General features: G+C 71.7%; 103 protein-coding genes, 4 tRNA genes and 1 pseudogene (2 of these 108 cut by a window edge). 66 read left to right on the top strand and 42 right to left on the bottom strand.

The genetic code is table 11. The features are described from left to right. Window positions 1-723, top strand: the 3' end of a protein-coding gene (locus IEZ25_RS19985; protein WP_191201221.1) for a GAF domain-containing sensor histidine kinase. The gene continues 1077 nt to the left of window position 1, outside the view; only the last 723 of its 1800 coding nucleotides appear in the window; its start codon lies off the left edge, out of view; the stop codon is at window positions 721-723. On the opposite strand, the gene IEZ25_RS19980 is transcribed toward IEZ25_RS19985, so the two are convergent. Together IEZ25_RS19980 and IEZ25_RS19975 are read right to left on the bottom strand one after the other, a co-directional pair. After that, on the bottom strand, window positions 710-1174 hold the full coding sequence (locus IEZ25_RS19980; RefSeq protein ID WP_318152362.1) for a GNAT family N-acetyltransferase: 465 nt from the start codon (window positions 1172-1174) through the stop codon (window positions 710-712). The genes IEZ25_RS19985 and IEZ25_RS19980 overlap by 14 nt on opposite strands. A 72-nt stretch (window positions 1175-1246) precedes the next feature. Next, entirely contained in the window at window positions 1247-2062 is an 816-nt protein-coding gene (locus IEZ25_RS19975) for a Rossmann-fold NAD(P)-binding domain-containing protein (RefSeq protein ID WP_191201220.1), read from the bottom strand. Between the two features lie 147 nt (window positions 2063-2209). On the opposite strand from IEZ25_RS19975, the gene kdgD reads away from it, so the two are divergent. The 4 genes and pseudogenes from kdgD to IEZ25_RS19955 all read left to right on the top strand — a co-directional run bounded on the left by kdgD (window position 2210) and on the right by IEZ25_RS19955 (window position 6902). Next, the gene (gene kdgD, locus IEZ25_RS19970) at window positions 2210-3136 is read left to right on the top strand and encodes a 5-dehydro-4-deoxyglucarate dehydratase (protein WP_191201219.1); all 927 of its coding nucleotides are present in this window, start codon (window positions 2210-2212) and stop codon (window positions 3134-3136) included. Between the two features lie 33 nt (window positions 3137-3169). Next, window positions 3170-4660: pseudogene (locus tag IEZ25_RS19965) on the top strand (aldehyde dehydrogenase (NADP(+))); the annotation flags it as partial. Beyond that, window positions 4657-5979 (top strand): enolase C-terminal domain-like protein, encoded by a 1323-nt coding sequence (locus IEZ25_RS19960; protein ID WP_318152361.1) that lies wholly within the window; start codon window positions 4657-4659, stop codon window positions 5977-5979. The pseudogene IEZ25_RS19965 and the gene IEZ25_RS19960, both read left to right, overlap by 4 nt. Then, a complete protein-coding gene (locus tag IEZ25_RS19955; RefSeq protein ID WP_191201217.1) occupies window positions 5979-6902 on the top strand; it encodes an alpha/beta hydrolase in 924 nt (307 codons plus the stop codon). The genes IEZ25_RS19960 and IEZ25_RS19955 overlap by 1 nt, the downstream gene beginning before the upstream one ends. A gap of 28 nt (window positions 6903-6930) precedes the next feature. On the opposite strand, the gene IEZ25_RS19950 is transcribed toward IEZ25_RS19955, so the two are convergent. The 4 genes from IEZ25_RS19950 to IEZ25_RS19935 form a co-directional block, all read right to left on the bottom strand. Then, on the bottom strand, window positions 6931-7878 hold the full coding sequence (locus IEZ25_RS19950) for a PfkB family carbohydrate kinase (protein WP_191201216.1): 948 nt from the start codon (window positions 7876-7878) through the stop codon (window positions 6931-6933). Further along, the gene (locus IEZ25_RS19945) at window positions 7875-8438 is read right to left on the bottom strand and encodes a cysteine hydrolase family protein (protein ID WP_191201215.1); all 564 of its coding nucleotides are present in this window, start codon (window positions 8436-8438) and stop codon (window positions 7875-7877) included. Before IEZ25_RS19945 ends, IEZ25_RS19950 begins: the two co-directional genes overlap by 4 nt. Window positions 8439-8514: 76 nt before the next feature. Continuing rightward, the gene (locus tag IEZ25_RS19940) at window positions 8515-9342 is read right to left on the bottom strand and encodes an ABC transporter permease (protein WP_191201214.1); all 828 of its coding nucleotides are present in this window, start codon (window positions 9340-9342) and stop codon (window positions 8515-8517) included. Continuing rightward, window positions 9339-10235, bottom strand: coding sequence for an ABC transporter ATP-binding protein (locus tag IEZ25_RS19935; RefSeq protein ID WP_191201213.1), 897 nt, complete (start codon window positions 10233-10235; stop codon window positions 9339-9341). Before IEZ25_RS19935 ends, IEZ25_RS19940 begins: the two co-directional genes overlap by 4 nt. A gap of 122 nt (window positions 10236-10357) precedes the next feature. On the opposite strand from IEZ25_RS19935, the gene IEZ25_RS19930 reads away from it, so the two are divergent. Both IEZ25_RS19930 and IEZ25_RS21995 read left to right on the top strand, forming a co-directional pair. Then, the gene (locus IEZ25_RS19930) at window positions 10358-11545 is read left to right on the top strand and encodes a hypothetical protein (RefSeq protein WP_191201212.1); all 1188 of its coding nucleotides are present in this window, start codon (window positions 10358-10360) and stop codon (window positions 11543-11545) included. A 53-nt stretch (window positions 11546-11598) separates the two neighbouring features. Further along, complete coding sequence (locus tag IEZ25_RS21995) at window positions 11599-12297, top strand: hypothetical protein (RefSeq protein ID WP_191201211.1); 699 nt, start codon at window positions 11599-11601, stop codon at window positions 12295-12297. 15 nt (window positions 12298-12312) lie between these two features. Here the strand turns inward: IEZ25_RS21995 and IEZ25_RS19920 are convergent, their stop codons facing one another. Then, entirely contained in the window at window positions 12313-13503 is a 1191-nt protein-coding gene (locus IEZ25_RS19920) for a pyridoxal phosphate-dependent aminotransferase (protein ID WP_191201210.1), read from the bottom strand. 41 nt (window positions 13504-13544) lie between these two features. Between IEZ25_RS19920 and IEZ25_RS19915 the strand changes: the two genes are divergently transcribed. After that, window positions 13545-14255 carry a class E sortase gene (locus IEZ25_RS19915; protein WP_191201209.1) on the top strand — a complete coding sequence of 237 codons (711 nt, stop codon included), beginning with the start codon at window positions 13545-13547 and terminating at the stop codon, window positions 14253-14255. Between the two features lie 10 nt (window positions 14256-14265). Further along, window positions 14266-14793, top strand: a complete 528-nt coding sequence (gene pyrE, locus IEZ25_RS19910) for an orotate phosphoribosyltransferase (RefSeq protein ID WP_191201208.1) — start codon at window positions 14266-14268, stop codon at window positions 14791-14793. Here pyrE and IEZ25_RS19905 read toward each other — a convergent pair. Next, entirely contained in the window at window positions 14759-25981 is an 11223-nt protein-coding gene (locus IEZ25_RS19905) for a DUF11 domain-containing protein (RefSeq protein WP_191201207.1), read from the bottom strand. The genes pyrE and IEZ25_RS19905 overlap by 35 nt on opposite strands. A 183-nt stretch (window positions 25982-26164) precedes the next feature. After that, window positions 26165-26857: a DedA family protein gene (locus IEZ25_RS19900; RefSeq protein WP_318152360.1), complete on the bottom strand. Its 693-nt coding sequence runs from the start codon at window positions 26855-26857 to the stop codon at window positions 26165-26167. A 145-nt stretch (window positions 26858-27002) separates the two neighbouring features. Between IEZ25_RS19900 and IEZ25_RS19895 the strand changes: the two genes are divergently transcribed. Continuing rightward, window positions 27003-27647 (top strand): TrmH family RNA methyltransferase, encoded by a 645-nt coding sequence (locus IEZ25_RS19895; RefSeq protein WP_191201268.1) that lies wholly within the window; start codon window positions 27003-27005, stop codon window positions 27645-27647. A gap of 11 nt (window positions 27648-27658) precedes the next feature. Here the strand turns inward: IEZ25_RS19895 and IEZ25_RS19890 are convergent, their stop codons facing one another. Both IEZ25_RS19890 and IEZ25_RS19885 read right to left on the bottom strand, forming a co-directional pair. Continuing rightward, complete coding sequence (locus IEZ25_RS19890) at window positions 27659-28150, bottom strand: SigE family RNA polymerase sigma factor (RefSeq protein ID WP_191201206.1); 492 nt, start codon at window positions 28148-28150, stop codon at window positions 27659-27661. Next, window positions 28147-29067 carry a hypothetical protein gene (locus IEZ25_RS19885; protein ID WP_191201205.1) on the bottom strand — a complete coding sequence of 307 codons (921 nt, stop codon included), beginning with the start codon at window positions 29065-29067 and terminating at the stop codon, window positions 28147-28149. Before IEZ25_RS19885 ends, IEZ25_RS19890 begins: the two co-directional genes overlap by 4 nt. A gap of 170 nt (window positions 29068-29237) precedes the next feature. On the opposite strand from IEZ25_RS19885, the gene fbaA reads away from it, so the two are divergent. Continuing rightward, window positions 29238-30272, top strand: a complete 1035-nt coding sequence (gene fbaA, locus IEZ25_RS19880) for a class II fructose-bisphosphate aldolase (RefSeq protein ID WP_191201204.1) — start codon at window positions 29238-29240, stop codon at window positions 30270-30272. An 84-nt stretch (window positions 30273-30356) separates the two neighbouring features. Here fbaA and IEZ25_RS19875 read toward each other — a convergent pair whose 3' ends face one another. From IEZ25_RS19875 to lysS, 6 genes are all read right to left on the bottom strand, one after another. Further along, complete coding sequence (locus IEZ25_RS19875) at window positions 30357-31796, bottom strand: DHA2 family efflux MFS transporter permease subunit (RefSeq protein WP_191201267.1); 1440 nt, start codon at window positions 31794-31796, stop codon at window positions 30357-30359. 171 nt (window positions 31797-31967) lie between these two features. Further along, a complete protein-coding gene (gene mctP, locus IEZ25_RS19870; RefSeq protein WP_191201203.1) occupies window positions 31968-33698 on the bottom strand; it encodes a monocarboxylate uptake permease MctP in 1731 nt (576 codons plus the stop codon). After that, entirely contained in the window at window positions 33695-33976 is a 282-nt protein-coding gene (locus tag IEZ25_RS19865; protein ID WP_318152358.1) for a DUF3311 domain-containing protein, read from the bottom strand. The genes mctP and IEZ25_RS19865 overlap by 4 nt, the downstream gene beginning before the upstream one ends. Before the next feature lie 59 nt (window positions 33977-34035). Continuing rightward, entirely contained in the window at window positions 34036-34455 is a 420-nt protein-coding gene (locus tag IEZ25_RS19860; RefSeq protein ID WP_191201202.1) for a DUF3151 domain-containing protein, read from the bottom strand. A 156-nt stretch (window positions 34456-34611) separates the two neighbouring features. Further along, complete coding sequence (locus tag IEZ25_RS19855; protein ID WP_191201201.1) at window positions 34612-35664, bottom strand: hypothetical protein; 1053 nt, start codon at window positions 35662-35664, stop codon at window positions 34612-34614. A gap of 253 nt (window positions 35665-35917) precedes the next feature. Next, window positions 35918-37609 (bottom strand): lysine--tRNA ligase, encoded by a 1692-nt coding sequence (gene lysS / locus IEZ25_RS19850; RefSeq protein ID WP_191201200.1) that lies wholly within the window; start codon window positions 37607-37609, stop codon window positions 35918-35920. 274 nt (window positions 37610-37883) lie between these two features. On the opposite strand from lysS, the gene IEZ25_RS22415 reads away from it, so the two are divergent. After that, window positions 37884-38843 (top strand): helix-turn-helix transcriptional regulator, encoded by a 960-nt coding sequence (locus tag IEZ25_RS22415; RefSeq protein WP_191201199.1) that lies wholly within the window; start codon window positions 37884-37886, stop codon window positions 38841-38843. Between the two features lie 24 nt (window positions 38844-38867). On the opposite strand, the gene IEZ25_RS19840 is transcribed toward IEZ25_RS22415, so the two are convergent. After that, window positions 38868-39779 (bottom strand): diacylglycerol/lipid kinase family protein, encoded by a 912-nt coding sequence (locus IEZ25_RS19840; protein ID WP_318152357.1) that lies wholly within the window; start codon window positions 39777-39779, stop codon window positions 38868-38870. Window positions 39780-39969: 190 nt separating this feature from the next. Between IEZ25_RS19840 and IEZ25_RS19835 the strand changes: the two genes are divergently transcribed. Next, on the top strand, window positions 39970-41253 hold the full coding sequence (locus tag IEZ25_RS19835; protein WP_191201198.1) for an adenylosuccinate synthase: 1284 nt from the start codon (window positions 39970-39972) through the stop codon (window positions 41251-41253). 16 nt (window positions 41254-41269) lie between these two features. On the opposite strand, the gene IEZ25_RS22410 is transcribed toward IEZ25_RS19835, so the two are convergent. Continuing rightward, entirely contained in the window at window positions 41270-43393 is a 2124-nt protein-coding gene (locus IEZ25_RS22410) for a serine/threonine-protein kinase (protein ID WP_191201197.1), read from the bottom strand. A gap of 114 nt (window positions 43394-43507) precedes the next feature. Between IEZ25_RS22410 and purD the strand changes: the two genes are divergently transcribed. The 3 genes from purD to purB are packed head-to-tail and all read left to right on the top strand — an operon-like array spanning window position 43508 to window position 46778. Further along, window positions 43508-44803, top strand: coding sequence for a phosphoribosylamine--glycine ligase (gene purD, locus IEZ25_RS19825; protein ID WP_191201196.1), 1296 nt, complete (start codon window positions 43508-43510; stop codon window positions 44801-44803). Then, window positions 44796-45356: a DUF402 domain-containing protein gene (locus tag IEZ25_RS19820; protein ID WP_191201195.1), complete on the top strand. Its 561-nt coding sequence runs from the start codon at window positions 44796-44798 to the stop codon at window positions 45354-45356. Before purD ends, IEZ25_RS19820 begins: the two co-directional genes overlap by 8 nt. Before the next feature lie 3 nt (window positions 45357-45359). Further along, on the top strand, window positions 45360-46778 hold the full coding sequence (gene purB, locus IEZ25_RS19815) for an adenylosuccinate lyase (protein ID WP_191201194.1): 1419 nt from the start codon (window positions 45360-45362) through the stop codon (window positions 46776-46778). Window positions 46779-46860: 82 nt separating this feature from the next. Here the strand turns inward: purB and IEZ25_RS19810 are convergent, their stop codons facing one another. Next, window positions 46861-48312 carry an MFS transporter gene (locus tag IEZ25_RS19810; RefSeq protein WP_191201193.1) on the bottom strand — a complete coding sequence of 484 codons (1452 nt, stop codon included), beginning with the start codon at window positions 48310-48312 and terminating at the stop codon, window positions 46861-46863. A gap of 94 nt (window positions 48313-48406) precedes the next feature. Here IEZ25_RS19810 and IEZ25_RS19805 point away from each other — a divergent pair, with 94 nt between their 5' ends. From IEZ25_RS19805 to IEZ25_RS19760, 10 genes are all read left to right on the top strand, one after another. Then, a complete protein-coding gene (locus IEZ25_RS19805) occupies window positions 48407-48679 on the top strand; it encodes an acylphosphatase (RefSeq protein ID WP_224749350.1) in 273 nt (90 codons plus the stop codon). A gap of 55 nt (window positions 48680-48734) precedes the next feature. Continuing rightward, complete coding sequence (locus IEZ25_RS19800; RefSeq protein WP_191201192.1) at window positions 48735-49316, top strand: hypothetical protein; 582 nt, start codon at window positions 48735-48737, stop codon at window positions 49314-49316. An 89-nt stretch (window positions 49317-49405) separates the two neighbouring features. Then, complete coding sequence (locus IEZ25_RS19795; protein WP_191201191.1) at window positions 49406-49957, top strand: antibiotic biosynthesis monooxygenase; 552 nt, start codon at window positions 49406-49408, stop codon at window positions 49955-49957. Between the two features lie 10 nt (window positions 49958-49967). Next, window positions 49968-50861, top strand: a complete 894-nt coding sequence (locus tag IEZ25_RS19790; protein WP_191201190.1) for a phosphoribosylaminoimidazolesuccinocarboxamide synthase — start codon at window positions 49968-49970, stop codon at window positions 50859-50861. Further along, window positions 50858-51298, top strand: coding sequence for an SRPBCC family protein (locus IEZ25_RS19785; protein ID WP_191201263.1), 441 nt, complete (start codon window positions 50858-50860; stop codon window positions 51296-51298). The genes IEZ25_RS19790 and IEZ25_RS19785 overlap by 4 nt, the downstream gene beginning before the upstream one ends. A gap of 32 nt (window positions 51299-51330) precedes the next feature. Beyond that, on the top strand, window positions 51331-52896 hold the full coding sequence (locus IEZ25_RS19780) for a long-chain-fatty-acid--CoA ligase (protein ID WP_191201189.1): 1566 nt from the start codon (window positions 51331-51333) through the stop codon (window positions 52894-52896). Next, the gene (locus IEZ25_RS21685; RefSeq protein WP_224749349.1) at window positions 52896-53081 is read left to right on the top strand and encodes a hypothetical protein; all 186 of its coding nucleotides are present in this window, start codon (window positions 52896-52898) and stop codon (window positions 53079-53081) included. The genes IEZ25_RS19780 and IEZ25_RS21685 overlap by 1 nt, the downstream gene beginning before the upstream one ends. A 305-nt stretch (window positions 53082-53386) precedes the next feature. Beyond that, window positions 53387-53629, top strand: a complete 243-nt coding sequence (gene purS / locus IEZ25_RS19770) for a phosphoribosylformylglycinamidine synthase subunit PurS (protein ID WP_191201188.1) — start codon at window positions 53387-53389, stop codon at window positions 53627-53629. Further along, window positions 53626-54294, top strand: a complete 669-nt coding sequence (gene purQ / locus IEZ25_RS19765) for a phosphoribosylformylglycinamidine synthase subunit PurQ (protein WP_191201187.1) — start codon at window positions 53626-53628, stop codon at window positions 54292-54294. Before purS ends, purQ begins: the two co-directional genes overlap by 4 nt. Continuing rightward, the gene (locus IEZ25_RS19760; protein WP_191201186.1) at window positions 54291-54746 is read left to right on the top strand and encodes a DUF3817 domain-containing protein; all 456 of its coding nucleotides are present in this window, start codon (window positions 54291-54293) and stop codon (window positions 54744-54746) included. The genes purQ and IEZ25_RS19760 overlap by 4 nt, the downstream gene beginning before the upstream one ends. Window positions 54747-54885: 139 nt before the next feature. Here IEZ25_RS19760 and IEZ25_RS19755 read toward each other — a convergent pair whose 3' ends face one another. From IEZ25_RS19755 to IEZ25_RS19745, 3 genes are all read right to left on the bottom strand, one after another. After that, on the bottom strand, window positions 54886-56283 hold the full coding sequence (locus IEZ25_RS19755; protein WP_318152356.1) for a glycoside hydrolase domain-containing protein: 1398 nt from the start codon (window positions 56281-56283) through the stop codon (window positions 54886-54888). A gap of 69 nt (window positions 56284-56352) precedes the next feature. Continuing rightward, window positions 56353-56760: a hypothetical protein gene (locus IEZ25_RS19750; protein ID WP_191201185.1), complete on the bottom strand. Its 408-nt coding sequence runs from the start codon at window positions 56758-56760 to the stop codon at window positions 56353-56355. Between the two features lie 9 nt (window positions 56761-56769). Next, window positions 56770-57855, bottom strand: coding sequence for a type VII secretion target (locus IEZ25_RS19745; protein WP_191201184.1), 1086 nt, complete (start codon window positions 57853-57855; stop codon window positions 56770-56772). Window positions 57856-58017: 162 nt separating this feature from the next. Between IEZ25_RS19745 and IEZ25_RS19740 the strand changes: the two genes are divergently transcribed. The 4 genes from IEZ25_RS19740 to IEZ25_RS19725 all read left to right on the top strand — a co-directional run bounded on the left by IEZ25_RS19740 (window position 58018) and on the right by IEZ25_RS19725 (window position 63057). After that, entirely contained in the window at window positions 58018-58398 is a 381-nt protein-coding gene (locus IEZ25_RS19740; RefSeq protein WP_191201183.1) for a hypothetical protein, read from the top strand. A gap of 1 nt (window position 58399) precedes the next feature. Beyond that, on the top strand, window positions 58400-59614 hold the full coding sequence (locus IEZ25_RS19735; RefSeq protein ID WP_191201182.1) for a hypothetical protein: 1215 nt from the start codon (window positions 58400-58402) through the stop codon (window positions 59612-59614). Window positions 59615-59659: 45 nt separating this feature from the next. Continuing rightward, window positions 59660-61942 carry a phosphoribosylformylglycinamidine synthase subunit PurL gene (gene purL, locus IEZ25_RS19730; RefSeq protein WP_191201260.1) on the top strand — a complete coding sequence of 761 codons (2283 nt, stop codon included), beginning with the start codon at window positions 59660-59662 and terminating at the stop codon, window positions 61940-61942. Between the two features lie 104 nt (window positions 61943-62046). After that, a complete protein-coding gene (locus IEZ25_RS19725) occupies window positions 62047-63057 on the top strand; it encodes a glycosyl hydrolase family 18 protein (RefSeq protein WP_191201181.1) in 1011 nt (336 codons plus the stop codon). Between the two features lie 58 nt (window positions 63058-63115). On the opposite strand, the gene IEZ25_RS19720 is transcribed toward IEZ25_RS19725, so the two are convergent. Both IEZ25_RS19720 and IEZ25_RS19715 read right to left on the bottom strand, forming a co-directional pair. After that, window positions 63116-63862: an ABC transporter permease gene (locus IEZ25_RS19720; protein WP_191201180.1), complete on the bottom strand. Its 747-nt coding sequence runs from the start codon at window positions 63860-63862 to the stop codon at window positions 63116-63118. Next, window positions 63859-64893 (bottom strand): ABC transporter ATP-binding protein, encoded by a 1035-nt coding sequence (locus tag IEZ25_RS19715; protein WP_191201179.1) that lies wholly within the window; start codon window positions 64891-64893, stop codon window positions 63859-63861. The genes IEZ25_RS19720 and IEZ25_RS19715 overlap by 4 nt, the downstream gene beginning before the upstream one ends. A gap of 63 nt (window positions 64894-64956) precedes the next feature. Here IEZ25_RS19715 and IEZ25_RS19710 point away from each other — a divergent pair, with 63 nt between their 5' ends. Continuing rightward, a complete protein-coding gene (locus IEZ25_RS19710) occupies window positions 64957-65904 on the top strand; it encodes a helix-turn-helix transcriptional regulator (protein ID WP_224749348.1) in 948 nt (315 codons plus the stop codon). A gap of 95 nt (window positions 65905-65999) precedes the next feature. Here IEZ25_RS19710 and IEZ25_RS19705 read toward each other — a convergent pair whose 3' ends face one another. Continuing rightward, entirely contained in the window at window positions 66000-67247 is a 1248-nt protein-coding gene (locus tag IEZ25_RS19705; RefSeq protein WP_318152355.1) for an MFS transporter, read from the bottom strand. A 67-nt stretch (window positions 67248-67314) separates the two neighbouring features. Between IEZ25_RS19705 and IEZ25_RS19700 the strand changes: the two genes are divergently transcribed. From IEZ25_RS19700 to IEZ25_RS19630, 15 genes are all read left to right on the top strand, one after another. Next, window positions 67315-67896, top strand: coding sequence for a winged helix-turn-helix domain-containing protein (locus IEZ25_RS19700; protein ID WP_191201177.1), 582 nt, complete (start codon window positions 67315-67317; stop codon window positions 67894-67896). 140 nt (window positions 67897-68036) lie between these two features. Continuing rightward, window positions 68037-68768 (top strand): alpha/beta hydrolase, encoded by a 732-nt coding sequence (locus IEZ25_RS19695; protein ID WP_318152354.1) that lies wholly within the window; start codon window positions 68037-68039, stop codon window positions 68766-68768. A 9-nt stretch (window positions 68769-68777) separates the two neighbouring features. Beyond that, a complete protein-coding gene (locus tag IEZ25_RS19690) occupies window positions 68778-69116 on the top strand; it encodes a sterol carrier family protein (RefSeq protein WP_191201176.1) in 339 nt (112 codons plus the stop codon). Beyond that, on the top strand, window positions 69113-70015 hold the full coding sequence (locus tag IEZ25_RS19685) for a 2-hydroxyacid dehydrogenase (protein ID WP_191201175.1): 903 nt from the start codon (window positions 69113-69115) through the stop codon (window positions 70013-70015). Before IEZ25_RS19690 ends, IEZ25_RS19685 begins: the two co-directional genes overlap by 4 nt. 10 nt (window positions 70016-70025) lie before the next feature. Next, window positions 70026-70832: a GNAT family N-acetyltransferase gene (locus IEZ25_RS19680; RefSeq protein ID WP_191201174.1), complete on the top strand. Its 807-nt coding sequence runs from the start codon at window positions 70026-70028 to the stop codon at window positions 70830-70832. 129 nt (window positions 70833-70961) lie between these two features. Further along, window positions 70962-71999, top strand: coding sequence for a 2-keto-3-deoxygluconate permease (locus IEZ25_RS19675; protein WP_191201173.1), 1038 nt, complete (start codon window positions 70962-70964; stop codon window positions 71997-71999). After that, a complete protein-coding gene (locus tag IEZ25_RS22405; protein WP_318152353.1) occupies window positions 71996-73111 on the top strand; it encodes a four-carbon acid sugar kinase family protein in 1116 nt (371 codons plus the stop codon). The genes IEZ25_RS19675 and IEZ25_RS22405 overlap by 4 nt, the downstream gene beginning before the upstream one ends. Further along, on the top strand, window positions 73108-74142 hold the full coding sequence (pdxA, locus tag IEZ25_RS19665; protein WP_191201172.1) for a 4-hydroxythreonine-4-phosphate dehydrogenase PdxA: 1035 nt from the start codon (window positions 73108-73110) through the stop codon (window positions 74140-74142). Before IEZ25_RS22405 ends, pdxA begins: the two co-directional genes overlap by 4 nt. A gap of 49 nt (window positions 74143-74191) precedes the next feature. After that, the gene (locus IEZ25_RS19660) at window positions 74192-74980 is read left to right on the top strand and encodes a GntR family transcriptional regulator (RefSeq protein ID WP_191201171.1); all 789 of its coding nucleotides are present in this window, start codon (window positions 74192-74194) and stop codon (window positions 74978-74980) included. 25 nt (window positions 74981-75005) lie between these two features. Next, window positions 75006-76352, top strand: coding sequence for a dipeptidase (locus IEZ25_RS19655; protein ID WP_191201170.1), 1347 nt, complete (start codon window positions 75006-75008; stop codon window positions 76350-76352). 72 nt (window positions 76353-76424) lie between these two features. Next, complete coding sequence (locus IEZ25_RS19650) at window positions 76425-76892, top strand: SRPBCC family protein (protein ID WP_191201169.1); 468 nt, start codon at window positions 76425-76427, stop codon at window positions 76890-76892. Further along, the gene (locus IEZ25_RS19645) at window positions 76889-77926 is read left to right on the top strand and encodes an NAD(P)H-binding protein (protein WP_191201168.1); all 1038 of its coding nucleotides are present in this window, start codon (window positions 76889-76891) and stop codon (window positions 77924-77926) included. Before IEZ25_RS19650 ends, IEZ25_RS19645 begins: the two co-directional genes overlap by 4 nt. 73 nt (window positions 77927-77999) lie before the next feature. Then, complete coding sequence (purF, locus tag IEZ25_RS19640; RefSeq protein ID WP_318152352.1) at window positions 78000-79538, top strand: amidophosphoribosyltransferase; 1539 nt, start codon at window positions 78000-78002, stop codon at window positions 79536-79538. A 45-nt stretch (window positions 79539-79583) separates the two neighbouring features. Continuing rightward, window positions 79584-80678 carry a phosphoribosylformylglycinamidine cyclo-ligase gene (purM, locus tag IEZ25_RS19635; RefSeq protein WP_191201166.1) on the top strand — a complete coding sequence of 365 codons (1095 nt, stop codon included), beginning with the start codon at window positions 79584-79586 and terminating at the stop codon, window positions 80676-80678. Between the two features lie 153 nt (window positions 80679-80831). Continuing rightward, window positions 80832-81026: a DUF3073 domain-containing protein gene (locus IEZ25_RS19630; protein WP_191201165.1), complete on the top strand. Its 195-nt coding sequence runs from the start codon at window positions 80832-80834 to the stop codon at window positions 81024-81026. A gap of 187 nt (window positions 81027-81213) precedes the next feature. Here IEZ25_RS19630 and IEZ25_RS19625 read toward each other — a convergent pair whose 3' ends face one another. Both IEZ25_RS19625 and IEZ25_RS19620 read right to left on the bottom strand, forming a co-directional pair. Further along, the gene (locus IEZ25_RS19625; RefSeq protein WP_191201164.1) at window positions 81214-82305 is read right to left on the bottom strand and encodes a Glu/Leu/Phe/Val family dehydrogenase; all 1092 of its coding nucleotides are present in this window, start codon (window positions 82303-82305) and stop codon (window positions 81214-81216) included. Window positions 82306-82385: 80 nt separating this feature from the next. After that, a complete protein-coding gene (locus tag IEZ25_RS19620; protein WP_318152351.1) occupies window positions 82386-83744 on the bottom strand; it encodes a hypothetical protein in 1359 nt (452 codons plus the stop codon). A gap of 260 nt (window positions 83745-84004) precedes the next feature. On the opposite strand from IEZ25_RS19620, the gene pstC (IEZ25_RS19615) reads away from it, so the two are divergent. The 7 genes from pstC (IEZ25_RS19615) to IEZ25_RS19585 all read left to right on the top strand — a co-directional run bounded on the left by pstC (IEZ25_RS19615) (window position 84005) and on the right by IEZ25_RS19585 (window position 94129). Further along, window positions 84005-85021 (top strand): phosphate ABC transporter permease subunit PstC, encoded by a 1017-nt coding sequence (gene pstC / locus IEZ25_RS19615; protein WP_318152350.1) that lies wholly within the window; start codon window positions 84005-84007, stop codon window positions 85019-85021. Continuing rightward, on the top strand, window positions 85018-86199 hold the full coding sequence (pstA, locus tag IEZ25_RS19610; RefSeq protein WP_191201163.1) for a phosphate ABC transporter permease PstA: 1182 nt from the start codon (window positions 85018-85020) through the stop codon (window positions 86197-86199). The genes pstC (IEZ25_RS19615) and pstA (IEZ25_RS19610) overlap by 4 nt, the downstream gene beginning before the upstream one ends. Then, window positions 86199-87947 (top strand): substrate-binding domain-containing protein, encoded by a 1749-nt coding sequence (locus IEZ25_RS19605; protein WP_191201162.1) that lies wholly within the window; start codon window positions 86199-86201, stop codon window positions 87945-87947. Before pstA (IEZ25_RS19610) ends, IEZ25_RS19605 begins: the two co-directional genes overlap by 1 nt. Next, entirely contained in the window at window positions 87944-90562 is a 2619-nt protein-coding gene (locus tag IEZ25_RS19600; RefSeq protein WP_191201161.1) for a hypothetical protein, read from the top strand. Before IEZ25_RS19605 ends, IEZ25_RS19600 begins: the two co-directional genes overlap by 4 nt. Beyond that, a complete protein-coding gene (locus IEZ25_RS19595) occupies window positions 90559-91518 on the top strand; it encodes a sortase (protein WP_191201160.1) in 960 nt (319 codons plus the stop codon). The genes IEZ25_RS19600 and IEZ25_RS19595 overlap by 4 nt, the downstream gene beginning before the upstream one ends. Before the next feature lie 54 nt (window positions 91519-91572). After that, complete coding sequence (locus tag IEZ25_RS19590; RefSeq protein ID WP_191201159.1) at window positions 91573-93177, top strand: Ig-like domain repeat protein; 1605 nt, start codon at window positions 91573-91575, stop codon at window positions 93175-93177. A gap of 115 nt (window positions 93178-93292) precedes the next feature. Further along, on the top strand, window positions 93293-94129 hold the full coding sequence (locus IEZ25_RS19585; RefSeq protein WP_191201158.1) for a phosphate ABC transporter ATP-binding protein: 837 nt from the start codon (window positions 93293-93295) through the stop codon (window positions 94127-94129). A gap of 89 nt (window positions 94130-94218) precedes the next feature. On the opposite strand, the gene IEZ25_RS19580 is transcribed toward IEZ25_RS19585, so the two are convergent. The 4 genes from IEZ25_RS19580 to IEZ25_RS19565 form a co-directional block, all read right to left on the bottom strand. Then, window positions 94219-94292, bottom strand: a tRNA-Phe gene (locus IEZ25_RS19580). Between the two features lie 53 nt (window positions 94293-94345). Then, window positions 94346-95449, bottom strand: coding sequence for a sensor histidine kinase (locus IEZ25_RS19575; protein ID WP_191201157.1), 1104 nt, complete (start codon window positions 95447-95449; stop codon window positions 94346-94348). A gap of 227 nt (window positions 95450-95676) precedes the next feature. Beyond that, window positions 95677-96711 carry a cytochrome P450 gene (locus IEZ25_RS19570; RefSeq protein ID WP_191201156.1) on the bottom strand — a complete coding sequence of 345 codons (1035 nt, stop codon included), beginning with the start codon at window positions 96709-96711 and terminating at the stop codon, window positions 95677-95679. 355 nt (window positions 96712-97066) lie between these two features. After that, the gene (locus IEZ25_RS19565; RefSeq protein ID WP_191201155.1) at window positions 97067-97459 is read right to left on the bottom strand and encodes a response regulator; all 393 of its coding nucleotides are present in this window, start codon (window positions 97457-97459) and stop codon (window positions 97067-97069) included. A 149-nt stretch (window positions 97460-97608) separates the two neighbouring features. Here IEZ25_RS19565 and IEZ25_RS19560 point away from each other — a divergent pair. The 3 genes from IEZ25_RS19560 to IEZ25_RS19550 all read left to right on the top strand — a co-directional run bounded on the left by IEZ25_RS19560 (window position 97609) and on the right by IEZ25_RS19550 (window position 98307). Then, window positions 97609-97681: transfer RNA gene (locus IEZ25_RS19560), tRNA-Glu, on the top strand. An 82-nt stretch (window positions 97682-97763) separates the two neighbouring features. Further along, window positions 97764-97837, top strand: a tRNA-Asp gene (locus IEZ25_RS19555). 116 nt (window positions 97838-97953) lie between these two features. After that, window positions 97954-98307: a metallopeptidase family protein gene (locus IEZ25_RS19550; RefSeq protein WP_191201154.1), complete on the top strand. Its 354-nt coding sequence runs from the start codon at window positions 97954-97956 to the stop codon at window positions 98305-98307. 46 nt (window positions 98308-98353) lie between these two features. On the opposite strand, the gene IEZ25_RS19545 is transcribed toward IEZ25_RS19550, so the two are convergent. From IEZ25_RS19545 to IEZ25_RS19535, 3 genes are read right to left on the bottom strand one after another with little or no spacing between them, the layout of a single operon-like run. Continuing rightward, on the bottom strand, window positions 98354-98686 hold the full coding sequence (locus IEZ25_RS19545; protein ID WP_191201153.1) for a fluoride efflux transporter FluC: 333 nt from the start codon (window positions 98684-98686) through the stop codon (window positions 98354-98356). 7 nt (window positions 98687-98693) lie between these two features. Next, the gene (locus IEZ25_RS19540) at window positions 98694-99095 is read right to left on the bottom strand and encodes a fluoride efflux transporter FluC (RefSeq protein ID WP_191201152.1); all 402 of its coding nucleotides are present in this window, start codon (window positions 99093-99095) and stop codon (window positions 98694-98696) included. Beyond that, window positions 99092-100021 (bottom strand): ATP-binding protein, encoded by a 930-nt coding sequence (locus IEZ25_RS19535; protein ID WP_191201151.1) that lies wholly within the window; start codon window positions 100019-100021, stop codon window positions 99092-99094. Before IEZ25_RS19535 ends, IEZ25_RS19540 begins: the two co-directional genes overlap by 4 nt. Window positions 100022-100237: 216 nt before the next feature. On the opposite strand from IEZ25_RS19535, the gene IEZ25_RS19530 reads away from it, so the two are divergent. Then, window positions 100238-101710 (top strand): NAD(P)/FAD-dependent oxidoreductase, encoded by a 1473-nt coding sequence (locus tag IEZ25_RS19530; protein ID WP_191201150.1) that lies wholly within the window; start codon window positions 100238-100240, stop codon window positions 101708-101710. A gap of 69 nt (window positions 101711-101779) precedes the next feature. Here the strand turns inward: IEZ25_RS19530 and IEZ25_RS19525 are convergent, their stop codons facing one another. The 5 genes from IEZ25_RS19525 to IEZ25_RS22400 form a co-directional block, all read right to left on the bottom strand. Beyond that, window positions 101780-102826, bottom strand: coding sequence for an NAD(P)-dependent alcohol dehydrogenase (locus tag IEZ25_RS19525; protein ID WP_191201149.1), 1047 nt, complete (start codon window positions 102824-102826; stop codon window positions 101780-101782). Window positions 102827-102829: 3 nt separating this feature from the next. Then, window positions 102830-103915 carry a phosphatase PAP2 family protein gene (locus IEZ25_RS19520; protein WP_191201148.1) on the bottom strand — a complete coding sequence of 362 codons (1086 nt, stop codon included), beginning with the start codon at window positions 103913-103915 and terminating at the stop codon, window positions 102830-102832. Window positions 103916-104021: 106 nt separating this feature from the next. Further along, a tRNA-Lys gene (locus tag IEZ25_RS19515) sits at window positions 104022-104097 on the bottom strand. 74 nt (window positions 104098-104171) lie between these two features. Next, window positions 104172-104687: a gamma carbonic anhydrase family protein gene (locus tag IEZ25_RS19510; protein ID WP_191201147.1), complete on the bottom strand. Its 516-nt coding sequence runs from the start codon at window positions 104685-104687 to the stop codon at window positions 104172-104174. 1 nt (window position 104688) lies between these two features. Then, a complete protein-coding gene (locus IEZ25_RS22400) occupies window positions 104689-105063 on the bottom strand; it encodes a universal stress protein (RefSeq protein ID WP_191201146.1) in 375 nt (124 codons plus the stop codon). Between the two features lie 71 nt (window positions 105064-105134). On the opposite strand from IEZ25_RS22400, the gene IEZ25_RS19500 reads away from it, so the two are divergent. Continuing rightward, window positions 105135-105881, top strand: a complete 747-nt coding sequence (locus IEZ25_RS19500; RefSeq protein ID WP_191201145.1) for a copper homeostasis protein CutC — start codon at window positions 105135-105137, stop codon at window positions 105879-105881. A gap of 1 nt (window position 105882) precedes the next feature. Here IEZ25_RS19500 and IEZ25_RS19495 read toward each other — a convergent pair whose 3' ends face one another. Further along, a complete protein-coding gene (locus IEZ25_RS19495) occupies window positions 105883-107397 on the bottom strand; it encodes a M81 family metallopeptidase (RefSeq protein ID WP_318152349.1) in 1515 nt (504 codons plus the stop codon). A 283-nt stretch (window positions 107398-107680) separates the two neighbouring features. Here IEZ25_RS19495 and IEZ25_RS19490 point away from each other — a divergent pair, with 283 nt between their 5' ends. After that, entirely contained in the window at window positions 107681-107884 is a 204-nt protein-coding gene (locus tag IEZ25_RS19490; protein WP_045548871.1) for a cold-shock protein, read from the top strand. Between the two features lie 194 nt (window positions 107885-108078). Next, the gene (locus tag IEZ25_RS19485; protein ID WP_191201143.1) at window positions 108079-108240 is read left to right on the top strand and encodes a hypothetical protein; all 162 of its coding nucleotides are present in this window, start codon (window positions 108079-108081) and stop codon (window positions 108238-108240) included. A 25-nt stretch (window positions 108241-108265) separates the two neighbouring features. Here IEZ25_RS19485 and IEZ25_RS19480 read toward each other — a convergent pair whose 3' ends face one another. Beyond that, the gene (locus IEZ25_RS19480; RefSeq protein ID WP_191201142.1) at window positions 108266-109315 is read right to left on the bottom strand and encodes a hypothetical protein; all 1050 of its coding nucleotides are present in this window, start codon (window positions 109313-109315) and stop codon (window positions 108266-108268) included. A gap of 43 nt (window positions 109316-109358) precedes the next feature. Here IEZ25_RS19480 and IEZ25_RS19475 point away from each other — a divergent pair, with 43 nt between their 5' ends. The 6 genes from IEZ25_RS19475 to IEZ25_RS19450 form a co-directional block, all read left to right on the top strand. Continuing rightward, a complete protein-coding gene (locus tag IEZ25_RS19475) occupies window positions 109359-110216 on the top strand; it encodes an NUDIX hydrolase (RefSeq protein ID WP_191201141.1) in 858 nt (285 codons plus the stop codon). Window positions 110217-110419: 203 nt separating this feature from the next. Then, complete coding sequence (locus IEZ25_RS19470; protein WP_191201140.1) at window positions 110420-111556, top strand: phosphate ABC transporter substrate-binding protein PstS; 1137 nt, start codon at window positions 110420-110422, stop codon at window positions 111554-111556. Window positions 111557-111659: 103 nt separating this feature from the next. Further along, window positions 111660-112601 (top strand): phosphate ABC transporter permease subunit PstC, encoded by a 942-nt coding sequence (pstC, locus tag IEZ25_RS19465; RefSeq protein WP_191201139.1) that lies wholly within the window; start codon window positions 111660-111662, stop codon window positions 112599-112601. After that, window positions 112598-113689, top strand: a complete 1092-nt coding sequence (gene pstA / locus IEZ25_RS19460; protein ID WP_191201138.1) for a phosphate ABC transporter permease PstA — start codon at window positions 112598-112600, stop codon at window positions 113687-113689. Before pstC (IEZ25_RS19465) ends, pstA (IEZ25_RS19460) begins: the two co-directional genes overlap by 4 nt. A 39-nt stretch (window positions 113690-113728) precedes the next feature. Continuing rightward, the gene (pstB, locus tag IEZ25_RS19455; protein ID WP_191201137.1) at window positions 113729-114508 is read left to right on the top strand and encodes a phosphate ABC transporter ATP-binding protein PstB; all 780 of its coding nucleotides are present in this window, start codon (window positions 113729-113731) and stop codon (window positions 114506-114508) included. A 652-nt stretch (window positions 114509-115160) separates the two neighbouring features. Then, window positions 115161-115343, top strand: the start of a protein-coding gene (locus tag IEZ25_RS19450; protein WP_191201136.1) for a hypothetical protein. Its footprint extends 408 nt past the window's final position; only the first 183 of its 591 coding nucleotides appear in the window; its start codon is at window positions 115161-115163; its stop codon lies off the right edge, out of view.

Here is a 115343-nt window from a genome sequence, read left to right as displayed (position 1 = left end):
CTGCGCAAGCTCGACAGCTATCGCGTCGAGGTGGTCAACACCCTCGGTCACGAGCTGCGCAACCCGCTCTTCTCGATGAGCGCCAACCTCGAGCTCCTCGACATCGGCCAGCTCGACCAGGACGCCCGCAACTCGGTCGAGGCGGCCACCCGCGGGGCGACGCGGATGCGCGCCGTCATCGACGACATGCTGACCATGGCGCAGATGTCCGACCCGCGGCGCGAGTTCGACCCGGTCCCGGTCGACCTGCGGCGCGTCGTGCACGACGTGCTGGACGAGTGCGCCGCCGCGGCCGAGGCCGCGGCGGTCACCTGTGCGGCCGACCTGCCGACCGGCTCGGTGCTCGTGCCGGGACAGCCCGACGAGCTCCACCGGCTGCTGACGAACCTGACGTCCAACGCCATCAAGTACACCGATCCGGGTGGCCGGGTCACCGTCCGTGTCCGCGCCGGCGGCGGCAAGGTCGTGACCACCGTCGAGGACACCGGCATCGGCATCTCCGAGCTCGACCAGGAGCAGCTGTTCCGCGAGTTCTTCCGCTCGACCAACCCGGCCGCGCTCGTCCGCCCGGGCACGGGTCTCGGGCTCGCGATCGTCGCCCGGATCGTCAGCCGCCACTCCGGCACGATCGACCTGACCTCCGAGCGCGGCAGCGGCACGACCATGGCGGTCACCCTGCCGGCGTACGTCGGTCACGTGGTCAACAGCATCACGATGGAGTGAGCGCCAGCGTCATGAAGGTGCTGTTCGGGTCGTCGCGGTAGTCGCCGAACGGCGCGCACCCGACGAAGCCGGCGCGCGCGTAGAACCGGCGCGCCGGCGCGAAGAACTCCATGCTGCCGGTCTCGAGGGAGATACGTACGACGCCTCGCTCCCGTGCGTCGCGGAGCGCGTGGGCCAGCATCCGCCCAGCCACCCCGCGCCCCCGAACGCGGGGCTCGGTGCGCATGCTCTTGAGCTCCTCGTGGTCGTCGGTCAGGGTCGCGAGGGCCACCGTGCCGACGATGCCCTCCTCGTCGAGGCCGACCCACATCCGCACGTGCGGCGCCCGGAGGGCGCCGAGGCCGAGCGCGTGCCGGCTCTCCGGCGGCGCCGTCGGCTCCATGTCGTCGAGGTGCGCCTGCAGGAATGCCGCCAGCCTGGGGTCCTCGAAGTCGGCTCGGGTGATCTGCACGGGGTCAGTCTGGCGTAGGTGGGAGTGCGGTCGTCATGACGTGGATGTCGCGTCACCAGTGCCGCACTGCCGTCAGTCCGCGAGGCTCGCGTAGCCCTCGCGATAGCTCGGGAGGGCGGGCGCCCACCCTGTCGACCGGAGCCGGGCGTTCGACAGGCGCTTGCCGTGGCCGTGCGCCGGGTCGGCGGCCGGGGGAGCGGGGGCGTCGAGCTGCTGGGCCAGGAAGGCGGCCACGTCGCCCATCTGGGCCGGTACGTCGTCGGTGCCGAGGTAGAGCGTGTCGGGCGTCGCGTCCATCGTGAGCAAGTGCACGACGGCCGAGGCGGCGTCCGCGCGGTGGATGCGGTTGGTCCAGCGGTGGGGCTCGGTGACCCGGCCCTCGGCGACCTGGTCGCGCAGCCGCGTGCTCGAGCCGCCGTACAACCCCGAGAGCCGGAGGACTGTCCCGTGCGGGATGCGCGCGTGGAAGGCCTCCTCCGCCGCGACCAGCTGGCGGCCAGTCCCGTCGGAGGGTGCGGCCGGGCTGGACTCGTCGGACAACGCGGGTCGGTCGGCGCTCGCGCACACCGCGGTCGACGAGACGAGGACCGCCCGCTCCGGCGGCGTCGGCAGCGCGTCGAGCGCCCGCGCCATGCCGTCGACGTACGTCGCCCGGTAGGCCTCCTCGGTCCGCGGCCGTGCGGTGAGTGCGACGACCACGAAGCGGGGACGCACGCCGGCGAGGTCCGGCGCCTCCGCGGTGAGGTCCACTGACCGCCCGACCAGGGGCGGCGGGACTAGCGAGGCGTTGCGACGCAGGGCCAGCACGTCGTGCCCGAGGTCGGCCAGCCGCAGCCCGACCGCGGCGCCGAGGTCGCCCGCGCCGATGAGAAGGACGTCTGGATCCACCCGACGAACCTATCGGGACGGACCATGCTCCACGCGCATCACTTCATCCAATAACGGGCTTGGACAGGCATCGTCGTGCGTTCCTAGGTTGGTGAGCACCGCCACATCACGTGGCCCCGTGACCCGCCTCGGACCGAAGGACGCAGCGTGACGAAGTACAGCCCGACCGAGCTCGTCGAGACCCTGGGGAGCGGCCTGCTCTCCTTCCCGGTGACCCACTTCGACGCCGACCTGCAGTTCGACGAGCCCGCCTACCGCGAGCACCTCGAGTGGCTCAGCGGCTACCCGGTGGCCGGCCTGTTCGCCGCAGGCGGCACGGGTGAGGGCTTCTCGCTCAACCCCGAGGAGACCGACCGCGTCGTGCGCGCCGCCATCTCCGGTGCGGGCGGCAAGGTCCCCGTGCTGGCGCCCGCCACGGGCTCGACGGTCAACGCCGTCGCGCAGGTCCAGGCGGCCGAGAAGGCCGGTGCGGACGGCATCCTGCTGATGCCGCCGTACCTCACCGAGGCCGGCCAGCGTGGCCTCGTCGAGCACATCAGCGCGATCTGCTCCGCGACGAGCCTCGGCGTCATCTTCTACTCGCGCGCCAACGCCGTGCTCGGCACCGACGCGCTTGAGCAGGCCTGCGCCCGCAACGCCAACCTCGTCGGCTTCAAGGACGGCGTCGGCGGCATCGAGCAGATGACCCGGGCCTACGCCCAGCTCGGCGACCGGCTCTTCTACGTCGGCGGGCTGCCGACGGCCGAGGTCTTCGCGCTGCCGCTGCTGCAGCTCGGCGTGACGACCTACAGCTCGGCGATCTTCAACTTCGTCCCGCAGTTCGCGCTGGACTTCTACGCCGCCGTGCGCCGCCAGGACCGCACCGCGGTCTACGCGATGCTCAACGACTTCGTCATCCCCTACACCAAGATCCGCGACCGCGAGTCCGGCTACTCGGTGTCGATCGTCAAGGCCGGCCTGGCCGCTGTCGGTCGCCCCGCCGGCCCGGTCCGCCCGCCGCTCTCCGACCTCACCGAGGCCGAGCGCGACGAGCTGCAGACCCTCGTGGACAAGGTGGCAGGCTCGAAGGCCTGACCCACCCAGCACGCCCGCAGCAACGAGAGGAACCCCGTGACCGACCAGGCCACCAGCATCATCGCAGGCACCGACTCCGAGCAGCCCGACGTCGCCGCCGCCACCGCGGCCGCGGCTGAGGCGTTCGGCGCCTACCGCGCCACCAGCCCGGAGGAGCGCAGCGCGTTCCTCGAGGCGGTGGCCGCCGAGATCGAGGCCGACAAGGACGCGATCATCGTCGAGGCGGTGCGTGAGAGCGGCCTGCCCGAGGGCCGGATCACCGGCGAGGTCGGCCGCACCACCGGCCAGCTGCGCCTGTTCGCCGGGGTCGTCAAGCAGGGTGACCACCAGGGCGTGCGGATCGACGCCGCGCTCCCGGACCGGACGCCGCTTCCGCGCGCCGACATCCGCCAGCGGATGGTGCCGCTCGGCCCGGTCGCGGTCTTCGGTGCGAGCAACTTCCCGCTCGCCTTCTCGACCGCCGGCGGCGACACCGCGTCGGCACTCGCGGCGGGCTGCCCGGTCGTCGTGAAGGGCCACCCGGCCCACCCGGTCACCGGCACGCTCGTCGCCCGCGCGATCACCCGCGCGGTCGAGAGGTCGGGCCTGCCGGCCGGTGTCTTCTCCTTCGTCCTCGGCGGCATCGAGACCGGGCAGGACCTGGTCAAGGACCCCCGCATCGCCGCCGTCGGCTTCACCGGCTCGCGCGGTGGCGGGCTCGCGCTCGTCCAGGCCGCGGCCGCCCGTGAGGTGCCGATCCCGGTCTACGCCGAGATGTCGTCGATCAACCCGGTCGTCGTCCTCCCCGGCGCGCTCGCCGGCAACGACACCGCGGCGTTCGCCCAGGCCTACGTCGGCTCCCTCACCCTCGGCTCCGGCCAGTTCTGCACCAACCCGGGCCTGCTCTTCCTGCCCTCGGGCGAGGAGGGCGACGCGTTCCTGCGCGCCGCCGCCGAGGCCGTCACCGGCGCCACCGGCCAGACGATGCTCACCCCCGGCATCGCCGAGGCCTACCGGAGCGGCACCGCCGCGCTGCGCGACGTCACCGGCGTGCGCGTCGTCGCCGAGGGCACCGCTGCCGGCGACCTAGCACCCGCGCCTCAGGTCGTCGAGACCTCCACCCTCGGCGGGCCGGTCGCGGACGAGGTCTTCGGCGCCTCCGGCGTCGTGGTGAGGTACGACGACGTGGCCGACCTGCTGCCCCGGCTCGAGGGCCTCGAGGGCCAGCTCACCGCGACGATCCACGCCACCGACTCCGACACCGAGGCGGCCCGCGCGCTCCTGCCCGTCCTCGAGACGAAGGCGGGCCGCATCCTCTTCAACGGCTGGCCGACGGGCGTCGAGGTGGGCCACGCGATGGTGCACGGCGGCCCGTTCCCGGCGACCTCCGACGCCCGCACGACCAGCGTCGGCAGCCTCGCGATCGAGCGGTTCCAGCGCCCGGTGGCCTACCAGGACGTGCCCGCGGCGCTGCTGCCCGAGGCCGTCCGCGACGACAACCCGTGGGGGCTGCTCCGCCGCGTCGACGGGACCCTGGAGCAGTGACGACCACCATCGCCCGGATCGAGGCGGTGCCGGTCGCCGGCCACGACTCGATGCTGCTCAACCTGAGCGGCGCGCACGGCCCCTTCTTCACGCGCAACATCGCGATCGTGACCGACTCCGAGGGCCGCACCGGCCTCGGCGAGGTGCCCGGCGGTGAGGCGATCAGGGCGACGATCGAGGACGCCGCGGCGATCCTCCTCGGGCAGCCGGTGGCACGGTTCCGGTCCCTGCTGCGTGAGGTCGCGACCCGGTTCGCGGACCGCGACGCCGGTGGCCGCGGGCTGCAGACCTTCGACCTGCGCACGACCATCCACGCGGTCACCGCGCTGGAGTCGGCGCTCCTCGACCTGTCCGCCCAGGAGCTCGGCACACCCCTGGCCGAGCTCCTGGGCGACGGTCAGCAGCGCTCGAGCGTGCCGATGCTCGGCTACCTCTTCTACGTCGGCGACCCCGACCGGACCGACCTGCCCTACCTCCGCGAGCACGACGGTGCCGACGACTGGGAGAAGGTCCGTCGCGAGGAGGCGATGACCCCCGAGTCGATCGTCCGTCTCGCCGAGGCGGCCCAGGCCCGCTACGGCTTCACCGACTTCAAGCTCAAGGGTGGCGTGCTGCCCGGCGAGGAGGAGGTCGCCGCCGTCACCGCCCTGCACGAGCGCTTCCCTGACGCGCGGATCACCCTCGACCCCAACGGCGGCTGGCTGCTCGACGACGCGGTGCGGCTGCTCGACGGTCTCGACGACGTCCTGGCCTATGCCGAGGACCCGTGCGGCGCCGAGGGCGGCTACAGCGGGCGCGAGGTGATGGCGCAGTTCAAGCGCCGCACCGGCCTGCGCACGGCCACCAACATGGTCGCCACCGACTGGCGCCAGATGGCCGACGCGGTCCGCACCAACGCCGTCGACATCCCGCTCGCCGACCCGCACTTCTGGACGATGGCGGGCTCCGTGCGCGTCGCCCAGCTCTGCCACGACTTCGGCCTGACGTGGGGATCGCACTCCAACAACCACTTCGACGTGTCGCTGGCGATGTTCACCCAGGTCGGCGCCGCTGCCCCGGGCGAGATCACCGCGCTCGACACGCACTGGATCTGGCAGGACGGCCAGGGCCTCACGAAGGCGCCGCTCGAGATCAGGGACGGCGCGATCGAGGTGCCGACCACCCCGGGCCTCGGCGTCGAGCTCGACCCCGACCTGCTCGCCGAGGCGCACGAGCTCTACCTCGAGCACGGCCTCGGCGCTCGCGACGACGCGGTCGCCATGCAGTACCTCGTGCCGGACTGGAGCTTCGACCCGAAGCGTCCCTGCCTGGTGCGCTGATGGCCCTCGACCCCGATCTCGCCGCGTTCATCGTGGACGTGGAGGCGAGGCGCGGCCGCCCGGTCTGGGAGGTCTCGATCCCCGAGGCGCGCGCCCAGATGCGGGCGCTCCGCGTCGACAGCGTGCGGCCCGAGGACGTCGTCCAGGTCGGGGCGGTGACCGACTCCGCCGTGGCCGGCCTGCCGGCGCGTCTCTACCGCCCGGCGGAGGCCGACGGGCCGGTGCCGACGGTCGTCTACTTCCACGGCGGCGGCTGGTTCCGCGGTGACCTCGACACCCACGACCAGGTGGTCCGCCGCCTGGTGCGCGACACGGGGGCGGTGTTCGTCAGCATCGACTACCGCCTCGCGCCCGAGCACCCGTGGCCCGCAGCCGCCGAGGACGCGGTCCGGGTGGTGTCCTGGGTCGGCGACCGGCTGGCGGAGCTCGGCGGCTCCGAGGTGCTCGCCGTCGCGGGCGACTCGGCCGGCGGCAACCTCGCCGCCATCGCCACCCAGGCCCTGCGCGAGCGGGTGCACGCCCAGCTGCTGGTCTATCCCGCCACCGACCTGCTCGGCCCGCACGCCTCCTACGACGAGTTCGCGACCGGCTACCTCCTGACGGCCGAGATGACGGACTACATCAGCTCCCTCTACTTCTCCGGTGAGGCGCCCGCACCCGAGGACGCGCGGCACTCGCCCCTGTACGGCGATCTGGCCGGCCTGCCGCCGACGGTCGTCGCCACGGCGGAGTACGACGTGCTCCGCGACGAGGGCGAGGCCTACGCCGCCGCGCTGTCGGCGGCCGGCGTGCACGTGGACGCCGTACGGCACCCGGGGATGATCCACGGCTTCCTGGACCAGGGCCACGTCTCGCCCGCCGCGGCCGCCGCGACCAGCGACGTGAACCGTCGTTTCGCGAGGCTGCTCGCCTCGATCAGCTGACCAGCCCTCAGGGGGACAGGTCGGGACGTCAGGAGTGCGGGAACGACGCCAGGAGCTCGTCGACCTCGGCCCGTGTCGGCGCCGATCCCGGCCCGCGTCGGGTGACCTTGATGGCAGCCGCGGCGTTCGCGCGCCGGCAGCCCTCGACCCACGGCGTGCCGGCCGCGACCTCCGCCAGCAGCGCGCCGGTGTGGGTGTCGCCGGCGCCGTTGGTGTCGACCGGTGTCTGGGGAAAGCCCGGGACGTACGTCGTCTCCTCGCCGACGTGCACGGCACAGCCCTCCGGCCCGTCGCGGACGATCGCGACGGCATCGCCGCGCAGCAGGGGAGCGACGGCGGTGGTGAGGTCGGTGAGATCGCCCGGCGGCTCCTGGCCGACGGCGCGCAGGATGTCGACGGCCTCCTCGGCGTTGCTCGACCACACGTCGGTGAGCTCGAGCATCGCGGCGCGCACGTGCGCGCTGAGCCCGGCGAACGCCGCGCCCGGGTCCAGCACGACGACCACTTCGGGATGCAGGCTCGGCAGCCAGGCCAGGAGGGGCTCGCCCGTGCTCGCGAGGGCCAGCGAGAAGCCGGTGACGCACACCAGGTCGCCGGGCCGCGGGTCGGAGGTCGACAGCGACTCGACGGAGATGTGGCGCTCGGCGCCGAGGGTGGTGACGAACGTCCGCTCGGCGCTCGGCTCGACCATGACGACGCAGATGCCGGTGTCGAGGTCGGCGACCGGCGGCGCGGAGACGGCGATCCGGTCGGCGGTCAGTGCGGCGCGGACCAGGTCGCCGTGGGGACCGGTGCCGTGGGCACCCGCGTGCACGCAGTCGGCGCCGAACCGGGCGGCGGCGACCAGCACCGTCACCGCGCCGCCGGCGTGGTCGGTGGCCGAGGAGGCCATCACGTTCTGGCCCCGGACCGGCAGGTCGGGCACCTCCACGACGACGTCGACGAGGGCCTGGCCGGTGTGGATGACCCGCCTCACGACGTCGTCCCCGCGAGGACCTCGTCGCTGGTGGCGAGGGTGATCTGCGGCGGGTAGAGCGACATCACCTGCATCGCGGCGTCGTGGTTGTCGGGCGTCGACCCGGCACAGGCGTCGGTGACCACGGTGATGGTCGCGCCTGCGTCGGCCGCGGCCAGTGCCGTCGAGATCACGCAGCAGTCGGTGGAGACGCCGGTGAGGACGAGGTGCGGCGCGGTCCCGGTGAGGGCCTGGAGGGCGTAGCCCCACTTGCCGAAGGTCGGCAGCGACACCACCGGGTGCCCCCGTCGGACCAGGTCGGCAAGCTCCGGCACCACCGCGAGCAGCGGGTCGCCGGCCTCGACGTCGGCGAACGGCCAGGCCTGCAGGTAGGCCTCCCAGCTGCCCTGCGGATCCGCCGCGGGCACCCAGCGCGTGACCACGGTGCGAGGTCCTGCCGCGGCTGCGAGCCGGCGTACGGGCTCCACGATGTCGGGGAACATCGGCGACCCCCACGCGCTGTCGGGAGAGGCGAAGATGCGCTGCGGGTCGATCACGACCAGCCAGGCGTCGGGGTGCATGGCTGCAGCCTGACAGAAGTCGGCGGCCACCGGTCCCCCGACCGGTGGCCGCCGACGGGCCTGAGGGAAGTGGGGACTACTTCACCTCGGCACGCAGGACCGCGCGCACGCCGAGGGCGAGCGGGATCCAGAGCCAGATCAGGGTCGCGACGCCGAGCTGCTGCCAGTACTCGGCGGTCATCGCCGTGTCGTAGAGACGGGTGGAGGCGAAGTTCACGTCGACCCACGGCTGCAGGTCGCGGAACCAGCCCTGGAAGGCGGCGAGCGTCCCGAAGGCGACCGGCAGGACCAGCGAGTAGACGAAGTAGCCGACGATCGCGCCGGGTGAGCTGCGGAACAGCACGCCGAGCATGAAGCCGATGAGCATGCCCAGGATGCTCGCGAGCAGGATGTTGGCGAACTGGGCCAGGGTCACGTCCCAGGTGGTGTCCACACCGGCGAGGGCCGAGCCGGCGACGTTGCCGACGGCACCGATCGCGAGCGCCAGGAGCATCGACACCAGTCCGACGAGGAGGGTCGCGACGACCTTCGCGCCGATCACCCGGCCGCGCCACGGCACCAGGGTGTACGTCGTCAGGCCGGTGCGCTGGCTGTACTCGCCCGTCACGGCGAGGATCGCGATGACCGGCAGCACCACCGAGAGCGGCATGCCGATCGCGGAGGAGAACGTGCCCTGGTTGATCGCCGCGTCGGGCGCCCAGAGGATGACGGCGGCCGTGGCGAGCACCGAGACGATGCCGACGCTGGCCATCAGCCAGAAGCCCGCGCGGGTGTCGAACATCTTGCGCAGCTCGACGCCCACCAGCCGGGTCATCGAGATGGGGGTGATGGTGCGGGCCGGACGCGCGGCGTGCGCTCCGGAAGAGGGAGCCGCGGGCGCGGTCTCGACGGTCGTGGTGCTCATGCTGCTGCTCCTTCACGGGCGGTCTCGGCGGTGAGCTCGAGGAACATCTCCTCCAGGCCGGCGCCGTCGGCGGCGCGCAGCTCCCGCAGGACGACGTCGGCGCGGTGCGCGACCTCTCCCACGAGCTCGGGGTCGGCGTCGGCGCGCAGTCCGCCGTCGATCGGGGTGGTGAGGACCGACGCCTCGTGCAGCGCACGGGCGAGCCGGTCGGCGTCAGTGGTGCGCACGAGCGTCCCGGCCGCGGCGAGCAGCTCGGACTTGCTGCCCTGGGCGACGATCCGGCCCTGGCCGATCACGACGATATCGTCGGCGATGACCTCGATCTCGTGGAGGAGGTGCGAGGACAGCAGCACGGTGCCGCCGTCGTCGGCGAAGCCGCGGAGCAGGTCGCGCATCCACCTGATGCCGGCCGGGTCGAGTCCGTTGGCGGGCTCGTCGAGGACCAGCACCTGCGGGTCCCCGATGAGGGCGGTCGCGATGCCGAGGCGCTGGCGCATGCCGAGGGAGTAGTTGCGCACCCGGCGCTCGGCCTCGCTCTCGGTGAGGCCGACCCGGGCGAGGGTGTCGGTCACCCGGGACTTCGGCAGGCCCATCGTCTGCGCGGCGATCGCGAGGATCTCGCGGCCGGTGCGTCCGGCGTGCTGGGCGGAGGCGTCGAGGAGGACGCCGACCTCGAGGCCGGGGTTGACCAGGTCGCGGTAGTCGCGGCCGGTGATGGTGACCGACCCGGAGCTGGGTCGGGTCAGCCCGACCATGATGCGCATCGTGGTCGACTTGCCGGCGCCGTTGGGGCCGAGGAAGCCGGTCACGCGGCCGGTGGCGGCCGTGAAGGACACGTGGTCGACGGCGGTGAAGCGGCCGTACTGCTTGGTGAGTGACTCGACGGTGATCATGTCCCACACCGTGCCGCGGGCGGGCGCCCGCGCACATCGGGGAGAGCGCGGAGCCGGCCCCTGAGAACGACCCTGAGAAACCCCTCACCCACGTCTCACCACGCAGTTGGGACAATGGCGTGGTGAGCACCCCCACCGCCCAGCGACCGCCCCAGGTGACCCTGGCCTCGGCCATCGTCATCTTCGCCTCGGTGATGGTCCTGCTCACCGCCTGGGGGAGGGTGAGCACGCTCGGATCGCTGGAGACCCAGCAGGGGATCCGCGACTTCCTGGGCGAGGCGCCCTTCGCCGATCTCGGCCTCACGGTGCCGGGTGCGACCCAGATCCTCCGGATCACCTGCATGGTCGCGGCCGCCAGCGCCTGCGCGACCGCGATCCTCGGGTGGTACGTCCGCAAGCCCGACCGGTCGTCGCGGCTGGCGCTCACGATCTTCGCGGTGCCCGTCTTCGTCACCGGTTTCGCCTCAGGTGGCCTGGCCGGCTCGTTCGTCGCCGCCGGTGCGGCCATGCTGTGGATGAACCCGGGCCGCGAGTGGTTCGCCACCGGGAAGTGGACGCCGCCCACGCCCGTGGCGAAGTCGAGCGACACGAAGGGCGACGCCCGGGGAGGCACCGACATCTGGGGCGCCCCGCGCTCCGGCTCCGGGGCGTCGGGACCGACGGACGCCACGATGCCGCCGCCGGCCGCGCGACCGTTCGGCGAGCCGCACCCGCCGCAGCAGTCCGCGCCGCAGCAGAACCCCTACGGCCAGCCCTACCCGCAGGCCCCCTCGCAGCCCCAGCCGCACCCTCAGGCGGCGCCATTCGCGCAGCAGCCGCCGTACGTCCAGTCCCCGTACGCCCAGCAGCCGTGGCGGCAGCACCCGGCCCCGCCGGCACGACCTGGCGCGATGGTCGCGGCCTTCGTCATCACCGTGGTCAGCGCGGGCGGGCTGCTGTCGCTCTCCCTGCTCTGGATCGCGATCGCCGGACTGTCGCCGGAGTTCTTGATGAGCGTGATCCAGCAGCAGCAGCCGCAGCTGGTCGAGGACGGCCTGACGCTCGCTCAGGTGCGGAGCACGATCTTCGCGCTGGCCGGGGCCTTCATCGTCTGGTGCTCGCTGGCGCTGCTGCTCGCCGGATTCGCGATGGCACGGCGCGCCTGGGCGCGCCGGGGGCTCCTGACGAGCGCCGCCTTCAGCGCCGTCGCGTGCTTCGCGCTGGTGCTCGCCACGCCTCTCGTGCTGGTCCCGGCTGCCGCCGCGGTGGCGACGGTGGTGTGCCTGCTCAACGTGCAGGTCAAGCGCTGGTTCTCCCTCGACGCACGCTGAGGAGTGCGGCGCACGGGAGGCGCCGACGACCGCAGTCATGGTGAGATGGGCGCATGAGCGACCAGGACCCAGGCCCGAGCCAGAACCCCTACGGCGGCCAGAGCGACCCCTACGGCCAGCCCCAGCAGGGCAGTCCCTACGGGCAGCAGCCCTCGTACGGCTCCCCGGCGGGCCAGCCCTACGGTCAGCAGCCCTACGGTCAGCCCAGCTACGGTCAGCCCGCCTACGGCCAGGACCCGAGCAGGCGCCCCGGCACCGTGACCGCCGCCGCCTGGATCACCATCGTCCTCTCCGCCCTCACCGCCGGCCTCTTCGGACTGGTCGGTCTGGCCATGATCGTGGCCCGGGACCAGGTCATCACCGAGATGCAGAAGATGCCCGAGGTCCGTGACTCCGGCGTCGACCCCGAGGCGGCTCTGGGAGCGAGCCTGGCGATCGTCGGCGGCCTGGCGATCTGGGCGATCATCGCGATCGTGCTGGCGATCTTCGTCCTGCGCCGCTCGAACGTGTCGCGGATCCTGCTGGTCATCTCCAGCGCGGTGGTCGTGGTCCTCGGACTGCTCGGCATCGCCAGCGTGATCTCGGCGGTGTGGCTGATCGGTGCGGTCGCGGTGATCGTGCTGCTCTTCGTCGGCGGAGCGGGCGACTGGTTCAAGGGCGTCGGCCCGAGCGGCGCGTACGGACAGCCGGGAAGCGGCTACGAGTCCTACGGCTCGACCGACTACCCCTCGCAGGACTACCCGGGTCGGTGACCGCGGGAGCCGACGTCAGCGCGACAGGTCGGCCCCGGCCAGTCGGCGCACGCCCTCGCGGATGACGTCGGGCTCCTTGCAGAACGCCCACCGCACCAGCTGGCGGCCGGCCTCCGCGTCGTCGTAGAACCCCTGGGTGGGGATCGCGACGACGCCGGCGCGCTCGGGCAGCGCGAGGCAGAACTCGCGTCCGTCGGCCCAGCCGAGGTGGGAGATGTCGGTGGTGGCGAAGTAGGTCCCCTCGGGGATGCGCGGTGAGAGACCGGCGCCGACGAGGCCCTCGCACAACAGGTCGCGGCGGGCCTGGAGGTCGCGGGCCAGCTGCCCGGGCCAGTCGGGCTCGTGGTCGAGGGCGTGGGCGACGGCCGGCTGCAGCGGGGCGCCCGAGGTGAAGGTGAGCCACTGCTTGGCGGCGAGCACCGCCTGCACCAGCGCTGCGGGACCCGTGGCCCAGCCGACCTTCCAGCCGGTGAAGGACCACGACTTGCCGACGCTCGACAAGGTGAGCGTGCGCTCCCACATGCCCGGCAGGGTCGCGATCGGCACATGCCCCTCGCTCGAGAGGGCGTCGTCGAAGACCAGGTGCTCGTAGACCTCGTCGGTGATGACGACGACGTCGTGCTCGATCGCGAGGTCGGCCACCACCTGCAGCTCGTCGCGGGTGAGGACGGTGCCGGTCGGGTTGTGCGGGGTGTTGAGCAGGATCACCTTCGTGTCGTCGGTGACGGCGGCGCGGAGCTCGTCCGGGTCGAGCCGCGGTGCCGACGTGGCGTGGGCGGGCGCGCGCAGGGTGACCGGGCGTCGCCGCGCGCCGCACACGTCGAGCATCGCGACGTAGGAGTCGTAGTAGGGCTCGAGCACGACCACCTCGTCACCGGGATCGACCAGGCCGAGCAGCGCGGCGGCGATCGCCTCGGTGCACCCGGTGGTCACCACGACCTCGCGATCGGGGTCGAGCTCCAGCCCGTAGTGCCGCTGCTGGTGCCGCGCGATCGCGGCGCGCAGCGCAGGGACGCCGATGCCCGGTGCGTACTGGTTGGCGCCGCCCTCCAGGGCCCGCTCGGCCGCCGCGACCACGGACGCCGGACCGTCGCGGTCGGGGAAACCCTGGCCCAGGTTGACCGCTCCCGTCCGCAGCGCGAGGGCGGACATCTCGCTGAAGACGGTCGGTGGGATGTGGGCCAGGCGACGGGCAGTGGCGGACATGCTCCGAGGCTAGATGACTGGTGCTTTGGCAGACTTCGGCCATGGCCGACCCCGCCGCCGACCGCGCCGCCGACCGCGCCGCCGAACCGAGCGCGGGCGCGCGCTGGCTGGGCCGGGTCGGTGTCCTGCTGGTGGTCGCCGGGCTGGTGCTCGGGGGCTACGTCGCCTGGCAGGTCTGGGGCACCAACGTGGTCTCCCAGCGCACCCACCGCTCGCTCGTCGACGAGGTCGAGCGCTCCTGGTCGCAGTCGGACGCGACCGGCGACGACGCGGTCGAGACCGACAAGGGGCGGGTCTCGTCCATCGTCCGGATCCCGCGCTTCGGCGACGACTACGCCGTCCCCATCCTGGAGGGCACCACCGACGAGGTCCTCGCGGCCGGCTTCGGCCGCTTCACCAGCAGCGCGAAGGCCGGGCAGAAGGGCAACTTCGCGATCGCCGCCCACCGCATCACCCACGGCGAGCCGCTGCGCGCGATGCCCGAGCTCCGGCCCGGCGACGAGGTCGTGGTCGAGACGCGGCAGTGGACCTACACCTACGTCCTCGACACCGGCGGCGCCGACCTGACCGTGCCGTTCACCGCCGGTTGGGTGCTCGACGACGTGCCGACCAACCCGAGCGGCGGCGTCCAGCCGGCCCAGGAGCCGGGCCAGCGGCTGCTCACCCTGACCACCTGCTCGGAGCTGTTCCACACCGACGACCGCTTGGTCGCCTTCGGGCACCTGGCCTCGAAGGAGCGCACGACCCCCTAGGCTGCAGGGCGTGGTTGACGAGACGCTCGCACGCGACATCGACGCGGTCTGCCGCCTGACCGGGGAGTTCACCCTGCGGTCCGGCCAGGTCGCCGACACCTACTTCGACAAGTACCTCTTCGAGAGCCGGCCCGCGCTGCTGGACCGGGTCGCGACCCGGATGCTCGAGCTGCTGCCCGAGGACACCGAGCTGCTCGGTGGGCTCGAGCTCGGCGGCGTCCCGATCGCCACCATGGTGTCGGCGAAGACCGGCCTGCCGGCGCTCTTCGTGCGCAAGAAGGCCAAGGAGTACGGCACCTGCAAGCTCGCCGAGGGCCCGGACGTCGCCGGCCGGCGGATCACGATCATCGAGGACGTGATCACCACCGGCGGTGCCGTGCGCGACGCCACGCGCGAGCTGCGGGCAGCCGGCGCGACGGTCGAGGTGGTCGTGTGCGCCATCGACCGCTCACCGGCAGGGGAGAACCCCCTGGCCGACGTCGGCCTGGAGGTCCGCCCCGTCCTCACCCGCGCGGACCTGGACGCGGCCGCTCGCTGACCCGCGAGCGGCGCACGAGCCACACGCCGAAGGCGAACAGCAGCACGCTGAGCGTGCCCAGCGGTACGACGCTCGAGGACAGGCCGGTGTCAGGCAGGTCGTTGCCACTGCCGGTGCCGCCGTCCTGGCCGCCGTCCTGGCCGTTGTCACCGCCGTTGTCGCCGCCGTTGTCGCCGCCGTTCGCGTCCTCCGCCTTGACCTCCACCACGGCCTGGTCCTGCACCTCGACGTCGTCGGCACCGGGGGAGCCTGACGTGGCGGTCGCCACGTTGGGCACCTTCCCTGACGCATCGTCCGCGAGCCGGGTGATGATCCGGACCACGCCGTCGGCCTGCGGTCGGAGGGTGCCGAAGACCGCAGTCACCGACTGCTTGGTCGTGGTGACCTCGGCCTGACCGCGCACCACCTTGACCGACACCAGGGTGACGTCGGCGGGGAGCTCGTCGACCATCTCGACGTCGGCCGCCGCGGAGGGCCCCCGGTTGGTGACGGTGACGGTCCAGGCGACCGTGTCGCCGGGGGCGGCCACCTTCGGCGTCACCTGCTTCGAGATGTCGAGGTCCGGACAGATGGTGACCTTGCCGTCGGCGCCGGTCGTGGCGCAGGTGCCGGTCCCGGACTCGCTCACCCGAGCGGTGTTGTTGGCCTCGTCGGGGTCGGGCGTGCTCGCCGTGACGGTGGCGACGTTGACGACCTCGCCGGTGAAGGCCGCGTCGATCGTCGCGCTCACGGTGATCGTCGCCTGCTTGCCGGTGGCAAGCGTCGCGAGCGAGCAGGTGACGTCCTGGCCCTGGACCCGGCAGGTGCCGCCGTCGGTCATGGACGCGGACGCGTCTCGCAGTGCGGCGATCAACGGGTCCGAGACGACGACGTCGCGTGCGGTCGAGGGCCCGGCGTTGCTGATGACCATCGTGAAGGTGACGTCCCGGCCCGCCACTGGGCTCGTCGGCACCATCGCCTTGGTGATCGACAGATCGGCCCGCGGCGCGACCTCGGCCTCGACGCTCGAGGCGTTGTTGGCCGGCGTGTCGTCCGTCGGCGACGCCACCCGTGCGGTGTTCGCCAGCGTGCCGGTGAAGCCCTCCGCCAGCGTGCCGCGGATGGTGACGAGCTGCGTCGTGCCGGCTCCCAGGTCGCCGAGGTCGCAGGTGACGACGTTGCCCGAGGCGACCGCGCAGATGTCCGGGCCAGCCTCGGCGCTGGCGACGACGCCGCTCACCGCGGCGTCCACCGCGTCGGTGAGCACGACCGATCGGGCGGTCGACGGGCCGGCGTTGGTCACCTGCACGGTCCAGGTCACGACCTGGCCGGGCACCGGACGGGCCGGGGCGAGCGTCTTGAGGACGGACACGTCGGCGCTCGGCCGGGCGGTGCCCTGGGTCGTGGCGCTGTTGTTGCCCGGGGTGCTGTCGGTCGGCGAGGACACGGTGGCGGTGTTGTCGACCGCCCCGGTGTACGGCGCCGGGACCGCGCCACGGACCGTGATCGTGGCACTGGTGCCGGGGTCCAGGTCGCCGAGGGAGCAGTAGACCCGGTTGCCGACGCCCACCGTGCAGGGCGTGCCGGTCTGGTCCGTGGTGACGGTGACCCCGGTCAGGTCGTCGAGCACGTCGTCCTCCACGACGACGTCGCGCGCGGTCGACGGGCCGGCGTTGGTCACGACGATCGTCCACGTCGCGTCCGTGCCCGGCACCGGGTCGACCGGGTTCGCGGTCTTGGTGATCGAGACGTCGGCCTGCGCGTCGGCATCGCCCTGGGTGCTCGCCGAGTTGTTGCCGGGCGTGCTGTCGGTCGGCGAGTCCACGGTCGCGGTGTTGTCCACGGACCCCTGGAAGCCGGCGGGGATGCGACCGGTCAGGGTGATCGTCCGCGAGTCGCTCGGGGCGAGGTCGCCGAGGTCGCAGGTCACCTCGTTGCCGGCCGCGATCGTGCACGGCCCGGTGGCGGTCAGGTCGGCGATCGCGTCGACCACGTCGTCGGTGACGACCACGTCGCGGGCCACGGACGGGCCACCGTTGGTGACCCCGATGGTCCAGGTGATGGTCTCGCCCGGCACCGGGTCGACCGGGGTCGCGGTCTTGGTGATCGACACGTCGGCCTCCGGCGCGGCGGTGCCGCTGGTGGTCGAGGTGTTGTTGCCGGGGGTGGTGTCGGTCGGTGAGGACACGCTCGCGGTGTTGACGACCGCGCCCGTGTAGCCGGCCGGCAGCCCACCGCTGAGGGTCAGTGTGCGAGAGCCGTTCGGAGCGAGGTCGCCCAGCTCGCAGCGGACCACGTTGCCGATCGCGACGGTGCAGGGTGCGCTGGCGCTGAGGTCGGTGATGGCGTCGAGCACGTCGTCGGTGACGACCACGTCGCGGGCGATCGACGGTCCGCTGTTGGCGACCACGAGTGTCCACGTCACGTCGCGCCCGGGCACCGGGACGACCGGCGTCGCGGTCTTGGTGATCGACACATCGGCCTGCGGCTGGGCCGCGCCACGGGTGGTGGCGCTGTTGTTGCCCGGGGTGTCGTCGACCGGCGAGGAGACCGTCGCGGTGTTGACGAGGTCGCCGGTGAATCCGGAGGGCACCCCGCCGGTGATCGTCACCGTCACGGAGTCTCCGACCCCGAGTGTGCCGACCTGGCACGTGACGTCGTTGCCGGCAGCGATCGAGCACGGGTTCGGCGTGCGGTCCGCGCTGGCGGTCAGGTCGGTGATCGCGTCGGCGACGTCGTCGCGGACGACGACGTCGGTGGCCACCGACGGGCCGGCGTTCGTCACCGTGACCGTCCACGTCGTGCCGCGGCCCGGGACGGGGTTGGACGGAGCGGCGGTCTTGGTGATCGACACGTCGGCCGCCGGTTCGGCGGTGGCGTCCGTCGAGGAGGTGTTGTTCGCCGGGTTGGCGTCCGGCGTCGGGGACGACACCGTCGCGGTGTTGCCGAGGTCGCCGCTGTAGTCGGCCGGCACGCGGCCGGTGATCGTGACCGTGCGTGTCGCATCTGCGCCGTCGACCCCGATGTCGCCGAGGTTGCAGGTGACCTCGTTGTCGGGCCCGACCGTGCACGGGCCGCTGGCCGTCACGTCGGTCAGAGCGCCGTTGACGTCGTCGGTGATCACGACGGCCTGTGCCACAGAGGGGCCTGCGTTGGTGACCGTGAGGGTCCAGGTGATGTCCTGGCCCGGCACCGGGGCGGTCGGCGAGGCGGTCTTGGTGATCGACAGGTCGGCACCCGGCGCGGTCGTCGGGCTGGCTGTCGAGGAGTTGTTGGCAGGCGTGTCGTCGGTCGGCGAGCTGACCGTCGCGGTGTTGCTGAGCTCGCCGGTGAAGCCGGCCGGCACGTCGCCTCTCAGGGTCAGGACCACCTGGTCGCCGGGTGCCATGTCGCCCAGCTCGCACGTGACGTCGTTCCCCGCTGCGATGGTGCAGGGGCCGCCGGTCACGGTCAGGCCGGTGATCGCGTCGTTGACGTCGTCACGGACGACGACGGTGCGGGCGACGGAGGGGCCGGTGTTGCCGACGACGACGGTCCAGGTGACCTCCTGACCGGGCACCGGGTTGCTCGGCTGCACCGTCTTGGAGATGCCGACGTTGGCGTTGGCGGCGGCGTTGCCGGTCACGGTCGCGCTGTTGTTGCCCGGGGTGGTGTCGGTCGGTGAGCTCACCGTCGCGGTGTTGGCCAGCGCGCCGGTGAAGCCGGCCGGCAGGCCACCGGTGAGCGTGATGGTCGTGGTGGTGCCCGGCGCGAGATCGCCCAGGGCGCAGGTGACGTCGTTGCCCGCGGCGATCGTGCACGGATCGGGCGTGGCGCCGGTGCTCGCGGTGAGACCGGTGATCGCGTCGACGACGTCGTCGCGCACGACGACGTTGCGTGCGACCGACGGCCCCGCGTTGGAGACGACGACGGTCCAGCGCACGTCACGGCCCGGGATCGGGGAGGACGGTGCGAGCACCTTGGAGATCGACACGTTGGCCCGCGCGTCGGCCGTGGCGTTGGCATCCGCCGTGTTGTTCGACAGGTTGGTGTCGGTCGTCGACGAGGACACGGTGGCCGTGTTGGTGAGCGGTCCGGTGAAGCCGGCGGGCAGGCCGCCGGTGAGGGTGATCGTGATGCTCGCGCCCGGTGCGAGGTCACCGAGGTTGCAGGTCACGTCGTTGCCGGCGGCGATGGCGCACGCGCCGCTCGCGGTCAGCCCCGTGAGGTCGTCGTTCACGTCGTTGCGCATGACCACGTCACGAGCCACGGAGGGTCCGTTGTTGGTGACCACGATCGTGTACGTCACGGGCTGACCGGGCACGGGCGGGTTGGGCGACAGTGAGTTGGTGACCGAGACATCGGCACGCGGAGCCGCAGTGCCGTTGGCGGTCGCGGAGTTGTTGGCGGGTGTGCTGTCGGTGACGGAGTCCACGGACGCGGTGTTGTTCAGCGCTCCGGTGTAGGAGGCCGGCAGGCCTCCGACGATGGTGACCACGACGCTCGATCCGGGACCGCTCGCGGCGAGGTCGCCGAACGAGCAGGTCACGTCGTTGCCCGCGGCGACGGTGCACGGGTTTCCGGCCCGGTTGGTGGTGACGCGGAGGCCGGTGAGGGCGTCGGCGAGGTCGTCGTGCATCGTCACGCCGCGCGCGACGGACGGGCCGTTGTTGGTGACCACCAGCGTGTAGGTCACGTCCTGGCCGGGCACCGGGGCCGTGGGCGAGAGGGCCTTGCTGATCGAGACGTCGGCCTGCGGCGCAGTCGTGCCGCTGGCGGTCGCGGTGTTGTTGCCCGGCGTGATGTCGGTCGGTGAGGCGACCGTCGCGGTGTTGACCAGGTCGCCGGTGAAGCCCGGCGGGAGGTTGCCGCCGATCGTGATCGTCACGCTCGAGCTCGGCGGGAGGTCGCCGAGCCCGCAGGCGACGACGTTGCTCCCGTCGACGCTGCACCGGTTCGGCGTGCCTCCGGTGGTCGCGGTGACTGCCGTCAGCGCGCCGGGCACCGGGTCGTTGACGGTGACGTTGCGTGCGACCGACGGGCCACTGTTGGTGACGACGAGGGTGTAGGTCACCGGCTGGCCGGGCACCGGCCGCAGCGGGATCACCGACTTGGTGATGCCCACGTCCGCGCGGGGCGTCGGGGTCGTGTTGGCGCTGGCGGAGTTGTTGCCGGGCGTGGTGTCGGTCGGCGAGCTGACGGTGGCGGTGTTGTCCAGGCTGCCGGTGAATCCCGCTGGGAGACCGCCGGTGAGGGTGACGGTGACCGTGGTCCCGGCGGCGAGGTCGCCGATGGTGCAGGTGACGTCGTTGCCGGTGGCGATGGTGCAGGGGTTGGGTGTGGAGCCGGTGGTCGCGGTGAGGCCGGTGATGGCGTCGTCGACGTCGTCGCGCACGACGACGTTGCGGGCCACCGAGGGGCCGTCGTTGCGGGCGGTGAGGGTCCAGGTGACGGGCTGCCCCGGGATCGGCGTCGCGGGGGTCACGGTCTTGGTGATCGACACGTCCGCGCGACCGGACGGGGTCGTGTTCGCGCTCGCGGTGTTGTTGGCGAGGTCGGGGTCGGTGGTGGGTGAGCTGATGCTGGCAGTGTTGTCCAGGGCGCCGGCGAACCCCGGAGGGAGGCCGCCGGTGAGGGTGATCGTGACCGTGGCTCCGGGCTGCAGGTTGCCGATGGCGCAGGTGACGTCGTTGCCGGTGGCGATGGTGCAGGGGTTGGGTGTGGAGCCGGTGGTCGCGGTGAGGCCGGTGATGGCGTCGTCGACGTCGTCGCGCACGACGACGTTGCGGGCCACCGAGGGGCCGTCGTTGCGGGCGGTGAGGGTCCAGGTGACGGGCTGGCCGGGGACCGGCGTCGCCGGGGTGACGGTCTTGGTGATCGACAGGTCGGCACCCGAGGAGACCTGCGAGGTCACCGTCGACTCGTTGTTGGCCGAGACCGTGTCGATGGTGTCGGAGCTGATCCGCGCCGTGTTGGTGAGCGAGCCGGTGAAGCCCGGCGCGACCGTCGCCTCGATCGAGCCGATCACCCGCGCCGGCAGGCCGGCACGGAACACCGGACCGTTGCAGAACACCGTCGGGGCGGTCGGGTTGTCCGACGTGCCGGGGCTGACCGGCTGTCGCAGCTCGCACTCCGCCGTCGCCGGGGTGCCCTCCAGGGTCGGCCGGTTGACCACGACGTTGGTCAGGCCGGCCGGCAGCTGGTCGATGAACTGCGGGTTCAGCGCGTCGGAGGGACCGTTGTTGTAGGCCGACAGCGTGTAGGTGACCCGCTGGCCGGCGACCGGGTTCTCCGGAGACACCGTCTTGATGATCTCGAGGTCGGTCAGGCGCGAGATGGGCGTGGTCGAGGAGTCCGTGTTGTTGCTGGGGGTGGGGTCCGGCGACGTCGTGCTGGCGCGCGCGGTGTTGTCGAGCGTCGTGGCGGCGTAGCCCGACGCCAGGGTCCCGGTGATCGTGACGACCCGCTGGCCGGGTGCCCGGTCGCCCAGGTTGCAGGTGACCTGCCGGCCGCTGACGTCGCACGCACTCGCGGTGCCGTGGAAGGCGCGCGTGACCGTCACGCCCTCGGGCACCGTGTCGGTGACGACGATGCCGCGAGCCGTGGACGGCCCGGCGTTGTTGACCACGATGCTCCAGCTGACCGTGCCGCCGGGCACGAAGCTGTCCGCCCCGGCGTTCTTCGTGACGCGCACGTCGGCCTCGGCGACGACGTCCACCGCGACCGAGCTGCTGTTGTTGTCGGGATCGGAGTCGGCGGTGGTCGAGGCGACGGTCGCGGTGTTGGTGCGTGTGCCGGTGCCGGCGTCGGGGCTGGTGCCGGCAGTGATGGTGACGGTCACGGGGGATCCGGGCACGACCGTGCCCAAGGCGCAGCTCACCGCCTGACCGGTGACGGTGCAGGTGCCGGCAGTCGTCGTCGCAGCTGCCGGGACGATCCCGGCGGGCAGGGTGTCGCTCACGGTCGCGGCGGTCGCGCTCGACGGGCCGTTGTTGACGACCGTGAGGGTGTAGGTCACCCCCGCCCCGGCGGCGATCTGCGAGGCGGAGGCGGTCTTGATGACCTGGAGGTCCGCTCGCGGCGAGACCGGGCTGCTGATCGTGCTGGTGTTGTTCCCCGGGGTGGGGTCGGTGGTGGTGCTGCTCACCGAGCCGGTGTTGGCGACGGCCGTCGACCGGTCGGCGGCGACGAGCGCACGGATGCGCACGTTGGCCACCGCGTCGACCGGCAGCACCGCGCGGGTGCAGGTCACGACCTGGCCGCTGACGGAGCACGTGCCTCCCTCGATGGTCGCCTCACGAAGGGTGAGCGCGCCGTCGAGCGTGTCGGTCACCACGACGCCGCGGGCGTCCGACAGTCCGCCGTTCGTGACCGCGAGGGTGTAGACGGCCTCGGCGCCGGGGACCAGGGTCGCCGGCTCGGCAGTCTTGGCGATCCTGAGGTCGGACGACGCCGTCGTGGTCAGCGAGTGGCCCGAGGAGTTGTTGCCGGGCGTCGGGTCGGTCGTGGTCGAGGTGACGCCGCTGGTGTTGGCCAGCGTGGTCCCGGCCGGGATGCCCGATCCGATCGCGCCGCGGACCGTCACCAGCACCTCGGCGCCGGGTGCCAGGCTCCCGATCGGGCAGGTCACCTGGCCGTCGGCCGCGGTGCAGGTGACGCCGGCGGGGGTGCTGGTCGCGCTCACGAAGGAGACCCCCGTGGGGAGCGCGTCGGTGAGGATCACGGCCTGGGCCGTCGACGGGCCGCTGTTGCGCACCCGCATGGTCCAGTCGGCCGTGCTGCCGGCGACGGCCGTGGCCGGGCCCCCCTTGACCACCGAGACGTCCGCACGAGTGACCACCTCGGTGGTCGCGCTGGCGGAGTTGTTGTCGGGGGAGGGGTCGACCGGCGTCGTCGCCGTCACGTTGGCCGCGTTGGTCAGCGCGCCCGCATCGGCGCCGGGCAGGACGGTCCCGGCGACCGTGACGACGAAGGTCGCGCCGCTCGCCAGGGTCGGGGTGGTGCACGAGACGTTGTTGCCCGCCGTGGCGGCGCAGCTCCCGCTGGGGCTGCTCGCGGTGACGCCCGTGACTCTTGCCGGCACGGTGTCGGCGATCCGGACACCGGTGGCCTGCGACGGGCCGTTGTTGCGGGCGGTCAGGGTCCAGGTGACGGTCTGGCCGGCCACGACCGGGTTGGGCGACACGGTCTTGGTCAGGGCCACGTCGGCCTGCGAGGTGGTGGGCAGCGTGTACGTCGCCGAGTTGTTGTCGGTGTTCGGGTCCGGCGTCGGGGAGGTCGCGGTGGCGGTGTTGGCCACTCCGCGGCCGCTCCCGTCGCCCGGTGTCCGGGCGCGCACCGTCACGGTCGCGGTCCCGCCGACGGGGATCGTGCCGACCCCGCAGGTGACGGTGGTCGTGGCGGCTGCATAGGCGCACTGTCCGGCCGGTGAGGAGTCCACGTAGGTCAGCGGCGCGGGGATCGTGTCGGAGATCGTGACGGACTGCGCGACGGACGGCCCGTTGTTCGTCACGACGATCGTGTACGTCGCGATCTCACCGTCGACGACCGGCGCGGCGGTCTTGGTGACGGCGAGGTCGGCGCTGGTGGTGATCGGCTGGTCGGAGGTGGAGGAGTTGTTCCCTGGAGCCGGGTCGCTGGTCGTGGACGACACGGTGGCGGTGTTGACCAGTCGGCCGCTGGCGCCGGGCGCGAGCTGTGCTCCGATCCTGACCTGCACGGAGGCGCCGGATGCCAACGCGCCGACGAGGCACGACACGTTCTGGCCGGTGACCGTGCACGTCCCGGACCCACTGGTCGCGGAGATGCCGGACAGGTTCGCCGGGACGGCGTCGGCCACCGTGACCCCGGTGGCGTCGGAGGGACCGTTGTTGGTGACGGTCACGAGGTACTGCACCGGTCGCCCCGCGACGATCGCCGGGGTCACGAGCTCCTTGGTGACGGCGAGGTCGGTGCTGGGAGCGGCGGGAGTGATCGCCGCCGTCGCCGAGTTGTTGGCAGGCGTGGGGTCCGGGGTGCTGGAGCCGACGCGGCCGGTGTTGGTGAGCGTCGCCGAGGCGGCGTTGGCCGGCACGGTCGCCACGATCGTCACCGTGACGGACTGGCTCGGCGCGACGCCACCCACCGCGCAGGAGATCTGGCTGCCGGTGATCGTGCAGGGGCCCTGGGCACTGTTCGCGGAGCGCACGACGAGGGCGGAGGGGAGCGTGTCCGTCACGACGACGTCGTTGGCGCGCGACGCGCCGTTGTTGGTCGCGACCAGCGTGTAGGTCACGTTGGTGCCCGGCACTGGGTTGGTCGGCGACGCCGACTTCGTCACCGCCATGTCGGCCTGGCGCACGACGGTGGTGGTCGCCGAGGTGTTGTTGTTGGTGGGGTTGGGGTCCGAGGTCGTCGCGCTCACCCGCGCGACGTTGGTGAGCGAGGTCGCGTCGGAGTCCGGTGGCACGCGCACGACGACCGACACCGTGCTGGTGGCCTGGTTGGCGATCGTCCCGAGCCCGCACGTCAGGGTCTGACCCGCGATGCTGCAGCTGCCCGCCGACGGGTTGCTCGAGACGTAGGTGACCCCGGCCGGCAGGGTGTCGACGACCTGCACCCCGGCCGCTGCGTTCGGGCCGTCGTTGCGGACGGACAGCGTGTAGGTGACGTTGCCGCCGGCCGCCACGGGGTCGGGCGCCCCGGTCTTGGTGATCGACACGTCGGCCTCGTCGGCGACCGGCGTGGTGACCTCGGCGGTCTGGTAGGTGTAGGTGCGGCCGATGGTCTCGGCGGTGTAGGCCAGCGCCGCGGTGTTGGCCAGCGTCGTGCCGGCCGCCTCCGCGTTCACCCGCACCCGGAACACGACCGTCGTGGTGTTGCCGGGGATCATCCGGCCGCCGGACACAGGTGTGGTGGTGGCGCCGGTCGCACCGGTGCCGACGCGCACGCGCACCGTGCGGCTGCCGGCGACGTACTCACCCTGGTCGCCGTCGGCGCCGTCGGTCTTGGTGCCCTGGTTGGCGCCGGCGCTCACCCTGATCGAGCCCGGCACGAAGGTCGTGTTCGCCGGGATCGGGTCCGAGACGACGGCGTTGGAGGCGGGGTCGTCGCCGGTGTTGCTGAACGTCATGGAGTACTCCAGGACGTCGCCGATCTTGGCGGGGCTGTTGCCGGAGAGGTTGGTGACGGACTTGGTGCCCTGGATGTTGGGTGCGTAGAGGTCGATCTGGGTGGTCAGCGCCGCGGGGTAGTAGAAGTCGCCGCTGGTGGCGAAGCGCAGGTTGGCCGACGTCGCGCCGTTCGGCAGCACGCCCGGAGCGTCGATCACCTTGGCGTCGACACCGAGGGTGTTGACCGACGACGGGTTGCGGCTGGTGATGTTCTGCCCGTTGGCGGAGACCCGGCTGGCGAAGAAGTTGGCCGACGGGCTCAGCGCGTCGGCGAGACGGGTGCTGTTGACCTGGAAGTAGTCACCCGTGATGCCCTGGTCGCCCTCGTAGGTCACGCCGCCGAACTTGGCGCCGACCGCGCCGAACGGAGGGGCCAGGAAGCCCGAGATGGAGGTGTCGATGACGTCGTTGTTGGTGACGGTGGCGTAGCCGCTGAAGACGGTGAGGTCGCGCAGGGGCGCGTTGGGGTCCTCGACGGCGACGACGAGGCTCCATGCGGCGTAGCGGTCGACACCCGTGGCGCCCACGATGTCGGCTCCCCAGTAGGTGCCGTTGCCGGCGGCCTGCACCTGGCTGGTGACGTTCTTGTAGGCCGAGTAGTCGAGGTTGCCGGTGGTCTGGTTGTCGATCCGGTCTGCAGTGAGCGTCGTGTAGCCGGTCGCACCCGGTGTGCGGAACCTGATGTTCTCAGCGGTGCCCGTGGCGGCCACCCCTCCGGTGCCGGCGGTGCGGGCGCCTCCCCAGAACAGGCCGGCATAGAGCACCCGGCTGCCGGTGGGGATGGCCAGGTCGGCCGAGGAGGACCGGGTCGTGCTCGCGTCGTTGTCGACGTCGAGGGGCACCATCGTGAAGTTGTTGTTGCTGCCGGAGACCGTGCCGTTGAGCGTCTGCGCACAGGTGGTCGCGGCGCCGCAGCTCATCACGACGTTGCCGGTGATCTGGATCGACCCGTTGGTCTGCTGGGAGAAGACCGGGGTGAAGGGGCGGATCACGGCGGCATCGGCACGATCGGCCGGCACCACCACCGTGAGGGCCAGGCTCACCCCGACGAGGACGAGTGCGGCAGCGATGCGCAGCAACGAGGAAAGAGGGGTCCGAACACCCGGCATGGTGGTCCTTCGCGTGTGCGAGGCCTCCCCGAGCGGCGACACCATGACCGCCACTCCCCCCACAGGAGTGCCCCAAGTCGGTAACAAGTGGGCAACACGATAAGGGAGGGCTGGTGGGTTGGGGAGAGTTCGACCAAGTTCTCTCCCGCAGGGCTACTCCTCGGAGCGTCGGTGTCGCCACCACTCGATGGCGATCGGGATCAGCGAGAACGCCACGATCACGATGATGAGCTTGTCGATGCTCTCGGCGAGGTGGGGGAAGGCGTCACCCAGGAAGAAGCCGAGCAGGCAGATCGAGACCACCCAGAGAAGGGCTCCGACGAGGCTCCAGAGGAAGAAGCGGTGCCGCTCCATCCGGGTCACGCCGGCCACGACGGTGATGTAGGTCCGCACGAACGGGACGAACCGGCCGATGACCAGCGCCTTGTTGCCGTGGCGGTCGAAGAACGCCGTGGTCTGGTCGAAGTACTTGCGCTTGATGATGCGGCCGTCGCGCTCGTAGAGGGGCGGGCCGATCTTGCGGCCGATCTCGTAGCCGACGACGTTGCCCAGGAAGGCGGCACCGACGAGCACCGCCATCGTGATCAGCATCTCCGCGAAGTGCGGACCAGGGAAGAGGTCGAGCTGTCCGGTCGCGATGAACAGGCCGAGCGCGAAGAGGAGGGTGTCGCCCGGCAGGATCGGGAAGAACAGCCCGCACTCGACGAACACGATGACCAGGCTGATCCAGAACAGCTCGGTGCCGAACCGGTCGAGCAGCCAGTTGGGGTCCATCCAGTCGATGCCGAGGAGCATCGGCTGCACCGCCGAGGAGAGGGTGGCCGGGAGGTCCCACAGTGCGATCACGCGCGCCACCCTAGCCAGCGATGCCGCCTCCTCCCGCTTCCTCGGCTGCGCCGCGTGACTGCCTAGAGTCCTGCCCATGGAGGCTGACGGCGAGGTGGCTGGCGAGGAGGGTCGCGAGGGGGAGCGCCGGGCGCCCTACGACCCGATGCCCCACGGACCGGCGGAGGTGGGCGTCGGGCCGTGGGAGGGACCGCTGCCCGAGGGCGGGCACTGGGACCACGACCTGCTGCGCGACGGCGACCGCCGCAACGTGGTCGACCGCTACCGCTACTGGTCGATGGCGGCCATCGTCGCCGACCTCGACACCCGACGGCACGGCTTCCACGTGGCGATCGAGAACTGGCAGCACGACTTCAACATCGGCACGATCGTCCGCTCTGCCAACGCGTTCCTGGCCGCCGAGGTGCACATCGTCGGCAACCGGCGCTGGAACCGGCGCGGCGCGATGGTGACCGACCGCTACCAGCACGTCCGCCACCACCCGGACGCCGCCGCGCTGGCGGCGTACCTCCACTCGCTCGACCCGCCCGTCCGGCTCCTCGGGATCGACAACCTGCCGGGCTCGTCCCACCTGGAGACGATGGAGCTGCCCGAGCGGGTCTGCTTCCTCTTCGGGCAGGAGGGTCCTGGGCTCTCGGAGGGGGCGCGCGAGGTGTGCGACGGCACCTTCTCGATCGCCCAGTTCGGCTCGACGCGCTCGATCAACGCGAGCGCCGCCGCGGCGATCGCCATGCACAGCTGGGTGCGGGCCTACGCCGACCTCGGCGGCGACGACGCCTGGCGGGGCTAGCCGCTGCGCTCCTACCGGTGCGGAGCGAGCACCTGCTCCAGGGCTGCGAGCCCGCGGCTGCTGTGGCTCTTCACCGTGCCCTCGGAGATGCCGAGCTCGTCGGCGGTCTCGCGCACCGACAGGCCGAGCCAGTGACGCAGGACGACGACCTTGCGCTGCTGCTCGGGCAGCCGGTGGAGCGCGTCGAAGAGCTCGGACCGCTCCTCCGGGCCGGTGGGCTCCACCTCCGGGCGGTCCGGCAGGACGTCGCTCGGCCGCTCCCGGCGCCACGGTCGGCGCGACTCGTCGATGTTGGCCCGCACCATGATCTGGCGGACGTAGGCCTCCTCGCCGCCCTGGTGACGGATCCGCGGCCACGCGACGTAGAGCTTGGTCAGCGCGGTCTGCAGCAGGTCCTCGGCGCGGTGCCAGTCGCCGGTCAGCGCGTACGCGATGCGCCGCAGGTGTGCCTGGCGCGACGCCACGAACTCGGTGTACGCCGGCTCGCGCTCGGCGCGCCTCACCGCATGCCCTCGCCGCTGGCGTACTGCTGGCGTGCCCAGTCGACGAAGTCGGTCAGCGTGGCGAAGTGCCCCGGCCCGGAGATGACCTCGAGCCGCGAGTCCAGGACGCGGTAGGCAGCGACCCTCGCGTCGCCGTCGACCACGAGCCGGACGACGCCCGAGGCCTCGGCGCCGCGGTCGAAGTCCGCGAGGTCGACGCTCGTGCGCTGCTCGACCACCACCACGCCGGACCGGGCCGCCTCGACCTTGCCATCGGCATCGAGGCGCAGCCAGCCGTCCGCCCCGTCTCCGTCGCTCGTGCCGTCGGCGCCACCGACGCCGTTGGCCTCGTCGAGCGAGCGCTGGGTGGCGACGGTCGAGGCCAACCAGCCCGGGAAGTCCCCCGTGGCCCGGGCGCTGATGGTCGAGCTGGAGTCAGTGCCGGTCAGCGCCATCAGCGAGTAGGTCTCGCGGCCCCTGAAGGTCGCGCGGATCGCCATCGACGACCCCGCTGCGGCGCGGTAGCCCATCGGGTTGTGGACCCGCTCGAGGACGACGGTGGTCCCGGGTGCAGCCATCAGGCCCTCGGGCGTGAGCGCCGCGGGGTTGCCGAGGAAGTCGATCCGTTCCTGCGCGCGCTTCAGCTCCTCCAGCGTCCTGCGGCGTTCCTCCCGGTCAACGCGGGCCGGCTCAGTGGCCTCGCGTTCCGCAGACGTCCCCCGGGTCGCGACCGGGGCGTCACTGCGTGGCGCGCTGCCCGGGATGCTGGCCCACGCGGCGCCACCGCCGACCACGAGCACGCCTGCGGCCACCACCGTCGCGGCCCGTCGCCGCCGCAGAGCGCGCCGGCCGCGCCCGACATAGCTCGGGACCGCGACGTCCTCACCGCGTCCGAACGAGGCGTCGAGCTCGCTCTGCCAGTCGATGTGGGTGTCCATGCGCGATCCTTCCCCCGGGGTGAGCCTTCCACGGGTCCACACGGAGCGACGCGCTGATCGGTTGTCACGATCTGGGACCGTGTCCGCGCCCTCTGGCCGACTGGTCGGTAGCCACTAGGGTTGGGGTCGCCTGACGGACCGCACACGAAGCCTGCTGAGGAGATCTCCCGATGCCCATCGCCACCCCCGAGGTGTACGCGCAGATGCTGGACGCCGCGAAGGACAAGTCCTTCGCCTACCCGGCCATCAACGTGTCCTCGTCCCAGACCCTCAACGCCGCGCTGAAGGGCTTTGCGGACGCCGGCTCCGACGGCATCATCCAGGTCTCCACCGGTGGCGCGGAGTATCTCTCCGGCCCCTCGGTCAAGGACATGGTCACCGGCTCGGTCGCCTTCGCGGCCTACGCCGCCGAGGTCGCGAAGAACTATCCCGTCAACATCGCGCTGCACACCGACCACTGCCCGAAGGACAAGCTCGACGGCTTCGTGCGCCCGCTGCTCGACATCTCCGCCGAGCGAGTGGCCCGCGGCGAGGCCCCGCTGTTCCAGTCGCACATGTGGGACGGCTCGGCCGTTCCGATGGGTGAGAACCTCGAGATCGCCGAGGAGCTGCTCGCCAAGTGCGCCGCGGCCCAGATCATCCTCGAGATCGAGGTCGGTGTCGTCGGCGGCGAGGAGGACGGCGTCGCCAACGAGATCAACGACCAGCTCTACACGACCCCCGAGGACGCCATCGCCACGATCAAGGCTCTCGGTGCCGGCGAGCGCGGCCGCTACATGACCGCCCTGACCTTCGGCAACGTGCACGGCGTCTACAAGCCGGGCAACGTCAAGCTCCGCCCGGAGATCCTCAAGTCCGCGCAGGAGGCGGCCGCCGCCGAGCTCGGCCTCGGCGCCGACGCCCGCCCGTTCGACCTCGTCTTCCACGGCGGCTCGGGCTCGACCGCGCAGGAGATCAGCGACGCGGTCGACTTCGGCGTCGTGAAGATGAACGTCGACACCGACACCCAGTACGCCTTCACCCGGCCGGTCGCGGCCCACATGTTCGCCAACTACGACGGCGTGCTGAAGGTCGACGGCGAGGTCGGCAACAAGAAGATGTACGACCCCCGCGCCTGGGGCAAGGCCGGAGAGGCCGGCATGGCCGCGCGCATCGTCGAGGCCTGCCAGAACCTCCGCTCCGCGGGCACCTCGCTCGCCGGCTGACCTGCCGCTGGGCGGTGGTCCAGCCACGTTCGCAACGCGCGGAACGTGGCTGTGCCACCGCTCGAGGGTGTCGCTCGTTGAGGCTCAGGCCTCGCGCGACGCGGCGACGGGCTCCGTCGCGTGGGCGCCCGGACGCGCGGCGAAGTGACGCGGGCGCTCGAAGAACAGCACCGCGACCAGGCCGAGCGCCAGCACGGCCGGGAGCAGCAGGAGCGACTGGGCCATCGCGTCGGTGAACGGCCCGGCGACCTGCGCCGGCAGCGTCCCGCCGCCGGCCGCACCCTCGGACGGCGAGAACGTCAGCCCGTTGGCCGCGAGCCGGGCGTCGATCAGCACGGCGATCGCCGCGGAGCCGAGCACCGCGCCCACCTGGCGCGTCGCGTTGTAGACCCCTGATCCCGCGCCGGCGCGCTCCGGAGGCAGGTTGCGGTTGGCCGTGGTGGCCAGCGGGCCCCAGAGGAACGAGCTGCCCACACCGACCAGGGCGAAGATCACGACGAGCTCCCACAGCGGGGTGTCCGGAGCGAGTGCCATCGAGAGCAGCGCGAGCGCCACACCGAGACCGGCGAAGCCGCCGAGGGTGAGCACGCGCGGGTGGATGCGGTCGGTCAGCTGCCCGGCGATCCGGGCGGTCACGATGGACGCGATCGCCATCGGCGCCAGGAGGAGCCCGGCCTCGGTCGGCGAGTAGCCCCGGACCAGCTGGGCCCACAGCATCAGCGGGAAACCCATCGCGGTGAAGGCGAAGGACACCGTGGTGATCGCGACGTTGGAGACCGAGAAGTTGCGGTCGGCGAAGAGGTTCAGCGGGACGAGCGGCTCGCGTCGGTTGCGCGCCTGCCACCACACGAAGAGCGCCAGCACCACCAGGCCGGCGATGATCAGCCGCCACACCGTGATCGGCCCGGTGATCGTCGACCAGTCGTACTGCTCGCCCTCCTGGATGCCGAAGACCAGCAGGAACATGCCGGCGCCGCTCAGCGCCACGCCGAGCCAGTCGAAGCGGTGGTCGTTGGTCCCCAGGCTCGGCACCAGCCGCCAGGCCAGCACGAACGCGACGACCCCGACCGGGATGTTGACGAAGAAGATCCACTCCCAGCCGAGGCTGTCGACCAGCACGCCGCCGGCGATCGGACCGACGAGCGTGGCCACGCCGGCCGTCGCGCCCCACAGGGCCATCGCCGACCCGCGCCGCTCCAGCGGGAAGATCCGGGTGATCACCGCCATCGTCTGCGGCGTCATCATCGACGCTCCGAGCCCCTGCGCGACGCGCGCGGCGATCAGTCCCTCGATCGTCGTCGTCAGCCCGCACGCGAGCGAGGCGATCGTGAAGACGGTGAGGCCGATCAGGTAGAGGTTCTTCGGGCCGAAGCGGTCGCCGAGCCGGCCCGTGATCAGCACCGGGACGGCGTACGCCAGGAGGTAGGCGCTGGTGACCCAGACGACCTCGTTCACCCCGGCCTGCAGGTCCTCGATGATCGCCGGCGTCGCGACGCTGACGATCGTGGTGTCGACCAGGATCATGAAGAAGCCGATGCACAGAGCCCAGAGGGCGGGCCACGCGTTCTTCTCGTCAGTCTGCGCGGCGGTCTCGGTGGAAGAGGTCACGTCCTCAGTGAACACCCGGTGGCCCGCGACGATTCCACCCCGGTGGAAGGGTTTTCCCAGCACCGGGGTGGACGTCGTCGTACGCCGTCAGCGTGGCGGTGCGTCGCCCGCAACGCCGTCCGGGTCGGCGTAGCCCTCGTCGTGCGCCTCGTGCTCGACGAGGTCCTTCTGCACGCGCGGGTCGTCGGCGTCGGCGAAGTAGTCGAACGGGATCGTCTCGTCGCGTCCGTTGGAGACCTTGACCGCGTGCAGGATCGCGGTGACCACCACGGCGACGACCACGTTCATCACGAACGCCGTCACGGCGATGTAGCCCATCTCGCCGATGCCGGGGATGAGCGCCGACGAGCCGCCGAAGTGCTTGCCGGTCGCCGGGTTGACGACCTGGTAGGCCTTCACCGTCCCGTAGACCATGCCCACGGCCCAGCCCAGCAGCAGGCCGTAGCGGTGGAACCAGCGCGTGAAGAGGCTGAAGACCACCGCGGGGAAGGTCTGCATGATCCAGATGCCGCCGAGGAGCTGGAAGTTGATCGCGTTCTGCTTGTCGAGCGTCAGCACGAAGACCAGCGCGAACGCCTTCACCAGCAGCGACATCAGCTTGGAGACCTTCGCCTCCTGCGCCGGTGTGGCGTCGCGCTTGATCCACTCCTTGTAGATGTTGCGGCTGAACGTGTTCGCCGCGGCGATCGACATGATCGCGGCCGGCACGAGCGCGCCGATCGCGATCGCGGAGAAGGCCACGCCGGCGAACCACGCCGGGAACATGTCCTCGAAGAGCTGCGGGATCACCAGCTGCGCGTTGGGCTCGCCGTCGAGGCCGATCGGCTGCGTCCCGGCGGCGATGGCGACCCAGCCGAGCAGGGCCAGCAGGCCGAGCACGAAGGAGTACGCCGGCAGGATCGAGGCGTTGCGACGGATCGTGTTGCGGGAGTTCGACGACAGCGACGCGGTGACCGAGTGCGGATACATGAACAGCGCCATCGCCGAACCGAGCGCCAAGGTGGCGTAGGCCCAGAAGGCCCCCGAGCCGGGGATGAACGACGACGCGGGCGGCAGCCCGGCCTCGACCGCGGCGGCGTTGTTGGCGTCCATCTTGTCCTGTGCCGCCCCGAAGATCGCCTCCCAGCCGCCGACCTTCCCGGGGAGGTAGATCACCGCGACGATGATCACGAGGTAGATCAGGATGTCCTTCACGAACGCGATCACCGCCGGGGCCCGCAGGCCGCTGGAGTAGGTGTAGGCGGCGAGCACCGCGAAGGCGATGAAGAGGGGCGCGTCCTTGGCGACGATGTTGTCGCCGCCGCCGAGGCCAGCCACCTCGAGCACCGCCTGGATGCCGACGAGCTGGAGCGCGATGTAGGGCATCGTGGCCACGAAGCCGGTGACCGCGATGGCGAGCGACAGCCCGCGGTCGTCGTACCTCCCGCGGACGAAGTCCGCCGTCGTGACGTAGCCGTGGCGGTGGCTGACCGACCACAGTCGCGCCATGAAGATGAAGATGATCGGGTAGAGGATGATCGTGTAGGGCACGGCGAAGAAGCCGGCCACCGCGCCGGTCGCGAACATCGCCGCGGGCACCGCGACGAACGTGTACGCCGTGTAGAGGTCGCCGCCGAGCAGGAACCAGGTGATCCAGGTGCCGAAGGTGCGACCGCCCAGTCCCCACTCCTCGAGCGACTCCATCGACTCGGCGCGCTTGAAGCGGCTGGCCATGAAGCCGGCGACCGTCACGAGCAGGAAGAGCACGATCAGGACGGTGAGCGCGACGCCGTTGACACCGTCGGTGTCGGCCGCGAGGACCGTGAGCTGCGGCGTCATCGGTCCTCACCCACCTTGTGCGTGGTCCTGCCACGCGCCGAGAGGGTCAGCCGGTAGGCGGTGTAGGTGAGGCCGGAGCAGACGAAGACCCAGACGAACTGGTACCAGAAGAAGAACGGGAAGCCGAAGAGCCGCGGCTCGACCTTCGCGTAGTGGGGGACCCAGAGGAGGGCGATGATCGGGATCGCCAGCAGCACGCCGGCGATCGCCATCTTCGTCTTGTCGGTCGGTGGCACCTCGGGTGCGGGGCGCGTCTGTGGTGTGTTCCCGGAAGTCACCCGCGCGACACTACTCCCGCTGTGACCGGGGTCACATGCAGGTCGTCAGCGGCGCGGCGTCAGAGCAGCTCGTCGGCCGCAGCGGCGCTCGAGTCGCGCAGGAAGGTCGAGCAGCGCTCCCACTCCGCGGTCTCGCCGATGGCGCGCGCAGCCAGGGCGAGGAGAGCGAGCGAGCGCAGGAAGCCACGGTTCGGCTCGTGCTCCCACGGCACGGGCCCGTGGCCCTTCCAGCCGTTGCGGCGCAGGTTGTCCAGGGAGCGGTGGTAGCCGACGCGGGCATAGGCGTAGACGGTCACGTCGTCCGCCCCCGCGTCCTGCGCCTGCTGGGCGAGAGAGGCCCAGGCGGCCGGCGACGCCGGGTGGCGGCGTACGACCACTGCCGGCGCGTCGCCACCCGCGAGCTCGGCGTCAGCGGGGTCGGCGGGCAGGTGGGTGGGCGGGGGACCGGCCATGAGGTCGCCACCGAAGCTGGAGGTCATGGGCTCAGCCTCCCATGCCTGTGGTCGGCGCCGTCACGCCCGGCGTCTCGTCGGTGTCCCACCTTCGGGTTGAGCGGACCATGGGCCGCCTGACCGACGGCATGCCGTGCGACAACCGTCCACGAAGGTGTCCCAGCACCCGGTACGACGCTCACCTCAGGCCGCCGCGTCGAGACCGGGGACCCAGAGACGTGACGGCCTGCGCCGCGGGTGCGCGGCGGCGAATGCCAGCTGTTCTGCGGTCGGTGCGCGCCCGAACCTCGTCTCGGAGACTGCGTACTCCCGGAGGAGCCGCACGCGAGCCCTGTCCCTGGCCTGGCCGAAGCAGTCGGTCCACCGGATCTGCGAGATCCCGAACCCCTCAGCACAGACCTCCACCCGCCGCCCCTGCTGCTTCCACGCGACGTCCTGGGGTGACGTCGTAGCGACACCTCCCTCGTCGACGGGAGTGAGCTTGACCTTCCCCTCGCACTCGAAGAAGTGGCAACCGACCCTGATGTCGAGCCAGACGGTGCGACCGTCAGCGATCCTCACCGCGAACTGTGTGTCCACGTCCCCGATCCCGAGCGACTCGACCAGCTCGCGGCCGAGGGTCTCGAGCACGGATTCCGCGCCGGAGGTCGAGTCCCTGACCGCCGCACGTGCTGTGGCGATGCGCGGGTGGTGGGTCATGCGCTCGAGCTCAGCCTCGAGATCGGCCACGGGCACGCCGATACGACGCACCGAGTCGACGGCGACCAGACCGTGGAGATAACCGTGCCACCGAGCGACGTCGATGGCCGTTCGTGCGTACGACGTGCACACCACGCCGTCGACGAGCTCGACGCACAGCGGCAGCGCGTCCCGGTGACGCGTCAGCCCGCTGTTGGTGCGACTTCCGTGCTTGCCGAGAAGCGTGAGGTGACTGCCGGGCACCGGTGGGTCGAGGGTGTCGATCCGCAGCACGCGGGCCGCAGAGTCATGGCTCATGGTGGCCGGCCGACGGCTGGAGATCACAGCTGCCATGTCCTTGAGCAGCCACCGGCCTCGGTGGCCGAGGCCGTCGACACGGGAGCGGACGCAATACACGCCGACGCGCACCGTCGCCCACTGTCCATCGGGTCTCGTGAGCGCCTTGATCTCTCGCTCGGTGTAGCCGGCCCGGAGGGCCTGGGCGCGGGTGAACATCCAGTCTTGGGCGGCCGCGGTCGCGGCAAGTGCAGGTCTCATGCGTCGAGCGTCGGGCCGCGGCACGTCGCGCGCCACTGATCGACGTACGCCCTGTTGATCACCGGTGTCGTGCCGGACCTGGGGACGGTGAGTGGCCCGACGGCACGTCCCGCCGTCGGCGGCGCCACTGGGCACATGCGTCGGACGCTTGTCGCACGGTATGGCGTCGGTCAGGCGGACCATGGGCCGCCTGACCCCGGGCGTGGACGCGCGGGCGGGAAAACCCCGGGGAGAGGTGCGACGAGTGGTCGGATCAGGCACCGAGCAGCGAGCGCACGGTCTCCGGGCCGAGGGCGACGACCAGCGTGGGCAGGCGCGGGCCGCGGTCGGCGGCGACGAGCAGCTGGTAGAGCAGCCGGAAGAAGTCCTTCTGGTCGGCCTTGACCTGGTCGGTCGGGGCGTCGTCGAAGCCGAGGCCGCGCGCGACCTTCGGCGTGCCGTAGACGACCGCGGTCACCGCGTCGAGATCGGGCTCGGCGGGCAGGCGGTCGAGGAAGATCCGCAGCCAGCGCTCCTCGTCCTCGCTGAGCGCGGCGAGCCGCTCGGTGTCGGGCGTCTCCCGGACGGTGGTGCGCTCGTCCTCCGGCAGCGACGCGGTCCACGCCATCGCTCGCGCGAGCCGCGGTTGCAGGTCGTCGACGTCGTCGTGGGCGAAGCCGAGGTCGTCGACGACGCGGCTGATGAGGTCGGTCGACCCGGCCGTCACGTCTGCCACCGACGACAGCGTGCGGAACGGAACGGCCACCGCGGGGGTGGGCAGGCGTCCGGCCGCCGTCGAGGAGGCGCGCTCCCAGGCGAGCGTCGCCACGTCGGACTTCTCGGCGGCCTTGCGGCCCAGGGCGTCCCACTCGTCGTAGAGCCGCACCACCGCCGGACCGAAGTCGATGTCGAACGCCTGGGTGGGCGCGCGACGGACGTAGAGCCAGCGCACCATCGGCGCCTCGAGCACCTGCAGGGCGTCGGTCGCCGTCGGGACGCCACCGGCCGAGGACGACATCTTCTGCATTCCGGCGAACCCGACGAAGGCGTAGATGACGCGTGCCGGCGCGCGCCAGCCGAAGATCGCCTTCACCAGCTCGGTGCCGACGGTGTAGGACGAGCCGGGCGTCATGTGGTCGCGCCCGGCCGGCTCGAAGTTCACCGACTCGTAGGCCCAGCGCATCGGCCAGTCGACCTTCCACACGAGCTTGCCGTCGGTGTCGGTCGACAGGTTCGTCGTGCCCTCGTGGCCGCAGGAGGCGCAGGTGTAGGACAGCGTCGTGATCGCCTCGTCGTACGCCGTGGTGGTGACGGTGTCGCGCCCGCACTCGCGGCAGTAGGGCCGGTAGGGGAAGCGGGCGATCGCGTCGCCGCCGGCCGGCGCGTCGTCCTCGTTGGCGACGGAGTCGGCGAGGTCGGCGGCCTCCTGGTCGGAGGCGTCCTCGTCGGGCGTGACCTTCTTGGTGCGGTGGGCCGCGAGCACCGCCTCGATCTCGTCGCGGCGCGAGACGGCGAGGAGCACCTGGTCGCGGTAGGCGCCGGAGGTGTACATCTGCGTCTGGGAGATCTCCTCCATCTCGACGCCGAGGTCGCGCAGCGACTGCTGCAGCGGGGCCTTGAAGTGCTCGGCCCAGCTGGAGTGGCACTCCCACGGGTCGGGCACCGCGGTCAGCGGCCGCCCGATGTGCTCGGCCCACTCGGCGGGCACGCCGGCCGGCACCTTGCGGAAGCGGTCGAAGTCGTCCCACGAGTGCAGGTGTCGCACGGGCACGCCGCGACGCCGCAGCTCCTCGGCCACGAAGTGCGGGGTGATGAACTCGCGCAGGTTGCCGAGGTGGATCGGTCCGCTGGGCGAGGCCCCCGACGCGACGGTCACCAGGTTGCCCTCGCCCGCGTGCCGTACGGCGTCGTCCGCCGCGCGCGTCACCCAGTCGATCGGATCGCCCTGTCGTCCACCTCGTGCCATGCGCCAAGGCTATCGGTGGGCGGGCGTGCGTCGGCGCGCGGTCGAACGGGCCGGGACCGCGGCACGAAAGACGGTCGTGGGCCCGGGCGAGGAAGCGGCGCCGGAGCCGTCCCCCGCGGCGGCTCCGACGCCCCACTCCTGGCAGGTGCTGGTGCACAGGTCCGGCGCAGTCACCCCCGCGTCCGCGCCGGATCTCCCGAGTGGTCGGCAGCATTGTGCCAGCGCGCTCGGCGCACGGGTGGCTCCAAGTGGCCGCTGACACTAAGATGCCAGCGTGAGCGGGTGGGGCGAGGCCGAGCACCACTCACTGCTCGAGCACCTCTACCTCCAGGTCCTCCCCGGCTCCGGGCAGAGGATCGACCAGGTCGCGGCGAGCCTGCTGATCAAGCCGGCCGCCCTGCTCGAGCAGGTGCGCCCGCTCGTCGCGCTGGGTGTCGTCTCCGTCGACGACGACGTGCTCCACGTGGCCGACCCGATGACCGCCACTCGCCGGGTGCTGGTCGCGCACGCCGAGCAGCTCGCCGGTGCCAGCCGCGAGATCACCCGGCTCGCCGAGATCGTGCCGTTGCTCGGCCGCCGCGAGCCGCCGCAGGACAGCCGGACGGCGATCGACGGCGACGTGTCGAGCGAGGGCGACGTCCCGGCCCTCATCACCGGGTGGATCCGCGAGAGGCGCGGCGACCTGTCCTTCCTGCGCCCCGACCAGTGGCGCTTCCCGAGCGAGTCGGAGATGTCGGTCGCCGTCGGCAACGCGGTGCGCGAGGGTCGACGGGTCCGCGCGATCTATCCCGCGCGTGCCCTCACCGAGGCGCCGGAGATGCTGCGCAAGCGGGCCGAGATCGGCGAGGAGATCGGAGTGGTGCCCAGCGTGCTCACCCGGCTGGTCATCGTCGGGCCCCGCCGAGCGATCCTGCCGGAGCCTCTCGGCGTCGGCTCCGACCGGCGCGCGGTGATCCGCCAGCCCTCGATCGTCGGCATGCTGCAGGCCTACTTCGACGACCTGTGGGTCTCTGCCAGCAAGCTCGATGCGCACGACGGCGAGCTCGGGCAGCTCGACCGGCGCCGGCTGCTGCTCGCCGAGCTCGCGAACGGGGTCAAGGACGAGCAGATCGCCCGCAACCTCGACATGAGCCTGCGCACCGTGCGCCGGCGGGTCGCCGCGCTGATGTCCGAGCTCGGCGTCGACACCCGCTTCCAGGCAGGCGTCGAGGCGGTCCGGCGCGGCTGGCTCTGAGCTGCGGGCGGTGGAGAGCCGGTCTCAGGGCAGGATCATGGAGTACGCCGCCGGCTCCAGGCGCCAGCTCCGGCTGCGCTCAGGCCCGGAGATCTCGCCGTCGGCGGACAGCCAGAACTCGTCGCCGCTCACCTTCACGGTCCGCCCGCGCAGGCTCAGCACGTCGTCGCGCTCGTCGTGCTCGCCCTTGCGCAGCTTCATGACGTAGCCGAGCTTGGCCGACGGCTCCACCGCGCGGCTGACCATCACGTCGAGCAGGCCGTCCTCGGTGTCGGCGTCGGGGTTGAGCTCGGTGCCGCCGCCGACGTTGCTGCCGTTGCCGATGGCCACCATCAGCACCGGTCGGTCGACGTCGTTGACGACCGTGCCGTCGAGCTCCACGCGCAGACGCCAGCTCGGTGGGTGGAAGGCGGACAGGAGCGCGCCGATGGGATAGCCGAGCTTGCCCAGGTTGACCTTGCCGACGCCGACGGAGCCGAGTCGCGACTTCCACTTCGAGCCCTTGCGGCTGGCCTGCGCCCCGACGCCGACGTGCACGTTGTTGACGACCACGCTGCCGGTCTCGTCGATGATCAGGTCGACCTCGCGTGCCTCACCCCGGAGCACCAGGCGAGCCGCCTCCTCGATGTCGAGAGGGATGTCGTTGCCGCGGGCGAAGTCGTTTCCGGTGCCCATCGGCAGCAGCGCCAGCGTGGTGCCGGCGAGCTCGTGGCGCTTGTGGAGCGCGGTGACGACCGCGTGCAGGCTCCCGTCGCCGCCCGCCACCACGACCGTACGACCGCCGGCGCGGTGCAGCACACCGTCGAGCTCACCGGGGTTGGAGGTCTTCGCGACCTCGACCGACGCCTTCTCGCGGAGCACGCCCAGGGCGACGGCCAGGGTCTCCTCGTCGGAGGTCCCGGCATCGGCGTTGGTGATCACGAGCAGCGACTGCACTCCCGGCACAGTAGTCGACCGCCCTCACGGACACGCCCACCCGCACGGCCGGAGCCGGCACCGGCCGTCCGCGAGCCGCCGGGCCGTCGTGGGAGCGGGCCCGGGTGCGGTAGCGTGGCGTCGCAAGAGCCCCGGTGCCTTGTGCCGGGGTTGTTCTTATTTTCTGCCGTTGAGACAGAGGAGGGCTGAGATGCCCGCGATCGTCGTGCTCGGCGCCCAGTGGGGCGATGAAGGCAAGGGCAAGGCCACCGACCAGCTGGCCACCACGGACCCGATCGACTTCGTGGTCCGCACGAGCGGCGGCCACAACGCCGGTCACACCATCGTCGTGAACGGCGAGAAGTACGCCACCCACCTGCTGCCCAGCGGCATCCTGACGCCCGGCGCCACCTCGGTGATCGCCGGCGGCGTCGTGGTCTCGCCCGAGGCGCTCTTCCGTGAGCTCGACGGCCTCGTCGCCCGCGGCGTGGAGGTCGCCGGCCTCAAGGTCAGCGCGAACGCCCACGTCATCGCGAGCTACCACGCCACGATCGACAAGGTCACCGAGCGCTTCCTCGGCAAGAACCAGATCGGCACCACGGGACGCGGCATCGGCCCGGCCTACGGCGACAAGATCAACCGCGTCGGCGTACGCATCGCGGACCTGTTCGACGAGAAGATCCTGGCGCAGAAGGTGGAGGCGGCGCTCGACCTGCGCAACCAGCTGCTGACCAAGGTCTACAACCGGCGCGCGATCGAGGTCGACGCCGTCGTCGAGGAGCTGACCTCCTACGCCGAGCGGCTGCGGCCGATGGTGTGCGACACCTCGCTCCTGCTCAACCAGGCGCTCGACGCCGGCCAGACGGTGCTCTTCGAGGGCGCTCAGGCGACGATGCTCGACGTCGACCACGGCACCTATCCGTTCGTCACGTCCTCCAACCCGGTCGCCGGCGGCGTGTGCGTGGGCGCGGGCATCGGCCCCACCCGCATCGATCGGGTGATCGGTGTCATCAAGGCCTACACCACCCGCGTCGGCTCCGGCCCGTTCCCGACCGAGCTCTTCGACGAGGACGGCACCAAGCTCCAGCAGCTCGGCGGCGAGATCGGTGTCTCCACCGGCCGCACCCGCCGCTGCGGCTGGTACGACGCGGTGATCGCGCGCTACGCGAGCCGGGTCAACGGGCTCACCGAGTTCTTCTTGACCAAGCTCGACATCCTCGGTGCGTGGGAGCAGATCCCGGTCTGCGTGGCCTACGAGATCGACGGCCAGCGAGTCGACGAGATGCCGATGACCCAGACGGAGTTCTTCCACGCCAAGCCGGTCTACGAGTACTTCGAGGGCTGGCAGTCCGACATCTCCGACTGCCGCTCCTTCGACGACCTGCCCAAGAACGCCCAGGTCTACGTGCAGGCACTCGAGGAGATGTCGGGCGCGAAGATCTGGGGCGTCGGCGTGGGCCCGGGTCGTGAGCAGACGGTGGTCGTCCACCCCTGACGCGACCCGTGGCGGCTCACTCGCTGGAGACCAGCGCCGCCGCCTCGCCCGCGCAGTCCTGCGACACGCACGGGACCTGGCCCCACTCGACCGGCTCCTGCAGCTCGCCGTCCTTCGAGAGATAGACCTCGACCTTCGCGGTCCCGGTCTCCTCGTCGTAGCCGAACAGGCGCACGACGTCCTCGATACCGTCCCCGTCCACGTCGGACGCGCCGACCTCGAGAGAGGGGTAGTCGGGGCCGCCGCTGGTCGGCGGCACGACCTCCTGCGGGGTGCCGAAGGAGCCGTTGACGAACTTCTGCACGGCCAGCGTGGCGCCGTACTCGTCCTCCCCCCACCGGTCGGTGACCAGGTGCACGAGCTCGTCGGCGCCGTCGCCGTCGATGTCGGCCGCGGTGTAGTCGGCGAGGCCGTAGCGTCCGTCCTCGATGCGGGTGGTCTCGGTCTTGCGGAAGCGGGTGCCGGTGCTGAGCAGCACGCGGAACCGGACGCCGACCACGTCGCCGCCGTTGACGACGCGGGCGGCCAGGTCGTCCTTGCCGTCCCCGTCGAAGTCACCGATGACGAAGAGGTCGTCCTCGTTGTTGCGTCCGGTGCGCGAGGCGAACTCGACCGGCTCGTCGAATCCCTCGCCGTTGCTCAGGGCGACCGAGACGATCATCAGCTGCTCGCCACGGTTGCGGGTCAGCAGCAGGTCGTCTCGCCCGTCGCCGTCGAAGTCGCCGACACCGTAGAAGCCGTAGTTGGTGCGCCAGGTGAAGGTCTGGCTCGACATCTCCTCGACCCCGTCACCAGTGTTGCGCCACACGGTGACGTCGACCTCGGTGTCGTCGTCGCTCTCGACGACCTGCACGAGGTCGGGGCGTCCGTCGCCGTCGACGTCGCCCGACTTGGGGAGCTCGATCCGCCCGGCGTCCTCCACCGCCTCTCCGAAGGCGGAGCCGTCGGACCTCAGCAGGAGGGCCGGGAGCGTCTCGATGCCGTCGCGCCACACGAAGCGGCCGACCCTGATGTCACCCAGGCCGTCGCCGTCCCAGTCGCCGGCGACCGGATCCTCGATCGCCGCGGGCGCGCCGTCGTCGGCGCCCGCCTGCGCGCCGTCGCCGTCGTCGCTGCCGCTCCCCAGGGCGTTCGCCCCGAAGATCCCGCCGACCACCGCCAGCACGGCCACGGCCGCGACGGCCGCCACCAGGCGCGTACGTCGACGGGCGGGCGGGTCGGTCGGCCCGCCCGCGTCCACGGCTGCGGCCGCCGCCGGCGTGGCGCCGCTCCCTGCGTCGCTGCCGGCCCCTGTGTCGTGCGAGCCACGGGCGAGCGCCACCAGGTCGGCCCGCAGGTCGCCGGCCGTGGCGTAGCGCTCGTCGGGGTCCTTGGCCATGGCGAGGCGGAGGATGCGGTTGAGCTCGACGGTGGCGTCGTCGGAGCCGGGCAGCTGCGGAACCGGCTCGTTGACGTGGGCGACCGCCATCTCCACGTCGGAGCCGACGTAGGGCGCACGGCCGGTGGCGCAGGCGTGCAGCAGGCAGCCCAGTGCGTAGACGTCGCTCGACGGGGTGGCCGGCGCACCGTGCGCCCGCTCCGGCGCGAGGTAGGCCCAGCTGCCGGCGACGCCGCCCGCCCGGGTGAGCCCCTGCTCGCCGGTCTGGGCCTGGGCGATGCCGAAGTCGCCGAGGTAGACGAACGGCTCGGCGGCGTCGGGGTCGCGGACCAGCACGTTGGCCGGCTTGACGTCACGGTGCACCACGCCGGCCGCGTGCGCGTCGTGGAGCGCCTCCGCGACCTGCGCGCAGATCATCGCCGCGAGCGCCGTCGGCACCGGCCCGCGCTGCTTGAGCTGCGTGCCGAGGTCGCCGCCAGCGACGTACTGCATGGCGAGGTAGGGGACACCGTCGACGTCGCCGTGGTCGAAGATGGTGGTGATGTGGGGCGAGTCCAGCCGGGCCAGCGTCTCGGCCTCGCGGTGGAACCGCGCGAGGAACTCGCCCTCCTCGGCGAGCTGTGTCGACATCACCTTCAGCGCCACACGTCGCTGCATCTGGGTGTCGAGGGCGAGGTGCACCACGCCCATGCCTCCGGCGCCGAGTCGTCGTTCGATCTCGTAGCGTCCGAAGGTGTCGCCCTGTCGGGGAATCGCGCCCACACTCACTCCTACGTCTCGGGGTGCGTGGCTCCTGCCCGGTCGCCGCGCGCCTCAACCTCCCCGGAACCGGGGACGGGCCGGTGGTCGGTCGAGTCGCCGATAGGCTCGACGCCCGTGAAGACCCTCGTCATCGGCACCGGCGGCCGCGAGCACGCCCTCGCGCTGGCCCTCTCGCTCGACCCGGCCGTCGCGGAGGTGCACGCGGCACCGGGCAACCCCGGCATCGGCGCGGTCGCCACGCTCCACGACGTCGACCCGATGGACGGTCAGGCCGTCGCCGCTCTCGCGACCTCCGTCGGCGCCGAGCTGGTGGTCGTCGGGCCCGAGGCGCCGCTCGTCGCGGGCGTGGCCGACGCGGTGACCGGGGCGGGCATCGCGTGCTTCGGCCCGTCGCAGGCCGCCGCCCGGCTCGAGGGGTCGAAGGCCTTCTCCAAGGAGGTGATGGCCGCTGCGGGTGTCCCGACCGCCGGGTCGCACACCTGCACGACGCCGGACGAGGTGGCCGCCGCGCTGGACGCCTTCGGCGCTCCCTACGTCGTCAAGGAAGACTCCCTCGCCGCGGGCAAGGGGGTCGTCGTCACCCACGACCGTGACGAGGCCCTGGCGCACGCGGCCGGGTGTGATCGGGTCGTGGTCGAGGAGTTCCTCGACGGTCCGGAGTTCTCCCTGTTCGTGGTGTGCGACGGCGCGGTCGGTCGACCCCTGCTGCCCGCCCAGGACTTCAAGCGGATCTTCGACGGAGGCCGCGGGCCCAACACCGGCGGCATGGGCTCGTACGCCCCGCTGACGTGGCTGCCCGACGGGATCGTCGACACCGTGATGACCGAGGTCGTCGCCCCGACGCTGGGCGAGATGGTCGTGCGCGGCGCGCCGTTCGTCGGCTGCCTCTACGTCGGCCTCGCGCTGACGGCCGACGGGCCCAAGGTCATCGAGTTCAACTGCCGCTTCGGCGACCCCGACGTCCAGCCCGTGCTGGCACTGCTCACCTCGCCGCTCGGCGCGCTGCTGCGCGCCGCCGCCGACGGTGACCTCGCCGCCGTCCCCGAGCCCACCTTCGCCGACGGCGCCGCGGTCTCGGTGGTGCTCGCCTCCGCGGGCTATCCCGAGAGCTCCTCGAAGGGCGACGTGATCCGTGGCGTGGGCAACGCCAACGGCGTCAACGACGTCGACGTCATCCACGCCGGCACGGCCATCGTCGCCGCCCCCGAGGAGGGCGACCCCGAGCACCGCCACCTGGTCACCGCCGGCGGCCGGGTGCTGGCCGTGCGGGCCCGCGGCTACGACGTGGCGGACGCCCGCTCGCGCGCCTACGCCGCCGCCGACCTGATCTCCTTCGAGGGCCAGCAGCGTCGCACCGACATCGCCGCTGAGCCGCTCGGCGTCGTCGAGGGCGCGGCGTCGCGTGGCTGAGCCCGCCTCCTGGGCCTACGCCGCCGGCTCGGCCGTCCGGGTCCGAGAGGTCCTGCACGGGGCCGAGTGGGCCTCTTGGGACGAGCAGGTGCTCAGCGACGACGGCACCCTCCTCGCCACCGTCAAGCCCGACGGCACCGCAATGACCTTCGCCGACCACCCCTTCCCGCACCCCTGGGGTCACCTGGATGCCTGGCAGGGCACGACCGTGCTCAAGCTGCGCCGCGCGGGCGACTGGTACTCGGTGTGGAGGTTCTTCGACGCCGACGGCACGTTCCTCCAGTGGTACATCAACTTCGAGACGCCCTACGTACGCACTGAATCGGCCATCGAGGTCAACGACCTCCAGCTCGACATCGTCGTCACGCCGCACGGCGAGTGGCGGTGGAAGGACGTCGAGGACGTGGCGCCGGCGCTCGCCTCCGGTCGGATGACGACCGCAGAGCTCCTCGACGTGCTGCCCGCAGCGACCGAGGTCGCCGACCTGCTCGAGCGTGACGTCCGTTGGTGGGCTCCGTGGGACGACTGGACCCCGGCGGATGGGATGATCTGAGCCGTGACCGTCCCCAACGCCCTGGCCACCCGCTACGCCGGCGCCGACCTCGCCGAGATCTGGTCCCCCGAGCACAAGATCGTGCTCGAGCGGCAGCTCTGGATCGCCGTCCTCAAGGCCCAGCGCGACCTCGGCATCGACGTGCCCGACGGTGTCGTCGAGGCCTACGAGTCGGTGGTCGAGCGGGTCGACCTCGACTCCATCGCCGCGCGCGAGCGGGTCACCCGCCACGACGTGAAGGCCCGCATCGAGGAGTTCTCCGCGCTCGCCGGCCACGAGCACATCCACAAGGGCATGACCTCGCGCGACCTGACCGAGAACGTCGAGCAGCTGCAGGTGCGCCGCTCGCTCGAGGTGGTGCGCGACCGTGCCGTCGCCGCGCTCGTCCGCCTCGGCCGGCTCGCGGCCGAGCACGAGGCCACGGTCATGGCCGGTCGCTCGCACAACGTCGCCGCGCAGGCGACCACCCTCGGCAAGCGCTTCGCGACCGTCGCCGACGAGATGCTCATCGGCGTCCGCCGCATCGAGGAGCTGCTCTCCCGCTACCCGCTGCGCGGGATCAAGGGCCCGATGGGTACCTCGCAGGACATGCTCGACCTCCTCGACGGGGATGCCGCGAAGCTCGACGACCTCGAGGAGCGCGTGGCCGCGCACCTCGGCTTCGAGCAGGTGCTGACCAGCGTCGGCCAGGTCTACCCGCGCTCGCTCGACTTCGACGTCGTGGCCGCGCTCGTGCAGCTCGTGAGCGGCCCGTCCAACCTCGCCACCACCGTGCGCCTGATGGCCGGGCACGAGCTGGTGACCGAGGGGTTCAAGGAGGGTCAGGTCGGCTCGTCGGCGATGCCGCACAAGATGAACACCCGCTCGTGCGAGCGCGTCAACGGCCTCGCCGTCATCCTGCGCGGACACCTGTCGATGGTCAGCGAGCTCGCCGGCGACCAGTGGAACGAGGGCGACGTCTCCTGCTCGGTCGTGCGCCGGGTCGCGCTCCCCGACGCGTTCTTCGCCACCGACGGCCTCTTTCAGACCTTCCTCACCGTCCTCGACGAGTTCGGCGCCTTCCCCGCCGTGATCCAGCGCGAGCTCGACCGCTACCTGCCGTTCCTCACCACCACCAAGGTGCTCATGGCGGCGGTCCGCAACGGCGTCGGTCGCGAGGCCGCCCACGAGGCCATCAAGGAGGCGGCCGTCGGCACCGCGCTCGCGATGCGCGCCGGCCAGGCCGACAACGACGTGTTCGCCAAGCTCGCCGCCGACCAGCGCCTCGGGCTCACCCGCGACCAGATCGACGCGCTCGTCGCCGACCCGATCGAGTTCACCGGCGCGGCCGTGGCCCAGACGCGCGCGGTCGTCGCCCGGGTCGAGGCCCTCGCGGCCCGCTTCCCCCACGCGGCGTCGTACGTCCCCGGCGCGATCCTCTGACGTAGGCAGTTCGGCGGCGCCCACGTCGCCCCCACGCTCGTGCCGCGGGTCGTCCTCGCGAACTGCCTCGGTTGGTGCGCCCTCAGTCGCCGAGGCGCCAGGAGCGTACGGCGGCGGCGAGCGCGACCGTCAGCACGACGAGCGCGGCGAGCAGGGCCGAGCGCGCGGCGACGGGTGCGGAGGCGACGGTGCCGACTGCCTGGTAGACCGTCATCAGCAGGGCCGCGCCCAGCGCCGACCCGATCCGCTGCCCGGTCTGCAACGCACCTCCGGCGGCACCGCCCATGCGGGGCGGGACCTCGGCGAGGGTGAGGGTGATGTTGGGTGAGATGACCCCGCCACCGCCGACCCCGGCGACGAACAGCGCGGGCGCGAGCGTCCACCAGAGGCGGTCGGTCGGCTGGGTCACCAGCCAGGCCGACAGGGCCGTGCCGGCGATCATCACCGACAGTGCCATGAGCGTGACCCGCCGACCCATGCGCCCGACGAGCCTGCCGGCCAGGGGGGAGGTGACCGCCGAGCCCACCGCGAACGGCGTGATGAGCAGGGCCGCCCGCAGCGGCGAGAAGCCCTCGCCCTCCTGCAGGTGCACCGACAGCACGAGGAAGATCCCGGTGAACCCGGTGAAGTAGAGGGTGCCGACGAGCAGCCCGTTGGCGTAGCCCGGCAGCCCACGCAGCAGCGACACGTCGAGCAGGGGCGGGTGGCCACGGCCCACGGTGCGGGCCTCCCAGCGCGCGAATGCCCACGCGAGCGGTGGGAAGGCCAGCAGCAGCACGAGCGGCAGACCGGCACCACCCTCGAGGCTGATCAGCGGATAGAGCACAGCGAGGACGGCCAGACCGAGGAGCAGCGCGCCGGGGAGGTCGACGCGGGGGTCCTTCTCGGCGTCGGCGCCGACCTCGTTGTCGGGCACGAGCCGCCAGATCAGCACCAGGGCGACGAGCCCGATCGGGACGTTGACGAGGAAGAGGGCGCGCCAGCCGTTGTCCTCCCCGAGCAGGCCGATCAGGGCACCGCCGATCAGGGGCCCGGTGGCCGAGGCGACCGCCACGGTGAAGCCGAACATGCCGAACGCCCGGCCCCGCTCCGCGCCGCGGAAGAGCTGCTGGATGAGTCCGGAGTTCTGCGGCGTGAGCAGGCCGGCGCTGGCTCCCTGCACGAGGCGGGCCAGCACGATCCAGGCGGCGTTCGGCGCGAGCCCGACCGCGGCGCTGGAGACGATGAAGCCGATCAGACCGATCAGCATCATCCGCCGGCGCCCGTGCGCGTCGCCGAGCCGGCCGCCGGCGACCAGCGTCATGCCGAAGGCCAGCGCGTAGCCCGAGACGACCCACTGGATCGTCGCGGCGCTCGTGCCCAGCCCGGCGCGGATCGAGGGCACGGCGACGTTGACGATCGTGACGTCCAGCAGCGACATGAAGCCCACGACGAGGGAGACCGCCAGCACCCGCCAGCGGCGGGGATCCGGCTCGTACGCCGCCTCGGCGTCGGCCGGTGCCTGCCCGGCGGGTGCCTGCTCGTCCTGTGTCATCCCCGCCAGCCTCGCACCGGATCGCGCAGACCGGGAGCGTGGCCCGGGACGAGGTCACCCGTGCGGGTGGATCTGCCTCGGCGATGATGGGTCGATGACGATGGCTGTCGAGGTGCGGGTGACCGGACGGGTCCAGGGCGTCGCCTTCCGCTGGCACACCGAGGAGGAGGCGCGGCGGCTGGGCGTCGTCGGGTGGGTCCGCAACGAGGTCGACGGGTCGGTGCTGCTGCACGCCGAGGGCGACGAGGTCGCCGTCGACGACCTCGTCGCCTGGTGCCACCACGGCCCACCGTCCGCGCGGGTGCAGGACGTCGCCGTGCGCGAGGCTGCAGTCAGCGGCGCGACGTCCTTCGAGACGACCGCCTGACCGCGGGCCCGGGAGCCCTCCGCAACGCGGAGCCCGCTCGCCGCGTCACCTGGGCATGAGCACCTCCCGCACGACCGTCCGCCTCGCATCCCTCCTGCTCGCACTGCCCGGCCTCCTGCTGGCCGGGTGCGCCACCGACGAGGCCGGAGGTGGCGGAGCCACGCCCACGCCCACCTCCACCCCCACCTCCACGCCCAGCGATACCGCGAGCGGGACGCCCAGCCAGACGCCGAGCGCGGCGCCGCCCCGGCTGATCTCGTACGCCGGTGGGGAGTCCCTCGGCTACGAGGTCCGCACGCCGGAGGACGTGGCGGGCATGAAGGGCGCCCCGGCGTCGTTCAAGAGGTTCATCGCGCGCACGGTCGAGCGCATGGCGGCCCGGAGCACGTGCGAGGCACCGAGCGCGATCTACGTGGAGCGGCTGCGCACCGACGGCTTCGCGACCGGCGGGGTCGACGACTGCGGCGGCTACCAGGCGCTGTGGGCGCAGGTGGACGGCCGGTGGCAGGAGATCGACGGCACGCAGGAGATGGAGGGTTGCGCGGTGCTGGAGGAGTACCGCGTCCCGAGCGACCTGGTCGACGGGCGCTGCTACGACTACGAGGCGAAGAAGCAGCGCGACTACCAGCAGGACTGACCCAGCGCTCGCCGACCTGGGCCGGACGTGGCCGGGATCTCGTCGCCGCCGGCTTCACCACCGTCTCGGCACGCCCGAGACTGGAGCCCATGAGCGCGCCCGTCACCGTGTCCGTCACCCGCCACGTCGACCCGCGGCACACGACGCAGATGCTGGCGTGGATGCAGGCGGGCACGTCGATGGCGGAGAAGTTCGACGGCTTCCTCGGCTCGGGGTGGGTGCGACCGAGCGTCGACTCCACCGACTGGCACATGCTCTACCGCTTCGCCGACGCCGACTCGCTCGCTGCTTGGGAGGCCTCCCCGCAGCGCGCGTGGTGGCTGGAGGCAGCGGCCGGTGACGTCGAGGAGAGGCGCCGCGAGCGACGTACGGGCATCGAGGGCTGGTTCGACGAGCCGGCCTCGGTCGAGTCGCTCAGCGCGGCTCCGGTCGCACCGCCGCGGTGGAAGCAGATGATCGTGATCTTCATGGGGTTCTTCCCCCTGAGCCTCGCGGTCAACTACGTCGTGGGCCACACGCCCCTCGTCGACTGGCCGCTGGTGCCCCGCGTCCTTGCCACGATCGTCGTGCTGACCCCGCTCATGACGTACGTCGTCCTGCCGTGGATCACGCGTCGGATGAGCTGGTGGCTCCACCGCTAGGCTCAGGGGCGTGGTCGACCTGAACATCCCCGCCGCCCCCGCGATCGAGGGCACCACCCACCTCCACTCGGGCAAGGTGCGCGACCTCTACCGCATCGACGCAGGTGTGCACGAGGGCCGGCTGCTGATGGTGGCCAGCGACCGCATTTCGGCCTACGACTTCGTCCTCGACACCACGATCCCCGACAAGGGCGAGATCCTCACCCGGATGTCGCTGTGGTGGTTCGAGCAGCTCGGCGGGCTCGTCGGCAACCACGTCGTCTCCAGCGACGTGCCGGCCGAGGTGGCCGGCCGGGCGGTCATCTGCGAGCGGCTCGAGATGTTCCCCGTGGAGTGCGTGGCCCGCGGCTACCTCACCGGCTCCGGCCTGCTCGACTACCACCGCACCGGCCAGGTCTGCGGGATCGCGCTGCCCGCCGGGCTGCAGGACGGCAGCCGGCTGCCGGAGCCGATCTTCACGCCCGCCACCAAGGCCGACCTCGGCGACCACGACGAGAACGTCGACTACGAGGCCGTGGTCGAGGCGGTCGGCGACGATGCGGCCGCCGAGCTGCGGATGCTGACCATGGAGGTCTACGACAAGGCCCACGTCCTCGCGCGCGAGCGCGGCATCATCCTGGCCGACACCAAGCTCGAGTTCGGCCGCACGCCCGCGGGCGACACGATCCTCGCCGACGAGGTGCTGACCCCCGACTCGAGCCGCTTCTGGCCGGCGGCCGACTGGCAGCCGGGCCGCGCCCAGGCGTCGTACGACAAGCAGATCGTGCGCGACTGGCTCACCGGCGAGTCCGGCTGGGACCGTCACTCCGGTGAGGCGCCGCCACCTCTCCCCGACGTCGTCGTCGAGAGGACCCGGGCGAGGTACGTCGAGGCGTTCGAGCTGCTGACCGGGGAGCGGTTCTGAGCGGCCGGCGCTTCTCCGCCGTCGTCGACCTCCCCGTCACCTCGGAGGTCGCCTTCCGCTATCTCTGCGACCCGCGCAACCGGCCGGAGTGGCAGTCTTCCCTGGTCTCGGTCGATGCACCCGCCGACGTGGAGCCGCACCTGGGGCAGGCGTGGCGGGAGACCACCGCCGTCGGCGTACGGCCCCACATGGAGACCATCGAGCTGACGCCGTTTCGCGTGTGGACCGAGCGCGGCAGCTGGCGGGGGGTGAGCGCGACCCTCGCGCTGCACTTCACCGACCGTGCCGCAGGGTGCCGGGTGCGCGCCGAGGGAGAGGTGACCGGTCGCGGCGTCTGGGTCGTCGCATCGACCGCGGCCGGGCTCCTCGCCGGGAAGGCGATCGCCGCCGACCTGCGCAAGGCGGGCCGGATCCTCGCGTCCCGCGCGAAGCAGTGACGTGGCTCACGAGGGCTGAGTAGGTTGGCGTCATGTCGAACCTCTCCTCGCTCCTCGAAGGCTCCGCCGCGTCGTACGCCGACCGCACGGCGGTGGTCCTGGGCGACACCCGTCTGACCTACGGCCAGGTCGACGCCGCGGCCAACCAGGTGGCCAACCTGCTGGTGCAGCGCGGGATCGAGCCGGGGGACAAGGTGGCGCTCAGCTGTCCCAACCTGCCGTACTTCCCGATCGTCTACTACGGCATCCTCAAGGCCGGTGCGACGGTCGTCCCGCTCAACGTGCTGCTCAAGGGGCGTGAGGTGGCCTACCACCTCGACGACTCGGACGCGAAGGCCTACTTCTGCTTCCAGGGCACGCCCGACCTGCCGATCGGGGCCGAGGGCCACGCCGGCTTCGAGCAGACCGACGGCTGCGAGCACTTCTTCGTGATCACGGCCGATCCCGCGTCGGAGTCACCCATCGACGGCGCGCAGACCCTGGGCCAGGCGCTCGAGGGGCAGTCGCCGGTGTTCGAGACCGTCGAGACCGACGGCGACGACACCGCCGTCATCCTCTACACCTCGGGCACCACCGGCCAGCCCAAGGGCGCCGAGCTGATGCACCGCAACATGATCTCCAACGCCACCGCCAGCGACGCGCTGTTCGGTGCCGACGCGGAGAACCCCGACACGCTGCTGTGCGTGCTGCCGCTGTTCCACTCCTTCGGCCAGACCGTGATCCAGAACGCCGGCTTCGCGTTCGGCGGCACCGTCGTCCTGCTCCCACGCTTCGAGGCCGGACCGGCGCTGGCGCTGATGGACCGGGAGGACGTCACGTTCTTCGCGGGCGTGCCCACGATGTACTGGGGTCTGCTCGGCGCGCTGGACGACTCGGGCGTCGACGTGAAGAAGCTCGCCGCGACCCTGCGGGTCGCCGCGGCCGGCGGCTCGGCACTGCCGGTCGAGGTCCACAAGGACTTCGAGCGGCGCTTCGGCGTGACGATCCTCGAGGGCTACGGCCTGTCCGAGACCTCGCCCGTCGCCAGCTTCTCCGTCTACGGCGAGCCGGCGCGCGTCGGCTCCATCGGCAGGCCGATCCCCGGCGTCGAGATGAAGCTGATCGACCCCGAGCCCGGCGTGCGCAAGGACCTCGGTGACGGCGAGGACGTCGTCGGCGAGATCGCCATCAAGGGGCCCAACATCATGAAGGGCTACTACGGCCGACCCGACGCGACCGCCGAGGCGATCGTCGACGGCTGGTTCCGCTCGGGCGACCTCGGCCGCAAGGACGCCGACGGCTGGTACTACATCGTCGACCGCTCGAAGGACATGATCATCCGCGGCGGCTACAACGTGTACCCGCGTGAGATCGAGGAGGTGCTGATCAGCCACCCCGACGTCTCGCTCGCGGCCGTGATCGGCGTGCCCCACGACAGCCACGGCGAGGAGATCAAGGCCGTGGTGATCCGCAACGACGGCGCCACGGTGACCGAGGACGAGCTGGTCGCCTGGGGCAAGGAGCAGATGGCCGGCTACAAGTACCCGCGCATCGTCGAGTTCGTCGACACGCTCCCGATGACCGCGACCGGCAAGATCCTGAAGCGGGAGCTCAGCTGATGCGCGGCCTCGGCATCGCCCTCGGCGTCCTCATGGTCCTGGTCGGCGCGCTGTGGACCGGTCAAGGGCTCGGCTGGATCGGCGGCAGCGCCATGAGCGGCGTGGAGATGTGGGCGATCATCGGCCCCATCCTCGCCGGGCTCGGCGTTGCGCTCGTGATCACCGCCTCGCGCCGGCCGCACTAGCCCCCGGGTCGCTGGGCGTCTCGAGCGGACACGGGGACGCTCGAGCGAGACGGGCCGCCTCGCGACGTCGCCAGCCCGAGGCCTCGGCGTACGCCCTGCGACGTGCCCGACGCGATCATGCTCGAGCACCACCGCCCGCTGACGTGAGGGGGGAACGAGGCGCAGGCTCCCGAGCCCGCCGAACAGGCGGTCGGTTCCCCGTGTGCCGCTGCCAGCGTCCGCACGCGACGCCCGAGTCGGGGGTCGGCGCCTGCGTTCACTAGAATCGGTCTCGCCCACCTCCAGCCTGTCCCCAGGAGCGCCCCGTGGCTCGTTACGTCGTCGACGTCATGCCCAAGCCTGAGATCCTCGACCCCCAGGGCAAGGCCGTCCACGGCGCCCTGCCGCGGCTCGGGTTCGCCGGTGTCACCGACGTCCGCCAGGGCAAGCGGTTCGAGGTCGAGCTCGAGGGCGAGCCGAGCGACGCGCTGCTCGCCGAGGTCCGCGAGATGGCCGAGAAGCTGCTCTCCAACCCGGTGATCGAGGACTTCGAGGTGCACGCCCAGTGAAGGTCGGGGTCGTCACCTTCCCCGGCTCGCTCGACGACGTCGACGCGCGCCGCGCGGTCTCCATCGGCGGCAACGAGGCCGTCGCGCTCTGGCACGGTGACGACGACCTCCAGGGCGTCGACGCGGTCGTGCTTCCCGGCGGGTTCTCCTACGGCGACTACCTGCGCTGCGGCGCCATCTCGCGCTTCGCCCCGGTCATGACCTCGGTCATCGACGCGGCGGGCAGGGGCATGCCGGTGCTCGGCATCTGCAACGGATTCCAGATCCTCTGCGAGTCCCACCTGCTGCCGGGTGCGCTGATCCGCAACGACCACCGCAAGTTCGTCTGCCGCGACCAGCGCCTGCGCATCGAGCGCGTCGACACCCCGTGGACCTCGGCGTACGCCGCCGGGGCCGAGGTCACGATCGTGCTCAAGAACGGCGAGGGCGGCTTCGTCGCCGACGAGCCCACGCTCGACATGCTCGAGGGCGAGGGCCGGGTGGTCGCGCGCTACCTCGACGACAACCCCAACGGCTCGCTGCGTGACATCGCCGGCGTCTCCAACGAGCGCGGCAACGTCGTCGGCCTGATGCCGCACCCCGAGCACGCGGTCGAGGACCTCACCGGTCCCGGCACCGACGGGCTCGGCTTCTTCACCTCGCTCGCCAGCTCGGTCTTCGCGTGAGCCTGCTGTCCAGCCCCACCCGTCTCTACCGCGTGGTCGCGCGCGCCGAGGCCGTGACCTGGGCGCTGCTGCTGACGGGCATGTTCCTCAAGTACGTCACGAAGACCACCGAGCTCGGGGTGCAGGTCTTCGGCATGGTCCACGGCGTTGTGTTCATCGCCTACTGCCTGACCACCGTCCTGCTCTTCGTCGACCAGAGGTGGTCGGCCGGCCGCCTCGCCCTCGGCCTGCTCGCCGCGATCCCGCCCTTCGCGACGATCCCCTTCGAGCGGTACGCCGAGCGCGCGGGACTGCTGGGCGAGGAGTGGCGCCTCCGCACCGAGTCGCCCGCGGGGCTCCTCGAGAAGCCCACCGCGTGGTTGCTCCGCCGTCCGCTCCAGGGCCTGGTCATCGGGCTGCTCGCCGTCGCCGGGCTCACGGGCGTCGCGCTGGTCGTCGGCCCACCCGTCTGACGCTGGGGTCGTCCCGTCCGTCACTGGAACCCCCGCCTCTGCGGGTGACCACGAACATCTGGTGGCATGCACGCCCCGAGAAGTTCGCACTCACCCGGCTAGGCGGGTGTTCGAGTGACGCGCCGGCGGGCGGGCGGGGTCAGCGGCCCCGCTGCAGCTTGTTCCAGGTCTGGGGCGTCGCGACACCGGAGACGGTGATCTTCAGGCGGGCCTGGTAGACCCGGAGCGCGGCCTCGGTCTTGGCGTCGAACACGCCGGTGGCCTTGAACCTGCCGGCACCAGCCGCGTTGAGCGCCCGCTGGAGCCGGTGGACCGACTCGTCGACCGAGCCCCGCTTGATCGTCGTACGAGCGCCGGCGGAGAGCAGCGCGACCCAGTGCCGCTTGCCGAAGGTGTCGCTCGGGGTCAGCTTGCGCGCAGCCTGCCAGGCGCGGGCCGCCGCGATCGTCGCGGCGTCGTACGAGCCGTTGAGGGGCCCGGAGTAGGTCCCCTGCTCGGTCAGCAGGCACTGCAGCACCTTGACGCGCGTGGCCTTGGCCGATCCGGGGGAGAGCGCGGGGTACTTCCAGAAGCCGAGGCGGGTGCCGGCGCAGCGCCCCTCGGGCTGCGGGACGGACCCGGCGCCGAGGTCGATGAAGTTGCTGTCGATGTTGATCGTGACGCCGCCCCACGTCTCGTTGTGGCCGCCGCGGTACTGCTTCATCCGGCCGCCGGGACGCCAGCCGTCCTCGGGGATGTACGTCGTCGAGGTGTCGGCGAGGCCGTCCCACCGGGCGATCCAGATCCGGTCGGGCAGCGCGAACTGGCCGGGGCGCTGGACGCGCGCGTCGTCGAGCATCTTGATGCCCGAGCTGGCGCTGGAGTAGAAGCCGGCGACGTAGCCGAGCTCCTTGATCCGCGTCACCCAGGCAGAGGTGAAGACCAGCGCTGACTCGCGGCAGTGCGTGTCGGCGAGGTTGAAGCCCTCGAGGTCGTACCAGATCGTGCTGCCCGCCCCGATGCCGTACGCCGTCGCGTCGGCGGCGTTCTTGGCGGCCTCGACCGCACCCTGGGCGGCCGCCGCGGCGTAGCCCCCGGCGGGCTTGGGGGAGATCGTGAAGTCGTCCTTGTAGCGCGGGAAGCGCGGCTGGCAGGAGGCCTGCGGCCCGAGCGCGATCGGCAGCAGGCGCCAGCCGCGGGCGACCTGCGTCGCGACCCAGGTCGAGCTCAGGTTGGGTTGCGAGCGGCAGGCACGGGAGTCGCCGGAGATGTAGATGCCGACCGCGGAGAAGGGGGACTTCTTCCACCAGGTGTCCATCGCCGCCTGAGTGGGGGCCAGGCACTGGTCGAAGCCGTAGCCGGTGAAGTCGCCGGGCGTCGCCAGCGCGATCTGCTGCTGCGAGGCGCGCTTCGCCGATGGCGCCACGTCATCGGCCGTGGCCGGGGACGACCCGACCAGGGGCACGACGAGGACGAGGGCGAGGACGGCGAGGACGAGGCGTCGCATGTGGGACTCCAGCAGGCGGGGAAGGGTGGTGCTCGGGGCGGCGAGCGCCACGAAACCACACGAGTCACACGAGTAACAGATGTTCTCGAGAACTACAGACGTGTAGTTCTCGAGCGTGGCTCAGTCGGCCGACGGGTCGCTGGTGGGCACGTCGTCGAAGATGAAGTTGCCCTTGGCCTCCTCCTCCTCGATGAGGTCCTCGAAGGCCAGCGCGAGGTCCTCCTTGTGCTCCTCGAACATCTTCGTGAGGTGGCCCTGGAGGAGGGCGCCGTTGGGCGACTCGCCGGAGAAGACGTTGTCCCAGGTGTCCTCGCCGCCCTTGATCTTCTCGACGAGCGACTTCATGTCGTCGCCGAGCTCGCCGGACTCGGCCTGGTCCTCGAGCGCCTCCTTCTCCTCCTCGGAGAGCAGGGGCTTGGCGTTGAGCTGGTCGACGGTCGCCTTGAGGTCGGCCAGGCTCGCGGTCAGGTCCTCGCGGGCTGCGCTGATCGCCGCCAGGATCTCGGCCTGGCTACGGGGATCGTCCATGGGGCGCGATTATGCCGTGGCGGCCGGCGCCACCGGGGCCGCGGGCTTCTGGCCGACGGTCGGCGTGGCGACCGAGCCCGGGTCGCGGATCACGCTGGTGGGCGCGCCGGTCGCGGTCGGTGCGGTGGGCGTGGAGACCGGAGCCTTGTCTCCGTCGAAGAAGTTCTTGACCGTCTCGATGAGGGACGTGACCTGCTTGAGGATGTTGATGAACTTCATGATGGCCTGGTAGGCCTTCATCACGGCCTGGAAGGCCTGGAAGACCGCCTGCACGACGCGGGCCCAGCCGATGCCCGGGATGCTCATCGTGGCGAGTGCCGAGGAGACCGTCTGCACGGCCGCCTTCACGCACTGCACCACCGACATCGCGGTCTGCCAGGCGTCGCGACAGATCTGGATGATGCTCTGGCCCATCTGCACCAGCTGGCCGGCCTGCGTGTTGAGCGAGCCCACCCACGTGCCGATCTGCTTGATGGCCGCGTCGGAGGTGGAGCCCTGCCAGGTGTTCGTGATGGTCTGCCCGCCGCTCTGGAGGTTGGCCGCGACACCCTTCATCGAGGTGCCGAGGCTGCCGAAGGACGAGCCCTGGCCCGAGGCGCTGACCACGTCGCCGCCGATCTTCTCGGCGAGCTCGGCTCGGATGTCGAAGCCGGTGAGCATGCGGACCAGGTCGCACACGGTGTCGTAGGGGAAGCCGAAGCTGATCCGTGGCAGCTCGCTCTCGGTCGGCGCCGCCCGCCGGATCGTGGTGTCGGCGACGTCGAAGTAGTTGCTCGACCCGTTGCGCCCGTCGAAGGCGTGGGCGTTGTGGCGGCGGACGATGCCGTCCTCGGTGAGCGTGAAGTCGCGGGCGGTCGCGCGCAGGGCCTCCGCATGGTCGCGCATGCCGGTGCCGTTGTCCTCGAGGGACTGGTTGACCGACGGGAGGAGCGAGTTGTACGCGCCCATCATCGTCTCGAGGATCGGCCCGAAGTCGGTCTGGACGAGGCTGCTGCCGCCGTTGCGGGCGATGCCGGTGAGGTCGTCGCTCGCGCGCTGGACCTGGGCGGACCAGGCGTCGAGTTCCGAGAGGTCGACGGTCATCACGGCATTCATCGCAGCTCCTTGGCGAGGCGGGGTGTGACTGCTCCGTTCCCCGAACCGCACGGGGCGAAACCGGCGGGTCGGCGATCGGTGGACCGGAACGTTCCGCCGCGCACGTCGTCCACAGGCGACGACGACGTGTTTGGCCACAGGCCTTCCGGGTATGGCGACCAGGTGAGCGGAAGCGGATACCGGCCCCTGATGCAGGTCGAGCCGACCAGGTTGGTCGAGCTCGCCGAGTCCTCCGAGCAGACCCTCATCGCGATGAGGGAGGACTGGACGGCGGCCTTCGACGACCTGAGCCGCGCCTGCGACCTGCTGGGCGACGCCACCGGCACGCGCGGGATCGCCACGGCGTACGCCGACTCGCTGACCGACGCGGGCGAGACGCTGGCGGCACTCGGCGAGGCGCTCGCGAGCGGTGTCAGCGGTCTGGTCGATGCGGCGCACGACGCGGTGCAGGCCGACGACCGGGTGGCCGGTGAGCTCGACCGTGCGGCCCACCAGGTGGGCAGCGGCTGGCAGTCGGCGCCAGGTGACGAGAGGGGTCGCTGACGTGCCGGCCAATCCGTGGGAGCTCCGCGCCGACGTGCTGCCGCTCGAGGCGGCGGCCGCGCGGTGGGACGACATCGGAGCCGTGATGAGGCGGCGTGGCGACGAGATCGTCGTCGCCGCACGCCGCGCCACCGAGGGCTGGGACGCCGAGGCGGCGGAGAGCTACGACCGGCACCGGCGCCAGGTGCTCGACAACCTCGACCGCTTCACCACCCTCGCGATCCAGATCTCCGGGTGCCTGCGCGCGATCAGCGCCATCATGACGGCCTCGCAGAAGGAGCTCGACCAGTCGTGGACCAAGGTCGCGATGGTCCCGCACGAGTCGGTCGGCGAGTCGCGCTACCTCGTCTTCAGGCCGTCGGAGGACGACGAGCGCACCACGGTCGACGCCGGACAGCAGGAGGCCGACGACATCCGCCGCCGGCTCAACCTCTCACTCGACCAGGAGGGCGCCCGGCTGCGCAGCGCGCGCGCCGAGCTCGTGACGGTGCGCACCAGCCTCATGACCCTCGCGGGGGGCTACTTCCCCCAGGGCGGCGTCGCGTCGCAGGACGAGGTCTCGGGCGTCGGCACGATCGCGCCGCCGTCGACCTCGGTCCCCGGCTCGGCGCAGGCAGGCGCCGGCGCGGGTGCCGCAGCGGCGCTCGGCCCGATCGCCCCCGTCTCGGTCTCCGTGCCCGACCTCACCGGGCTCGCGGTGGGCGGTCTGGCGCCCGTCGCGGCGAGTGCGGCGAGCATGCTCGGGCGCCGCCGCGGCGGCGAGAAGAAGAGCCCCGGCACCGTGCCTCCCGTCGGCGGCATGGGTGCGGGCGGGATGGCAGCCCGCGCCGGGACGATGTCGCGTGGCATGGCCAGCGGCCGCTCCGGCCCGGCCCGGCTGCCCACCCCGAAGCTCCAGGGCCAGTCGTCCGAGGACGACGCCGCCCGCGTCGCGCGCGAGAAGGCAGCGGCCAAGGACGCCAAGCGTGCGGCGATCGAGGAGAAGCGGGCCGAGCGTGCCGCCCGCAAGGCCGAGCGTGAGAAGGAGAAGAAGGAGCGGGACGAGCACGACGACGGCGTGCCGAGCGAGGACGTGGTGGTCGGCTCCGACCGGGAGCAGGACGACGCCGAGCCGGTGAGCGATCCGGACGCCGACCCGCGCGTCGACGAGGTCGCCGCGCAGCCCGGTGCGACGAGCGCCGAGACCCGATCCGGCGGTGGCGACGCCCGCCGGTAGATTGACGCCGTGCCCGACACGAGCGCCCCGCAGTCATCCACGTCACTGACCACGTCCGGCGCGACCGGCACCCTCGACACGGTCGCGATCGCCTCGGCCGACGCCGAGCGTGAGCAGCCGTGGGCCGAGCTCGGGCTCAAGACGGACGAGTACGCCCGGATCCGCGAGATCCTCGGGCGCCGCCCGACCAGCTCGGAGCTGGCGATGTACTCCGTCATGTGGAGCGAGCACTGCTCCTACAAGTCGACCAAGGTGCACCTGAAGCAGTTCTCCGAGATCCCGCAGGAGACGCCGGTCGGCAAGATGCTCGCCGGCATCGGCGAGAACGCCGGCGTGCTCGACATCGGCCAGGGCTACGCGGTGACCTTCAAGGTCGAGAGCCACAACCACCCGTCGTTCGTCGAGCCCTACCAGGGTGCCGCGACCGGCGTCGGCGGCATCGTCCGCGACATCCTCGCGATGGGCGCGCGCCCGGTCGCCGTGATGGACCCGCTGCGCTTCGGCCCGCTCGACGCGCCCGACACCGCCCGGGTGCTGCCCGGGATCGTGGCCGGCGTCGGCGGCTACGGCAACTGCCTCGGCCTGCCCAACATCGGCGGCGAGGCCGTCTTCGACGAGACCTACGCCGGCAACCCGCTCGTCAACGCGCTCTGCGTCGGCGTGCTCCGCCACGAGGACCTCCACCTCGCCAACGCCTCCGGCACGGGCAACCAGGTCGTGCTCTACGGCGCCCGCACCGGCGGCGACGGCATCGGCGGGGTGTCGGTGCTGGCGAGCGAGACCTTCGACGAGGGCGGCCCGGCCAAGCGCCCGAGCGTCCAGGTCGGCGACCCCTTCATGGAGAAGCTGCTCATCGAGTGCACCCTCGAGCTCTTCGCCGCCGGCGTGATCGCCGGCATCCAGGACCTCGGCGGCGCCGGCCTCTCCTGCGCGACCTCCGAGCTCGCCTCGGCCGGCGACGGCGGCATGCACGTCGAGCTCGACCGGGTCCCGCTGCGCGACTCCACGCTCGCTCCCGAAGAGATCCTCATGAGCGAGTCGCAGGAGCGGATGATGGCCGTCGTCGAGCCCGGCGACGTCGAGGCCTTCATGGCGATCTGCGAGAAGTGGGACGTCGAGGCCGTCGTCGTCGGCGAGGTGACCGACACCGGCCGACTCCACATCGACTGGCACGGCGAGCGCGTCGTCGACGTGCCCCCGCGGTCCGTGGCGCACGACGGCCCGACCTACCAGCGCCCGTTCGCCCGCCCCGACTGGCAGGACGAGTTGCAGGCCGACGACGCCTCGCGCCTGCCGCGACCGGCGTCGGGCGAGGAGCTGCGAGCGACCCTGCTCCAGCTCGTCGCCTCGCCGAACCTCGCCGACAAGTCGTGGATCACCGACCAGTACGACCGCTACGTCCAGGGCAACACCGTCCTGTCGCAGCCCGCCGACTCCGGCATGGTGCGCGTCGACGCCGACACCAACCTCGGCGTCTCCGTGGCCACCGACTGCAACGGTCGCTTCGCCAAGCTCGACCCCTACACCGGCGCCCAGCTCGCGCTGGCCGAGGCGTTCCGCAACGTCTCGACCGGCGGCGCCCGCCCGCTCGCGGTCTCCGACTGCCTCAACTTCGGCTCGCCGGAGGACCCGGCCGTGATGTGGCAGTTTGCCGAGGCGTGCCGCGGCCTGAAGGACGCCTGCCTCGAGCTCGGCATCCCGGTCACCGGTGGCAACGTCAGCCTCTACAACCAGACGGGCGAGACGGCGATCCTGCCGACCCCGGTCGTCGCGGTGCTGGGTGTGATCGAGGACGTCACGCGTCGTACGCCGACCGGGTTCCGCGCGGCGGACGAGCGGGTGTTCCTGCTCGGTGAGACCCGCGACGAGCTCTCCGGTTCGGAGTGGGCCCACGTCGTGCACGGCCACCTCGGCGGCCTCCCGCCCCGCCTCGACCTCGCCGCCGAGCAGGCGCTCGCCTCGCTGCTCCAGGACGTCTCGCGCGACGGCGTCGTCACCAGCGCCCACGACCTCTCCGAAGGCGGCCTCGCCCAGGCGCTCGCCGAGTCGAGCTTCGCTGCCGGCGTCGGTGTCTCGGTCGCGCTGGCCTCTGTCGCCGACGACCCCTTCGTGGCCCTCTTCTCCGAGTCGGCAGCCCGGGTGCTGGTCACGGTCACCGACGAGCAGGCCGACGCCCTGGTCGCGCTCGCCCAGCAGCACGGCGTACCCCTCACGCCGATCGGGCGCACCGGAGGAGACACGATCTCGGTGGAGGGCGCCTTCGACCTGCCGGTCGCCGAGGCGGAAGCTTCCTGGCGAGCGACGCTTCCCGCCGTCCTCGGCTCCTGACCCGCCGCTGTAACGCCGGGTTAGTGCCTGTACCCACCCCGATACATCAGGGTGGGTACAGCAACTAACCCGGCGTTACAGCGCGTTCGGGGCAGACTCACCTCGTGCGTACGACGATCGCGACCCTGGTCCTGCTCCTCCTCGCGCCGATGCCGGCGGGTGCGGCGCCCGCGACCGAGCGGCGGGCACCGGACGGGACGGCCGTCACCGGCTACGCGCTGCCCAGCACCCGCCCGGCGATCGTGCGACGTGACGCCGACCTGCTGACCACGCTCACCGTCGCCGCGGTCTCGCTGAAGCCCAGCGGCCGCTGGACGACCGACCCCGACCCGCGGACGCTGCGGCTCGTCGAGGTCGCCCACGAGGAGGGACTGCGGGCCGAGCTCCTCGTCGGCAACTACAGCGACCGCCTCGGTGGCTTCGACCCGGATGCCCTCTCCGCGCTGCTCTCGAGCCGGGCGAACATCGACGGCGTCGCCGACCGTCTCGCCACCCTCGTCGTGGCCGGTGGATGGGACGGCGTCAACGTGGACCTGGAGCTGGTGCGGCGCCGTGACTCGCGCGGCCTGGTCACCTTCGTGAAGACCCTCAGAGAGCGGCTGCCGGCCACCTCGTCGATCACGATCGACGTCTCGGCGTCCAGCACCCCGTCGGCGTACCTCGACCGGGGATATCGGATGGCCGAGCTCGCCGAGGTGGTCGACGCGATCCAGCTGATGGCCTACGACCAGCACGGCCCCGGCTGGTCCGGACCGGGCCCGATCGGCGGCCTGCGGTGGGTCAGGTGGTGCCTCGAAGCCGCGCTCGAGCTGGTCCCGGCGGACAAGCTCGACCTCGGCGTCGCGGGCTACGGCTACGTGTGGCGACCGGACGGCTCCGGTCGCACCTTGACCGTCAAGGCCGCCGACAACCTCGTCGCCCGCGCAGGGGGCACGAAGCTGTGGAGCATGCAGGCCGCGGAGTGGAAGGCCATGCTCCCCGGCGGTCGAGAGGTGTGGTGGTCCGACATGACGGCCTACGGCAACCGGGTCTCGATGGCGCAGTCCTACGGCCTGCGCGGGACCGCGATCTGGCGCCTCGGCTCGATGGGCCCCCTGGACGTCTACGAGGAGTGACCCCGACCGGCGAGCGAGACGCCGGTCGAGCGGCAGGCGCCGCTCGACCAGCGGTGCGTCAGCTCGAGCGACGCATCGCCCGCACGCCGACCACGAGCCCGAGAGCCGCGACGACGGCTGCACCCGCCACCCCCTGCAGGACGACGTCGGCCGGCCAGGCGCCGGCGAAGAGTGCGCGGGTGGCGTCGACGACGTACGTCATCGGGTTGAGCATCGAGACGACCTCGAGCCAGCGGGGCGCCCCGTCGACCGGCAGCAGCACGCCGGCGGTCAGCAGCGTCGGGAAGAGCAGCGTCTGCTGGATGGTCCAGAACATCCAGTCCTGACCCTTCGACGCCAGCGCCAGCGCGAAGGACAGAGCCCCGACGCCGATGCTGAAGAGCGACAGCACGAGCGCCGCCACCAGGACGCCCGGCAGGTGCAGGTCGAAGCTGAACGGCGTCACGACCGCGACGATGATCGCGACCTGCATCAGCATCGGGACGACCTCCTTGAGCGCACGGCCGACGAGCAGCGCCGGACGGCCGAGCGGCGAGACCAGCTGGCGCTCGTGCGAGCCGGACTGCATCTCCTCCATCAGGTTGGCACCGGTGAAGGACGCGCCCATCAGGGCGGTCATCGCCACGATGCCGGGCACGAACCACTGCAGCGCCGACCCGGTCGCCATCTCCGGCAGCAGGGGCGCGAACAGCCCGAGGAAGACGAGTGGCTGGATCATCGCGAACACGACGGCCATCGGCTCGCGCCAGACCGGCTTGAGCTCGCGGCTCATCACGTTGACGGTGTCGTTGACGAAGGTGCTCATGCTGCGACCTCGCTCTCGGTCCGGGCGGAGTCGGTGTCCGCCTCGTCGGTGGGGGACTGCTGGGTCTCGCGCAGGCTGCGACCGGTCAGGTCGAGGAAGACGTCGTCGAGGGTCGGGCGGGCGACCTCCACCCGCGTCGGGGGCACGCCGTCCGCGGCCAGGTCGGCCAGGAGCCCGCCGACGAGGGTGGAGCCGTCCTTGACCCGCAGGTCCACCGACGCAACAGTCACGTCCACGCGCGCGTCAGGCACCCGCGACAGTCGCGCGGCGGCGCGCGCAGCCTCGGTGGCCGAGTCGAAACCGAGGCGGACCAGGTCGCCCAGCCTGCTCTTGAGGCGGGCGGCGGTGTCGTCGGCGATCATCCGGCCGTGGTCGACCACGATCACGCGCCCGGCGAGGGCGTCGGCCTCCTCGAGGTAGTGGGTGGTCAGCACGACGGTGCTGCCGCTCTCGGCGTGCAGGCGCTGGATCAGCTCCTGGAGGTTGATCCGGTTCTGCGGGTCCAGACCGGTGGAGGGCTCGTCGAGGAACAGCACCCGCGGCAGGTGCACCAGCCCCATCGCGATGTCGAGCCGGCGACGCTGCCCGCCGGACAGCGTGGAGACCTTGCGGTCGGCCACCGCGTCGAGGTCGAGGTCCTCGACCAGCTCCGCGGCCCGGTGCCGGGCATCGGCGCGCGAGAGCCCGTGGGCACGGCCCTGGCTGATCAGCTCGTCGCGGCCGAGCTGGCGGTGGCCTGCGCCGTTGCCCTGGCCGACGAAGCCGATCGCCCGGCGTACGTCGCGCTGGCCCGACACGACGTCGTGCCCGGCGACGCTCGCCGTGCCCGACGTGGGCGGGATCAGGGTGGTCAGCATGCGGAGCGTGGTGGACTTCCCGGCCCCGTTGGGTCCGAGGAAGGCGACCAGCTCGCCCTGCCCGATCTCGAGGTCGAGGCCCTGGACGGCCTCGACGGTCTGCTTGTGCGAGGTGAAGTGGCGGGTCAGGCCACGGGTCACGATCGCCGGTCCTGTCTGGGTGGTGTGGGTCATGGGAGTGACGCTAGGGAAGCATCAGGTCAGTTCCTGACCGCATTGCGAACTAACCTGGACGACATGAGCACGAGCGAGCGGATGCTGAGGCTGCTGTCCCTGCTGCAGACCCACCGCTACTGGCCGGGGCCCGAGCTGTCCGACCGCCTCGAGGTGAGCGCCCGCACGCTGCGCCGTGACGTCGACCGGCTGCGCGAGCTCGGCTACACCGTCGACGCCGTCCGAGGCGCCGCCGGTGGCTACCAGCTGCGGGCCGGCGGCTCGCTCCCGCCGCTGCTGCTCGAGGACGAGGAGGCGGTGGCGATCGCGGTCGGTTTGCGTACGGCGGCCGCCGGCGCGGTCGCGGGGATGGACGACTGGTCGGTCCAGGCGCTGTCCAAGGTGCTGTCGCTGATGCCGCCGCGACTGCGCCGGCAGATGGACGCCGTCGCGAGCCAGACCGAGTCCCCCGGCCCGTGGGAGGGGGCGCCGGCGTTCGACGCCGCCGTCCTGACCACGCTCGCCCAGGCCTGCCGCGACAGCGAGCTGCTGCGCTTCGACTACGCCGCGCGCCAGGCCGAGGTGACGCACCGCCGGGTCGAGCCGCTCCGGCTCGTCTCGCTCGGTCGTCGGTGGTACCTCGTGGCGTGGGACCGCGACCGGGCCGACTGGCGCAGCTTCCGGCTCGACCGGATCTCCGAACCCGAACCGACCGGCCAGCGCTTCCGCCCGCGCGACCTGCCCGCCGACGATGCCCTCGCCTTCGTGCAGCAGGGCATCCGTCGGATGCCCCAGCGCCACGTCGTACGCGTGCGGCTGGCGATGGCCGCCGACGACCTCGCCGCCCGGGTCGGACGCTGGGGCACGGTGACCCCGGACGGCGAGGGCTGCGTGCTGGAGATGAACGTCGACGACCTCGACTGGCCGCTCATGGTGCTCGCCGGCTCGGGGGCAGACTTCGTGGTCGAGTCGCCGCCCGAGCTGGCCGAGAAGGTCGCCGAGGTCGGCGCCCGCTTCTCGCGGGCCGGATGAGGACTTGGCACCCGAGTCTCCCGGTTCGTCACCCAGATCTGGGCCGACAAGCGGGGGAGTCACCGGATATCCGGTGACTCCCGGCCGACCACTCGCTAGGCCGCGAGCACCGGCTCCTCGGCCGGGACCGCCCACTCCGACGGCTTGGGCACCGAGCGGATCGACCGGCTCGAGGTGAGCAGCACGGCCAGGAGCGCGGTCGCCACGACGAGCACGGAGATCGCGAAGGTCCCGCCCTCGTGCTCGAGCAACCAGCCGCCGAGCAGCGGGGCGAGCGGCATCACCGACATCGAGACGAACTGGCTGGTCGAGGACACCCGACCCTGCAGGTGGTCGGGCGTGACGGCCATCCGGTAGGAGCCGATGCCGGCGTTGCCGACGGGGTTGAGCAGCAGCAGGAGGAAGGTGCTGGTGCACGCCGTCCAGGTGCTGCTCGAGAAGGCGAGCGGCACCAGCGGCAGGCAGCACATCCACCCGATCAGCACCGTCAGCCGGCCGGTGGGCAGGCGCTGGATGAGGCTCGGCGCCATCATCGCGCCGAGGATCCCGCCGAGGCCGGCGGCGGTCGAGACGAGCCCGATCTGGGCGGCCGGCACATCCTGCTGGACCATCCGCAGCACGACCACGAAGAAGATCGCGTTGGTGACCAGGTTGGTCATCGACGACCACGCCATCAGGGTCCGGAAGAACGGCCGCGCCCACATGAAGCGGAAGCCCTCGGTGAGCTGCTGGCGCAGCGGCTCGTGCGTGCGGTGCGGAGCCGAGAGGTCCGTGCGGACCCGGCTGACGGTCACGCACGCGATCGCGAAGGTGACCGCGTCGACGGCGAACGGCACCCAGCGCGTGACGGCGTACAACGCCCCGCCCAGCGGCCCGCCCAGCAGCGAGGCGACGTGCTGGCGCGCCTGGTTCTGGCTGAGCGCGGTCGGCAGGTCCTCGGTGGAGACGACCGAGCGGATCGCCGAGGTCTGGGCCGGGTTGAACACGCCGGCCGCGACGCCCGCGACGAGGGCGACGGCGCCGAGGTGGGGGAGCACCAGGTGGCCGCTCGCGCCGGCGACCGCGAGAGAGGTGTAGGCCGCGCACCCGGTCGCGCTCGAGACCAGCATGATCCGCTTCCGGTCGACCCGGTCGGCCAGGACCCCGGCCGGCAGCAGGGTGGCGCAGAGACCGCCGAGGTACGCCGCCTCGACCAGCGCCGCGGTGAGGGCCGAGCCGCTGAGCGCGTAGGCGATGAGCGGGAAGACGAACATCGACAGCGCGCTGCCGAGCTCGCTCACGGTGTCGCCGATCCACAGGACGGTGAAGTCGCGGTTCCTCGAGAGCTGGCGGTATCCGGGCACATCCGCAACATATGTTGCGCACGTGATGTTGCGCAATAGTGCGTGCGCAAGTCGATAGGCTGCGCGCATGGCCGAGTCACGACCCCTGGGCGACCCGCGCGTGCTGCGCGCGATCGCCCACCCCGTCCGCAACCGGATCCTCGACGAGCTCTCCGCGTCAGGCCCGGTGCGCGCCGCCGACATCGCCCGCCTGCTCGACATCCCGGCCAACCAGGCGAGCTTCCACCTGCGCCAGCTCGCGAAGTACGGCCTGGTCGAGGAGGCGCCGGAGGAGGCCCGCGACCGGCGCGACCGGGTGTGGCGTGCGGCAGCGCCCGCCGGCTATACGGTCAACCTCGGCACGATCGCCGACGAGCCCGGCGGGCGCGCCGCCGTCGAGGTCTTCCGCGCCAGCCAGCTCGCCCGTATGCACGCGATCGTCGACCGCACCTTCGTCATCGACCGGGAGAAGGGGAGCGGGGTCTTCTCGACCTCCGACCACACGATCAGGCTCACCGACGACGAGGCGCACGAGCTGCGCCAGGAGATCGACGACCTCATCGACGCCTGGGCCGACCGGACCCGCGGCCGCGACCCCGGTCGTCGGACCTACACGTTCCTCCAGGTCGTCCAGCCCTACCCCGACATCGAGGTCGCCGACGACGAGTGAGGTCGGTGACCGATCGATCGCACCCTCCGCTCCGAACCCCCGGCATGCGCCGTCGTACGTTGCTCGCCCTGCCGGTCGCCGGGCTCGGGGCCGCTGCCCTCGCTGCCTGCTCCAGCGACCGGTCGGGCAGGGTGGGGGGCGTGGACGAGAGCGCGCGCACCCGGCGGATCACCTACGGCGACGACCCCAGTCAGTGGGTCGACCTGCTCACGCCCGACGGCGCGAGCCGCGGCCTGGTGGTGGTGATCCACGGCGGCTTCTGGCGTGCGCAGTACGGCGCCGACTACGGCGCGCCGCTCGCCGAGGACCTCGTCGGCCGGGGCTGGACCGCCGCCAACGTGGAGTACCGCCGCGTCGGCAACGGCGGCGGCTTCCCCGAGACGCTCGACGACATCCACGCGGCCATCGGCGCGGTGGCCACCGGCGTCGACGGCCCGATCGTCACGCTCGGCCACTCCGCCGGAGGCCACCTCGCCACCTGGGCCGGCGCCCGCGGTCGCTTCGACCGCTGGGCCGGCGGTCCGGCCCTCACCCACGTCATCAGCCAGGCCGGGGTGGTCGACCTGCGCGCCGCCGTCGACGAGCACCTGGGCGACGGGGCGACCCTCGCCTTCCTCGGCACGGCCGACGAGACGACGTACGAGCAGGCCGACCCGCTCGCCCAGGTGCCGCTCGACGTGCCGATGTGGGTCGTCCACGCGCCCGACGACGACACGGTCCCGTTCGCGCAGGCCACGACGTACGTCGACGCGGCCACCGCTGCCGGTGCCGAGGCCACGCTGGTCGAGGTGACCGGTGGCCACTTCGCAGTCATCGACCCGGACAGTGACGCGTGGGCGGCCTGCGTGAAGGTGCTCGACGCGATCGCCTAGTTTTGTCGCGTGCCCGCCCGCCTCAAGGTCCTCACCCCCGAGCAGCTCGAGACCGCAGACACCCGCGCGCAGGTCAAGCACTACCTCGCCGCCCTCGAGACCCGCGCGCCCGGGAGGTCGGTCGAGGTGCGGGTCCCGCCCTTCGCCGCCGTGCAGGCGGTCTCGGGTGTGCGCCACACGCGCGGCACTCCGCCCGCGGTGATCGAGACCGACGCCGAGACCTGGCTCGCAGTCGCCACCGGTCGTACGTCCTGGGCAGAGGCGGTCGCCTCGGGCCGGGTCGTCGCGAGCGGCGAGCGCACCGACCTGACCCCCTACCTCCCCCTCACCTCGCAGGAGACCGCATGAAGGCCGTCCTCGCCACCCGCACCCTCGCCGACGCCGTCGGGCCGGTCGACGGCGTCGACATCGAGGTGTGGAACGGGGAGGGCCCGGCGCCGGAGGGCGAGGTCGACCTGTGGGTGCCGCACTACGCCACGCGCGCGGACGTCCTCGACCGGGCCCACCAGCTCCAGGGCCTGCAGGTCGTGCAGCTGCAGAGCGCGGGCTACGACGGCGTGCTGGACCGGCTGCCCGCGGGCGTGACGCTCTGCAACGCGAGCGGCGTCCACGACGACGCCACCGCCGAGCACGCGGTCGGACTGGTCCTGGCCAGCCTGCGAGGCATTCCCGAGGCGGTGCGGAGCCACGGCCACTGGGAGAGCGACAAGATGCGCCGCTCGCTCGCCGACTCGCGGGTGCTGGTCCTGGGCTACGGCTCGATCGGCCGGGCCCTGGCCGAGCGGTTGATCCCGATGAAGGCCGTCGTCACCGCAGTGGCCTCGCGCGAGCGCGACGACGACCTGGTCGGCCGGGTCCGGGCGATCGACGACCTCCGCTCGCTGCTGCCCGATCAGGACGTCCTGGTCGCCCTGGTGCCGCTGAACGACACGACGCGCGGGCTGCTCGACGACGAGACGCTGGGCCTCCTGCCCGACGGGGCGCTGGTGGTCAACGTGGCCCGCGGCCGGGTCGTCGACACCGACGCCGTCATCCGCCAGGCCGGCCGCCTGCGCTTCGCGCTCGACGTCACCGACCCGGAGCCGCTGCCCGAGGGACACCCGCTCTGGGACGCCCCCGGCGTGCTGATCACCCCTCACGTCGCCGGTGGGACGACCGCCATGCTGCCCCGCATCTCCGCGCTGGTGCGCGAGCAGCTGCAGCGACGGGTGGGCGGCGAACCGGTGATCAACGTCGTCTCCCGATAGCCTCCGCGGCATGGACGTGACCTCCCTCGGCTTCCGCACCGACCTGGCCCTGCTGACCGACTCGGGCAGTGTCGTCGAGGACCGCGGCACGCACCTCGTGGTCCGCTCGCCCGACAACCCGACCTACTTCTGGGGCAACTTCCTCCTCCTCGCCCAGCCTCCAGCGCCGGGCGGCGAGAAGGAGGTCGTCGGCGCGTTCCACACCGAGTTCCCGCAGGCCGACCACGTGAGCATCGGCATCGACGCCCCCGACCTCACCGACGAGGCGCGGGCCGCCTTCGAGGCCGCCGGGATGACCGTCGACCTGGCCACCGTGCTGACCTCCTCCCGGGTCAACCTCCCGCGCAAGGTCGAGGCCCAGGTGCGCGCACTCGAGGGTGATGACGACTGGGAGGGGCGCGCCCGGCTGAGCCATCAGCTCTACCCGCACACGCCCGAGGACAGGTTCATGGCCTACGCCCGGCAGAAGAACGCCCAGGAGCGCAGGCTCGTCGAGGCCGGTCGTGGCCAGCGGTTCGGCGCGTTCGTCGACGAGCAGCTGGTCTCCACCGCCGGCGCCTTCGTCACCGAGGACGGGCTCGCGCGCTACCAGAGCGTCGAGACCCACCCCGACCACCGACGCAAGGGCCTCGCCGCCGCCGTCGTCCACGCCGCTGGTCAGCACGCCCTCGACCACCTCGACGTACGCCGCCTCGTCATCGTGGCCGACACCGACGGCGACGCCATCGGGATCTACCGACGGCTCGGGTTCAACGACCTCGAGCGGCGGCTGATGATGGAGAAGCGCAGCGGCGAGTGGGCCGCGCCCGACGCCTGATCGGACACCTCCGTCCGTCCCCGGCCGTCGCGATGCCTCCTGTGACGGTTGACACAAGCGCGCTCGGATGCGATCGTCACCTGTACGTACAAGTTGTACGTACAGGATCGAGCCCGAGGTGACACCCCGATGACCGACACGACCACCCCCGATCGCGAGATCGCCCCGCTCTACCAGTGGATGAACCGCATTCCCGGTGGGCTGATGCTCATCCCACTCGTGATCGGGTCGCTTCTCGGCACGTTCGCGACCGGGTTCTTGGAGATGGGTTCGTTCACCACGGCGCTGTTCCAGCAAAGCGCGCTGCCACTGATCGCGCTGCTGATCTTCGCCACCGGCACCCAGGTCACGCTGAAGACCAGTGGGCCGGTGCTCGCGACGTCTGCCGTGGTCCTGCTCTGCAAGAGCATCGTCCCGGCCACCCTGGTGATCCTGCTGGGTCAGGTCGTCGGCCTCGACGGGGTCCTCGGCGTCTCGATCCTCGCCCTGCTCGTCGCGGTCGACAACAGCAACGGCGGTCTCTGGCTGGCCTTCACCGGCCGCTACGGCGACAAGCGCGACCGCGGTGCCTACATCTCCTCGGCGCTCAACGACGGCCCGTTCTTCTCGATGCTCTTCCTCGGTGCCTCGGGCCTGGCCGACATCCCCTTCTCCTTGATGCTCGCCGCAGTCATCCCGTTCCTCCTCGGGATGCTGGTCGGCAACCTCAACCCGCACTGGCGCGAAGTCCTGCGGCCCACGCCCGCGATCGTCATCCCGTTCTTCGCCCTCGCGCTGGGCACCGGCATCGACCTCAACAACATCGTCAAGGGTGGCTTGAGCGGCCTGGTCGTCGGCCTGGTCGTCGCCCCCGTGACCGGCTTCTTCGTCTACCTCGGCTACCGCTTCCTGCTGCGCCGCGGCTACCGCTCGGGCCTCGGGTTCGCCGCCGGCACCACCGCCGGCAACGCGATCGCGACCCCGGCGATCATCGGCATGGCCGACCCGACGTTCCAGCCCTACGTCGAGACCGCCACCGCGCAGGTCGCCGCGGCGGTCCTCGTCACCGCAGTGCTGTCGCCCCTCATCGCGACAGCCGTGCTGAAGAAGGAGGGCGGCCTGCTCTCCGAGGAGGAGATCAGGAAGCTCGACGACATGGAGCTCGGCATCAAGGAGCCGCAGCTGTGAGGGTGCTCGTCCTCGCCGACGACCTGACCGGGGCCGGCGACACGGTCGTGTCGTTCGCCCGGTCCGGCTGGTCGTCCCTGCTGTCCCTCAGCGGCGGGTGGCGCCACGAGCCCGAGCAGGACGCGGTCGCCGTGACCCTCGACAGCCGGCGCGACCCGCGCGCGGCCCAGCTGACCGCGCAGGCCGTGGCCGACCTGGCCCCCGACCTGCTCTACGTCAAGATCGACTCCACCGTCCGCGGGCGGGTGGCCGAGCAGGTGCTCGGCGCGGTCGCCGGTCGCCGGCGCTCGCGACCGGGTGCGTACGCCGTGCTGTGCCCGGCCTACCCCGCCATGGGTCGCACGGTCGAGGACGGGCGCGTGCTCGTCGACGGGGTCCCCGTCGACGAGGGCGCCGCCGCCCACGACCCGGTGACGCCGGTCGAGGAGTCCGACCTGCGCCGGCTGGTGGCAGGCGCCGGCCACGCGCGCGGCGAGGACCTGGTCGAGGCGATCCGCGCCGCGTCCCGCGACCACGACGTCGTGGTGGTCGACGCGCGTGACCAGGCCGACCTCGACCGAGTCGCCGCCGCCGTCGCTGAGCTCGGTGCCGACGCGCTCCCGGTCGGCTCGGCGGGCCTGGCCGTGGCGCTGGCCCGGGTCTGGCGCACCGAGGACCCCGCCACGCCCGTCCCCGTGGCGCTCGCGCCGGGGAGTCGCAGCCTCGTCGTGGTCTCCTCGCTGCACCCGGTGGCCCGGGCCCAGGTGGCCGAGCTCGAGGCGGCCGCCGACGCCACGGTGGACCTGCTCGTCACCTCGTCCGACGTCGTCGCCGGGACCGCCGAGCAGCAGGCGCGCGACCTCGGGGAGCGGGCGGCCGCCGCGCTCGTCGAGCAACGGCACGACCTCCTCGTCCTCGTCGGTGGGGACGGAGCGGCGCAGGTCCTCCGCGCGCTCGGTGCCACCGGCATCCGCGTCGTCGACGCGCCCGTCGAGGGCGTGCCGGCCGGCACCCTCGTCGGCGGCCCGCACGACGGGCTCGTCGTCGCCACCAAGGCCGGTGGCTTCGGCGACCCCCACACCCTGACCCAACTGATCGGCGTCGTGCGCGGCGCCCAAGGAGCACACCCATGAGCACCCTGCCCGTTCTCGGTCTCACCCTCGGCGACGTGGCCGGCATCGGCCCGGAGATCACCCTCCGGGCCCTGCTCGAGCACGCCGACCTGCGTGAGGAGTGCGTCCCCGTGGTGGTCGGCGACGCCGGGGCACTGCGACGCGCGGCGTCGTACGTCGGCGTCGACCCCGCCGTCGTCGTGACGATCGACCATCCCTCGCAGGCCACCAACGACCCCGGCCTCGTCGAGGTGCTCCAGGTGGGCGAGGAGATGGAGGAGGTCCCCGTCGGCGAGCTGAGCGCGGTGGCGGGCGACGGGTCCTACCGCTTCGTCGTCGCCGCGTGCGACCTGGCCAAGGAGGGCGCGATCGACGGCATCGTCACCGCGCCGCTCAACAAGGCCGCCATGCACGCCGGCGGCCACCAGTACCCCGGTCACACCGAGCTGCTCGCCGAGCAGTTCGACGTGCAGAACTTCTCGCTCGTGCTGTCGGCCGGCGACCTCTACTTCTTCCACCTCACCACCCACGTGTCGCTCACCCAGGCCATCGCGGGCATCACGCCCGAGCGCACCGATGACGTCCTCGACCTCGTGCAGGCCTTCGCCGAGGCGATGGGTCGCCCCGACACCCGGGTCGGCGTGGCCGGTCTCAACCCGCACGCCGGGGAGAACCGGCTCTTCGGCGACGAGGATGCCGACGTCCTCGAGCCCGCAGTCAGGCGCGCGCGTGAGCGCGGCATCGATGCGCACGGACCGCTGCCGGCCGACGCGCTGATCCCGCAGGCCGTGCAGGGCAAGTGGGAGCTCGTGGTCGTCTGCTACCACGACCAGGGCCACGCGCCGTTCAAGGCGGTCTACGGCGACGACGGCGTCAACATCACCGTCGGACTGCCCGTGGTGCGGGTCTCGGTCGACCACGGCACCGCCTTCGACATCGCCGGCACGGGCGTCGCCCGCGAGGCGAGCCTCGTGCTGGCGGCTCGTCGGGCGGCCGCGCTGGCGCCGGGCTGGGACACGGTGTGGCGCACCGCGCAGCGGGTCACCGTCTGAGGCGACCACGCGCTCACGACGGCGGTCGCGCGGTCCTAGAGTGTCGGCCGTGAGCGAGCGTGCCCTGCCCCTGCATGCCCAGGTCGAGCGGTCCCTGCGCGATCGGCTGGGTAGCCGCGACCTCCGACCGGGCGACCTCTTCCCGAGCGAGGCGGCACTCCAGCAGGAGTTCGACGTCTCCCGCTCCGTCGTGCGCCAGGCGCTGGCGTCGCTGGAGTCGGAGGGGCTGATCCACAAGGTCCGCGGTCGCGGGTCCGTCGTCGCCGAGCACCGTGAGGTGCACCGCGACGTGCTCCGCTCGGGCCTCCGGCTCGAGTCGGACGGCGGGGGAGAGGTGTCCACCCGCGTCGACGCGTACGACGTCGTGCCCCGCCCCGACCACCTCGCCTCGATCACCGGCGAGCAGGTCCTCCAGCTCGGTCGGGTGCGCTCGGTCGGCGGTGTGGTGCTGAGCTACATCCGGACCTGGCTCCCCGTGGACGTCGCCGAGGCCATCGGTGAGACCGACCTCGAGGACGCCTCGCTCCACCAGCTGCTCGCCGACCGGCTCGGGCGCCACGTCGTCGGCGGGCACAACCAGGTGCGCGCGGTCCCGGCCACCGCCGCGCTGGCCGAGCGACTGGGTGTCCCGGTCGGTGCTCCGCTGCTGCTGCTGGAGGGGCGCAGCGTCGACCGCGACGGGGCCGCGCTGGAGGAGTTCTCCACCTGGCACCGCGGCGACCTGGCCGCGTTCGACGTGGAGGCGGTGCCCCCCTCCGCGCGCGACGGCGACGGGCGCCTCGAGCGGCTCGCCCGCACCGCTCGCGAGCTGCTCGCGGAGATCGAGACGCTGCGCTGAGGCTGCTCCCGGCTAGGGTCGGCGCATGACTGTCGACATCCCCGCACGCCTCGCCGAGGTCATGCCCGGCATCCGCCGCGACCTCGAGGACCTGGTCCGCATCCAGTCCGTCTCCGCCGACCCCGAGCGACTCGGTGAGGTCGAGCGCAGCGCGGAGGCGACGCGCGACCTGTTCGCCGCGGAGGGCTTCGACGCCGAGATCGTCCGTGCCCACGACGGCGCCCCGCCGGCCGTGATCGCGAAGAAGGCCGGCCCCGAGGGCGCCCCGACCGTCCTGCTCTACGCGCACCACGACGTCCAGCCCGAGAACGACCACGCCGACTGGGACTCCCCGCCGTGGGAGCCGACCGAGCGGGGCGAGCGCCTCTACGGCCGTGGCACCGCCGACGACAAGGCCGGGATCGCCGCCCACCTCGGCGCCGTGCGGATCTTCGGCGACGAGCTCCCGGTCAACCTGGTGATGTTCGTCGAGGGGGAGGAGGAGGTCGGCTCCGACACCCTCGTCGAGCTGCTCCAGGCCCACCAGGAGCGGCTCGCGGCCGACGTCATCGTGATCGCCGACTCCGGCAACTGGGACATCGGCGTGCCGGCCCTGACCACGTCGCTGCGCGGTCTCGTGCGGATGGACGTCGAGGTCCGCACCCTGACGCACGCGGTGCACAGCGGGATGTGGGGCGGGCTCGTCCCCGACTCGATCATGGCGCTGAGCCGACTGATCGCCAGCCTCAACGACGACACCGGCGACGTGGCGGTCGAGGGCCTGCACTCCGGCCCGGCCGCCGACGTCGACTACCCCGAGGCCCGGCTGCGCGCCGAGTCCGGCGCTGCCGAGGGCATCGAGTGGATCGGCTCCGGCTCGGTCGTCGAGCGGCTGTGGACCAAGCCGTCGATCAGCATCACCGGCTTCGACGGGCCCAAGGTCGAGGGCGCGTCCAACACCCTCGTGCCGGCAGCCCGCTGCCGGATCAGCATGCGCATCGCGCCGGGCGACACGACGGCCAACGCCGCGCAGTGCCTCCAGGCACACCTCGAGAAGCACACCCCGTGGGGCGCCACGCTCACCACGACCCTCGTCGACACCGGCGAGGCGACGCAGATCGACGCCAGCGGTCCGGCGTACGACGCCGCGCGCGCCGCGTTCACCGAGGCGTGGGATGGCACCGCGCCGGTCGACATGGGCGTCGGCGGCTCGATCCCCTTCATCGCCGAGTTCCTCGAGGCGTTCCCGCAGGCCAGCGTGCTGGTCACCGGCGTCGAGGACCCCGACACCCGCGCCCACGGCGCCAACGAGGGCCTGCACCTCGCCGAGTTCGAGAAGGTCGTCAAGGCCGAGGCGCTCCTGCTCCGCAACCTGGGCGAGCTGCCCCGCTGACGATCCCTGAGCGGTCGTCCACCGCTCGACAGGGTGAGTCGGAGCGCTGGCGTGCGCCGATAGCGTGGAGGCATGGCGACCTTCCGTGCCCGCGACCGGTCCTCGGCCGTGCTGCGCTCGCCGCGCGCCGAGGTGTGGGAGGCGCTGACCGACGCGGGCCTGATCGCGAAGATCACGCCGTTCGTCACCGCCATCGACGTCGACGGTGACCGGTGGACCTGGCGGATGGGCACCCTTCCCGTCCTCGGCGTCCAGGTCGCGCCGACCTTCACCGAGGTCATGGACTTCGAGCCGATGGAGCGGATCGTCTTCACCCACGATCCCGACCGGCCCGACGAGATGACCTCCGTGCTGGGCACCTATCTCCTGACCGACCACGACGACGGCGGCACCGAGGTCAGCATCGAGCTCCAGATCGCCTGCGACCTGCCGCTCCCCGCCCTGGCCAGGCCGGCCGTCGAGCGTGTGATGGCGGGCGTGGTCAAGCACATGGGCACCGTCTTCTCCCGCAACCTCCTCGCCCACCTCGGTGAGGCATGAAGGTCCTCGTCCTCGGCGCGACGGGCTACATCGGTTCGCGCTTGGTCCCGCACCTGCTGGAGCACGACCACCGGGTCGTCGCCGCCTCGTCGTCGGTGCCCGACTTGGGTCGGTTCGGGTGGGACGAGCGCGTCGAGGCGATCCGCTGCGACGTGACCGACCCGGAGGCGGTGGACGCGGCGCTGGTCGGCGTCGACGCGGTGGTCTACCTCGTCCACTCGCTCGACCGCACCGACTTCACCGACCGCGACCGGTGGGGCGCCGAGGTGGTCGCCGCGGCCGTGGCCGACAGCGACGTACGCCGCCTCGTCTACCTCTCCGGGCTGGTGCCCGACGTGCCGGAGGAGGAGCTGTCCGCCCACATCGCCTCGCGCCTCGAGGTCGAGCGGATCCTGCTCGACTCGTGCGACGGGGCCGTCGCCCTGCGGGCCGGGGTCGTCGTCGGCGCGGGGTCGACGTCGTTCGAGATCGTCCGTCAGGTCGCGACCCTGTTCCTCGTCCAGCCGGTGCCGACCTGGATGCAGAGCTCGGTCCAGCCGGTCGCTGTCTCCGACGTGCTGCGCGCCTTCGACGCGGCCCTCGACGGTGACGTGACCGGGGCGATCGACCTCGGCGGCCCCGACGTCGTCGCCTACCCCGACCTGATGCGTGCCTTCGCCCGCGAGAGCGGCCTGCCACGCGTGAGCGTGCCCGTCCCGATCGCTCCCGAGGCGCTCGTCGGGCTCGCCACCGCCCTGGCCACGACCGCGCCGTTCCACACCGTCACCGCGCTCGTGGAGTCGCTGCGCCACGACATGGTCTGTCGTCGCGACCACACCTGGCGCCCCGCGTCCGGCGGGCCGCTCCTCGGCGTGGAGGAGGCCGTGCGTCGCGCGTCCACCGCGCAGTACGCCGGCCCCGAGGGCGCGCTGCCCTCCGACCCGGGCTGGACCCGCCACCACCGGCTCCTCGACGTCGTACCTCTCCCGGCGTCGGGGAAGGCGGCCGCCCGGCTCGCCCTCCACAGGCTCCGCGGGTTCCTTCCCGACACCTGAGCGGTGCGGCGCCGGAGGTCGCGGAAGTGGCGCCGGTGCGGAGATGCGCTCGCGCGGCCGTAGACTGCAGGTCGTGCCCTACCAGACGAGCAAGCGCACGGGTGGCGACGGCCGACTGACTGCGGCGATCGACCCCCACGACCAGGGCCCACAGGACGCCTGCGGCGTCTTCGGGGTGTGGGCACCCGGCGAGGACGTCGCCAAGCTGACCTACTTCGGGCTGTACGCCCTGCAGCACCGCGGCCAGGAGTCCGCCGGCATCGCGGTCAGCAACGGGCGCCAGATCCTGGTCTACAAGGACATGGGCCTGGTCTCGCAGGTCTTCGACGAGCCGACCCTCGACTCCCTCAAGGGCCACCTCGCGATCGGCCACTCGCGCTACTCCACGACCGGCGCCAGCACCTGGCACAACGCCCAGCCCACCTTCCGCCCGACGGCCGACGGCTCGATCGCGCTGGGCCACAACGGCAACCTGATCAACACCCACGAGCTGCGCGAGATGGTCGGCGCCCTGCCCGGCCCCGCCGGCGAGCTGGAGATCAAGGGCGTCGAGGGCGCGACCAACGACACCAGCCTGGTCACCGCCCTGCTGGCCCACCACCCCGACAGCTCCCTCGAGCAGCGTGCGCTCGAGGTGCTGCCGCAGCTGCGCGGGGCGTACTGCTTCGTCTGGATGAACGAGAACACCCTCTACGCCGCCCGTGACCCGCAGGGCATCCGCCCGCTGGTCCTCGGTCGCCTCGACCGCGGCTGGGTCGTCGCCAGCGAGGACGCCGCGCTCGCCACCATCGGCGCCAGCGTGGTCCGCGAGGTCGAGCCCGGCGAGCTGATCGTCATCGACGAGAACGGCCTGCGCTCCCACAAGTTCGCGGAGCCGGCGCGCAAGGGCTGCGTCTTCGAGTACGTCTACCTCGCCCGCCCCGACGCCACCATCAGCGGTCGCAACGTCCACGAGGCGCGCGTCGAGATGGGTCGGCTGCTGGCGCGCGAGTTCCCCGTGGACGCCGACCTCGTCATGCCGGTGCCGGAGTCCGGCACGCCCGCCGCGTCCGGCTACGCCGCCGAGTCCGGCATCCCGTTCGGCCAGGGCTTCGTGAAGAACGCCTACGTCGGCCGCACGTTCATCCAGCCCAGCCAGACGCTGCGCCAGCTCGGCATCCGACTCAAGCTCAACGCGCTCGAGCACATGATCCGCGGCAAGCGCATCGTCGTCGTCGACGACTCGATCGTCCGCGGCAACACCCAGCGCGCCCAGGTGCGGATGCTGCGGGAGGCAGGCGCCCTCGAGGTGCACGTGCGCATCTCCAGCCCGCCGGTGAAGTGGCCGTGCTTCTACGGCATCGACTTCGCCACCCGCGCCGAGCTGATCGCCAACGGTCTCGACGTCGACGAGATCGCCTCGAGCGTGGGCGCCGACAGCCTCGGCTACATCTCGCTCGAGGGCATGATCGAGGCCACCGGCCAGCCGGCCGAGCGACTGTGCCAGGCCTGCTTCACCGGCGAGTACCCGATCGAGCTTCCCGACGAGAGCCTGCTCGGCAAGCACCTGCTCGAGGCGACGCTGCAGTCGCCGACGATGGGCCGCGCGCTGCCGGTCCTCAACAACCCCTGACCCGCAGCACCACCCCGATCCGTCGCAGCCCCGAGGGAGCCTTCGTTGACCGACCAGCCCGCCGCACCTGAAGGGGCCTACGCCGCCGCCGGGGTCTCGATCGAGGCGGCCGACCGCGCGATCGACCTGATGAAGGGTTGGGTGGACAAGGCCAGGCGTCCGGAGATGATCGGAGGTCTGGGCGGCTTCGCCGGCCTCTTCGACGCCTCCGCGCTCACGAAGTACGAGGCTCCGCTGCTGGCCACCTCCACCGACGGCGTCGGCACCAAGGTCGCGATCGCCCAGCTGATGGACGTCCACGACACCATCGGCTTCGACCTCGTCGGCATGGTCGTCGACGACCTGGTCGTGTGCGGCGCCGAGCCGCTCTTCATGACCGACTACATCGCCTGCGGTCGGGTCGTGCCCGAGCGGATCGCGGCCATCGTCAAGGGCATCGCCGAGGCGTGCGTCGTCGCGGGCTGCGCGCTCATCGGCGGCGAGACGGCCGAGCACCCCGGCCTGCTCGACCCCGACGACTACGACGTCGCGGGCGCCACCACCGGTGTCGTCGAGGCCAGCAGGCTGCTCGGCCCAGGCCGGGTCCGACCGGGCGACGTGGTCATCGCCATGGAGGCCAGCGGGCTGCACTCCAACGGCTACTCCCTGGTCCGCCACGTCCTGCTCGGCTCCACCGACTCGGGTGGTGCGGGGTGGACCATCGACCGGCAGGTCGACGACTTCGGCCGCACGCTCGGCGAGGAACTGCTCGAGCCCACCCGGATCTACGCCAAGGCCTGCCTCGACCTCGCCGACCGCACCGAGACCCACGCGATGTCCCACATCACGGGGGGCGGCCTGGCCGCCAACCTGGAGCGGGTGCTCCCCGAGGAGCTGTCGGTGCGCATCGACCGCTCGACCTGGACGCCGCAGCCCGTCTTCGACGTCGTACGCCGCGTCGGTGACGTGTCGCAGTCCGACCTCGAGGCCACCCTCAACTGCGGCGTCGGCATGGTCGCGCTCACCGCGCCCGAGTCGGTCGACACCGCGATCTCCGTGCTCGCCGGGCACGGCGTGCGCGCATGGGTGGCCGGCGAGGCCCGCGCCGACAGCGCCGAGGGTGGTCGCGTGCTGATGGAGGGCCAGCACCCCGGCTGGTGATTTCCCACCTTCGTCGGCGAATTGCCGGACCACGGTGTGCGGGAACACCCACCGCTCAGGTAGCGTTGTCCTCACGATATGTAACCGATCAGACCGGGCGCGTCGGGGAGCTCTCTCGACAGCCCCGGCCAAGTGTGCGAGGGGGTCGACCCTATGGGGCGCGGCCGAGCGAAGGCGAAGCAGACCAAGGTCGCACGCGACCTGAAGTACCGGACTCACGAGACGGACTTCGGCGCGTTGGCGAAGGAGCTGCATGGCGAGGACAACTCCCATTCCCGGACGACCGAGGTCGAGCCGGACGAGGACGAGTGGTCGGACCATGCCGATCCTCGTCGTCGCGCAGACTGACTGATCGCACCATCCGTCCGGGTCACCGGGCGGAGCGGCGTACGAGTGCGCCCCGAGATGAGCAGTCGACCCGGTCCACGGACGTCCACGGGCGGGCTCGAGCGACCCATGGGTCGCCTGACCGACGCCATGACGTCGGTCGGGCGACCCATGGGCCGCTCGAGCAGGCCTGCGGGCGGGTGCCGCCTCAGTGCAGGTGGATGCCGCGCAGGCGGCCGACCTCGCGCATGCGGCGCTCAGCGAGGCGGTCGGCTGCCTCGGCGGTGGTGACGCCGTCGGTCGTGGCCAGCTCGAAGACCTCGCGGGTGGTGTCGAAGATGCCGCTCGCGCGCTGCTGGGCGCGCTCGAAGGAGAAGCCTTCGAGCTCGTCGGCGACCTGGATCACGCCACCGGAGTTCACGCAGTAGTCGGGCGCGTAGAGGATGCCGCGCTCGCTGACCTGCTTCTCGATGCCGGGGTGGGCGAGCTGGTTGTTGGCCGCGCCGCAGATGACGGATGCGCGCAGCACCTCGAGCGACTCGTCGTTGATCGCGCCGCCCATGGCGCACGGGGCGTAGACGTCGATCTCGCTGGCGATCAGCTCGTCGGTGGAGTCGACGGCCTGCACCTGCGGGTGGGTCTCGCGGATCGCGGCGACCGAGGGGGCGTGCACGTCGGTGACGACCACGCTCGCGCCGTCCTCGAGCAGGTGGCGCACGAGGTGCCTGCCGACCTTGCCGACGCCGGCGACGCCGACGGTGCGGCCGGCGAGGGTGGGCTCGCCCCACAGCTGCTCGGCCGCTGCGCGCATGCCCTGGAACACGCCGTACGCGGTCAGCACCGAGCTGTCGCCCGCGCCGCCGTGGGCGACGGTGCGGCCGGTGACGAAGTCGCACTCCCGCGCGATGTGGTCCATGTCCTCGGAGTAGGTGCCCACGTCGCAGGCGGTGAAGTAGCGCCCGTTCAGCGACTGCACGAAACGGCCGTAGGCGCGGAGCAGGGCCTCGGTCTTGAGCTCGGCCGGGTCACCGATGATCACCGCCTTGCCGCCCCCGAGGTCGAGGCCGGCGAGCGCGTTCTTGTAGGACATGCCGCGCGAGAGGTTGAGCACGTCGACGATCGCGTCGTCGGTGCTGGCGTAGGGGTAGAACCGCGTCCCGCCGAGCCCGGGCCCGAGTGCCGTGGAGTGGATCGCGATGATCGCGCGGAGGCCGGTGGCCTGGTCGTTGCAGAAGACGACCTGCTCGTGCTCACTGCCGAGCTCGAAGACGTCGACGCCGGACGTAGGTGCTCCAGACATGCTCAGGATTCCTTCTCTCGTGGGTGCGGTCCGCGGGGTGTGCGGGCCTGGTCAGCGCGGTCGAGGGGTGGTGACCGCGATCACCTCAGGGTAGTACCGGCCGACGGCCGCGACCGCATCACGACCAGGTCGCCGTGGGTGCCGTAGCCGAGCAGCCTGCCGCCGGCCGGACGGCCGTCGAAGGTCGCCATCAGCCACGCGTCGTCGACCCGCGCAAGCGAGGGCCAGGGCAGGTTGGTGGGGTACGACGCCTCGAGCAGGCCCGTGTCGCGCATCGCCAGGTCGAAGGTGGGAAAGCGCGCCCGGTGCTGACGGCGCGAGTCTCGACCGTCGCTGGCCAGGACGACCAGCTCGCCGTCGACGTCCACGATCGTGGTGCCCTCCGTGGCCCGCCGGTCGGTGGCCGCGCCCAGGAGCCGGAGGTCGTCGAGCGACGGACCGCCGGCCAGGGCGGGGTGGAAGTCGAAGAAGCGCCGGGCGCTCACGAAGCCGACCAGCCACCGCTCGTCGTGACGCACCAGGTGCGGGTCCCAGGTGGCGATCGACCCGAGCCCCTCGGTCGGTAGCGGCAGCTCACGGGTGTCGAGCACGTGGGCGCCGCGCAGCAGGTCGGCGTCCGAGTCGGCGAGGGTGACCCGCAACCCCGCCGGCGTACGACGTCCGGCGCGGGTGGTCGGCTGCTCGAAGTCGCCCCACGTGCTGGTCGCCACCAACCACCGCCCGTCGCTGCGGACCAGGTGGGTGGCGTGGTCGCCGAAGACGCCCGGCCGGTCGGGTCGACGGAAGTAGAGGTCGGCCGTGTGCTCGAGCGTGAGGTCGGTCGGGTCGAGGCGCCACACGCTGGTGTGGGCGGTGTCGAAGAACCCGGGACCGGCCGACGTCGCGGTGACCCAGAGGGCATCCCCGTCGCGCAGCGGGGTGCCGTCCTCCTCCGTGACGAGCCGGGTGTCGCGCAGGCCCAGCTGGCCGAAGCGACCGGCGCACCCGCCCGCTTCCGGGAGCTCGACGCGCAGATCCGCGAGCGTCGCGGCGTCGCGGGTGTCGACCACGCCGCGCAGGTCGTGCCGGGCGCGCGCGACCCAGCCACCGGCCTCGCGGCTCCAGGCGGTCAGGTGCGTGCCGGTCAGGGTGAGACCCAGCTCCGCGGGATCGACGGCCCGGTGGAAGCGCCTGCTCCGGAGCACGCGGGTCGCACCGCCCGCGGCGAGCGTGAGGGAGACCGAGCCCTCGCCCAGCCGGGCAGCGAGGCGGTGCCCCCGCAGGTGCAGCGCGAGCTCGACGGGCGGGCCGTGGAACGCCACGACGGTGGTCGCAGCGACGTACGGCGCCACCGCCGGCAGGTCGACCACGCCACCCGAGGTGGCCCGCACCTGCACGCCTGCGGGAGCCACCAGGTCGACCGGTCGGAGCCGGCGGACGATCTCGAGGCGGGGGAGCACGAGCCCATCCTTCCCGACCACCCGACCGGGCCGGCTGGCCTGGTCATCTCGAGCCGCCACCTGGCCCGTCCGGGCCAGCGAGGCGATTTCGTTCCGCTGGTGACGGCCCATCGTTGGCCGTTCGTTCACCCGCGACGGCGTCGCCGTTCCGAAACGGAGCCCATGCTGACGTCGCTCACCACCGACTGCGATCACTCGCGGCTCTCGTCGGGGCGTGGCAGCCGTCAGCAGTTCTCTCGGGCCCGTTTCGAAAGTCAGCCGTGACCACTCTTCCTGCCCAGGACTCCGTCCTGCCCACAGGCCGACCGACCCCGCGTCGGCTGTCTCGCAAGGCCACCGGTGCCGACCGGGTGTTCGAGCTCAGCGCCCGGACCGTCGGCGCGACCGTGCTCGTGGTCACCGGGGGCATCGGCGCGTTCCTCGCGTGGCAGTCCGTCCCCACCCTCGAGCGCTACGGGTGGAGCTTCTTCACCGAGAGCGCCTGGCAGCCGGAGTCCGACGTCCTCGGCATCGCCGCGGTCCTCGTCGGCACCGTCTCCATCGCCGGCGTCGCGATGGCGTTCGCCTTCCCGCTGGCGCTGCTCACCGCGCTCTTCATCAGCGAGTACGCCCCGGCCGGCATCAAGTCGACCCTGGTGTCGCTGGTCGACCTGATGGCCGCCGTCCCGTCGATCATCTACGGGATGTGGGGCTACTTCCTGGTGATGCCCCACGCGGCGGCGTTCAGCCTCTGGCTGCACCAGAACCTCGGCTGGATCCCGATCTTCTCCGTCGACGCCGACCCGGACGCCGCTGTCTGGGACCAGTCGCGCTACATCGGCAGCGCCTTCTGCGCCGGCATCGCCGTGGCCATGATGGTGCTCCCGATGTCGTGCGCGGTCATGCGGCAGGTCTTCTCCCAGACCCCGCCGGGGGAGAAGGAGGCGGCGCTGGCGCTCGGCGCGACCCGCTGGGGCATGATCCGCTCCGTCGTGCTGCCGTTCGGCCGCGGCGGCATCATCGGCGGCACGATGCTCGGCCTGGGCCGCGCGCTCGGCGAGACGATCGCGGTGCTGCTGATCATCTCGCCCGACTTCGTCATCAAGCCGCGGATCCTCGAGGTCGGCACCAGCTCGGTCAGCGCCCTGATCGCAGGCCGGTTCGGGGATGCCAGCGCAGCCCAGCTCTCCGCGCTGCTCACCGCCGGCTTCGTGCTCTTCGTCATCACGCTGATCGTCAACACCCTCGCCGCGATGATCGTTGCGCGCAGCCGCTCCGGAGCGGGGACCGACGCATGACGACCATCCAGCAGCGCGCGACGGCCTCGTCCGCGAAGCCGACTCCCACCACCCACCTGCCGCAGCGCGACCTCGATGCCCCACCACCGCTCGCCCGGCCGAGCCTCGGCAAGCCCACCGCCGAGGAGCGGTTCACCGTCGTCGGCGCCTGGGTCGCCGCCCTGGCCCTGGCGTGGGTGGTCACGCAGCGCCTGATGCCGCTCGGCGGCCCGGCGTGGCTGTTGGTCACCTGGCTCGTCCTCGGCCTGGTGATGAGCGTCGTGACCACGTCGATGACGGGCCGCCGCGTCGACGTGGTCGACCGGGTGGTCGCCGGCATCGTCACCTCGGGCGCGCTCGTGGTCGGAGCTGCGCTGCTCAGCACGGTGGTGTTCGTGGTCTACCGCGGTTGGGAGCCCCTGCTGCACCTCAACTTCCTCGTCGACGACATGGCCGGCGTCGGTCCGCGCGACCCGTTCGACACCGGTGGCATCGGTCACGCGATCGTCGGCTCGGCGATCCAGCTCGGCATCGCCGTCGCGGTGACCCTGCCGCTCGGCATCGGCACCGCGGTGTTCATGACCGAGGTCGGCGGCCGGTTCGCCGTCGTCGTGCGCACCATCGTGGAGGCGATGACGGCGCTGCCGTCGATCGTGGCCGGCCTGTTCGTCTACACGGTGCTCATCGTCGCCCTGGGGTTCCCCCGCTCGGGCTTCGCCGCCGCCATGGCGCTGTCGGTGATGATGCTCCCGATCATCGCCCGCGCGGCCGACGTCGTGCTCCGCGTCGTGCCCGGCGGGCTGCGCGAGGCGAGCCTGGCGCTGGGCGCCAGCCGGTGGCGCACGGTCTGGCACGTCGTCCTGCCGACCGCGCGTCCCGGCCTCGCCACGGCCCTGATCCTCGGCGTCGCACGCGGCGTCGGCGAGACCTCGCCGGTCCTGCTCACCTCCGGCGTGGCGACCTTCTTCGTCACCAACCCCACCGACGGGGTCATGAACTCGCTGCCGCTCTTCATCTTCAAGGGCGCCAGGAGCCCCGAGCCGATGGACATCGAGCGCGCGTTCGCCGCCGCCACCGTGCTCCTCGTCCTGGTGCTCGTCCTGTTCGTGATCGCCCGCCTGGTCGCCCGTCCCGCGCGCGCCCGCACCCGCCGTCCCCGTCGTACGACCCGCGCGAAGCGCACCGCTGAGGAGTCCTGATGAGTCACCGCTTCCACCGCCTCGGCGCCGCCCTCCTGGCCGCCGCGCTCCTCTCCCTGTCCGGGCTCGGCGCCGCCAACGCGGACGAGCTCGGACCGGGCGGCCTCGGCAACGCGACCCCGCGCGCGGCGTACGCCCAGATCGAGGGCTCCGGCTCGACCTGGTCCGAGGTCATCGTCCAGCAGTGGATCTCCGACGTCGACGCGCTCGGCATGAAGGTCACCTACAACGGCGGTGGCTCCTCCCAGGGCCGCAAGAACTTCGCGCAGAACGTCACCGACTTCGGCATCTCCGAGATCCCCTACCCGGGCGTCGACGAGTTCGGCAACGCCGACAACAGCAACGGCCGCGAGTTCGCCTACCTGCCGATCGTGGCCGGCGGCACGGCCTTCACCTACCAGCTCAAGATCGGTGACGAGCTGGTCCGCAACCTGCGACTGTCGGGCGAGACGCTGACCAAGATCTTCACCGGCGAGATCACCGACTGGTCGGACCCGGCCATCACCCGGGACAACAACGGCCGCGCCTTCCCCAAGCTCGCGATCACGCCCGTCGTGCGTTCCGACGGCTCGGGCACCACGGCGCAGCTGACCACCTGGATGGACGCGGAGTACCCGTCGATCTGGCGGCCGTTCTTCGGCAAGAGCGGCTACACGTCGTACTACCCGCGCAAGGGCCGGATGCTCGCCCAGTCGGGTTCGGACCAGGTGATGAACACGATCTCCGGGTTCGCCGGCAACGGCACGATCGGATACGTCGAGTACGCCTACCCCCTGAACAAGGACTACCCGGTCGTCAAGGTGCTCAACGACGGCGGCTTCTACGTCGAGCCCACGCAGTACAACGTGGCGGTCGCGCTCACCCAGGCCAGGATCAACGAGGACGCGTCCTCGCCGCTCTACCTCACCCAGATCCTCGACGGCGTCTACAACGCCAAGGACCCGCGGGCCTACCCGCTGTCGTCCTACAGCTACATGATCATCCCGACGGGCGCGAAGGACCAGCGCATGTCGACCGCCAAGCGGCAGACGCTCGGCGACTTCATGTACTACTCGCTCTGCGAGGGCCAGGCCAAGGCCGGCCCCTACGGCTACTCGCCGCTGCCGCTCAACCTCGTGCAGGCCGGCTTCACCCAGCTCGCCAAGCTCAAGACGGCCGACCCTGCCGTCGACGTCGAGAACCGCGACGCGACCAAGTGCAACAACCCGACCTTCGTCGCCGGCAACCTCAAGCAGAACAAGCTCGCCCAGATCGCTCCCCAGCCCGCCGCCTGCGACAAGCAGGGCGCCGGTCCGTGCGGCACGGCGACCGGGACCGGTGAGCCCTCGACCGACGGTGGGCAGCCGGCCGGCTCCGGCGACGGGACCAGCAAGGGCACCGGCGCCACGAGTGACAGCGGCGCCAAGGGCGGCGCCGACGGCGGCGGTGGGGGTACCGACGGAGGCGGCACCGGGGGCGGCTCCGGCGGGGCCGGGACGGACGGAGGCGGCGACCCGGCCGCCACGGAGGTCGACCCGGTGACGGGCGAGAACGTGGCCACCGGCGGTGACGGCGCCGGCACGACGACGACGTCCGGCACGGGGACCACCAGCGACCCGATCTACGCCACCCCGACCGAGCTGTCCGCCAGCCGGCCCGGCGACAGCCGCGCGTTCGGTGCTCTGGCCACCCTCGAGCTCCTGGCCCTGATCCTCGTGCCGGGACTGCTCCTGGCGCGCGGCGTACGTCGACGGAGCGCGGGCCGATGAAGCAGCGGATGCGACTCCTGGCGACCGCCCTCCTCGGCGTGACGGTCACCCTGCCGGCCGCGGTCGGCATCGGCGGCACGGCCACGGCCGCGGCGGACGGTGACGCGCCGGCGTACAGCCAGACCAAGCACCTGGACCGCACGATCTCCGTGCAGGGCCAGGAGATCGAGATCGACTCGCGGGACATGACCGTGACGGTCGACCGCACGACCCAGCTGCGCGGGCGGGAACGGGTCAACATCTCCTGGACCGGCGCCCACCCGACCGGTGGCCGCTCGTCCAGCCCCTTCGGTGAGAAGGGCCTGCTCCAGGAGTACCCCGTCGTCATCCTCCAGTGCCGCGGTCTCGACGACCCCAGCCTGGCGCCGGACAAGCAGCTCGCGCCCGAGACCTGCTGGACGTCCTCGCGTGCGCAGCGCACGCAGGTGGCCGACGACAGCGAGGCCGCCTGGCGCCACGACAAGTACGCCTCCGACGCGCAGCGTGCCCAGAAGTTCGGCCTGGACCCGATCCCGGCGGAGTGCAACGACGTCGCGACGTTCTCCACCCGCATCACTCCGTTCCGCGCGGCCAACGGCACCGTCTATGCCAGCTGCACGTCCGAGACGATGCCTCCCGAGGCGGCGGTCGGCGCGGCGTTCCCGCCCGCCGAGCAGGCGGCCTTCAGCGACCTCGAGGGCAACGGGCACACCAAGTTCGAGGTGCGCTCCGACGTCGAGAACGAGTCCCTCGGCTGCAACGACACGGTCGCCTGCTCGATCGTCGTGATCCCGATCCAGGGGATCAGCTGCCTCGACGACGACGCGGCCTGCTCGCGTGGTGGCCAGTTCGAGGCCGGGTCGAACAACTTCTCCAGCCAGGGCGTGGACCTCACTGCCTCGCCGACGCTGTGGTGGTCGGAGTCCAACTGGCGCAACCGCTTCTCGATCCCGATCACCTTCGGGCTGCCGCCGGACGCCTGCACGGTGCTGGACGACCGCGCGCCGACCGGCTTCTACGGCTCCGAGCTGATGTCGCAGGCCTCGCTCCAGTGGTCGCCGAGCTTCTGCCTGGACAAGAAGCGCTTCAAGTTCCAGCACAACAAGATGGCCGACGCGGCCGGCTTCACCCTGGCCGAGAACGGCGGCGGAGCAGCGGCCTTCGTGTCAAGCAAGCACACCGTCAAGGGCACCGACCCGATGGCCTACGCACCGACCGCCGTCACCGGCTTCTCCATCGGTTACGTGATCGATCGCCCGGGCAACGCCGGCGAGTTCACCGACCTCAAGCTCAACGCGCGGCTGGTCGCCAAGCTGCTGACCCAGTCCTACCTCGGCAGCGAGCTCGGTCGCGGCCACCCCGGCATGAGTGCCAACCCGGTCGGCATCAACCTCGACCCGGAGTTCCAGAAGCTCAACCCGGGCCTCGACACGATCACCCGCGAGGCGGCCGCGACGCTGCTGTCGCTCTCGGAGTCCAGCGACGTCGTCCAGTCACTCACGGAGTACATCGCCCAGGACAGGTCGGCCATGGAGTGGGTCAAGGGCAAGGCCGACCCGTGGGGGATGAAGGTCAACCCCAGCTACAGGAAGATCAAGCTGCCCGTCGCCGAGTGGCCGCTGCTCGACGACTACGTGCCGACGACCAACGACGAGTGCCGCCAGCAGAACCCCACGCCGTACTTCACGCAGCTCGCGGCGCCGGTCAACTCGATCCGCAAGATCGCCGAGGCGATCCTCGACGCCTGGCCCAACGTCCAGACCAGGTGTGACCGCTCCGCGGTCACCGACCCGTGGAAGATCGGGCGGGTCGACCGGCAGGGTGTCGGCACCCGCTTCATGTTCGGCGTCGTGAGCATGGGGGACGCCGAGCGGCTCGGCCTCGACCAGGCCAGCCTGGCGACCAGGAGCGGCTACGTCGCCCCGACGACCGCCGGCCTGACGAAGGCCCTGCGCCTGGCCGAGCCGAGCAAGGAGGGCGACGAGCCCTTCACGCTCGACATGGCGCAGATGGTGAGGAAGAACGCCTATCCCGGCACGATGATCGTCTACACCGCGGCCCGCACGGCGAACCTGCCGGAGGAGGACGCGGCCAAGGTCGCGCAGTTCATCGAGGTCTCCACCACCGAGGGTCAGCGCGAGGGCTACGGCAACGGCGAGCTGCCGCCGGGCTACGTCCCCATCAAGAAGGCGGGCGTCACGGCTCCTCTCTGGAAGCAGGCCCAGGCGGTCGCGAAGGAGATCGGGGAGCAGTCCGGCGCCACGAGCACCGACACCGGTGGCGGTGACGGCGGCGGCACGGGTGACGGCGGCGCCGTTGACGGCGATGGCGCCGGTGCCGGGACGAGCGGAGCGTCGGACCCGGGCCCCGGCAGCGTGTCCGAGGTCGGCGACAACGGCACCGGCGACGAGCCGGCCGACCAGGGTGACGGCGAGGACGAGAAGTCCACGGACGACAGGGCCGGGGGCAAGAAGGTGAAGGACGAGGAGCAGGAGCTCGTCGCCATGCCACCCACGACCGAGGTGTCCTCCCCGGTCGCCGAGCGGATCCTGCCGCTGCTCCTCCTGGTCGCGCTCATCAGCGCCATCGGCGCCAACCTGGTGCGCCTGCGCCACCTGCGTCGGAGCCGGGGATGACGATGACGACCACCCCGACGTCGACCTCGACCTCGACCACTGGGACTGCGGTCCCTCCCGACGCGCGGAAGCAACCGCGCGGAGGAGCACCTCGTCCACTGACGCCGCCGGCACGCGGCGACGACATCTGGTCCGTCATCTCGACGACGTCGGTGATGTGCTGCCTGGTCGCCGGCTGGATGCTCGCGCAGATGCTCTACCTGGGCGGCCTCGCACAGGATCGGGCGCAGGACGCCCTCTACACCGAGTTCCGTGGCGAGCTCGCCGCCGGCACCGCGCCGATCGGTCCGGTGGTCGAGGTGGGCAGGCCCGTCGCCACGCTGTCGATCCCGCACATCGGGGTGCACCAGGTGGTCACCGAGGGGACGGCGTCGGGAGACCTGCTCGGCGGGCCGGGACACCTGCGCAACACCGTGCTGCCCGGCCAGCTCGGCACCTCCGCGGTGTTCGGCCGGGCCAGCACCTACGGTGCGCCGTTCGCGCGGATCGGCGAGCTGGTCCGTGGCGACCAGATCAACGTCACCACCGCGCAGGGCGCCCGGCGATTCAAGGTCATCGGTGTGCGCCGCGCCGGAGATCCGTTGCCGCAGCCGCGTCCTGAGGGCGCGTCCAGGCTGGTCCTGGTCAGCGGGGAGGCGAGCGCCGCGCGGCTGCCGTCGCTGTCCCCCGGCCGGGTCGTCTACGTGGATGCCGAGGCTGACGAGGCATTCCCGACCCCCGCGGGCCTGCCCCGCGTGGTCCCTGATCCGGAGCAGGCGATGGGCACGGAGTCCGGGGCGGTCATGCCGCTCCTCACGCTGTGCCTGGGGCTGCTCCTGGCGTTGACGCTCGGGGTCATCGCCGCCCGGCAGCGGTTCTCCACTGCCGTGGTCTGGGTGGTCGCGACCCCGGTCGTGATCGCCGTCGCCTGGCTCACCACCGATGTGGTCATGCGACTCCTGCCCAACCTGATGTAACCGAAGCGACCTGCACCACCCGTCAAGAGCACCGATCCAAGAAAAGGAACTCTCATGTCTGTTCGCAGGCTCCTCGCGGGCGTGGCCACCACGTCCATCCTGGCGACGGCACTCGCCGTGGCTGCCCCGGCCCAGGCCGACCCGGCCTTCGTCCCCGACGCCGACGACATCGTGGGTGTCGGCTCCGACACCACGATGTTCGCCGTCAGCTACCTGGCCGACGGCCACGCCGGTGTCGCGGGCTACAACGCCGCCAACCCGGCCCAGCGCCTCGTCTCGTTCGACGCCCGCACCTTCGACGCTGCCGGCAACCAGACCAACTCTGCGAACGTCACGCTGCGGGCCGGCTCGGCCGCGATCATCCGCCCGAACGGCTCCGGTGGCGGCAAGAGCCTGCTCTACGGCCAGGCCAACAACGCCGACGTGAGCTTCGCACGCTCGTCCTCCGGCAACAACGCCAACGAGACCGCGGCGAACCTGCAGGCGTTCCCCTTCGCCAAGGACACCCTCGCCGTGGCCACGGCCCCGACGTCCAACGCCCCCGCGACCCTCACCCCGGCCCAGATCGTCGGCATCTACGAGGGCTCCATCACCAACTGGTCCCAGGTCGGCGGCGCCAGCGGCGTCATCAAGCCGCTCACCCCGCAGACCAGCTCCGGCACCGGCGACTTCTTCAAGAAGGAGCTGGACAAGATCAAGGGCAGCACCCTCACCTACGGCCCGAGCGTCACGTTCGTGCAGGAGCACGACGACGCCCCGGTCAAGTCCGACCCCAACGCGATCGCGCCGTTCTCCGTCGGCCGCGCGGGACTCCTCGGCACCCTGCGCGTCGAGGGCGGCTGGCAGGTCGACCGTGCGCTCTACAACGTCGTCCGCCAGGGCGACGCCGGCAGCGCGTGGGCCCAGGGCCTGTTCGGCCCCAGTGGCTTCGTGTGCTCGCCCGCCGCGACCTCGCTGATCCTCGACGCCGGCTTCGAGCAGCTCCTGTCCTCCGCGCAGGGCGGCAAGTGCGGTGTGGCCACCACGACCGCGACCGCGGCCAGCGACCTGCTCACCGCCAAGGTCAACACCACGACGACCGTCTCCGGCGTCTCCACCACCGCGGGTGCTGCCACCCTCACCGCCACGATCGGTGGCGGTGGCACGCTCAAGCCGCAGGGCGTCGTCGCCTTCGCGGTCGACGGTGCTGCCAAGGGCAACGGCGTCGTGACCGGCGGCCGCGCGACCCTCAACGTCACCGGCCTGACGCCTGGCGTGCATAAGGTGAAGGCCACCTTCACCCCGACCGGTGCCGCGTTCAACGGCTCCACCTCGGTCGACGTCGACGTGACCGTGAAGGCCGCCGACACCGCCACTCCGCCGCCGGCCCCCACCAAGGCCTCGACCAAGATCACGTCGACCTTCAAGAAGTCCTACAAGGCCGGCCAGAAGATCACGGGCAAGGTCAAGGTCAGTTCGTCCGGCTCGGGCAAGGCCGCCGGCAAGGTGACGATCAAGCTCGGGAAGAAGGTCGTCGGCAAGGGCAAGGTCAAGAAGGGCGTCGCGACCATCACCATCAAGAAGGGCCTGAAGAAGGGCAAGAACAAGCTCGTCGTGCAGTACGCCGGCAACAGCTCGTTCGCCGCCTCGAAGACGAAGCTGACCATCACCATCAGGTGATCGCCCGCTCCGTCTGACCGGCTCCACCCAGAACCGGAGGCGGGCGGCTCGCTGACGGCCGCCCGCCTCCTCCCTGTCCGCACGCCGCACCCCCGATCCGAGAAGTAGACCCGCCATGACCCAGTCCACGCTTCCCGTCACCGCCACCCCGTCGTCGTACGCCGAGGCGGGCACCGGCCCCGCGACCCTCGAGGCCCGCGACATCACCGCATGGTTCGGCGCCCGCCAGGTGCTGGACCGGGTCTCGCTGACCATGCCCGCCTCGGGCATCACCGCCCTGATCGGGCCGTCCGGCTGCGGCAAGTCCACGTTCCTGCGGATCCTCAACCGCATGCACGAGCTGGTGCCCTCGGCGGCGCTCGCAGGCGAGGTGCTGCTGGACGGCGAGGACATCTACGACCCGCAGCGCAAGCTCACCGACGCCCGCCGCAACATCGGCATGGTGTTCCAGAAGCCCAACCCCTTCCCCGCGATGTCGATCCGGGAGAACGTGATCGCCGGGCTGCGCCTGACCGGCACCCGGATGAACAAGTCGGCCAAGGAGCAGCTCGTCGAGGAGTGCCTCGTGCGTGGTGGGCTCTGGAAGGAGGTCAAGGACCGGCTCGACAGCCCCGGTGGCGGGTTGTCCGGCGGGCAGCAGCAGCGCCTGTGCATCGCGCGCTCGCTGGCGATCAAGCCGCGCGTGCTCCTCATGGACGAGCCGTGCTCGGCCCTCGACCCGACCTCGACCCGCGTGATCGAGGAGACCATGAAGGACCTGGCCGAGCAGGTCACGATCGTCATCGTCACCCACAACATGCAGCAGGCCGCGCGGGTCTCCGACACCTGCGCCTTCTTCCTCGCCTCGCAGGGCACCCCCGGCGTGATCGTCGAGCACGGCGACACCGAGGCGATGTTCAGCAGCCCGCGCGACGAGCGCACGTCCGACTACGTGAACGGGCGCTTCGGCTGACCTGTTCGACGCGTGCGGCAGCCCGGCAGGGTCGGGCAGGGTCGCGGAAGGGCCCCGATCGGGACGTGATCGGGGCCCTTCGTCGCTTGTGGGCAGGGGCGGGGTCGAACCGCCGACCTATCACTTTTCAGGCGATCGCTCGTACCAACTGAGCTACCTGCCCAAGCGCGCCAAATGCTACATGACCGCTTGAGCAGTCACGGAATCGACCCGCGCCTAGGAGCGGTCGGCGGAGCCGTCCTCCGGCAGTTCGAGCCAGAACGAGGATCCTGACCCGGGGGTGGACTCGCCGCGTACGGCGCCGCCGTCTCGTTCGGCGATGGTGCGTGAGATCGACAGGCCCAGTCCGCTGCCCTTGGTGTCGCGCTCGGCGTAGCGCACGAAGGGCTCGAAGACGTGCTGCATCTGCTCGGGGGTGAGTCCGGGGCCGTCGTCGCGGACGATGATGCGCACCATGGGTCGTCCGCTCTCGCCGAGCAGGCGTCGGGTGGAGAGGTGCACGGTGCCCCCACCGTGGTGGTGGTGGGTGATGGCGTTGCTGAGCAGGCTGGTCAGCACCTGGCGTACGCCGGCCTGGTGGCCCCAGACGGTCAGGTCGGGGTCGACCTCGTCGACCACGCGGACGCCTGCGGTGCGTGCTGGGGTGCGGTGCCAGTGGACGACGTCGGCGACGGCCTCGGCGACGTTGAGGTCCTGGCGGGTCTCGTCCTCGGAGAGGGTGCGGCCGGCGCCGAGGAGGCTGTCGACGACCGAGAGCAGCTGCTCGCAGGCGCGGACGACGACGGGGCCGTCGCGCAGCATCCCCTTGGCGACGAGCTCGGGGGTGCCGTGCTCGGCGTCGTCGAGGAGGACCTCGGTGTAGCCCAGCACCGCTGCCAGCGGGGTGCGGAGCTCGTGGCCCACGGCGCCGAAGAACTGCTGGTAGGCGAGCTGCGCCTCGGCCCCCGTCTCGATGGCCTCGGCCATCGCACGTCGCGAGCTCTCGAACAGCATGCGCGAGGTGAGGCCCGCCACCAGCAGTCGGATGTCCTCCACCAGCTCTTCCGACCACGTGCCGGGCGTGCTGGAGCCGACAGAGAGGCTGCCGAACATCTCACCGTGGGAGTGGAAGGTCGCACCGATCAGGCTTCGGACGTCGATGCGATCGAGCTCGAGTCGGTCCTGCGCAGCCTCCTCCGGCAGGAGGAAGCTGTCGACCAGCACGGTCACGTCGCGACGAGCGAGCTGGGAGATCCACGGCATCGTCAGCGCCGCCTCCGGGCCCGCGCCCGGCGGCGGCAGGATGTGGAGCGTCGATTCAGGGCGGGTCCACTCGCGCAACCACGCTCGTCCGCCCAACCTCGCCCAACCGGCGTCATCCTCTGGCGCGAAGCTGGTCAGCGCGCAGACGACCACTTCGGCGCGCGAGCTGGCCAAGAGGTGCTCGGCTGTCCGGTTGAGGCCCTCCGCGACGCTCATGTCGCCGCTCAACATCGCGCGAGTGAGGGCTGCTGCCGCCGTGGACACCGGCCCACCGCGTGACGAGTCCTGGAGGGAGGCGCGCTCGATCACGTGGGCGGCTCCCTTCTAGGTGCAGCTGTGAAGCGACACGGGGACGGAAAGATGCCCCGACTCTGGTCGATTGTCGCTGGTTCACTCAAGATGATCTCCCGACCCAGACCCCAGCGGGCGAGGCTCACCAGCTGCGCCATCCCCAGGTTGCGTCCGGGGCAGGCGTGTGGCCCCGCGCCGAAGGGGAGCCAGGCTCCCGGCCGACGACCCTCCGCTCGCCAACGATCAGGGTCGAAGTGCGTGATCGTCTCCGGATCGCCGGGCACGAGATCGGGATGGCGGCCGAGCAGCAACGGGCTCACCAGGACCAGGCTGTTGGCAGGCACCTCCTGCCCCCCGAGCTCCACGAGCCTGCTCGTGACGCGAGCCGTGATCCATGTCGGCGGTGTCAGCCGGATCGTCTCCCAGGCCACGTGGACGGGGTCGACATCACCACCCTCGTGGCTGCCGAGCCAGGCCAGCAAGAACGCTCCGGCGGCGATGGGGACCTGGATGCCCGCCGCGAGCATGGCCGACAGCTCTGCGGCGGACTGGCCGCGACCGGGCAGTCCGTCGAGGGCCGCCTCGAGTGCCAGGCGGGCCCTGGTCTCGCCTCGGCGCCGACGGCTCCAGCGCCTGGGGGGACGTCGCGACGAGATCACGGGTCCCAGCGCGTCGATCCAGCCGAGGACCAGGTCACCGATCGCGTTGCGCTGCTGCTCGTCGATGGCGGGGAGGACAGCGGCGGTCGTCGACCGTGCCACCGGACGTCGCAGGAGCTCCATCGCGTCGAACGAGACGTGATCGGCCGGATGGGCCTCGACTGCTCTCTGCCACTGCTCGTCGAAGGTCTCGCTGCCGAGCGCCACCCGGTCGGGGGTGAGTGGGGCGAACACGGTGTGGCCGGAGCGGGTGTCCCCGACGCTGCCGGACAGGTCGCCGCTGCGACTGACGTCCCCCGGGAAGTCGAACCGGTCGGGGTCGGTCAGCACCTGCTTCACGAGGTCCGGCGTGGACGCCAGCCAGGGGCCGTGGCCGTCCAGCCGAACCATCCCGGGTCCTGACGATGAGAGGACAGCGCCGAGCCGGCCGCCGGCCGACTCGACGCTGTCCATGTGCATCACTGCGAGTGAGTCACTGGTGGTGAGTCACGCAGCAGTCAGCCGCGCGGCGGGGCCGGACGCCAGGCGTAGATGGCCTGCATGGCGACGGCGTTGCGCTTGGACTCGATGCGGGTGCGGATGCGGTTCATCATGATTCTTCTCCAGGGGGTTGGGTTGATGCACGCCAGGGGAGGCGTGCGGGTGACACCCACCGAAGGCCGGTCCCGTGAAGCTTCAGGGTTCGGTCGCGGACTCCGGTTGCGTCACGGAGTCCAGTACCCAGATGGTGCTTTCAGGGACGGGTTCAGAACTCCGTGTCGCGCAGTGTCTCGCTAATAAGATCAGTCAATTGCTGAATCCGCAGCGGCTTCTGCATGACCGTGACAATTCCTAGCTCCTGGAGCACCGCTCGATGCTCCCCGGCCCAGGCACTGATGACCACGATCTTGAGGTCCGGCGCGACGTCGGGATGGGACCGGAGCCAGCGCACGACGTCGACTCCGTTCATACGTGGCATGGTCAGGTCGAGCAGCATGACGTCGAAGGTCTCGACCTGCAGTGTGTCGACGGCCTCCTGGCCGTCGGCGGCTGTGGCGGCCTTGTGGCCCGCCCGCTCGACCAGCCGGCAGAAGACGTCGCGGATGTCCTCGTTGTCGTCGACGACGAGGAAGCTGAGTTGTCGAGCCGGCTCGCTCATGGGTCAAGATTAGTAAAGGTGGACGGTAAAGCACGCATCGTCTCGCAAGTGACACGCCGCACGTTCGTCCCCCACGGGTGAGTTGGGAGCGTGGCGACGCCTGGCCCTATGCTGGGCCTCGGCTGGCCGGGCCCGCACCGGTCGACCTGGCCCCCATCGTCTAGCGGCCCAGGACCCCGCCCTTTCACGGCGGTAGCGCCGGTTCGAATCCGGTTGGGGGTGCGACCGGCTCGCCGGTGGATGCCGATTGGGTGTCACCGATGGGCATGGGTTAGAGTTCCACCGCTTCACCAGCAACACACCAGGCCCCGTAGCGCAGTTGGTTAGCGCGCCGCCCTGTCACGGCGGAGGCCGCGGGTTCGAGTCCCGTCGGGGTCGCAGAGTCATGCAGAGGAGCCACAGGTCACCGACCTGTGGCTCCTCTGCTGTTGCGGCAGCCTGGTGCGATTTCGCCTGAAAGTCCGCATTTCTTGCGGCTCCCTACGCTGGGGCCCATGCCGATCGACCTGGATCCAGCCGCTTTCGACGCGATGGTGGAGCGCGCCCTCGACGACCTTCCCCGTGACCTGGCCGCGCTGGTCGAGAACGTCGTGGTGCTGGTGGAGGCGGAGGCGCCGCCGGAGGATCCCGACCTGCTCGGGCTCTACGACGGCCTCGCGCTCACCGAGCGTCAGGCCAACCACGCCGGCATGCTCCCGGATCGGATCCTGCTGTTCCGGGGCCCGCTGCTCGACATGGCCGACACCGAGGAGCACCTCGAGGAGGAGGTCCGGATCACCGTCGTCCACGAGGTCGCGCACCACTTCGGGCTCGACGACCAGCGTCTCCACGAGCTCGGCTGGGGTTAGACAACGGTTGCTTGACAAGCGTCCAAAATTTTACTTCCGAACTGGCCTAGTCCATCGCGATTCCGAGCCACCAGCCGATCGCGCACGCGCCGATCGACGCGACGGTGGTGGCCACGACGTAGGACGTGGCGTCGCGAGGTGACCGCTCGACCGCCTGCACGGCGAAGGACGAGAACGAGGTGAAGCCGCCGCAGAGGCCCGTGCCCAGGAGCGCCCAGGTCGCCTCGTCCAGCGAGAGGGCGGCGAAGAGGCCGAACAGCCCCGACCCGACCGCGTTGACCACGAGCATGCCGGTGGGGAAGCCGCCGTCGAGCCGTGCCAGGACGTAGCGCAGGGGCGCGCCGACGGCGGCACCGACGGCGACGAGCAGCGCGGTCATGGGGTGCTCACCGCGATGCTCCGTCGGGCTCGCGGCGGTGCGCCACTCGACGGCCGATGGCGGCCGCGAGCAGCCCGGCGCCGAGGGTGACGGCGAGGTAGGTCCCGGCGACGCCCACATGGCCGCCGGCAGCCTGGTCCCGGACCTGCCCCGCCCAGGCCGACACCGTGGTGAACCCGCCGAGGACGCCCGGGCCCAGGGCCGCGGCGACGCGGTGCGAGCGGCGTACGACGGCGAGCGCGGGCAGCGCTCCGAGCGCGAAGGCACCCGCGACGTTGATCCCCAGGGTCGGCCAGGGGAAGAGCGCATCGGGTGCGGCGCTGTCGATGAGGAAGCGCAGGACCGCGCCGACGGCGCCGCCGACCGCCACGACGAGGAGGTCGGCGCCGCGCAGCGGACGAGCGCTCACCCGACCTGGCTGGTCGACGCGCTCGGGCTCGGGTGGCCGCTCCACGGCTGCGCGCTCGCGCCGTCGAGCTGGTGGATGAGCTCGCCGAGCATCCAGTTGTGCAGGCCGCGCTGGGGTGCGGTGCGCGCCATCGCGAGCAGCCTCTCTGCGCGGCAGAACGCGTCGGCCACGTCGAACATCTCGGTCATCGTCACCAGGATCGGTGCCGACTCGCGCATCATCGGGAAGGTGACGTCGACCCGGGGCAGGCCGCGGGCCTCGGCGTCGAGGAGCTGCTCGCGGTAGGTGGCGGGGAACTGGCGCTCGAAGCTCGCGAACATCGACGTGAGGTCGCCGGCCAGCGGGTAGTCGGACTGGTGCGAGAGGGAGAGGAGCCGCAGCTCGCGCCGCAGCTCGTTGTACTGCCGGTCCAGCCCGGCGTAGAGGGCCACGTCGAGCGCGAGGAGCCTGACCTCGACGGCCGAGTCGCTGGTCGGCTCGGGGCTGTGGTCGTCCTGGTGGTCGATGACCCACTCGGCGTCGCCGGCGTCGGCCATGTCGGGGGAGGGCTCGAACCAGACGATCTTGCCGTCCGGCTCGATCGTCGCGCCCCAGGCCACGGCGCACTGGGCCACCATGGCCAGCCCTCGACCGAAGGTCAGCAGCAGGTCGAGGTCGTCGCCGTCACGCGGAGCCGGTGGGACGGGCGGGTGGGTGGACCCGTCGACCACCTCGATGCGGGGGTGGCTCGCGGTGCCTCGCACGCGCACCTTGAACGGCGCGGTGGCGTGCAGGATGGCGTTGGCCACGAGCTCGGAGACCCCGAGCTCGGCGCACTCGACGAGGTCGGACCGCTCGAGCTGGCGACACACCTCGCTCACCCACCGTCGTGCGTCGGCCGCGGCGCGCGGCGAGGATGCCAGCGTCAACTCGGAGCTCAGCGGCACTGGGACTCATTTCGGCGGGGGGCGCAGATAGACCGACGGGTCCATCATTACCCCGGTGCTGGTGGTTCAAACCTCGACAATCACCATAGTTTGTCGTCACTGTGGATGTGGTGTGAGCAAGCAGACGCGCCCGGCGTTTCGCAGCCCGGTGACGCCGGGAGGACAATGAGGGCAGCAGCACCCCACGAACCGACGCGACACAACAGGAGAGCCTCCATGACCTCGTCCCCGGCAGCCCGTCACAAGGTCGTCGTCATCGGGTCCGGCTTCGGTGGACTCTTCGGCACCAAGGCGCTGCGTCGCGCCGACGTCGACGTGACGGTCATCGCGAAGACCACCCACCACCTCTTCCAGCCGCTGCTCTACCAGGTGGCGACGGGCATCCTCTCGGAGGGCGAGATCGCCCCGCCCACGCGCGAGATCCTCAGCAGCCAGGACAACGCCCGGGTCATCCTGGGCGAGGTCACCGGCATCGACCTGACCGCCAAGACCGTCACCTCCCGGGTGCTGGGCCGCGACACCGTCACCTCGTACGACTCGCTGCTCGTCGCCGCAGGCGCGAGCCAGTCCTACTTCGGCAACGACCACTTCGCCGAGTTCGCTCCCGGCATGAAGAGCATCGACGACGCCCTCGAGCTGCGCGGTCGCATCTTCGGCGCCTTCGAGATGGCCGAGCTCGGCGCGACCCGCGGCGACGACGTCGACCACCACCTGACCTTCGTCGTCGTCGGCGCCGGGCCCACGGGCGTGGAGATGGCCGGCCAGATCGCCGAGCTGGCCCACCGCACCCTGCGCAAGGACTTCCGCGCGATCAACACCCGGACGGCCCGCGTCGTGCTGGTCGACGCCGCACCGCAGGTGCTGCCGCCCTTCGGCGCCAAGCTGGGTGAGAAGGCCAAGGGCGAGCTGGAGAAGCTCGGCGTCGAGGTCATGCTCGGCGGCATGGTCACCGAGGTCGACGAGCGCGGCCTCGAGGTGAAGTTCAAGGACGGTCGCGTCGAGCGGATCAACTCGGTCGCGAAGATCTGGGCCGCCGGTGTGCAGGCCAACCCGCTCGGCAAGACGCTGTCCGAGCAGACCGGTGCCCCGCTGGACCGTGCCGGCCGCATCGCGGTCAACCCCGACCTCACGCTGCCGGGCCACCCCGAGGTGTTCGTGGTCGGCGACATGATCGCGCTCGACAACCTCCCCGGTGTCGCGCAGGTGGCGATCCAGGGCGCCAAGTACGCCGCCAAGGAGATCAAGAACCGGGTCGAGGGCAAGCAGCCCCAGGAGCCGTTCAAGTACTTCGACAAGGGCTCGATGGCGATCATCAGTCGCTTCGACGCCGTCGCGATGGTCGGCAAGCTCCGCCTCACCGGCCTGGTGGCCTGGCTGATGTGGCTGGGCGTCCACCTCGTCTACCTGACCGGGTTCAAGAACCAGGTCTCCGCACTGATGCGCTGGGCGATCACGTTCGCGAGCAACAACCGCTCCGAGCGCACCACGACCGAGCAGCAGATCTTCGCCCGCGCGGCCCTCGCCCGGCTCCGTGGCGGTGCCGCCGACCTCGTGTCCGACCCCGGCATCTACGACGCCACGCGGGCGATGCTCGAGGAGACCCGACGCCAGGAGCTCGAGGCGGCGGCGCTGCGCGAGGCCGAGCTCACCGACTCCGGCGTGCGCGGGGTGCCCGAGACCGCCAGCTGACTGGCACCACGAGCGAGAACGCCTGCCCGACCGGTGTCGGACAGGCGTTCTCATGTAGGTAGCGGGCTGTCAGCGCGTGGGTGAGACCACCGCGCGACCGGTGAGCTCCCCGGCCATCAGCTTCTCGTAGGCGAGCGGCGCGTCGTCGAGACCGAAGAGCTCGACCTGCGGGGCGATGCTGCCTGCGCGATAGAGATCGACGACCTCGTGCAGCTCCTCGATGGTGCCCCAGTAGGTGCTCGTCAGCTCGACCTCGTACGGCACGCCGTAGAAGTTCCACGAGAAGCTGCCGTTGCCGATGCCCACCACGGTCACGCGGCCCCGAAGGGCGACGGACTTCATCGCGAGCTCGATGGTCGCCGAGACCCCCACGAGGTCGAAGACCACGTCGACTCCGCGCCCCCCGGTGAGCGCCCGGATCTCCTCGGCCTGCTCCGGTCCGCTGGAGACCGTCAGCGCACCGTTGGCCGCGGCACGCTCCATCGCCGTGGGGTCGGAGTCCGTGGCGATGATGGTCGCCCCGGTGATCGCTCCGATGATCTGGACCGCGAGCTGGCCGAGGCCGCCGAGGCCGATGACGAGGGCGTACGTGCCACCGCCTGCGAGCTTGGGCAGCGACTGCTTGATCGCGTGGTACGGCGTCAGGCCGGCGTCTGCCAGCGGCGCGGCGGCGACCGGGTCGGCGTCCCCGAGCGGCACGAGGTTGCGGGCCGGGACGACGACGTACTCAGCCATCCCGCCGTCACGCCCGAGCCCGACCGCGAGGAACGGCATGGTGGCGGCGTTCTCGCAGTAGGTGTCCTGCCCGCGGGAGCAGGCGCGGCAGTGACCACAGCCGGTCGGGCCGTAGGCGAGGTAGGCGTCACCCTTCTCGAAGCCGGTGACGCCCGCCCCGAGCTCCTCGACCCAACCCGAGGTCTCGTGCCCCAGCGTGAACGGCGGCTTGAGCTGGCTGGGGCCGAACTCGTCGTCGAACTCGGTGAAGACCGCGACGTCGGAGTGGCAGGCGCCCGCGCCGGCGACCTTGAGCAGCACCTCCCCCGGACCGGGTGACGGTCGGTCGACCTCGACGAGGACGGGAGGGGACTTGTAGGACTCGAACCGAAGACTCTTCATGCTTCAACTATCTTCCGCGTGGACGTCCGCTCCCAAGTCGGACCGGTGTGACGCTGGCGATAGTCGGTGGCCGGTCACCCGACCCCCCACCCGGAACGCGATGAGCGCGATGGCGGCGCCCGCGACGTCGTCGGCGATGTAGTGCCAGCCGAAGTAGAGGGTGGCCACGACCGTCAGCGCGAAGTTCACCCAGAAGACCGCCCGGACGAGGCGGTTGGCGATCGTGGCCTGCGCCATCAGGGCCCAGAGCAGGGCGATGGCGGTGTGCAGGCTCGCGAAGCCGGCGACGCCTTGGTAGTCGCCGCCGCCCCAGAGGAATCCCTGGCGCGAGTAGACGAGGGAGTCCATCAGCGCCGAGGTGCCGTTGGGGTCGAGGCCGCTGGCCAGCCACGGGTACATGATCCCGGGGCCGAGGGTGGGCAGCAGGTAGTACGACACCGTGCCGAGCGTCCACGCGATGCCCTGGGCGGTGACGAACCACCAGCCGTAGCCGATGTTCCTCGACCACACCAGCCACGCGGTCACGAGGATCGCCACGAGCGGGATGTAGGTGAGGTAGACGGTGGAGAGCACGTGGGCGGTGAGGCTCGTGCCGAGGAGGTCCTGGGTGAGCGTGGCGGGGTCGTGGCCGAACAGGAGCAGCCGGTCGAGCACGCGGAGCTCGCGGTCGTACTTCACCTCGCGGATCAGGGGGAGCAGCGACTTGAGGTTCCGGTAGGACACGTAGATCACGTAGAAGCAGGAGATCCCCACGACGACCAGCAGCAGCCGGTCGCGGGTCCAGTGCGTGCTGATCCGCTCGCGCGCCGCCGCCAGCGAGCGGCTCGGGTTGAGCCGTCCCTGCCAGAGGGCTCGCGGCAGGAGGTCGAGGACGATGGCCAGGGCGCAGAGCACCGGGAGCCGCACCCACGACGGCCCCAGGAAGCTGCCCTCCGGGTCGGCGATCGGACGGCCCAGTGCTTGGCTGGCCACGAAGGCGGCGGCCAGGATCACCGCGGCGTTGACGACCAGGAACACGTAGGGGCGGCGCGGTGTCCGCGCGTCGGATCCTGGTCCCGCGTCGTCGATGAGGGGCGAAGGCTGGGACATGGAGCTCCTGGCGCTCTGGGTGCTGGGCGTCAGGGGCAATTCTGACGGTGAACGCCAAATGTCGTCCAATGGTCACCGGCCCGTGGTGGCGTCGCCACCCGGGGACTGGTAGGCCTCCAGGGACTCGAACCCTGAACGAACAGATTAAAAGTCTGCTGCTCTGCCAATTGAGCTAGAGGCCCGCGGCAGGACTCCCCGCGCTGGTCCATCATCTCAGAGCCGGACGGCCCGGGCGGCACCACGCTGTGCGCGCACCTCAGCCCGGAGCGCCGTACGCCCTCGCGCGCTCGCGGTAGCCGGAGGTGTTGCGGGCGATCGAGGCGACCTCGTCGTCGGTGGTCTCGCGCCGCACCTTGGCCGGCACCCCGGCGACGAGCGAGCGCGGGGGGACCACGGTGCCCTCGAGGACGACCGCGCCGGCGGCGATGATCGAGCCGCTGCCGATGTGGGCCCCGTTCATCACGACCGCGCCCATGCCGACGAGGACGCCGGGCTCGACGGTGCAGCCGTGCAGGATCGCGCCGTGGCCGACCGCGACGTCGTGGCCGAGGGTGAGCGGGAGACCGGGGTCGGCGTGGCAGACGCAGTTGTCCTGGACGTTGCTGCCGGCGCCGATCGTGATGCGGGCGCCGTCCGCGCGGACGACCGCGCCGAACCAGATGCTCACGCCTGCCTCGACGACCGCGTCACCGATGACGGTGGCGCTGGGTGCCAGCCAGCTGCCCGGGTCGATGGTGGGCGAGCGGTCGCCGAACGGCAGGATCGTCGCCACGTCAGGCCTTGACCGTCAGCACGGCGCCCGGGGCGTCGAGCAGGATCTGCTGCTCGGTGCTGCCGAGGATGAGCTTGCCGACGGCGCTGCGGTGACGGATGCCCAGCACGACGAGGTCCACCCCCGGCTCGCCCGCGGCCGCCAGGAACTCGTCGGTCCCGGTGCCGCCGTCGGCGGGCCCGAGCACGGTGAGGAACTCCACGCCGGCACCTGCGGCCGCGCCCGACGTCAGGGCGACGACCGTCTCCGTGTCGGCGGGGTCGGTCGGCAGGTTGTGCACCACCAGCGTCGTGCCGAGGTAGGCGGCCTGCTGGGCGCCGGCTCGGACGGCCTCGGCGCCCTCGGGGGTCGGCTTGTAGAACACGAGGACGCTCACGCAGCACTCCTTGGTCGGGACGGGGAGAGCACGAAAATATCGGAGACCACCGCTGCGCCTACCGTGGGGCCATGACCGAGACCGTGCTCGCCGGGACGCTCGTGGAGATCTGCCTCGAGGACGTGGGGGGCGCTCGGCTCGCGGCCGAGGCCGGAGCGGACGCGGTGGAGGTGTGCGCCGGCCTCGCCGACGGGGGCACCACGCCCACCCTCGGCTTCGTCCGCCACTGCGCACGCGAGGCGCCGGACCTCGAGATCCGGGTGCTCGTCCGCTCGCGCAGTGGCGACTTCGTGCACGCGCCGCAGGACGTGGAGGTGATGGTGGCCGACATCGAGGCGGTCCGGCAGGCAGCCGACCCCGGCACGCGACTCGGGTTCGTCATCGGCACGCTCGAGCCCGAGGGCGGCGTCGACGTGGCCGCCGTACGCCGGCTCGTGGCCGCGTGCGACGACGTGCCGGTCACCTTCCACAAGGCCTTCGACTCGGTCCCCGACAAGCTCGCCGGACTCGGCCTGCTCGGCGACCTCGGCATCAGCCGGGTCCTCACCTCGGGAGGCGCCGGGCCCGCCGTCGACCACCTGCCGCTGCTCGCCGAGCTCGTCGCGCGCGCAGGCGCCGACGTCCGCGTCGCGGTCGGCGGCGGCGTGCGTCCGGACAACGTCGCGCAGGTCGTCGCCGCCACCGGCGCGCGGGAGGTGCACCTGCGTGCGCCGGGCCCGGTCACCTCGGCCGGGGTCTCCGCGGGCTACGACGACGGGCGCCGCAGCGTCACGAGCGCGGCCGTGCTCGCCGAGGTGATGGCGGCGCTGGGCCGCTGACTCAGGCTCCGGTGTCGCCCGGGAACAGGACCGCACCGGCCGTCGGGTCCACCGACGACACGTCGTCCAGCGGGAACATCGGGCGCTGGATCCTGCGGTGCCCGAGCCGGGCGAGGTCCTGGTCGACCCCGCCGGGAGTCAGCGCCAGCATCCAGTCGGCCGCCAGGTCGAACAGTTCGGGCTCGAGGTAGCCGATCTTCACCACCACGATGTCGGCGGTGCGCGGGTCGAGGCCGAGCCGGGTGAAGTCCCGCTCGAGGTGGTAGGGCCGGCGACGACGGGTGAGGACGACGTCGACCGCGGGTGTGCGCACCACGACCTCGAGGTTGTCCTCGCTCGGCACCACGGCGACCACGCGTCCCGCCACCTGGACCGGGGGCGCGGTCCGGGCGTCGACGCGCGCGCCGAGCGTGAGGCGTACGTCGGCCCCGACACCCGCCTCGGCCGCGGCGAGGGCGCCCACACCGTCGGGGATCGAGGCGTAGATCGCCCGCTTGCCACTGGCCGCCAGCGCCTCGCTCGCGAGCAGCTCGGTCAGCGTCCAGGTGACGTCGCCGGCGCCGCCTGCGGTGGGGTTGTCGCCCGAGTCGGAGATGACGTACGGCCGCGCGGGGGATGCGATCGCCGAGGTCAGCACCTCCTCCAGCGAGCCGGTCGGCGCGACGAACCCGAACTCCTCGCGGCGTGCCCAGAGCTCGCGGGCCAGCCCGGTCGCCTCGGCCATCGCCAGGTCGGCGTCGTCGCCGACGACCATGACGACGGCGCGGTTGCGCGGCTCGTCGGCCCAGGGATAGCCGATCCAGATCCCGGCGTCGAGGACGCCGTCGAGCGCCTCGATCTCCGGCACCCGGGCGTAGAGGCTCGCGGCCGGCTCCTGGCGCGTGCTGGTCATCTCGCCGGGCAGCAGGATCGGCACCGGGACCCACGCCTTCGCCGGCCGCCGCCGACCGGGCGGCAGGGCGAGCCGGTCCACGAGGTTGCGCGCCGCCCGCTCCTTCGTCTCCTGCCAGTCCACGTGCGGCGCGGTGCGGTACGTCGTCAGCAGGTCGACGGTCTCGGCCAGCGTGCGGGACACGTTGCCGTGCAGGTCCATCCCGCTGCTGAGCAGGCAGTCGGGCCCCACGACGGTCCGCACGGCCACGGCGAGGTCACCTTCCATGTCGTCGAGCCCGACGACGCTCGCGGCGCCGTGGATGTCGAGCACCAGCCCGTCGAGCGGCCCCTCGGCGACCGTCGCGACGAGGTCGGCCAGGATCTCGGCCTTGAGCAGGGCGTAGTCGTCCGCCGGGATGGCCCCGCCGGCGATGTTGCGGGCCTGGAGGATGCCGATCCACTCCGCCCGGTCGGCCAGCGAGCCGCTCTCGCGCCAGAAGTCCCAGGCGTCGAGCACCTCGCGGCCGCGGCGGGGGGACAGCATGGTGGCCGTGGTGAGGGCGGGGGAGAAGGTGGACGCCTCGAGGCTGATGCCGCAGACGGCGATGCGCGGAAGGGCCGGACGGAGGTCATCGCTGGGCACGTGCCGATCGTGCCAGCGGGGCCGTCGGAGCCTGCCGGCGGGCCTGTTCGCGGTGAGTTCACCAGACGCTACCGACGACACAGGTGACGCCGGCCGATTTGTTGGTAGGGTTTGTTCTGCAACAGGTGCAAGTTCCAGCAGGTCGACGCCCGCGGAGTTTGTGATCCAACGGCGTTTGTTCTTCGGGCCCTGCCAGCTCGTGAGTCGCAAGCGGCGTGTCACCGCATCTGGTGCGGGTCGCCGAGGTGGCGGCTCCCGCCCCGACAAAGGAGTAACGAGCATCATGGCTCAGGGCACCGTTAAGTGGTTCAACGCCGAGAAGGGTTTCGGCTTCATCGCGCAGGAGGACGGCGGCGACGACGTCTTCGTGCACTACTCGGCCATCCAGACCAACGGCTACAAGTCGCTGGACGAGAACCAGAAGGTCGAGTTCGACGTCACCCAGGGCCCCAAGGGCCCGCAGGCGGAGAACGTCCGTCCGCTCTGATCGGCTGACGCTGGACTGAGTTCCAGATCTGATCACTGCTCCGGTCCCATCTCCCTCGGGGGGTGGGGCCGGAGTGCATTGCGGGGCAGACTAGTAGCACTTTCGGGTCATGTTCACGGCCGTGCCTCGTGCGGCAGACTTGGGTCGAGAAACTAGAGTCGGAAGATCCGATCGGGCGGAGAGAGGAGGGTGACGTGCACGACCAGTTCGACGTGACCCTCGAGGACGGCGACCTCCTGAGCGAGGTCGAGCTCACCACCACGCTGATCATCGCGGCCAGCGAGTCCGACGAGCACCTGTCCCAGGAGCAGATCGACGCACTCCTCGGGGTCACGCCCCGCAAGCCCGTCGACTGACGGGTCGCCCGGGCGCGCGCGAGGCTCAGCAGGTCGCGAACAGCACCGGACCGCTGGTCAGGTCGGACAGGACGTACGCCCCCGGGCGAGCCCGCAGGTCCAGGGTGATCACCCGCCCCTGGGAGCCGGCCCTCTCGAGCGCGAACCGGTCCGTGAACTCGCCGCCCTGCCCCGGCGCCGGGCCGGACGCGAGCCGGGCGCGCGCATCGGCGTCGGCCGGCGCGTCGTCGGCGTCCTCGACCTGCAGGAGGGCGCGTACGTGGCCCCCGGGCAGGAGGCCCATCGCGAACCCGGTGAGCGGGTGCACCCCGCCGGACTCCGCCACGAGCTGCGCCGCCTCGTCCTGGGCGTCCGCGTCGGCCTGGGCCATCGCGAGCCTCTCGCAGGTGTAGTCGCCGGTGAAGACGGCGGCCGCCAGCGGCTCCGCCAGCCCGGTGGCGAGATCGGCCAGGTCGTCGGCGCCCGCGGCGGTGCCGCGCGCCACCTCCGTGGCCGCCTCGAGGTAGGCCACCTGGTCGGAGGCGAGGACCAGGTCCTGGTCACGGAGCAGGACCAGGTGCTGGAGCTCGGGTGTGATCGTCGACCCGAGACGTGCCAGCACGTCGGGACCGCCGACCCACACCCCGTCGTCCACCTCGGGCTCGGTCCAGCCCGCGTCGGCCAGCCGGTCGGCGACGTCGGACAGGTCGAGGTCGTCACCGACCCCCATCGCCTCGACCGCGCCGCCGTCGGACTGGGCGAGCAGCTCCCAGCTGAGCGTGGCCGGCGACAGGCCGAGCAGCTCCTGCATTGTGCCGGCCGACGTGCCGAGCGCGGACATGGACGTGAGATCGCTGCCGAACGCCTCGGACACGAAGGCGTCCACCTCCTCGGCCGAGGAGCCGCGGCCGACGTCGGAGCCGAGCTCGCGGCGTACTCCCTCCCAGTCGGTCCACGAGGAGCGGCTGGTCTCCGCAGGCACGAGCGCCAGTGCGCGGCTGAGCGGTGTGCCGGAGGAGGAGAGCCGCCACGCTGCGAGTCCGGCGACGGCCAGCACCACCACGACCGCGAGGGCCACGGCGGCGCGACGTGACACGGGGGGCTCCTCACAGGGCGGGGGACGGTGTGACACTACTTCCATGGAGCCCCGCGACGTGCGCGCTGCTGGTGCCGTGGTGACCCGCAAGGGCGGGGAGGTGCTGCTCGTGCACCGACCCAAGTACGACGACTGGTCCTTTCCCAAGGGAAAGCTCGATCCAGGTGAGCACGCCGTCACCGCGGCCGTCCGCGAGGTCGCGGAGGAGACCGGCCTCGACGTCCGGCTCGGCCCTGCGCTCGCGCGGCAGCGCTACCGGATGTCGGGTGGCCGGTGGAAGTCGGTCGACTACTGGACCGCACGGGCGATCGGCAGCGACGACGTCAGCCGCTACCGGCCCAACGCGGAGATCGACGCGGTCGAGTGGGTCGAGTGGTCCGCTGCCGCCCGACGGCTCACCTATCCCCACGACCGCGAGACCCTGGCCGAGGCCCGTCCGCTGCGCCGCAAGACCCGGGCGCTGGTCGTGCTGCGGCACGGCCAGGCTCGCTCGCGGGGCGGGTGGCGCAAGGACGACCGCCAGCGCCCGCTCGTCCAGCTCGGGGAGGCCCAGGCGCAGCGGCTGGTGCCGCTGCTCGCGGCCTTCGACGTGACCGCGGCCCACAGCTCCACGAGCCTGCGCTGCCTGCAGACGGTGGCGCCGTACGTCGACACGACGGGGTGGCCGGTGAAGCTCTACGACGAGCTCAGCGAGGAGGGTGCCTCGGTCGAGGGCATCGTCGATCTCGTCGACGCACTCGTCGACGGCGGGGAGAGCGCCGTGGTCTGCACCCATCGCCCGGTGCTCCCCACGGTGCTCGACGCGATGGGGGTGCGCGAGACGAAGCTGGAGCCGGGTGCCATGCTCGTCGCGCACCACCGCAAGGGACGCGTCGTGGCGACCGAGGTGCTGGCTCCCTGAGGGTCGCCACTAGGACTCGGGACGCCCTCGCGTCAAGCCTCGATGACCGAGTTCATGTGATCGCCGTCTCGTGCACCGGTTCCTGACGCCAGGCGGTCCGGTCGAGTTCATCCTGCGTTCACCGACGGCGCCGTGCTCGTTCTCCTGACGTGCCTACCTTCGCCGATGTCAGTACTCACCAGACTTCCTCAGGAGCACCCGAAGTGAACCGCACTTCTTTCCGCAAGCTGCTCGCCCCCAGCGTCGCCGTGCTTGCCCTCTCGATCTCGCTCACCGCCTGCGGTGCCGGCAACGAGAGCAGCGCCGACTCGGGCAGCGACTCGGGCTCGAGCGACAGCAGCGACACCTCCGGCGGACTGTCCGGCGACCTCAACGGCGCCGGCGCCTCCTCCCAGGAGAAGGCCCAGGGTGCCTGGGCGACCGGCTTCCAGGGCATGAACGACGGCAACGTGACCGTCAACTACGACCCGGTCGGCTCGGGTGACGGTCGCACCAACTTCATCAACGGCGGCGTCAGCTTCGCCGGGTCCGACTCCTACCTCAACGACGACGAGGGCGAGCTCTCGGCCGCCAAGGAGCGCTGCAACGGCACCGACCCGATCGAGGTGCCGGCCTACGTCTCGCCGATCGCGGTCGCCTTCAAGCTCGACGGCGTCGACGCGCTGAACCTCGACGCCGACACGATCGCGCAGATCTTCGACAACAAGATCACGAAGTGGAACGACCCGGCCATCGCCGAGCAGAACCCCAGCGCCGACCTGCCGGACCAGGCGATCACGCCGGTCCACCGCTCCGACGACTCGGGCACGACCAAGAACTTCACCGACTACCTCGGCAAGGCGAGCGAGTCGTGGTCCTACGAGGCCGAGGACGCCTTCCCGGTCAAGGGTGGCGAGGCAGCTGAGGGCACCTCCGGTGTCATCTCCGCGGTCTCCGGTGGCAACGGCACCATCGGCTACGCCGACGAGAGCCAGGTCGGCGACCTGTCCGTGGTCTCGGTCAAGGTCGGCGAGGACTACGTCGCCCCGTCCGCCGAGGGTGCCGCCCTCGTCGTCGAGGCGTCCCCGGCCGCCGAGGGCCGCGCCGACGTCGACATGGCCGTCGACATCGACCGCACCACCACCGAGGCGGGCGCCTACCCGGTCGTCCTCCTGAGCTACCTCATCGCCTGCCAGACCTACGAGGACCAGGCCGAGGCCGACCTGGTCAAGGGCTACCTCTCCTACATCGTGTCCCCCGAGGGCCAGGACGCGGCGTCCCAGGAGGCCGGCTCCGCGCCGCTCTCCGACTCGGTCGCCGAGAAGGCCAAGGGCATCGTCGAGGCGATCTCGGCCGGCTGATCCATCCTGGTCGGAGGACGCTCCGACCACCCATCGCCGCGTGCGGCGGGCCGGGACACCGACCCGCCGCACCGGCGCGTGACACGACTGAGTGAGGTAGCGAGTGGCAACCACCGTTGTTGCTGATGACACGGGCCGGGCCAAGCCCAGGCTCGGCGACACGATCTTCTCCCGGCTCGCACTGGCCGCCGGGATCATCATCCTGGTCGCCCTGGCGGGCGTCTTCATCTTTCTGACGATCGAGGGCGCGCCGGGACTGGTCAAGCCGGCCAGCTTCTACGGCAGTGCCAGCACGTTCGCGGGCTACGTAGCCCCGCTGCTGTTCGGCACCGTGCTGGCCGCGATCATCGCCCTGGTCGTGGCCGTTCCGCTGTCCTGGGGGATCGCGCTGGTGGTGAGCCACTACGCCCCCAAGCGGGTCGCCACCCCCATCGCGTACGTCATCGACCTGCTCGCCGCGGTCCCGTCGGTCGTCTTCGGCCTCTGGGGCATCACGGTGCTGGCACCCAAGCTCAGCCCGGTCTACCAGTGGCTCGAGGAGCACGCCGGCTGGGTGCCCTTCTTCGCCGGACCGGCCTCGACCACGGGCCGCACCATCCTCACCGCAGGTCTGGTGCTGGCGATCATGATCATCCCGATCATCACCGCGATCTCGCGCGAGGTCTTCTCGCAGACCCCGCGCCTGCACGAGGAGGCCGCCCTCGCCCTGGGCGCCACCCGGTGGGAGATGCTGCGGCTGGCGGTCTTCCCCTACGCCCGCTCCGGCATGGTCTCGGCGGTGATGCTCGGCCTGGGCCGCGCGCTCGGCGAGACGATGGCCGTGGCGATGGTGCTCTCGGCCGGTGGGGGGATCTCGTTCAACCTGATCTCCAACACCAACCCAGCCTCGATCGCCTCCAACATCGCGTCGAACTACCGCGAGGGCACCCCCGGCAAGATCCAGGTCCTCATCGCCACCGGCCTGGTGCTCTTCCTCGTGACCTTCCTGGTCAACTTCGCGGCCCGCTGGGTCGTCACCCGCAACGAGAGGAAGCTCGCGCGATGAGCGTCACGACCGCTCCCGTCCGGCCGAGCGCGGAGTCGGTGTCGTTCACCGCCGCGCGCCTGCCGCGGTTCGCCCCTGCCCTCGTCGGCGTGGTCGCCGCCGCCGCGGCCGGCCTGCCGGTCCTGCTCCTCGGCTGGGGTGTCGTCGCCTGGGCGATCGTCGCCGGTCTCGTCTTCCTCGTCGCGCTGCCGCTGTGGGCCCGCGTGGTGGAGGGCTCGCGCGGCGCGACCGACCGCCTGGTCACCGGCCTGGTCTGGGCCGCCTGCATCGTCGCGATCGTCCCGCTGGTCTCCCTGCTCTACACGGTCGTCGACCGTGGCCTGCCGCGGATCAGCTCGACCTTCCTGACCTACTCGATGTACCGCACCAGCCTCGACCAGGAGGTGGGGATCTACCACGCCCTGATCGGCACGCTCCTGATCACGCTCTTCGCGGCCCTGATCTCGGTGCCGATCGGCGTCATGGCCGCGATCTACCTGATCGAGTACGGCAAGGGCAAGCGCCTCGCGCGCTGGATCACCTTCCTCGTCGACGTGATGACCGGCATCCCGTCCATCGTGGCCGGCCTCTTCGCCTTCGCGCTCTTCATCCTGCTGTTCGGGCCCTCGACCCGGGTGGGCATCGGCGGCTCGGTCGCGCTGTCGCTGCTGATGATCCCCATCGTGGTGCGCTCGACCGAGGAGATGCTGCGGCTGGTGCCCAGCGAGCTGCGCGAGGCGGCGTACGCCCTGGGGGTGCCGAAGTGGCGCACGATCGTCAAGGTCGTGCTCCCGACGGCGCTCGGCGGCATCGTCACCGGCGTCACCCTCTCGATCGCCCGCGTCGTCGGCGAGACGGCTCCGCTGCTGCTCATCGCCGGTCTGACGACCCGCACCAACTTCAACGTCTTCGACGGGCGGATGACGACGCTGCCGGTGCTGATCTACACCCAGAACGCCAACCCGGGCATCGCCGAGACGGCCGGCGGGATCCGGCCCGGGATCGAGATCGCCTGGGGTGGCGCCCTGGTGCTGATCGTGATCGTGATGGTGCTCAACCTCGCCGCCCGCATCATCGGCAAGATCTTCGCCCCCAAGACCGGCCACTGAGCCTGCACCAGATTCCGGAAGACAAGAGAGACTGACTCCATGGCCAAGAGCATCACCGTCGACTCCCTCGACATCTACTACGGCGACTTCCTCGCCGTCGAGGGCGTCACCATGACCATCAAGGCGCGTTCGGTCACCGCCTTCATCGGCCCGTCCGGTTGCGGCAAGTCGACCTTCCTGCGCTCGCTCAACCGCATGCACGAGGTCATCCCCGGCGCGCGCGTCGAGGGCAAGGTGATGGTCGACGGCCAGTCGCTCTACGACGCCGCGGTCGACCCGGTCGCCGTACGCCGTCAGATCGGGATGGTCTTCCAGCGTCCGAACCCGTTCCCCACGATGTCGATCTACGACAACGTGCTGGCCGGCAACCGGCTCAACGCCAAGAAGATGAAGAGGGCCGAGGCCGACGACATCGTCGAGCGCTCGCTCAAGGGCGCCAACCTCTGGAACGAGGTCAAGGACCGGCTCAACAAGCCCGGCATGGGCCTGTCCGGCGGCCAGCAGCAGCGCCTCTGCATCGCCCGCGCGATCGCCGTCGAGCCGCAGGTCCTGCTGATGGACGAGCCGTGCTCGGCCCTCGACCCGATCTCGACCTCGGCCATCGAGGACCTGATCCACGAGCTGAAGACCGAGTACACGATCGTCATCGTCACCCACAACATGCAGCAGGCGGCCCGCGTCTCCGACGAGACCGGCTTTTTCAACCTCAAGGCCGCCGGCCAGCCCGGTCACCTGGTGGAGTTCAACTCCACCCAGAAGATGTTCGCCAACCCCGACAACGAGTCCACCGAGGCCTACATCTCCGGTCGCTTCGGCTGATCTGTCCTCCCGTCCTCGATATCTGAGGACGTGGTGAACGAGATCCGTCCTGATTCACGTACGCCATGTCCTCAGATGTCGAGGCGGCCGCTGGTGGCAACCCTGTGGATGACGCCAGCGGCGCAGCACGCCTGTCCCGCACCATCCTCGGATGGACGAGGTCATCTGGACGCCCGGTGCCTGGCCGTCGCGCGGAATCGGTCCCCGAGAGGGGCTGCGGCCCGGTGTGGTCTGGCCGTCGCGGCGCGACCCCACCGGCGCTGACGGTCCGACGGCCTGGGGCACGCGCTCTGGCCGGTGGCGACAGGTGGGCCACAACATGTGGGTCCCCGCCACGGTCGGGACCGAAGCTGCAGATCAGCGGATCGTCGAGGCTGCCGCGCACCTGCCGGCGTACGGCGGCGTGACGGGGTGGGCGGCCCTGCGATGGCTCGGCGGGGTGTGGTTCGCCGGTGAGAGTCCCGCCTCTGGGCACTTTCCGGTTCCGATGGCGGTGAGCAGTGGTCACCGGCTCCGGCCGCGCCCCGGTCTGGAGGTGAGCCAAGAGGTGGTGACCCCCGGGCACCTCATGCGGTCAGACGGGATCCGGCTGACGACTCCGCTGTGGTCCGTCGGTCACGCGATGCGCACCGCGCCGAACGACGAATCCGCAGTGGTGGCGTTCGACATGGCGGCGTTCAACGACCTGGTGTCCATCGCCGAGCTGGCGGCTTTCGTCGACACCGACCTCGTCGCGAGGCGAGGTGTGGAGCGCGTACGCCGGGTGCTGCCGTTGCTCGACGAGAACGCGTGGTCCCCGATGGAACCGGTGCTCCAGCTCACGTGGCGCGACGAG

The organism is Nocardioides hwasunensis (assembly GCF_014779665.1).
GTDB lineage: Bacteria > Actinomycetota > Actinomycetes > Propionibacteriales > Nocardioidaceae > Nocardioides > Nocardioides hwasunensis.
The sequence above is the reverse complement of the archived record's forward strand: the minus strand, read 5'-3'. Positions and strand labels throughout refer to the sequence as shown.

Excerpts from the sequence above, each read along its gene's own strand:
- IEZ25_RS19810 (WP_191201193.1), bottom strand. The coding sequence starts at position 48,312 with ATGACACAGGACGAGCAGGCACCCGCCGGGCAGGCACCGGCCGACGCC.
- IEZ25_RS19650 (WP_191201169.1), top strand. The coding sequence starts at position 76,425 with ATGGCGACCTTCCGTGCCCGCGACCGGTCCTCGGCCGTGCTGCGCTCG.
- IEZ25_RS19860 (WP_191201202.1), bottom strand. The coding sequence starts at position 34,455 with ATGACCTCCAGCTTCGGTGGCGACCTCATGGCCGGTCCCCCGCCCACC.
- IEZ25_RS19550 (WP_191201154.1), top strand. The coding sequence starts at position 97,954 with ATGCCGATCGACCTGGATCCAGCCGCTTTCGACGCGATGGTGGAGCGC.
- IEZ25_RS19920 (WP_191201210.1), bottom strand. The coding sequence starts at position 13,503 with ATGTCCGCCACTGCCCGTCGCCTGGCCCACATCCCACCGACCGTCTTC.
- IEZ25_RS19955 (WP_191201217.1), top strand. The coding sequence starts at position 5,979 with ATGGCCCTCGACCCCGATCTCGCCGCGTTCATCGTGGACGTGGAGGCG.
- IEZ25_RS19585 (WP_191201158.1), top strand. The coding sequence starts at position 93,293 with ATGACCCAGTCCACGCTTCCCGTCACCGCCACCCCGTCGTCGTACGCC.
- IEZ25_RS19935 (WP_191201213.1), bottom strand. The coding sequence starts at position 10,235 with ATGATCACCGTCGAGTCACTCACCAAGCAGTACGGCCGCTTCACCGCC.
- IEZ25_RS21995 (WP_191201211.1), top strand. The coding sequence starts at position 11,599 with ATGAGCGACCAGGACCCAGGCCCGAGCCAGAACCCCTACGGCGGCCAG.
- IEZ25_RS21685 (WP_224749349.1), top strand. The coding sequence starts at position 52,896 with ATGCGCGGCCTCGGCATCGCCCTCGGCGTCCTCATGGTCCTGGTCGGC.
- IEZ25_RS19940 (WP_191201214.1), bottom strand. The coding sequence starts at position 9,342 with ATGAGCACCACGACCGTCGAGACCGCGCCCGCGGCTCCCTCTTCCGGA.
- IEZ25_RS19590 (WP_191201159.1), top strand. The coding sequence starts at position 91,573 with ATGTCTGTTCGCAGGCTCCTCGCGGGCGTGGCCACCACGTCCATCCTG.
- IEZ25_RS19655 (WP_191201170.1), top strand. The coding sequence starts at position 75,006 with ATGACTGTCGACATCCCCGCACGCCTCGCCGAGGTCATGCCCGGCATC.
- IEZ25_RS19795 (WP_191201191.1), top strand. The coding sequence starts at position 49,406 with ATGAGCGCGCCCGTCACCGTGTCCGTCACCCGCCACGTCGACCCGCGG.
- IEZ25_RS19750 (WP_191201185.1), bottom strand. The coding sequence starts at position 56,760 with ATGGACGATCCCCGTAGCCAGGCCGAGATCCTGGCGGCGATCAGCGCA.
- IEZ25_RS19715 (WP_191201179.1), bottom strand. The coding sequence starts at position 64,893 with ATGACCCACACCACCCAGACAGGACCGGCGATCGTGACCCGTGGCCTG.
- IEZ25_RS19745 (WP_191201184.1), bottom strand. The coding sequence starts at position 57,855 with ATGAATGCCGTGATGACCGTCGACCTCTCGGAACTCGACGCCTGGTCC.
- IEZ25_RS19885 (WP_191201205.1), bottom strand. The coding sequence starts at position 29,067 with ATGGACACCCACATCGACTGGCAGAGCGAGCTCGACGCCTCGTTCGGA.
- IEZ25_RS19675 (WP_191201173.1), top strand. The coding sequence starts at position 70,962 with ATGACCGACACGACCACCCCCGATCGCGAGATCGCCCCGCTCTACCAG.
- IEZ25_RS19780 (WP_191201189.1), top strand. The coding sequence starts at position 51,331 with ATGTCGAACCTCTCCTCGCTCCTCGAAGGCTCCGCCGCGTCGTACGCC.
- pstB (WP_191201137.1), top strand. The coding sequence starts at position 113,729 with ATGGCCAAGAGCATCACCGTCGACTCCCTCGACATCTACTACGGCGAC.
- IEZ25_RS19945 (WP_191201215.1), bottom strand. The coding sequence starts at position 8,438 with ATGCACCCCGACGCCTGGCTGGTCGTGATCGACCCGCAGCGCATCTTC.
- IEZ25_RS19600 (WP_191201161.1), top strand. The coding sequence starts at position 87,944 with ATGAAGCAGCGGATGCGACTCCTGGCGACCGCCCTCCTCGGCGTGACG.
- IEZ25_RS19855 (WP_191201201.1), bottom strand. The coding sequence starts at position 35,664 with ATGAGACCTGCACTTGCCGCGACCGCGGCCGCCCAAGACTGGATGTTC.
- fbaA (WP_191201204.1), top strand. The coding sequence starts at position 29,238 with ATGCCCATCGCCACCCCCGAGGTGTACGCGCAGATGCTGGACGCCGCG.
- IEZ25_RS19680 (WP_191201174.1), top strand. The coding sequence starts at position 70,026 with ATGGACGTGACCTCCCTCGGCTTCCGCACCGACCTGGCCCTGCTGACC.
- IEZ25_RS19490 (WP_045548871.1), top strand. The coding sequence starts at position 107,681 with ATGGCTCAGGGCACCGTTAAGTGGTTCAACGCCGAGAAGGGTTTCGGC.
- IEZ25_RS19700 (WP_191201177.1), top strand. The coding sequence starts at position 67,315 with ATGGCCGAGTCACGACCCCTGGGCGACCCGCGCGTGCTGCGCGCGATC.
- IEZ25_RS19895 (WP_191201268.1), top strand. The coding sequence starts at position 27,003 with ATGCCCCACGGACCGGCGGAGGTGGGCGTCGGGCCGTGGGAGGGACCG.
- IEZ25_RS19595 (WP_191201160.1), top strand. The coding sequence starts at position 90,559 with ATGACGATGACGACCACCCCGACGTCGACCTCGACCTCGACCACTGGG.
- IEZ25_RS19805 (WP_224749350.1), top strand. The coding sequence starts at position 48,407 with ATGACGATGGCTGTCGAGGTGCGGGTGACCGGACGGGTCCAGGGCGTC.
- IEZ25_RS19915 (WP_191201209.1), top strand. The coding sequence starts at position 13,545 with ATGGCCGACCCCGCCGCCGACCGCGCCGCCGACCGCGCCGCCGAACCG.
- IEZ25_RS19530 (WP_191201150.1), top strand. The coding sequence starts at position 100,238 with ATGACCTCGTCCCCGGCAGCCCGTCACAAGGTCGTCGTCATCGGGTCC.
- IEZ25_RS19500 (WP_191201145.1), top strand. The coding sequence starts at position 105,135 with ATGACCGAGACCGTGCTCGCCGGGACGCTCGTGGAGATCTGCCTCGAG.
- IEZ25_RS19710 (WP_224749348.1), top strand. The coding sequence starts at position 64,957 with ATGAGCACGAGCGAGCGGATGCTGAGGCTGCTGTCCCTGCTGCAGACC.
- lysS (WP_191201200.1), bottom strand. The coding sequence starts at position 37,609 with ATGGCACGAGGTGGACGACAGGGCGATCCGATCGACTGGGTGACGCGC.
- IEZ25_RS19605 (WP_191201162.1), top strand. The coding sequence starts at position 86,199 with ATGAGTCACCGCTTCCACCGCCTCGGCGCCGCCCTCCTGGCCGCCGCG.
- IEZ25_RS19475 (WP_191201141.1), top strand. The coding sequence starts at position 109,359 with ATGGAGCCCCGCGACGTGCGCGCTGCTGGTGCCGTGGTGACCCGCAAG.
- IEZ25_RS19800 (WP_191201192.1), top strand. The coding sequence starts at position 48,735 with ATGAGCACCTCCCGCACGACCGTCCGCCTCGCATCCCTCCTGCTCGCA.
- mctP (WP_191201203.1), bottom strand. The coding sequence starts at position 33,698 with ATGACGCCGCAGCTCACGGTCCTCGCGGCCGACACCGACGGTGTCAAC.
- pstA (WP_191201138.1), top strand. The coding sequence starts at position 112,598 with ATGAGCGTCACGACCGCTCCCGTCCGGCCGAGCGCGGAGTCGGTGTCG.
- IEZ25_RS19525 (WP_191201149.1), bottom strand. The coding sequence starts at position 102,826 with ATGAAGAGTCTTCGGTTCGAGTCCTACAAGTCCCCTCCCGTCCTCGTC.
- IEZ25_RS19685 (WP_191201175.1), top strand. The coding sequence starts at position 69,113 with ATGAAGGCCGTCCTCGCCACCCGCACCCTCGCCGACGCCGTCGGGCCG.
- IEZ25_RS19545 (WP_191201153.1), bottom strand. The coding sequence starts at position 98,686 with ATGACCGCGCTGCTCGTCGCCGTCGGTGCCGCCGTCGGCGCGCCCCTG.
- IEZ25_RS19645 (WP_191201168.1), top strand. The coding sequence starts at position 76,889 with ATGAAGGTCCTCGTCCTCGGCGCGACGGGCTACATCGGTTCGCGCTTG.
- IEZ25_RS19625 (WP_191201164.1), bottom strand. The coding sequence starts at position 82,305 with ATGTCTGGAGCACCTACGTCCGGCGTCGACGTCTTCGAGCTCGGCAGT.
- IEZ25_RS19875 (WP_191201267.1), bottom strand. The coding sequence starts at position 31,796 with ATGATCCTGGTCGACACCACGATCGTCAGCGTCGCGACGCCGGCGATC.
- IEZ25_RS19835 (WP_191201198.1), top strand. The coding sequence starts at position 39,970 with ATGCCCGCGATCGTCGTGCTCGGCGCCCAGTGGGGCGATGAAGGCAAG.
- IEZ25_RS19720 (WP_191201180.1), bottom strand. The coding sequence starts at position 63,862 with ATGAGCACCTTCGTCAACGACACCGTCAACGTGATGAGCCGCGAGCTC.
- IEZ25_RS19630 (WP_191201165.1), top strand. The coding sequence starts at position 80,832 with ATGGGGCGCGGCCGAGCGAAGGCGAAGCAGACCAAGGTCGCACGCGAC.
- IEZ25_RS19570 (WP_191201156.1), bottom strand. The coding sequence starts at position 96,711 with ATGGTTCGGCTGGACGGCCACGGCCCCTGGCTGGCGTCCACGCCGGAC.
- pdxA (WP_191201172.1), top strand. The coding sequence starts at position 73,108 with ATGAGCACCCTGCCCGTTCTCGGTCTCACCCTCGGCGACGTGGCCGGC.
- pstA (WP_191201163.1), top strand. The coding sequence starts at position 85,018 with ATGACGACCATCCAGCAGCGCGCGACGGCCTCGTCCGCGAAGCCGACT.
- IEZ25_RS19520 (WP_191201148.1), bottom strand. The coding sequence starts at position 103,915 with ATGTCCCAGCCTTCGCCCCTCATCGACGACGCGGGACCAGGATCCGAC.
- IEZ25_RS19565 (WP_191201155.1), bottom strand. The coding sequence starts at position 97,459 with ATGAGCGAGCCGGCTCGACAACTCAGCTTCCTCGTCGTCGACGACAAC.